General features: G+C 62.1%; 106 protein-coding genes and 1 pseudogene (1 of these 107 cut by a window edge). 40 read left to right on the forward strand and 67 right to left on the reverse strand.

The annotated features are described in order from the left end of the window. From QTJ18_RS05220 to QTJ18_RS05250, 7 genes are all read right to left on the reverse strand, one after another. Positions 1-1781 carry the 5' portion of an ABC transporter ATP-binding protein gene (locus QTJ18_RS05220; protein WP_252753072.1) on the reverse strand. It extends 28 nt beyond the left edge of the window, so 1781 of the gene's 1809 nt are visible here — the first part of the coding sequence; its start codon is at positions 1779-1781; the stop codon falls past the left edge of the window. After that, positions 1778-2536 (reverse strand): DUF1028 domain-containing protein, encoded by a 759-nt coding sequence (locus QTJ18_RS05225; protein WP_252753071.1) that lies wholly within the window; start codon positions 2534-2536, stop codon positions 1778-1780. The genes QTJ18_RS05220 and QTJ18_RS05225 overlap by 4 nt, the downstream gene beginning before the upstream one ends. A gap of 3 nt (positions 2537-2539) precedes the next feature. After that, positions 2540-4324 carry a gamma-glutamyltransferase family protein gene (locus tag QTJ18_RS05230; protein WP_252753070.1) on the reverse strand — a complete coding sequence of 595 codons (1785 nt, stop codon included), beginning with the start codon at positions 4322-4324 and terminating at the stop codon, positions 2540-2542. Between the two features lie 22 nt (positions 4325-4346). Then, positions 4347-5225, reverse strand: coding sequence for an ABC transporter permease (locus tag QTJ18_RS05235; RefSeq protein ID WP_252753069.1), 879 nt, complete (start codon positions 5223-5225; stop codon positions 4347-4349). Continuing rightward, positions 5222-6169: an ABC transporter permease gene (locus tag QTJ18_RS05240; RefSeq protein WP_252753068.1), complete on the reverse strand. Its 948-nt coding sequence runs from the start codon at positions 6167-6169 to the stop codon at positions 5222-5224. Before QTJ18_RS05240 ends, QTJ18_RS05235 begins: the two co-directional genes overlap by 4 nt. 72 nt (positions 6170-6241) lie before the next feature. Next, on the reverse strand, positions 6242-7753 hold the full coding sequence (locus tag QTJ18_RS05245) for an ABC transporter substrate-binding protein (RefSeq protein ID WP_252753067.1): 1512 nt from the start codon (positions 7751-7753) through the stop codon (positions 6242-6244). 114 nt (positions 7754-7867) lie between these two features. Next, positions 7868-8614, reverse strand: a complete 747-nt coding sequence (locus QTJ18_RS05250) for a FadR/GntR family transcriptional regulator (protein WP_252753066.1) — start codon at positions 8612-8614, stop codon at positions 7868-7870. 239 nt (positions 8615-8853) lie between these two features. Between QTJ18_RS05250 and QTJ18_RS05255 the strand changes: the two genes are divergently transcribed. Then, entirely contained in the window at positions 8854-10050 is a 1197-nt protein-coding gene (locus QTJ18_RS05255) for an adenylate/guanylate cyclase domain-containing protein (RefSeq protein WP_252753065.1), read from the forward strand. Between the two features lie 56 nt (positions 10051-10106). On the opposite strand, the gene QTJ18_RS05260 is transcribed toward QTJ18_RS05255, so the two are convergent. From QTJ18_RS05260 to ltnD, 13 genes are all read right to left on the reverse strand, one after another. Then, complete coding sequence (locus QTJ18_RS05260; protein WP_252753064.1) at positions 10107-10709, reverse strand: biliverdin-producing heme oxygenase; 603 nt, start codon at positions 10707-10709, stop codon at positions 10107-10109. A 216-nt stretch (positions 10710-10925) separates the two neighbouring features. Next, complete coding sequence (locus QTJ18_RS05265; RefSeq protein WP_252753063.1) at positions 10926-11672, reverse strand: SDR family NAD(P)-dependent oxidoreductase; 747 nt, start codon at positions 11670-11672, stop codon at positions 10926-10928. 2 nt (positions 11673-11674) lie between these two features. Further along, positions 11675-12574, reverse strand: a complete 900-nt coding sequence (locus QTJ18_RS05270; RefSeq protein ID WP_252753062.1) for a carbohydrate ABC transporter permease — start codon at positions 12572-12574, stop codon at positions 11675-11677. Positions 12575-12587: 13 nt separating this feature from the next. Next, positions 12588-13532, reverse strand: coding sequence for a carbohydrate ABC transporter permease (locus tag QTJ18_RS05275; protein WP_489667209.1), 945 nt, complete (start codon positions 13530-13532; stop codon positions 12588-12590). Positions 13533-13616: 84 nt separating this feature from the next. Next, positions 13617-14927 carry an ABC transporter substrate-binding protein gene (locus QTJ18_RS05280; protein ID WP_252753061.1) on the reverse strand — a complete coding sequence of 437 codons (1311 nt, stop codon included), beginning with the start codon at positions 14925-14927 and terminating at the stop codon, positions 13617-13619. 142 nt (positions 14928-15069) lie between these two features. After that, entirely contained in the window at positions 15070-16137 is a 1068-nt protein-coding gene (locus QTJ18_RS05285) for an ABC transporter ATP-binding protein (protein ID WP_252753060.1), read from the reverse strand. 105 nt (positions 16138-16242) lie between these two features. Continuing rightward, entirely contained in the window at positions 16243-17013 is a 771-nt protein-coding gene (locus QTJ18_RS05290) for an SDR family oxidoreductase (protein ID WP_252753059.1), read from the reverse strand. Further along, positions 17010-17996 carry a D-erythronate dehydrogenase gene (gene denD, locus QTJ18_RS05295; protein WP_252753058.1) on the reverse strand — a complete coding sequence of 329 codons (987 nt, stop codon included), beginning with the start codon at positions 17994-17996 and terminating at the stop codon, positions 17010-17012. The genes QTJ18_RS05290 and denD overlap by 4 nt, the downstream gene beginning before the upstream one ends. A 52-nt stretch (positions 17997-18048) precedes the next feature. Then, positions 18049-18807, reverse strand: a complete 759-nt coding sequence (locus QTJ18_RS05300) for a FadR/GntR family transcriptional regulator (RefSeq protein WP_252753057.1) — start codon at positions 18805-18807, stop codon at positions 18049-18051. 152 nt (positions 18808-18959) lie between these two features. After that, on the reverse strand, positions 18960-19724 hold the full coding sequence (locus tag QTJ18_RS05305) for a hydroxypyruvate isomerase family protein (RefSeq protein WP_252753056.1): 765 nt from the start codon (positions 19722-19724) through the stop codon (positions 18960-18962). Positions 19725-19726: 2 nt separating this feature from the next. Then, a complete protein-coding gene (gene otnC / locus QTJ18_RS05310) occupies positions 19727-20377 on the reverse strand; it encodes a 3-oxo-tetronate 4-phosphate decarboxylase (RefSeq protein ID WP_252753055.1) in 651 nt (216 codons plus the stop codon). Continuing rightward, entirely contained in the window at positions 20374-21654 is a 1281-nt protein-coding gene (otnK, locus tag QTJ18_RS05315) for a 3-oxo-tetronate kinase (protein WP_252753054.1), read from the reverse strand. Before otnK ends, otnC begins: the two co-directional genes overlap by 4 nt. A gap of 3 nt (positions 21655-21657) precedes the next feature. Further along, on the reverse strand, positions 21658-22566 hold the full coding sequence (gene ltnD / locus QTJ18_RS05320; RefSeq protein ID WP_301557744.1) for an L-threonate dehydrogenase: 909 nt from the start codon (positions 22564-22566) through the stop codon (positions 21658-21660). A gap of 170 nt (positions 22567-22736) precedes the next feature. Between ltnD and QTJ18_RS05325 the strand changes: the two genes are divergently transcribed. The 6 genes from QTJ18_RS05325 (at position 22737) to QTJ18_RS05350 (ending at position 29275) form a co-directional block, all read left to right on the forward strand. Continuing rightward, entirely contained in the window at positions 22737-23768 is a 1032-nt protein-coding gene (locus QTJ18_RS05325) for a LacI family DNA-binding transcriptional regulator (RefSeq protein WP_252753052.1), read from the forward strand. Between the two features lie 202 nt (positions 23769-23970). Beyond that, complete coding sequence (gene ytfQ, locus QTJ18_RS05330; protein ID WP_252753051.1) at positions 23971-24933, forward strand: galactofuranose ABC transporter, galactofuranose-binding protein YtfQ; 963 nt, start codon at positions 23971-23973, stop codon at positions 24931-24933. A gap of 122 nt (positions 24934-25055) precedes the next feature. Further along, entirely contained in the window at positions 25056-26576 is a 1521-nt protein-coding gene (locus QTJ18_RS05335) for a sugar ABC transporter ATP-binding protein (RefSeq protein WP_252753050.1), read from the forward strand. Next, complete coding sequence (locus QTJ18_RS05340; RefSeq protein ID WP_252753049.1) at positions 26573-27574, forward strand: ABC transporter permease; 1002 nt, start codon at positions 26573-26575, stop codon at positions 27572-27574. Before QTJ18_RS05335 ends, QTJ18_RS05340 begins: the two co-directional genes overlap by 4 nt. Before the next feature lies 1 nt (position 27575). Next, the gene (yjfF, locus tag QTJ18_RS05345) at positions 27576-28556 is read left to right on the forward strand and encodes a galactofuranose ABC transporter, permease protein YjfF (RefSeq protein ID WP_252753048.1); all 981 of its coding nucleotides are present in this window, start codon (positions 27576-27578) and stop codon (positions 28554-28556) included. Next, positions 28553-29275 (forward strand): FadR/GntR family transcriptional regulator, encoded by a 723-nt coding sequence (locus QTJ18_RS05350; protein WP_252753047.1) that lies wholly within the window; start codon positions 28553-28555, stop codon positions 29273-29275. The genes yjfF and QTJ18_RS05350 overlap by 4 nt, the downstream gene beginning before the upstream one ends. Positions 29276-29281: 6 nt before the next feature. Here the strand turns inward: QTJ18_RS05350 and QTJ18_RS05355 are convergent, their stop codons facing one another. Then, entirely contained in the window at positions 29282-29893 is a 612-nt protein-coding gene (locus QTJ18_RS05355) for a TetR/AcrR family transcriptional regulator (protein ID WP_252753046.1), read from the reverse strand. Positions 29894-30118: 225 nt separating this feature from the next. On the opposite strand from QTJ18_RS05355, the gene QTJ18_RS05360 reads away from it, so the two are divergent. From QTJ18_RS05360 to QTJ18_RS05375, 4 genes are all read left to right on the forward strand, one after another. Next, complete coding sequence (locus QTJ18_RS05360) at positions 30119-30598, forward strand: (2Fe-2S)-binding protein (protein ID WP_252753045.1); 480 nt, start codon at positions 30119-30121, stop codon at positions 30596-30598. Then, positions 30591-31610 (forward strand): FAD binding domain-containing protein, encoded by a 1020-nt coding sequence (locus tag QTJ18_RS05365; protein WP_252753044.1) that lies wholly within the window; start codon positions 30591-30593, stop codon positions 31608-31610. Before QTJ18_RS05360 ends, QTJ18_RS05365 begins: the two co-directional genes overlap by 8 nt. Continuing rightward, positions 31607-33898 (forward strand): xanthine dehydrogenase family protein molybdopterin-binding subunit, encoded by a 2292-nt coding sequence (locus QTJ18_RS05370; protein ID WP_252753043.1) that lies wholly within the window; start codon positions 31607-31609, stop codon positions 33896-33898. The genes QTJ18_RS05365 and QTJ18_RS05370 overlap by 4 nt, the downstream gene beginning before the upstream one ends. A gap of 180 nt (positions 33899-34078) precedes the next feature. After that, positions 34079-35137 (forward strand): LLM class flavin-dependent oxidoreductase, encoded by a 1059-nt coding sequence (locus QTJ18_RS05375; protein ID WP_252753042.1) that lies wholly within the window; start codon positions 34079-34081, stop codon positions 35135-35137. Positions 35138-35142: 5 nt separating this feature from the next. Here QTJ18_RS05375 and QTJ18_RS05380 read toward each other — a convergent pair whose 3' ends face one another. Next, entirely contained in the window at positions 35143-36597 is a 1455-nt protein-coding gene (locus QTJ18_RS05380; RefSeq protein WP_252753041.1) for an aminotransferase class V-fold PLP-dependent enzyme, read from the reverse strand. 100 nt (positions 36598-36697) lie between these two features. Between QTJ18_RS05380 and QTJ18_RS05385 the strand changes: the two genes are divergently transcribed. The 3 genes from QTJ18_RS05385 (at position 36698) to QTJ18_RS05395 (ending at position 38609) form a co-directional block, all read left to right on the forward strand. Beyond that, positions 36698-37177, forward strand: a complete 480-nt coding sequence (locus tag QTJ18_RS05385) for an Lrp/AsnC family transcriptional regulator (protein WP_252753040.1) — start codon at positions 36698-36700, stop codon at positions 37175-37177. A gap of 156 nt (positions 37178-37333) precedes the next feature. Further along, positions 37334-37729: an acyl-CoA thioesterase gene (locus QTJ18_RS05390; RefSeq protein ID WP_252753039.1), complete on the forward strand. Its 396-nt coding sequence runs from the start codon at positions 37334-37336 to the stop codon at positions 37727-37729. Positions 37730-37832: 103 nt separating this feature from the next. Then, the gene (locus tag QTJ18_RS05395) at positions 37833-38609 is read left to right on the forward strand and encodes a DUF1194 domain-containing protein (protein ID WP_252753308.1); all 777 of its coding nucleotides are present in this window, start codon (positions 37833-37835) and stop codon (positions 38607-38609) included. 103 nt (positions 38610-38712) lie between these two features. Here the strand turns inward: QTJ18_RS05395 and QTJ18_RS05400 are convergent, their stop codons facing one another. From QTJ18_RS05400 to QTJ18_RS05415, 4 genes are all read right to left on the reverse strand, one after another. Further along, on the reverse strand, positions 38713-39492 hold the full coding sequence (locus QTJ18_RS05400) for an SDR family oxidoreductase (RefSeq protein ID WP_252753038.1): 780 nt from the start codon (positions 39490-39492) through the stop codon (positions 38713-38715). A gap of 129 nt (positions 39493-39621) precedes the next feature. Further along, positions 39622-40059, reverse strand: a complete 438-nt coding sequence (locus QTJ18_RS05405; RefSeq protein WP_252753037.1) for a metal-dependent phosphohydrolase — start codon at positions 40057-40059, stop codon at positions 39622-39624. Positions 40060-40190: 131 nt separating this feature from the next. Next, positions 40191-40400: a hypothetical protein gene (locus QTJ18_RS05410; protein ID WP_252753036.1), complete on the reverse strand. Its 210-nt coding sequence runs from the start codon at positions 40398-40400 to the stop codon at positions 40191-40193. A gap of 9 nt (positions 40401-40409) precedes the next feature. Further along, on the reverse strand, positions 40410-40601 hold the full coding sequence (locus tag QTJ18_RS05415) for a hypothetical protein (protein ID WP_252753035.1): 192 nt from the start codon (positions 40599-40601) through the stop codon (positions 40410-40412). Positions 40602-40749: 148 nt separating this feature from the next. Here QTJ18_RS05415 and QTJ18_RS05420 point away from each other — a divergent pair, with 148 nt between their 5' ends. Further along, complete coding sequence (locus QTJ18_RS05420; RefSeq protein WP_252753034.1) at positions 40750-42423, forward strand: glycoside hydrolase family 13 protein; 1674 nt, start codon at positions 40750-40752, stop codon at positions 42421-42423. Positions 42424-42429: 6 nt separating this feature from the next. Here the strand turns inward: QTJ18_RS05420 and atzF are convergent, their stop codons facing one another. The 5 genes and pseudogenes from atzF to scpC form a co-directional block, all read right to left on the reverse strand. Continuing rightward, positions 42430-43752 (reverse strand): allophanate hydrolase, encoded by a 1323-nt coding sequence (gene atzF, locus QTJ18_RS05425; RefSeq protein ID WP_252753033.1) that lies wholly within the window; start codon positions 43750-43752, stop codon positions 42430-42432. A gap of 109 nt (positions 43753-43861) precedes the next feature. Then, on the reverse strand, positions 43862-44842 hold the full coding sequence (locus QTJ18_RS05430; protein ID WP_252753032.1) for a threonine ammonia-lyase: 981 nt from the start codon (positions 44840-44842) through the stop codon (positions 43862-43864). A 314-nt stretch (positions 44843-45156) separates the two neighbouring features. Further along, positions 45157-46110 (reverse strand): glutaminase, encoded by a 954-nt coding sequence (locus QTJ18_RS05435; protein ID WP_252753031.1) that lies wholly within the window; start codon positions 46108-46110, stop codon positions 45157-45159. A 131-nt stretch (positions 46111-46241) separates the two neighbouring features. Next, positions 46242-46757 carry a MarR family winged helix-turn-helix transcriptional regulator gene (locus tag QTJ18_RS05440; RefSeq protein ID WP_252753307.1) on the reverse strand — a complete coding sequence of 172 codons (516 nt, stop codon included), beginning with the start codon at positions 46755-46757 and terminating at the stop codon, positions 46242-46244. A gap of 195 nt (positions 46758-46952) precedes the next feature. After that, positions 46953-48440: pseudogene (scpC, locus tag QTJ18_RS05445) on the reverse strand (succinyl-CoA:acetate CoA-transferase ScpC); the annotation flags it as partial. Between the two features lie 245 nt (positions 48441-48685). Between scpC and purU the strand changes: the two are divergent. Then, entirely contained in the window at positions 48686-49570 is an 885-nt protein-coding gene (gene purU / locus QTJ18_RS05450; protein ID WP_252753306.1) for a formyltetrahydrofolate deformylase, read from the forward strand. 55 nt (positions 49571-49625) lie between these two features. Here the strand turns inward: purU and QTJ18_RS05455 are convergent, their stop codons facing one another. The 8 genes from QTJ18_RS05455 to araD1 all read right to left on the reverse strand — a co-directional run bounded on the left by QTJ18_RS05455 (position 49626) and on the right by araD1 (position 58739). After that, positions 49626-50354, reverse strand: a complete 729-nt coding sequence (locus QTJ18_RS05455; RefSeq protein ID WP_489667208.1) for an RES family NAD+ phosphorylase — start codon at positions 50352-50354, stop codon at positions 49626-49628. Next, positions 50324-50737, reverse strand: a complete 414-nt coding sequence (locus tag QTJ18_RS05460) for an MbcA/ParS/Xre antitoxin family protein (protein WP_252753030.1) — start codon at positions 50735-50737, stop codon at positions 50324-50326. The genes QTJ18_RS05455 and QTJ18_RS05460 overlap by 31 nt, the downstream gene beginning before the upstream one ends. Positions 50738-50883: 146 nt before the next feature. Then, positions 50884-52071, reverse strand: coding sequence for a multiple monosaccharide ABC transporter permease (gene mmsB, locus QTJ18_RS05465; protein WP_252753029.1), 1188 nt, complete (start codon positions 52069-52071; stop codon positions 50884-50886). After that, on the reverse strand, positions 52068-53630 hold the full coding sequence (mmsA, locus tag QTJ18_RS05470; protein WP_252753028.1) for a multiple monosaccharide ABC transporter ATP-binding protein: 1563 nt from the start codon (positions 53628-53630) through the stop codon (positions 52068-52070). Before mmsA ends, mmsB begins: the two co-directional genes overlap by 4 nt. A 73-nt stretch (positions 53631-53703) precedes the next feature. Beyond that, on the reverse strand, positions 53704-54735 hold the full coding sequence (gene chvE, locus QTJ18_RS05475; RefSeq protein WP_252753304.1) for a multiple monosaccharide ABC transporter substrate-binding protein: 1032 nt from the start codon (positions 54733-54735) through the stop codon (positions 53704-53706). A 181-nt stretch (positions 54736-54916) separates the two neighbouring features. Then, positions 54917-56740, reverse strand: coding sequence for an IlvD/Edd family dehydratase (locus tag QTJ18_RS05480; RefSeq protein WP_252753027.1), 1824 nt, complete (start codon positions 56738-56740; stop codon positions 54917-54919). A gap of 69 nt (positions 56741-56809) precedes the next feature. Continuing rightward, positions 56810-57736 (reverse strand): Gfo/Idh/MocA family protein, encoded by a 927-nt coding sequence (locus QTJ18_RS05485; RefSeq protein WP_252753026.1) that lies wholly within the window; start codon positions 57734-57736, stop codon positions 56810-56812. Between the two features lie 13 nt (positions 57737-57749). Continuing rightward, entirely contained in the window at positions 57750-58739 is a 990-nt protein-coding gene (gene araD1, locus QTJ18_RS05490; protein ID WP_252753025.1) for an AraD1 family protein, read from the reverse strand. 385 nt (positions 58740-59124) lie between these two features. On the opposite strand from araD1, the gene QTJ18_RS05495 reads away from it, so the two are divergent. After that, positions 59125-59886, forward strand: coding sequence for a FadR/GntR family transcriptional regulator (locus QTJ18_RS05495; RefSeq protein WP_252753303.1), 762 nt, complete (start codon positions 59125-59127; stop codon positions 59884-59886). Positions 59887-59964: 78 nt separating this feature from the next. Continuing rightward, entirely contained in the window at positions 59965-60138 is a 174-nt protein-coding gene (locus QTJ18_RS05500; RefSeq protein WP_252753024.1) for a hypothetical protein, read from the forward strand. Between the two features lie 72 nt (positions 60139-60210). Here the strand turns inward: QTJ18_RS05500 and QTJ18_RS05505 are convergent, their stop codons facing one another. Then, positions 60211-61020 (reverse strand): SDR family NAD(P)-dependent oxidoreductase, encoded by an 810-nt coding sequence (locus QTJ18_RS05505; protein ID WP_252753023.1) that lies wholly within the window; start codon positions 61018-61020, stop codon positions 60211-60213. A 14-nt stretch (positions 61021-61034) separates the two neighbouring features. Further along, positions 61035-62204 carry a zinc-dependent alcohol dehydrogenase gene (locus QTJ18_RS05510; protein ID WP_252753022.1) on the reverse strand — a complete coding sequence of 390 codons (1170 nt, stop codon included), beginning with the start codon at positions 62202-62204 and terminating at the stop codon, positions 61035-61037. A 286-nt stretch (positions 62205-62490) separates the two neighbouring features. Here QTJ18_RS05510 and QTJ18_RS05515 point away from each other — a divergent pair, with 286 nt between their 5' ends. Further along, a complete protein-coding gene (locus QTJ18_RS05515; protein WP_301557745.1) occupies positions 62491-62883 on the forward strand; it encodes a response regulator in 393 nt (130 codons plus the stop codon). Here QTJ18_RS05515 and QTJ18_RS05520 read toward each other — a convergent pair. The 3 genes from QTJ18_RS05520 to QTJ18_RS05530 are packed head-to-tail and all read right to left on the reverse strand — an operon-like array spanning position 62839 to position 66557. Next, positions 62839-63921 (reverse strand): sensor histidine kinase, encoded by a 1083-nt coding sequence (locus tag QTJ18_RS05520; protein ID WP_252753020.1) that lies wholly within the window; start codon positions 63919-63921, stop codon positions 62839-62841. The two genes, QTJ18_RS05515 and QTJ18_RS05520, sit on opposite strands and share 45 nt — an antisense overlap. Further along, positions 63908-64366, reverse strand: coding sequence for a response regulator (locus QTJ18_RS05525; protein ID WP_252753019.1), 459 nt, complete (start codon positions 64364-64366; stop codon positions 63908-63910). The genes QTJ18_RS05520 and QTJ18_RS05525 overlap by 14 nt, the downstream gene beginning before the upstream one ends. Beyond that, entirely contained in the window at positions 64359-66557 is a 2199-nt protein-coding gene (locus QTJ18_RS05530) for an ATP-binding protein (RefSeq protein ID WP_252753018.1), read from the reverse strand. Before QTJ18_RS05530 ends, QTJ18_RS05525 begins: the two co-directional genes overlap by 8 nt. Before the next feature lie 268 nt (positions 66558-66825). On the opposite strand from QTJ18_RS05530, the gene QTJ18_RS05535 reads away from it, so the two are divergent. Then, the gene (locus tag QTJ18_RS05535) at positions 66826-67041 is read left to right on the forward strand and encodes a DUF3072 domain-containing protein (protein WP_252753017.1); all 216 of its coding nucleotides are present in this window, start codon (positions 66826-66828) and stop codon (positions 67039-67041) included. Positions 67042-67120: 79 nt separating this feature from the next. On the opposite strand, the gene QTJ18_RS05540 is transcribed toward QTJ18_RS05535, so the two are convergent. Continuing rightward, positions 67121-67855: a helix-turn-helix transcriptional regulator gene (locus tag QTJ18_RS05540; protein WP_252753016.1), complete on the reverse strand. Its 735-nt coding sequence runs from the start codon at positions 67853-67855 to the stop codon at positions 67121-67123. A 236-nt stretch (positions 67856-68091) separates the two neighbouring features. On the opposite strand from QTJ18_RS05540, the gene QTJ18_RS05545 reads away from it, so the two are divergent. Further along, the gene (locus QTJ18_RS05545; protein ID WP_252753015.1) at positions 68092-69600 is read left to right on the forward strand and encodes a globin-coupled sensor protein; all 1509 of its coding nucleotides are present in this window, start codon (positions 68092-68094) and stop codon (positions 69598-69600) included. Positions 69601-69670: 70 nt separating this feature from the next. Here QTJ18_RS05545 and repB read toward each other — a convergent pair whose 3' ends face one another. Together repB and repA are read right to left on the reverse strand one after the other, a co-directional pair. Next, on the reverse strand, positions 69671-70723 hold the full coding sequence (gene repB / locus QTJ18_RS05550; protein ID WP_252753014.1) for a plasmid partitioning protein RepB: 1053 nt from the start codon (positions 70721-70723) through the stop codon (positions 69671-69673). A 45-nt stretch (positions 70724-70768) separates the two neighbouring features. Further along, positions 70769-72025, reverse strand: coding sequence for a plasmid partitioning protein RepA (gene repA, locus QTJ18_RS05555; RefSeq protein ID WP_252753013.1), 1257 nt, complete (start codon positions 72023-72025; stop codon positions 70769-70771). A gap of 283 nt (positions 72026-72308) precedes the next feature. On the opposite strand from repA, the gene QTJ18_RS05560 reads away from it, so the two are divergent. The 4 genes from QTJ18_RS05560 (at position 72309) to QTJ18_RS05575 (ending at position 77628) form a co-directional block, all read left to right on the forward strand. Beyond that, positions 72309-73886, forward strand: coding sequence for an ABC transporter substrate-binding protein (locus tag QTJ18_RS05560; protein WP_252753012.1), 1578 nt, complete (start codon positions 72309-72311; stop codon positions 73884-73886). A gap of 201 nt (positions 73887-74087) precedes the next feature. Beyond that, entirely contained in the window at positions 74088-75035 is a 948-nt protein-coding gene (locus QTJ18_RS05565) for an ABC transporter permease (RefSeq protein WP_252753011.1), read from the forward strand. A 62-nt stretch (positions 75036-75097) separates the two neighbouring features. Further along, on the forward strand, positions 75098-76837 hold the full coding sequence (locus tag QTJ18_RS05570) for a dipeptide/oligopeptide/nickel ABC transporter permease/ATP-binding protein (protein WP_489667213.1): 1740 nt from the start codon (positions 75098-75100) through the stop codon (positions 76835-76837). Beyond that, positions 76834-77628, forward strand: a complete 795-nt coding sequence (locus tag QTJ18_RS05575; RefSeq protein WP_252753009.1) for an ATP-binding cassette domain-containing protein — start codon at positions 76834-76836, stop codon at positions 77626-77628. Before QTJ18_RS05570 ends, QTJ18_RS05575 begins: the two co-directional genes overlap by 4 nt. A gap of 22 nt (positions 77629-77650) precedes the next feature. Here the strand turns inward: QTJ18_RS05575 and QTJ18_RS05580 are convergent, their stop codons facing one another. Continuing rightward, positions 77651-78091, reverse strand: a complete 441-nt coding sequence (locus QTJ18_RS05580; RefSeq protein WP_252753008.1) for a YqaA family protein — start codon at positions 78089-78091, stop codon at positions 77651-77653. A 318-nt stretch (positions 78092-78409) separates the two neighbouring features. Here QTJ18_RS05580 and QTJ18_RS05585 point away from each other — a divergent pair, with 318 nt between their 5' ends. The 7 genes from QTJ18_RS05585 (at position 78410) to QTJ18_RS05615 (ending at position 85383) form a co-directional block, all read left to right on the forward strand. Continuing rightward, complete coding sequence (locus tag QTJ18_RS05585; RefSeq protein ID WP_252753007.1) at positions 78410-79729, forward strand: ABC transporter substrate-binding protein; 1320 nt, start codon at positions 78410-78412, stop codon at positions 79727-79729. A gap of 244 nt (positions 79730-79973) precedes the next feature. Continuing rightward, positions 79974-80855: a branched-chain amino acid ABC transporter permease gene (locus tag QTJ18_RS05590; protein WP_252753006.1), complete on the forward strand. Its 882-nt coding sequence runs from the start codon at positions 79974-79976 to the stop codon at positions 80853-80855. Next, positions 80852-81814, forward strand: a complete 963-nt coding sequence (locus tag QTJ18_RS05595; protein ID WP_252753005.1) for a branched-chain amino acid ABC transporter permease — start codon at positions 80852-80854, stop codon at positions 81812-81814. The genes QTJ18_RS05590 and QTJ18_RS05595 overlap by 4 nt, the downstream gene beginning before the upstream one ends. Continuing rightward, positions 81811-82533, forward strand: a complete 723-nt coding sequence (locus QTJ18_RS05600; protein WP_252753302.1) for an ABC transporter ATP-binding protein — start codon at positions 81811-81813, stop codon at positions 82531-82533. The genes QTJ18_RS05595 and QTJ18_RS05600 overlap by 4 nt, the downstream gene beginning before the upstream one ends. Beyond that, a complete protein-coding gene (locus QTJ18_RS05605) occupies positions 82533-83234 on the forward strand; it encodes an ABC transporter ATP-binding protein (protein ID WP_252753004.1) in 702 nt (233 codons plus the stop codon). The genes QTJ18_RS05600 and QTJ18_RS05605 overlap by 1 nt, the downstream gene beginning before the upstream one ends. A gap of 10 nt (positions 83235-83244) precedes the next feature. Next, complete coding sequence (locus QTJ18_RS05610) at positions 83245-84720, forward strand: hypothetical protein (protein ID WP_252753003.1); 1476 nt, start codon at positions 83245-83247, stop codon at positions 84718-84720. 3 nt (positions 84721-84723) lie between these two features. After that, positions 84724-85383: a hypothetical protein gene (locus tag QTJ18_RS05615; protein WP_252753002.1), complete on the forward strand. Its 660-nt coding sequence runs from the start codon at positions 84724-84726 to the stop codon at positions 85381-85383. Between the two features lie 72 nt (positions 85384-85455). Here the strand turns inward: QTJ18_RS05615 and QTJ18_RS05620 are convergent, their stop codons facing one another. From QTJ18_RS05620 to QTJ18_RS05650, 7 genes are all read right to left on the reverse strand, one after another. Further along, complete coding sequence (locus QTJ18_RS05620) at positions 85456-87501, reverse strand: formylglycine-generating enzyme family protein (protein ID WP_252753001.1); 2046 nt, start codon at positions 87499-87501, stop codon at positions 85456-85458. 15 nt (positions 87502-87516) lie between these two features. Next, a complete protein-coding gene (locus tag QTJ18_RS05625; protein WP_252753000.1) occupies positions 87517-87897 on the reverse strand; it encodes a VOC family protein in 381 nt (126 codons plus the stop codon). 11 nt (positions 87898-87908) lie between these two features. Further along, on the reverse strand, positions 87909-89294 hold the full coding sequence (locus QTJ18_RS05630) for an ABC transporter substrate-binding protein (protein ID WP_252752999.1): 1386 nt from the start codon (positions 89292-89294) through the stop codon (positions 87909-87911). A 10-nt stretch (positions 89295-89304) separates the two neighbouring features. After that, on the reverse strand, positions 89305-90144 hold the full coding sequence (locus tag QTJ18_RS05635) for an ABC transporter permease (RefSeq protein ID WP_252752998.1): 840 nt from the start codon (positions 90142-90144) through the stop codon (positions 89305-89307). A 4-nt stretch (positions 90145-90148) separates the two neighbouring features. Next, entirely contained in the window at positions 90149-91159 is a 1011-nt protein-coding gene (locus QTJ18_RS05640; protein ID WP_252752997.1) for an ABC transporter permease, read from the reverse strand. A gap of 115 nt (positions 91160-91274) precedes the next feature. After that, the gene (locus QTJ18_RS05645) at positions 91275-92837 is read right to left on the reverse strand and encodes an ABC transporter substrate-binding protein (RefSeq protein WP_252752996.1); all 1563 of its coding nucleotides are present in this window, start codon (positions 92835-92837) and stop codon (positions 91275-91277) included. A 150-nt stretch (positions 92838-92987) separates the two neighbouring features. Continuing rightward, positions 92988-93860 (reverse strand): sulfurtransferase, encoded by an 873-nt coding sequence (locus QTJ18_RS05650; RefSeq protein WP_252752995.1) that lies wholly within the window; start codon positions 93858-93860, stop codon positions 92988-92990. Positions 93861-94005: 145 nt separating this feature from the next. Here QTJ18_RS05650 and QTJ18_RS05655 point away from each other — a divergent pair, with 145 nt between their 5' ends. Further along, positions 94006-95799: an ABC transporter ATP-binding protein gene (locus tag QTJ18_RS05655; RefSeq protein ID WP_252752994.1), complete on the forward strand. Its 1794-nt coding sequence runs from the start codon at positions 94006-94008 to the stop codon at positions 95797-95799. A gap of 77 nt (positions 95800-95876) precedes the next feature. On the opposite strand, the gene QTJ18_RS05660 is transcribed toward QTJ18_RS05655, so the two are convergent. Continuing rightward, positions 95877-96578, reverse strand: coding sequence for a GntR family transcriptional regulator (locus QTJ18_RS05660; RefSeq protein WP_252752993.1), 702 nt, complete (start codon positions 96576-96578; stop codon positions 95877-95879). 194 nt (positions 96579-96772) lie between these two features. Between QTJ18_RS05660 and QTJ18_RS05665 the strand changes: the two genes are divergently transcribed. Genes QTJ18_RS05665 through QTJ18_RS05685 form a run of 5 tightly spaced genes read left to right on the forward strand, consistent with a single transcriptional unit; the run spans position 96773 to position 101668 of the window. Continuing rightward, positions 96773-97435: an aspartate/glutamate racemase family protein gene (locus QTJ18_RS05665; RefSeq protein WP_252752992.1), complete on the forward strand. Its 663-nt coding sequence runs from the start codon at positions 96773-96775 to the stop codon at positions 97433-97435. Then, positions 97432-98796, forward strand: coding sequence for a dihydroorotase (locus QTJ18_RS05670; RefSeq protein WP_252752991.1), 1365 nt, complete (start codon positions 97432-97434; stop codon positions 98794-98796). The genes QTJ18_RS05665 and QTJ18_RS05670 overlap by 4 nt, the downstream gene beginning before the upstream one ends. Positions 98797-98808: 12 nt before the next feature. Beyond that, positions 98809-99735, forward strand: a complete 927-nt coding sequence (locus tag QTJ18_RS05675) for a dihydrodipicolinate synthase family protein (protein WP_252752990.1) — start codon at positions 98809-98811, stop codon at positions 99733-99735. Then, positions 99735-100493 carry an SDR family oxidoreductase gene (locus tag QTJ18_RS05680; RefSeq protein ID WP_252752989.1) on the forward strand — a complete coding sequence of 253 codons (759 nt, stop codon included), beginning with the start codon at positions 99735-99737 and terminating at the stop codon, positions 100491-100493. The genes QTJ18_RS05675 and QTJ18_RS05680 overlap by 1 nt, the downstream gene beginning before the upstream one ends. 5 nt (positions 100494-100498) lie before the next feature. Then, positions 100499-101668 carry a MalY/PatB family protein gene (locus QTJ18_RS05685; RefSeq protein WP_252752988.1) on the forward strand — a complete coding sequence of 390 codons (1170 nt, stop codon included), beginning with the start codon at positions 100499-100501 and terminating at the stop codon, positions 101666-101668. Here QTJ18_RS05685 and QTJ18_RS05690 read toward each other — a convergent pair. Next, positions 101654-102349 (reverse strand): anti-sigma factor, encoded by a 696-nt coding sequence (locus QTJ18_RS05690; RefSeq protein WP_252752987.1) that lies wholly within the window; start codon positions 102347-102349, stop codon positions 101654-101656. The two genes, QTJ18_RS05685 and QTJ18_RS05690, sit on opposite strands and share 15 nt — an antisense overlap. Then, positions 102346-102897: a sigma-70 family RNA polymerase sigma factor gene (locus QTJ18_RS05695; RefSeq protein ID WP_489667207.1), complete on the reverse strand. Its 552-nt coding sequence runs from the start codon at positions 102895-102897 to the stop codon at positions 102346-102348. The genes QTJ18_RS05690 and QTJ18_RS05695 overlap by 4 nt, the downstream gene beginning before the upstream one ends. A gap of 198 nt (positions 102898-103095) precedes the next feature. On the opposite strand from QTJ18_RS05695, the gene QTJ18_RS05700 reads away from it, so the two are divergent. After that, on the forward strand, positions 103096-103896 hold the full coding sequence (locus tag QTJ18_RS05700) for a DUF4394 domain-containing protein (RefSeq protein ID WP_252752986.1): 801 nt from the start codon (positions 103096-103098) through the stop codon (positions 103894-103896). A gap of 73 nt (positions 103897-103969) precedes the next feature. On the opposite strand, the gene QTJ18_RS05705 is transcribed toward QTJ18_RS05700, so the two are convergent. Then, positions 103970-105088 carry an SDR family oxidoreductase gene (locus tag QTJ18_RS05705; RefSeq protein ID WP_252752985.1) on the reverse strand — a complete coding sequence of 373 codons (1119 nt, stop codon included), beginning with the start codon at positions 105086-105088 and terminating at the stop codon, positions 103970-103972. Between the two features lie 270 nt (positions 105089-105358). On the opposite strand from QTJ18_RS05705, the gene QTJ18_RS05710 reads away from it, so the two are divergent. Then, positions 105359-105547, forward strand: coding sequence for a hypothetical protein (locus QTJ18_RS05710; RefSeq protein ID WP_252752984.1), 189 nt, complete (start codon positions 105359-105361; stop codon positions 105545-105547). A gap of 20 nt (positions 105548-105567) precedes the next feature. Here the strand turns inward: QTJ18_RS05710 and QTJ18_RS05715 are convergent, their stop codons facing one another. The 8 genes from QTJ18_RS05715 to bglB form a co-directional block, all read right to left on the reverse strand. Continuing rightward, a complete protein-coding gene (locus QTJ18_RS05715) occupies positions 105568-106644 on the reverse strand; it encodes a Gfo/Idh/MocA family protein (RefSeq protein WP_252752983.1) in 1077 nt (358 codons plus the stop codon). Further along, positions 106641-107660, reverse strand: coding sequence for a Gfo/Idh/MocA family protein (locus QTJ18_RS05720; protein WP_252752982.1), 1020 nt, complete (start codon positions 107658-107660; stop codon positions 106641-106643). The genes QTJ18_RS05715 and QTJ18_RS05720 overlap by 4 nt, the downstream gene beginning before the upstream one ends. A 370-nt stretch (positions 107661-108030) precedes the next feature. Next, entirely contained in the window at positions 108031-109320 is a 1290-nt protein-coding gene (locus tag QTJ18_RS05725; protein WP_252752981.1) for a Gfo/Idh/MocA family protein, read from the reverse strand. Next, complete coding sequence (locus QTJ18_RS05730; protein WP_252752980.1) at positions 109317-110411, reverse strand: ABC transporter ATP-binding protein; 1095 nt, start codon at positions 110409-110411, stop codon at positions 109317-109319. The genes QTJ18_RS05725 and QTJ18_RS05730 overlap by 4 nt, the downstream gene beginning before the upstream one ends. A 12-nt stretch (positions 110412-110423) precedes the next feature. Further along, the gene (locus QTJ18_RS05735; RefSeq protein WP_252753300.1) at positions 110424-111194 is read right to left on the reverse strand and encodes a carbohydrate ABC transporter permease; all 771 of its coding nucleotides are present in this window, start codon (positions 111192-111194) and stop codon (positions 110424-110426) included. A 172-nt stretch (positions 111195-111366) separates the two neighbouring features. Further along, positions 111367-112260: a carbohydrate ABC transporter permease gene (locus tag QTJ18_RS05740; protein ID WP_252753299.1), complete on the reverse strand. Its 894-nt coding sequence runs from the start codon at positions 112258-112260 to the stop codon at positions 111367-111369. 203 nt (positions 112261-112463) lie between these two features. Then, a complete protein-coding gene (locus tag QTJ18_RS05745) occupies positions 112464-113747 on the reverse strand; it encodes an ABC transporter substrate-binding protein (protein WP_252752979.1) in 1284 nt (427 codons plus the stop codon). A gap of 105 nt (positions 113748-113852) precedes the next feature. After that, positions 113853-114971, reverse strand: coding sequence for a beta-galactosidase BglB (gene bglB, locus QTJ18_RS05750; RefSeq protein ID WP_252752978.1), 1119 nt, complete (start codon positions 114969-114971; stop codon positions 113853-113855). Positions 114972-115042 lie beyond the last annotated feature (71 nt).

Raw genomic sequence — 115042 nt, forward strand, 5'->3', positions numbered from 1 at the left:
GAGACCTCGCGATACTGGCGCGCCGGCGGCTCGTAACCCAGCGGCCGCACAGGGCTCTTCAGCTCTTCGTCCGAAACACCGCGCCGGATGCCGCGGCGCGACGGATCCGGAACGGGAACGGCGGCCATCAGCTTCCTCGTATAAGGGTGCTGTGGATTGTCAAAGACGGCAGCGCGGGGCCCGATCTCGACAATCTCGCCCAGATACATGACGGCGACCCGATGGCTCACCCGCTCGACCACGGCCATGTCATGGCTGATAAAGAGGAAGGCAAGGTTCAGACTTTCCTGCAGATCGAGCAGGAGATTGCAAACCTGCGCCTTGATCGACACGTCCAGCGCCGAGACGCTTTCATCCGCAACGATGACTTTGGGATCGAGCGACAGCGCGCGGGCGATGGCAATGCGCTGGCGCTGCCCGCCGGAAAATTCGTGCGGGTAGCGGTTCATCAGCGATGAGGACAGGCCGACGCGCTCCAGCAGATCGGCCGTTTTTTCACGGGCCTGGGCTGATGTCCCCATCTTGTGCTTCAGGAAGGGTTCCGCGATCGCCTGCCCCACCGTCATGCGCGGATTGAGGCTGGAGAACGGATCCTGGAAGATCATCTGGACGCGGCTGCGCAGTCTCTGAAGCTCGCCTGTCGAGAGTTCGCGCACATTGAAGCCATCAAGCGCGATCTCACCCGAGGTCGGCTCGATCAGCCGCATGATGGACCGGCCCGTCGTCGACTTGCCGCAGCCGGATTCGCCGACAAGCGAAAGGGTTTCGCCCTGACGCAGATCGAATGAGACATTTTCCACGGCATGCACCGCGCCGGTCTGGCGATTGAAGAGCCCGGAGCGGACCGGAAAGCGCGTGACCAGATTTTTGACGTCCAGAATGGGCGTCTGCTGCACCTTCGTCTTTTCCGGTGCGGCCGGTTCCACCACACTGCCGGTGGCCATATCGACGATCGGGAACCGCAATGGCGCATCTTGGCCGGTCATGGTCCCGAGCTTTGGAACTGCGGAGAGAAGTGCGCGCGTATAAGGATGGCGTCCGCGCTCGAAAATCTCCTCCGTCGGACCTGCTTCAACCGCATCGCCGCGGAACATCACCACCGTCCTGTCGGCGATTTCGGCCACGACACCCATGTCGTGGGTGATGAAGAGGACGGACATGTTCTCCTCATCCTGCAGCGTCTTGATGAGTTCCAGGATCTGGCCCTGGATCGTCACGTCGAGTGCCGTCGTCGGCTCGTCGGCGATCAGCAGCTTCGGCCGCGATGCGAGCGCCATCGCAATCATCACGCGCTGGCGCATGCCGCCGGAGAACTGATGAGGATATTCGTCAAAGCGGCTGCCGGCATTGGGTATACGAACCCGCTCCAGCATGCGGACCGTCTCCGCCCGCGCCTGCGCCTGCGAGAAACCCTTGTGCCGGGTCAGCACTTCCGAGATCTGCCGGCCGATCGTGAAGATCGGGTTTAGACTGGTCATCGGCTCCTGGAAGATCATGGAGACTTCATTGCCGCGTATGGCGCGCATCTCCTTTTCCGAAAGCGCCAGAAGGTTGCGGCCATTGAGGACGACTTCCCCTTCGATCCGGCTCGTCCCTTCGGCGAGCAGGCGCATGATCGACAGGGAGGTGACGCTCTTGCCGGAGCCCGATTCGCCGACAATGGCCACCGTCTCGCCCGGCCGCACATCAAAAGACACGTTGCGGACGACGGGCTTCCAGTCGGCCTCGCTGCGAAAGGCTGTCGTCAGATTGCGGACGGAAAGGATCGGGTTCTCGGTCATGACGGTATCCAGGGCGTGGCAAAGGAGGCGCTGTCGCGGCCGCTTCTGATGCGCTCCGCCTCCAGGCTGGCAATCTTGCGGTCGATTTCGCTGCGATCGATCATGCCGTGCGGATTGAGACGGGTCGGCATGGTTTCCGCCACATGCAGATAGCGTTCCTGCGCCACATTGAAGAGGCGGCGCAATTCCACCAGCGGTTCGTGATGGTCGTCGGCGCGGATGTTCAGCCAGGCGTAATCCTGATCGCGATAGATCACGAGCGCTGCCGATTGGCGACCGCGTTTGTCGCCACCGGCCGCCTCGCCGGCATCCATGGCCGCCAGAAGGCGTTCGGCGAATGGGAGGTCGGCCTGATCACAATAGGCCTGCAGCGTGTCCTCCAGCACCTTTGGACCGGACAACATGTTGCCGGCGACCGAAACCTGGTCGGACAGGATGTGGCCGGCCCAAGCGATGCATTTTGCGCCGGTGAAGGCGGCATTGCGGCCGAGTGCGTCAATCAGGTGCAACTGCCTCTGCGCCGCGCCGTCATCGCGCTCCGTCAGCCTGTCGATGATATCCTGCGGCACCTCGCCCGCGGCCAGGAGTGCCAGCCCATCCACGCCGTAGAGCGGGCTGACAAAGGCCTGCGTCGCCACGGCGCCTATCCCCCCGCGCATATAGGGGACCGCAGAGCCGACAGCGAAAAAGCGACTGGCCACCGCAATTCCGAGATGGCCGGTACCAGGATCACGCGCGACGATCGACCAGGTCATGGCTCAGCGTCCCACGGCATAGGCCTGCATGAGGCGCGGTGTTGCCGCTGCCCGCAGGAGGCCATCTGCATCGCGCCGCGCCGCCGTCAGGCGTCCGACGGTCCATTGGTCCGCCACCGTCACCTGATGCCCGCGGCGGCGCAGCTCTTCGATCGTCGCATCGCCGAAGCCGGCTTCCACCATGATATGGCCGGGCTCCGAGGTTCGGGGATAGAAGGAGCCCGGAAAATGCGTCGTGTGGAATAGCGGCGCGTCGATTGCGGCCTGCAGGTTCTTTCCCTGATGCACATAGCGGAGGAAGAAGGGCAACTGCCACTGATCCTGCTGGTCGCCACCCGGCGTGCCGAAGGCGAGGGTCGGACGGCCTTCGTAAAGCGCGAGCGAAGGGGTGAGCGTGGTGCGCGGGCGCTTTCCGGGCGCAAGCGATGTCGGCAGGCCATCCTTCAGCCAGAACATCTGCGCGCGGGAATTGAGGGCGAAACCGAGGCCGGGAACGATGGGCGACGACTGCAGCCAGCCGCCCGACGGCGTGGTCGACACCATATTGCCCCAGCGATCGATGACATCGATATGGACCGTATCGCCTTTCTTTTCCGAGAGATGCGCCATGGTCGGCTCATAGACCGCGCCTTTGCCGGAAAATTGCGAAAGCATGGCCATCGTGGCGTCCACCTGGCCCTCGTAGCCGGGCACAGTGCCGGGCCGCAGGTCCAGAGAGGCCTTGTCGCCGATCAGCGCCCGACGCGCTTCGTTGTACTCGTCGGAAAGCAGCGTCTGTGTCGGGATCTGGCCGAATTCGGGATCACCATAATAGACTTCGCGATCCGCATAAGCGAGCTTCATGGCCTCGACGACATGATGAACGAAATCCGGTCCATTGGCATCCATGCGGCCGAGATCGAAGCCCTTCAGCAGCGCCAGCGATTGCAAGAGCACCGGACCCTGCCCCCAGGCCGGCGTCTTGGCGACCGTCCAGTCGTGATAGTCATAGGTCTGGGGCGCTTCGATCGTGGCGGAATAATTCGCCATGTCCTCGGCCGTCAGCACGCCTTTGTGGCGATTGCCGCTGGCATCCATGACTTCGGCGGTCTTCAGGTAACGATCGATCGCCTCGGCGACGAAGCCGCGGTAAAAGGCATTGCGCGCAGCCTGAACCTGGTCTTCCCGGTTCGGGGCGGCCTCTGCTTCCGCAATGATCCGCTTCCAGGTCTCGGCCAGAACGGGGTTCTTGAAGTTGGCCAGGGCCTGCGGCACGCTTCCGCCGGGAACCCAGGTCTCGTAGGAGGTCGGCCATTCCGTCCTGAAGAATTCGGCCAGGCCCTGGATGGTGGCCGAAACGCGCGGCAACATCGGGTGGCCATGCTCGGCGTAATAGATGGCGGGCTCCAGCACCTCGCGCACGCTCATGCTGCCATAATCGCGCAACATCAGCATCCAGCCGTCGAAAGCGCCGGGAATGACGGTGGCGAGCAGCCCGTCACCGGGTATGAGCTTCAGCCCTTCGGCCGTATAGTGATCGATCGTGGCCTTTGCCGGTGCGGGCCCCTGCGCACAGATGACCTCCACTTTATCCGTCTTCCTGGAATAGATGATGGCCGGCATATCGCCGCCCGGACCGCACAGATGCGGCTCGATCGCCTGCAGGACGAAGCCGGTGGCAACGGCCGCATCAAAGGCATTGCCACCCTTTTCCAGAATGCTCATGCCGACAGCGGAGGCGATCCAGTGGGTGGAGGTGACAACGCCGAAGGTACCGAGAATTTCCGGCCGCGTGGTGAATTCAGTCATGGTCTAGCCTTTACTCAAGAAATCAATGTTCGCGCGGATCGAGCGCGTCGCGCAGTCCGTCGCCGAGAAGATTGAAGCCGATCACCACAAGGAAGATCGCCGCACCCGGCCACATCGCCATCCACGGCGCCTGCGAAAGGAAATTCTTCGCCACGTTCAGCATGGAGCCCCAGCTGGCGGCGGGCGGCTGCTGCCCAAGGCCGAGGAAGGACAGGCTCGCTTCGGCAATGATCGCCGTGGCGATCGTCAGCGTTGCCTGCACGATGATCGGTGCCGTCACATTCGGCAGGATGTAGCGGACCATGATATCGATATGGCCGAGACCAACAGACCGGGCGCCCTCCACGTAATCCTCCTGCTTCACCGCGAGGACCTGCCCGCGGGTCAGGCGGACGAAGATCGGCATCGCCGTCAGACCGATGGCGATCATCGCATTGCTCAGGCTCGGGCCGAGAAAGGCGGCAAGTGCGATCGCCATGATGAGAAAGGGCATTGCGAGCAGGGCTTCGGTGATGCGCGAAATGACAAGGTCCACCCAGCCGCCGAAATAGCCCGACAGGACGCCGAAGGGCACGCCGATGACGACGGCGATCGCGACGGAGAAGATGCCCGCCATGAGGGACGCCTGTGCGCCCCAGATCATGCGAGACAGGATATCCCGGCCGAGATCGTCCGTTCCCAGCCAGTGGGCAGCCGAGGGCGCCTTGCGGATTGCCGACCAGCTGGTGGCCAGAGGATCCGGAATGGGCAGGATGGGCGCAGCCAGGGCCAGCAGGGCGAAAAAGGCGATGATGACGAGGCCGGCCAGCGCGCTGCGGCTGCGCTTCAGCTTGCGCCATGCGCGGCTGCTCTCGCGCGATTGTGCGACATCTGTGCCGGCAGTCGGTTCGAGCACGGTCATAGGCTGGCCCTCAGACGCGGATTGAGCAGGACATAGAGAATGTCCGCAATAAGGTTCATCAGAATGAAGCCGACGGCGGTGCACATCACCACGCCCTGCACAACGGCATAATCGCGGTTGAAGACGGCATCGACGATCAGCTTGCCGAAGCCGGGAATGGTGAAGATCTGCTCCGTCAGGACGGCCCCGGCCAGAAGCTCGCCGAACAGCAGGGCGCTGAGTGTGATGACAGGCAGAAGCGCATTGCGGAAACTATGGCTGAGGATGACATCGCGCGGCGGCAGCCCCTTGGCGCGCGCGGTGCGGATATAATCGGCCGACAGGACGCCGAGCATGGACGAGCGGGTATGGCGCATCAGCGTGGCGGCGAGCGCCGTTCCCAGGACGAAGGCCGGCATCAGCATGGTCTGGAGCGAACGGACCGGATCGACGAAGAAGGATTCATAGCCTGAGGCGGGCAGCCAGCCGAGATTGACCGAGACCAGCAGGATCAGCATGATGCCGAGCCAGAAGTTCGGGACCGAAAGTCCCGACAGAGCCAGGATGCTGGCGATATAATCCACAACGGTATTCTTCTTCACCGCCGCGAGAATGCCCATGGGCACGCCGATCGCAAAGGCGAAAATCATCGACATGATGGCCAGCTGGATGGTCACCGGAAGCTTTTCGGCGATCAGCTCCAGCACGGGCTGGTTGGTGCGCAGCGAAATGCCGAGATCGCCCACCAGCACGCCGCCCAGCCAGTTGACATATTGCACCGGGATCGGATCGTTGAGGCGGTATTTCTCCCGCAGGAGCTCGATGACGGCCGGATCCCGTTCCTCGCCGGCCATGGCAAGCACCGGATCGCCCGGCAGGAGCTTCTGCAACGAGAAGACGAATATCGAGATGATCAAAAGCGTCGGTATCGCGACCAGCAGACGCTTTCCGATGTAAACAGGCATTGCGCCAATCCCGTTTTAGAACTTGAGAGGGGGACGCCGCAGGCTGAACTCTGCGGCGTCCGGAGGAAGACCTCAGCCTTCCTTCTTCATTCCTGTCAGGCGGATCATACCGTCCGGCGAGGGCACGAAACCGGTGACATTCTTGCGCAGGGCCCAGAGCCAGGATTGATGGCCGAGATAAATCATCGGCAGATCCTCGTTGAGGATGGCCGTGGCGGCATCGTATTTTTCCTTGCGCACCGCATCATCCGTGGAAGCACGCGCCTCGTTCAGAAGCTTGTCTACGTCCGAATTGCAGTATTTCGTATCGTTCAGCCCGGCATTGCAGGTGACGAACTGGTGGATATTGCCGTCAGGATCGACGCGGCCCGACCAGTCGGACCGGCTCAGCTGGTAGTTTCCGGCTGTCTGCTCGTTGAGCAGGGTCGCGAATTCCGTCGCCTTCAAGGTAACATCGAAGCCGGCTTCGCCGACCATGGATTGCACGATCTGCATCATCTGCTGCGCAACCGGGTTGTTCGGGATCTGCATCTCGACCGGAACACGGTCGAACCCGGCTTCCTTGACCAGCGCCTTTGCCTTTTCCAGATCGCGTGCGGGAACCGGGATGGAGGTGTTGAACCAGGGGCTGTTGGGCGGGAAAGGCTGGTTGCCGCCGACCGCCGTTCCCTCATAGACGATCTGCATCAGCGCATCGCGGTCGATCGCCAGCGAGAAGGCCTGGCGCAGGCGCTTGTCCTTGCCGAACGGATTGTCGGCCCGGGCACCGTTGCCGACATTGGCGTAGAGCGACATGTAGCCGATATTGACGACGCCTTCATAGGTCAGGCCCGCATCGTCCTTGACAGTCTGGGCGTCAGTTGCGGCCAGCCGCTCGATCATGTCGAGGTCGCCCGATCGCAGGTTTGCCAGGCGCACCGTCGTATCGGGGATCGGCAGATAGGTCACCTTGTCGATGAAGACATTGTCCTTGTTCCAGTAATCCTGGAACTTCTCAAGCACGATACGGTCCTGCTGCACGCGCTCGACGAATTTGAATGGTCCGGCGCAAACGGGACGCGAACCGAAATCCGCGCCGAGCTCCTTGGCCGCGGTCGGCGAGACGATCATGCCAGCGCGGTCGGACAGCTGGGCAAGCAGCGTGACATCGGGCTTCTTCAGCGTGAAGGTCACCTCCAGCGGGCCGGAGGCCTCGATCTTGTCAACCGAAGCAAGTTCGCTTTTGCGGCGCGATTCCGGCAGCGTCAGGTTGCGCTCGATGGTGCCGACCACGGCCGCCGCATCCATTGCCGTGCCGTCATGGAACTTGACGCCTTCGCGCAGGGTCATGACCAGCTTCATGCCGTCTTCGGACCATTTCCAGGCGGTGGCCAGCTGCGGGATGATCTTCAGTTCCGGCGAGACGTCGACCAGCTTGTCGCAAAGCGCGGTATAGACGATACGGCCGACAAAGGTGCGCGATTGCGCCGGATCGAGCACATCCGCATCGTCCTGCAAACCGATCTTCAGCTCGGCGGCATAGGACGGCAGGGCGCTGAGAACGCCGAGGGCGAGCGCCGTGGTCAGGCGCAGGATAGTCTTCATGATCATTCTCCTCTGATCTTCTGTTTTGCAGTTCACGGATGTCGGCTTGTCTCTCCGACTTTGATGTCTTGGCTGTCGTCTCCGGACGGTGTCATCTGACGCTGTTCCGGACAGTCACGCCGGCACGATAACCTCCGATGCCTTGGCGCCGGCATCATCCAGGCCATCATGCGAGGTTTCCCGGATCAGCCGCTCCTGAAGCATCAGCAGGTGGCGGCGCATGGCTTCGGCCGCACGTGCCGGATCACGTGCCGCGATCGCCTCGATGATATCCTCATGCTGCGCATAGGCGGCGCTGACGCCGTCGCCGCTGCGCGCCCGTTCGCGAATTGCCTGCCAGGCCTCGTCCTGCCGCACATGGTTGATCACGTCGAAGATCGTCAGAAACAGCTGGTTGCGGGCACTCTGGGCGATCTGCCGGTGAAGCGCGCCATCCCACAATTCCCGCGCATCGGCATCGTCGCTCGCCCGGATCTTGCGCGCCAGTTCGCGCATGCGAACCAATTCCGCCGGCTTGAAGCGCAGTGCAGCAAGCTGGGCCAGTTGCGGCTCGATGCGCAGCCGCACCTCCATGATCTCCATGAAATCGGTTCCGGCCACGATCGCTCCGACATCGGCTGCAAGGCCGCCCGGCCTCTGCCCCACGAAGGTTCCGGCCCCCTGGCGCCGCCAGATCTCGCCCTCCGCCTCCAGGACCTCCAGAGCGCGACGGATGGCGCGGCGGCCGACACCCAGCTTCTCGGCAAGATCGCGTTCCGTGGGAAGCTTCCCATCGGCAGCGAACGAACCGGCGCGCAACAGGTCGCGCAGCCGCTCGAGCGCGTAATTGGCATTGTCCGGATGGGTGACAGCAAGAACCATAATGCGAACCAATATTTCGATTGGTTCATCCTTCCTGCAAATAAAAGGCCTGTCAAGGCGAAACTGAAGGCAATTTTCTAACTGCACAAAGTTCATGCAGTCGGGTCCTGATAGGGCATGGCCGGAACCAATGGAGCGGCCGGCGCAGGCGCGACCGCAAAAGGCGCGTGCCACCATTGCAATCGGCGCGTCCAAGGCACATTTCGTGGCAGATTGATGGGGCGTGCCAGGAGAGACTGATGGATGCCGAACAGGGGCCGTCGCGGACGGGGAACGTGGCTGGGTTCGAAGCGATCGTCGCCTGGCTTCTGCGCGAGACGCATGGCGAACGTTTCATCGACAACATATTCGTCGACTTATGCGACCGGATCCGCGCCGTCGGAATTCCGGTCGGCCGGGCGACGCTGCATTTCCGCATCAACCATCCCGAATGGCTTGGGGCCCGCATCCTCTGGAAGACCGGCCTGCGCGAGGCCGATATCGAAATGTTCGAGCATGGCGTCGAGGAGACCGAGGCCTTTCTGCAAAGCCCGATGAACGCCATTCTGCAAGGAGCGACAGAGGTGCGCCAGAAGCTCCTCGACGCGCGCCCCGGCCCCTCCTATTCGCTCTTTGCGGATCTCGCGGCGCAGGGCCTCACGGAATATGTGGCCTGGCCCATGGAACACACGCTCAACAAGCGTCACATCGTGACCTTCTCCAGCGATGCGGAAGGGGGTTTTACCGACCAGCAGGTCGCAACGCTGCGCAGCATGGTGCCTATCCTCTCGCTGGTCAGCGAGGTGCGCATCAAGAACGCTTTGGCGCGTACGCTTCTCCAGACCTATGTCGGACCGCATGCGGGCGAGCAGATCCTCGCCGGGGCGACGCGGCGTGGCAGCGGCGTGACCTTGTCGGCCATCGTGATGATCTTCGACGTGCGCGACTTCACCGCGATTTCCGATCTTTGGCCGAGAGACGACGTGATCGACATGCTCAACCAATGTTTCGACGCGCTGGCCGAACCCATCGAGAGCCATGGCGGCGAGATCCTGAAATTCATGGGCGATGGTCTTCTCGCCGTCTTTCCTCTTGCCAATGAAAGCGCCCCGCATAATGCCTTCGAGGCCATTCTCGGGATCCAGCAGGCCATGGCTGGATTGAACGCGGTGCGGCTTGCCGCCGGCCAGCCCGAACTGGGCTATGGCATCGGCGTCCATAGCGGCGATGTCATGTATGGCAATATCGGCTCCACGAAGCGGCTGGACTTCACCGTGATCGGGCCGACGGTCAACATTGCTTCGCGGCTGGAAGCGCTGACCAAGACCACACATAATCCGGTTCTGCTGTCGGATGCCTTCGTCCAGTCCGGCAATCTCCACGACCGCGTCACCGATGTCGGGCTCTTCCCCTTGCGTGGGCTGGTGGAGCCGATCGAAGTCTACCGGCCTTTATAATTAGACATGCAGTACAGACCGTCGGCTTTCGGGAGGCGCGCCGATGCCGGCCCGCCTCAGCTGTGGATAGGTTCGCGGCTCATTTCGGCCTCGACACCGGCTTGAACCGTTGCAAAGGCGGAAATCGCGCCGGCAATGACTGCGTCTTCCGCCTCGGCCGGCAGCGCGATGGCATCGAGCGCGCCGGTGAAGCTGCGCCACCGCAAGCCCCTGCCGTCTGGATGTCCGGCCATGTGACGTGCGCCGAAATCCTCCGACAGGCCGAGCGATTTTTCCGCCGCCTTCAACAGGAATGCGGCGCCCAAATTGGAGCCTTCAGCGACATAGAGCCAGCCGAGCGCCTCCGACTGTCCGATCTCTGCTGCCGGAACCGCAGGCGGCGCGACATCAAGGTCGGCAAGATCCTGGCCCAGCGGGTCCAGGCGGCAGCGCGCGGCAAGATCCGGCAGCAGCCGGGCGAGCTTGGGATCCTGATAGAGCTCCGCCGTCATGGCATGCAAAGCCCATTGAACGCGCAGGAAGCGCCCGTAATGCGCCCTGCTTTCGAAGGGCTTCAACGCCATGATCGATGCATCGAGCCGCTCATGCGCCTCGCGCGTCAGGAGCTTCAGCTGTGCGGTTCGCGAGGCGTTGGTGGAGCGGTCGGCCGGAAGGGTCATCAATTCGTCTTTGAATCTGGCTGCAGGAGAGCCGCATGCCAAAGACGGATCGTGAGCCCGCCGCCGGCAGGCGACTGGGCCTTACATAGCGCGCAAAACGGGGCTCGACCAGTCGCGACGCGCGCGACACGTCATCGCGCCTGAAACGCTCTCATCCGCCGCCAGCGCAACGCTGATCCGGACGCCAGTCGAAAGACGCCAAACCTGACCAGGGAGTCAGTAGGTGGCGCGCCCACCGGAGAGATCGAAGACGGCGCCCGTGGTGAAGCTGTTTTCTGCGGACACAAGCCAGGTCACCATGGCCGCTGCCTCCTCCACCTTCAGGAAACGGCCGCGCGGGATCTTGGAGCGCATATAGTCGATGAACTCCTCCGACAATTGCTCCAGGATGCGCGTTTGCGCGGTCGCCGGCGTGATGCAGTTGACGGCGATGTCAAACCCCGCGAGCTCCTTGCCGAGCGATTTGGTGAGCCCGATCACCCCCGCCTTGGAGGCCGAATAGGCCGATGCATTCGGATTGCCCTCCTTGCCGGCAATCGATGCGATATTGACGATCCGGCCGTAATTTCGCGCCTTCATGCCCGGGACGCAGACGCGGTTAACATGGAAGGTGCCGATCAGGTTGATGTCGATGATCTTGCGGAACATCGCAACGTCATAGCTGTCGAGGGGTGCCGCCGGACCGGCGATCCCGGCGGAATTGACGAGGATCGAAACGGGACCGCGGGCTGCTTCCGTTGCAGCATGCGCGGCCTCCACAGCTTCATGGTCGGTGATGTCGACGACGACGCAATGCGCCGCACCGCCCAGACTGGCCCGTGCCGCCTCCAGAAGCGGCTCATCGAGATCCCAAAGGGTGACACGGGCGCCGGATTCGACGAAGCGGCGCGCCATGGCGAAGCCGAGGCCCTGTGCACCACCGGTCACGATCGCGTGCTGGCCCGTCAGATCATAGCTGTTCATGTCTATTCCTTCACGGCGCCGGTCATCGAGGAGACGTAATAATCGACGAAGAACGAGTAGAGAATTACCACCGGAAGCGAGCCGAACAGGGCCCCCGCCATCAGCGACCCCCATTCGAAAATGTCGCCCCGCACCAGCTCTGTCAGCACACCCACCGGCACCGTCTTGTTCTCGGACGACTGGATGAAGGTCAGCGCATAGATGAACTCGTTCCAGGAGAGGGTGAAGGCGAAGATGCCGGCGGAGATGAGGCCTGGAACTGCAAGCGGCAGGATGATCCGGGTGAGGATCTGCCACCGGCTGGCGCCGTCCACCAGAGCACTCTCTTCCAGCTCGAACGGGATGGACCGGAAATAACCCATCAGGAGCCAGGTGCAGAAGGGGATAAGGAAGGTGGGATAGGTGAAGATCAGGGCCATCCGGCTGTCATAGATGCCGATCTTGAAGACGATGAAGGCCAGCGGAATGAACAGGATGGAGGGCGGCACGAGATAGGCAAGAAAGATCATCAGCCCGACCGAGCGCGAGCCCGTGAACCTGATCCGCTCGATCGCATAGGCGCCGAGAACCGAGGCCACGAGGGACAGAACCGTCGAGGCCACTGCGACCAGCATCGTATTCCAGAGCCAGCCTGGATAGGAGGTCTCGAAAAGCAGATATTTGATGTGATCCAGGGTGGGTCCGACCACCCAGAAGGGGCTGTAATTGCTGTAATCCGTCAGCTGCGAATTGGGTTTAACCGCCGTGATCGCCATCCAGTAGAAGGGAAAGAGAAGGACGAACACGAAGACGGCCAGCGGCAGATAGATCATCACCACCTGTCGCGGCACGCTGTTGAGATAGGACATGCCCTGGCTATCGTCAGTCAGGACCGCATCCTGCGGCTTTGGTTTTGCGTTCATGGCGGGCTCCATCTCAGTCGCCTCCCCCCTGCTGCCATTTGCGGCGCTGCAGACCGAAGAAGGAGAACATGATTGCTGCAAGCAGGAAGGGGATCATGGCGACGGCGATGGCCGCGCCCTCGCCAAGCTGCCCGCCGGGAATGCCGCGCTGGAAGGACAGAGTGGCCATCAGATGGGTGGCATTGACCGGCCCGCCCTTGGTCAGCACGTAGATCAGCTGGAAATCGGTAAAAGTGAACAGCACCGAGAAGGTCATCACCACGGCGATGATCGGCGTCAGCATCGGAAGCGTCACGTAGCGGAAGCGCTGCCAGCTGGTGGCGCCGTCGAGCGAGGCGGCTTCCTGCAGCGAAGCCGGAATCGTCTGCAGGCCCGCCAGCAGGGAAATCGCGACAAAGGGAATGCCGCGCCAGACATTGGCGGCGATGACGGAGGCCCGCGCGGTATTGGGATCGCCCAGGAAATTGATCGGCGCATCGATGATGCCCATCTCCATCAGCGACCAGGACACGATGGAAAACTGCGAATCGTAGATCCACCAGAAGGCCAGTGCCGAAAGGACCGTGGGCACGACCCAAGGCAGAAGCACGATGGCCCGGAAAAACGACTTGAACGGCAGATACTGGTTCAGCAAGAGCGCCAGCCAGAGGCCAAGGGCGAATTTCAGCACCGAAGCGACAACGGTGTAGAGGATGGTGTTGAAGACGGACAGCCAGAAGACGCTGTCGTCCCAGAGGAATTCGTAATTCTCCAGCCCGATGAACACGCCGTCGCGGCCGATGCGCGTATCGGTAAAGCCGAGCCAGACCCCGAGACCAAGCGGATAGGTCAGGAAGAACAGGAGAAAGACGGCCGCCGGCAGCATGAAAAGAATGCCGAGGACGTCTCGATTGTTGGTCATCCTCGACCAGAGCGATCGCTCCGGCAAGGCGGTATCCGTCTGGGGTGTCAAGCTCATGGACATCCAAGCTCCGGGCAATGGGACGGGGCAGGAGCGCGGCCAGGCACAGCCTGCCGCACTCCGGTTCTTTCTTCGGCCGGATCAGACCCGGTAATAGCGGTTGGCGCGCTTTTCGGCCTGTGCCATCGCATCCTCCGGCGTTGCCGCACCCGTCACCGCGGATGCGAACATGTCGACCAGGACGTAATCCGCCATCACCGCCGCCGAGGCGTAGCCGAGCGGGCCGGCATAACCATTCGGACGCAGCGTCTCGGACGCCTTGGCGTAAGGCGCGTGGATCGGATTTTCCGTCCAGACCGGATTGCTGGCAAAGGCCTTCAGCGGCTGGCAGCAATAGGCGCTGGATCCCTTGATCCACGCATTCATCTGTTCGGCTTCCATCATGAACTTGATGTAGGCCTTGGCGGCTTCGGGATATTTGGTGTGCTTGAACAGCAGCATCGAACTCGTCTGATGCAGCTCCACGCTCTTGCCCACCGGACCGACGGGGAAGTTCGTGCTGCGCATGTCCTCGGCGATCTCGGCAAGCTTCGGATCGTTTTTCGCCGCATAATAGATCGAGACGCCATTGGCCGTCAGCGATACCTGTCCGGCCAGGAAGGCGCGGTTATTGTTGATGTCGAGCCAGCTTTCCGTGCCGGGAATGAAGGTCGCGTACAGATCCTTGGCATATTTGAGCGCGGCCAGCGTTTCGGGCGAGTTGATGGCCACTTTGCCGCTCTCGTCCACCATCATGCCGCCATGGCTCCAGAGCAGCCAATGGGCATAATTGTTGCCGTCACCGACAGCCTTGCCATGCGGGAAGCCGGCGGGCGTGCCCTTCGCCTTCATCGCCTTGGTCAGCTCCAGGAAACCGGCCGTATCCTTCGGGAACTCGCTGAAGCCGGCTGCCTTCATGTGGCTGTCGCGATAGACCACCGCATTGCCGATCGCCGTCAGCGGCATGGCGATGAACTTGTTGTCGCGGGTGGCATAGCCCTTCAGGCCGTCATAGAAGCCGCCATATTTGCCTTCGAGATAGGTTCCGAGATCCGTCAGGTCGACCAGCTTGTCGGGATATTGATGCGCATCGTCGAACCAGCACATGACGAGGTCCGGACCGGAACCGACATTGGCGGCAACGGCGGCCTTGGGACGGATATCCTCCCAGCTCTCCTTGTCCACCCGCACCTCGACACCCGTTGCCTCGGTGAACTTCTTGGTGTTGGCAAGCCAGGCTTCCTCGTCGCCCTTGACGAAGGGCGTCCAGCGCAGCAGGCGCAGGCTCGCTCCCTGTTCGGGCTTGTACATCGGCTCCGCCGCAAAGCTTGGCCGCAGGCCCATTCCGGTCAGACCGGATGCACCCACAAGCCCCGCCGTTCCGGCCAGGAAAGTTCTTCTCTTGATGGTCATGATCTTCCTCCTCCAAAATCGGGACCCTGGATTGAAAGGCAGCCGCTGTCCCGAGCGGCGGATGCCGGCTTTTCACCTTCGATGACCGCGAATTGCAGGGCGGCTCCTCTTCCGCCTGCAACCTGCGATTTGCCTCAGCGGGTCAGCCCTTGAGCCTTTCTCCGCTTGCCTCGTCGAAGAGATGAACATTGACGGGATCGATCTCGATCGAGATGGTTTCGCCGGGCCGCACCTCGACCCGCTCGCGGAACACGCATGTCATTTCCGAACCGCCGAAATTAACGACAATCTGCGTCTCGTAGCCGGTCGGTTCGATCACCACGACTTCCGCCAGGAAGCCGTTCGGCTGCAGGCGGATGTATTCGGGCCGAAGACCATAGACGAGAGCCTTGCCGACGGCCGACGGATAGGCCTTGCCGAGCGGCAGGCGCGTGCCGTCGCTCGCCACGAAGATCGCCGGATTTTCGCCATCGAGCCTGCCCTTGATCATGTTCATGGCGGGCGAGCCGATGAAGCCGGCGACGAAAAGATTGTTGGGATGGTCATAGAGCTCGAGCGGCGTTCCCACCTGCTCGACGCGGCCATCATGCATGACGACGATCTTGTCCGCCATGGTCATGGCTTCGATCTGGTCATGCGTCACATAGACCGTCGTGGTCTTCAGCCGGTGGTGCAATTCCTTGATCTCGGCGCGCATGGCAACGCGCAGCTTCGCGTCGAGATTGGAGAGCGGCTCGTCGAACAGAAAGACCTGCGGATCGCGCACAATGGCTCGGCCCATGGCAACGCGCTGCCGCTGGCCGCCGGACAATTGCCGCGGATAGCGATCCAGCAGGTTGGTGAGCCCCAATATGCCCGCCGCGTAATTGACCCGCTTGTCGATCTCGGCCTGCGGAGCCGAACCGAGCATCAGCGAGAATGCCATGTTCTTGGCCACTGTCATATGCGGATAGAGCGCATAATTCTGGAAGACCATGGCAATGTCGCGTTCCTTGGGTGGAAGGTTGTTGACCGTCCTGCCGCCGATCCGGATTTCGCCGCCGGAAATGTTTTCCAGCCCTGCGAGCATGCGCAACAGGGTGGACTTGCCGCATCCCGACGGACCGACGAGGATGACGAATTCGCCATCCTGGATGTCGATGCTGACCCCCTTGATGACCGGAAAGGCGCCGAAGGATTTCTTCACCTCGGCGAATTGAACAGTGGCCATGCGTCTCCTCCCAGAGTGCAATCCAGATTGTCTGTCGCTTGCTCATCGCCGATGCTGCGGGCTCCTCAACACCGCTGCATCGCCGCCGAGCGGCAGTCCCGGCCGCTAACCGCGGCCGACAAAAGGCATTTTCGTCGCCATCACGGTCATCGTCAAAACATTGGCGTCAAGCGGCAGGCTCGCCATGTAGACGACGGCATTGGCAATATGCATCGGATCGATCGTCGGTTCGGCCGCGATCGACCCGTTGGCCTGGATAACCCCTGTTGCTATCCGCTTTGTCATGTCGGTCCCGGCATTGCCGATATCGATCTGGCCGCAGGCGATATCGAAATCGCGGCCATCGAGCGCCGTCGATTTCGTCAGGCCGGTTATCGCATGCTTGGTCGCCGTATAAGGCGAGGAATTCGGACGCGGCGTGGTCGCCGAGATCGAGCCATTGTTGATGATCCGCCCGCCGCGGGGGCTTTGCGCCTTCATGATCCTGAAAGCCGCCTGCGTGCAGAGAAAGGCGCCGGTCAGATTGGCGCTGACAACGGCATTCCACTGCTCGAAGGTGACATCCTCCAGGGCGACGCCCGGTGCACTCATGCCGGCATTGTTGACAAGCAGATCCAGCCGTCCATGGCGCTCGACGATCGCCTCGAACAGGCTCCTGACGGAGGCCGGATCCCCGACATCGGCGGCAATGGCTTCGACCGATCCCCCGGCTCCCGCCGGAATGGCGGCGGCAGCCTCTTCCAGAACGGGTGCCCGGCGCCCGGAAATGATGACGCGGTAACCGGCTTCAGCCAGTGCCGTCGCGATGGCTTTACCCACTCCGGTACCGCCGCCGGTGACGAGGGCGATGCGATTTGTCCCGCCGGCTTCGGTCATGGCAGCGACCCTCCCAGTTCATCCTCGATATGGATGCGTATGATGTCGTCGAAGGTCTTTTCCGCCTTGAAGCCAAGGCTCTCGGCGCGGCCGGCATCGAAATTGGTCGGCCAGCCCGCCACGATCTTCTCGATCACCGGGTCAGTCTGGCGGCGGATCAGCGAGACGGCCTTGTCGCCCGCAACCCGGCGCAGCGCCTCGATCTCCTCGCCGACCAGCGCCGAAAGCCCCGGCATTGTGAGGTTGCGCCGCGGGCCGATCAGGCTCGTATCCATGCTCGCCGCGTGCAGAAAGAAGCCGACCGCCGCACGCGGACTGGCAAACCAGTGACGCACATCCTCCGACACCGGAAGAATGGCCTCCCTGCCCGATAGCGGCTCACGGAGAATATTGGAAAAGAAGCCGGAGGCGGCCTTGTTGGGCGTTCCCGGGCGCACGCAAATGGTGGGCAGGCGCAGTCCGACACCATCGAAAATGCCGCGGCGCGTGTAATCGGCCAGCAGCAATTCGCAGATGGCTTTCTGCGTGCCGTAGCTGGTCAGGGGTGTGGTGAAGAAATCCTCGGCGATGACCTCGCGGAAGGGTGCGCCGAAGACGGCAATGGAGGAGGCGAAAATGACGCGGGGGCAATAGGCGTCGCGCAGCCCTTCCTGCCGGATGGCATCAAACAGCATCCGGCTTCCATCCAGATTGACCGCGTAGCCCTTGTCGAAATCCGCCTCGGCCTCGCCTGATACGACGGCTGCGAGATGCACGACAAGATCCGGCCGGCCACGGATCAGGCCCTCAGCCGTGCCGGGCGCCGAAAGATCCACCGTCTGTGTTGTCGTGATCGCCCGGAGTGCAGAGGGCACTGGCGGTTCGAAGGCGTCGGCCAGCGTCAGGCGCGTGATCTCGCCGTGAAGCGCCTGCGGCTCGCTTGCCAGTCTTTCCACCAGTTTGCGCCCCACCATACCCGCGGCGCCGATTACCAAGACATGCATTCCGGCCTTCCTCCCTGCCGTTATCCGTCCAGTTCCTGAATTCACATGCCGTCTAGCGGTCGCCTCGCCTTTCAAGCGGCGGCGATTCCCGCATGGCCCGCGTCGTCTCGTAGATACGCGTCAGATGAGATTTGAAAGCGTCCACGACCTTCGCCTTGTCGCGCCGGCGAAGCGCGCTGACGATGGCCACATGGTCGTCATAGCTGTTTTGCGTGGCACCCGGCACGGCCATCGCCTGACGGCGGTGATCCATGAGGTAACCATAGAGATCGATGACGAAATCCCTCAGCAAGGGATTGCAGCAGGCGCGGTAGATGGCCAGGTGAAATTCCCGGTCGCAGATCAGGAAGCGCATTGTATCATTGCCAAGGCGCCGCTGGGTCTCCAGAAGCGCATCGAGCTTTTCAAGCGTTGCCTCGTCGATGCCGTCCACCGCCTGCGCCACGACATCCAGTTCGACTAGCAGGCGCGCCTCATGCACGGCATCCAGATCGTAGCGGTCGATGGCGCCGGAGGTGGTGATGGTGATCGGCAGATCGCTGAGATCAACCTTGGCGACGCGGCTGCGGCTGCCCTGCGAGACTTCAATGAAACCTTTGCCGGCGAGAATGTGGATTGCGCCGCGCACCGTCTCCCGGCTGACATTGAGGACATGCGCCAGATCGCGCTCGCCCGGCAGTTCGTCGCCGGGCTGCAGCATTCCGGTGGCAATCAGCGTGGTCAGTTTGTCGGCAACAATGTCGCGCGCGGTGTGGCGGCTTATGGCCCCACCCAATGCGGGTACATGTGTCAGAATGCCGTCGGTCTTCATGCCCCGCCATCCTTGCCTTGCCCGCCAGTTCCGACCGCGCAACTGAGCGCAACTGGTCTGCTGGACAGACCACCGGATAGGTTCGTAGCAAGCGCTCCCGGAGCGGTCAACGGGGATTCGTCGCTGCAGCGCAGTAGCCAGAGGGGCGGCAATCATCGCAGCACCGCCATCCAGCCAAGCCCGGCTTCCACCGCGCCCTGCGGCCGGTATTCAGCGCCGATCGGTGCGCTGTAGCCAAGCCTCGCCACCATCTTAAGGATATGCCGGTAATCCACTTCGCCGCTGTCCGGCTCGGCGCGGGAGGGGACGGCGGCGATCTGGATATGCCCGATGATCGGCATAAGCTGCTCCAGGCGGCGGGTCAGGTCGCCCTCAATGATCTGAATGTGGTAGCAGTCGAACATCAGCTTCAGATTCGGCTTGCCGATGGCGCCGATGATCTCGCAAGCCTGGGCGCTCGAAGCCAGGAAGTAACCCGGCGCGTCGTAAGGATTGAGCGGCTCGATCAGAATGGTCTTGCCACAGGCTTCGGCCAGATCGCAGGCATAGGCGAGATTGTCGACAAAGACCTGTCGGGCGGCATCGCCTTCAGCCTTTCCGGCCATGACATGGATGTTTGGCGTTCCGATCGCTTCGGCATAGGCGATCGCCTGGCGGATTGCCGCGCGAGCCTCGTCGATGCGATCCGGCAGGGCGCTCAACCCATTGTCGCCATCCGCAACATGTCCCCGGACAGTGTTCAGCCCAAGCATTGCCAGGCCCGTTTCATCCAGTGCACGCCGCACCTCCACCGCGGGAACGGCATAGGGCCAATGGCATTCCACGGCATCGAAGCCGGCTTTTCTCGCGGCGCGGATGGCATCGGGCAGCGGAAGCTCCTGCCAGAGAAAACCGAGATTGGCGGAGAACAGGGTCATGATCAGTCCCACTCCACGTCAAAGCGGCGGACGATGTCACCAACTTGCTCTTGCGATAACAGGCGCGGCTGCAGGCCACGGGTTAGTAGCGCGAGCTTTGCGGTTTCCTCCAATTCCTCGACCGCATAGACCGCCGCATGCAGGTCCTTGGCCGCAACAACCGGACCGTGATTGGCCAGCATGACCGCAGACCGCTTGCCAGCCAGGCCTCGAATGGCATCGCCCATGGCCGGATCGCCCGGAATGAAGAAGGGAAGCAGCTTCACCTTGCCCAGTTTCATGATCGAATAGGCCGTCAGCGGCGGCAGCATATTGTCCGGATCGACATCCGGAAGCATTGAGAGCGCAACGGAATGGCAGGAATGGAGGTGCACCACGGCCCCTGTTCTCGCCGGACGCGTCTCGTAGAAGGCCTGGTGGAGAGGCATTTCCTTGGTCGGACTGTCGCCGCCCACCAGGCGACCCTCGCCGTCGAACAGCGAGAGCCTGGCGGGATCCAGCAATCCGAAGGAACTGCCGGTCGGCGTCACCAGCAGTCGGCCGTCCGAAAGCCTGGCGGAGATATTGCCGGATGAGCCACCGGTGAGGCCGCGATCGAAAAGCGATCGCGCCATGCGGCAGATATCCTCGCGTAGCCGTGCCTCCTCGCTCATCCTGCCTCCAACGCCTCGAAAGCATCGGCAAAAAAGGTTTCGCGGCCAAAATTTCCGGATTTCAGGGCCAGGGCAATGGGGGCGCCGCCCGCCAGGGCATAGGTCCAGGGGACACCCGGCGCGATCTCCCGCCCGACCTGCAGTCGGCGAACCGCCAGGGCGCGGGTCACCGCGCCGGATGTCTCGCCCCCTGCGATGACGAACCGGCGCACCCCGACTTGCAGCGCGTGCTTGGCAAGATCAGCCAGAGCATCCTCGACCAGGTCGCCAGCCCTTCCGGCCCCCAGTTGCTGCTGAGCCGCGCGAACTTCCTCCGGTTCCGCAGTCGCGAATATGATCTTCGGGCTTTCCGGGTCCTGGTCGTCCAGCCAGCGTCGGGCTTCATCGGTGCCTTGCTCGGCCAGACGCAGGGGATCAAGCCGGAAACTGGCGGCATGGCGGCAAAATTCCGCCACCTGCGACCGCGTCATGGCCGAACAACTGCCGGACAGGACCAGCCGCCCCCCGGTCGGCGGTGTGCGCGCGGCGGCAGGCATCCGCCCGCCGGCCGGCAGTGCTCCGGCGGCCTGCAGCAGATGCGGCAGGGGAGAAGCGAGAGCGCTGCCACCGGTGATCAGCGGCCAGTCAGCGACAGCAGCGGCAATGGTGTCCAGATCGCTGTCAGCCACAGCATCGACGATCACATGCGCAACGCCCTGCGTCTTCAGATCCGCGAGCCGGCCACGCAATGCCTCGACGCCCGCGGCCACCGCATGGCGATTTGCGAGCCCGACCCGACCCTGCACCTGCGGCGCCAGCAGCCGTAAAAGGCTTGAATCCCGCATCGGCGTCAGCGGATGATCCTTCATCGGGCTTTCATCCAGCGGTTGCTCGCCAACGAAAAGATGGCCCATGAAAATGCTTCGCCCATTTTCGGGAAAGGCCGGGCAATAGATCGTCTGCGCCGCCTCGAGATCGGCCATCAGGGCCTCGGCAACCGGCCCGATATTGCCGGCAGGCGTACTGTCGAAGGTCGAGCAATATTTCCAGTAGATGCGGGTGGCGCCCTGCTGCCGCAGCCAGCGCAGAGCCTGCCTTGCCTCGTCGATGGCCTGCTCGACAGGCTGCGTGCGGATCTTCAGGGCAACAATCTCGATTGGCGACGGCGCCTCGGCTGTTTCCTCCGGCTGCGGCAGTCCCATGCGCAAGCCAACCGGAACGCCGCTGCGCGCCAAAAGGCCGGCAAGATCCGTCGCGCCCGTAAAATCATCGGCAATGGCGCCAAGGACAATGCTCATCGCCTACTCCATGCCCGGGAGCCGCACACCGCTCCGGCCCGCCAGAATCTTGGCCACAGCGGCATCGTCTTCCCGCCCCAGACCCTGATCTGCGGCATCCTTGAACAGGGCAAGAGCTGCGGCGCTCAGTGGCGTTGCCGCTCCCTGCCCTGCCGCTTCCGACAGAACGATGCCAAGATCCTTGACGAAGATATCCACCGCCGAGCGCGGCTCGTAATCGCCATGGACGATATGCGGTCCCCGATTGGTAAACATCCAGGAAGCGCCGGCCGACACCGAAATCACATCGAAGACAGTCTGGAGGTCCAGGCCGGCCTTGGCGGCAAGCGTCAGAGCTTCGGCGGTTGCGGCAATGTGCACGCCAGCCAGCAACTGGTTGATCATCTTGACCTTGGAGCCGAGACCGATTTCCTCTCCCAGCCGGAAGACCTTGCTCGCAACCGCATCGAGCGCCGGCGCGGCCAGGTCGAAAGCCTCGGCGGCACCGGAGCCCATGATGGTCATCTCACCAGACAGCGCCTTCAGATGCCCCCCTGACACCGGAGCATCGATGACCCGCATGCCCGTCTGAGCCAGGCGTCCGGCAATTTCCATGGTGACGCTCGGCGCCATTGTCACGCAGAGCAGAAACACCGTGCCCGACCCCGCCGCCTCAAGTGCACCGCCTGGGCCAAACAGCACGCTGTTTGCCTGATCCGAATTGACGACGAAAACGAAAACGACCTCGCTTGCCGGCGCCTGCCCGGCGCTCTCGTAAGCTTCGCCGCCGGCCGCGCGGAAACGATCCAGCACATCGTGACGGATATCGACGCCGCGCACCGTGAAGCCTGCCCGAAGCAGCGATACGGCTGCGCCCCAGCCCATCGACCCGAGGCCGATCACTGTTGCAGTTCTGGTTGACGCCACTCCCATTCCTCCCTCTGGTCGCTGCGCAACATTTCCCTGTGACCGGCCTCGACGCCTGTGGTATCGATACCGGTATCGGTAACGTAGGATCAATGGACGGGATCTGTCAACACAGCTTGCGCGGCTTACGCGTCTTCCGGCCACTCGATCCGCCTCGAGATTGAAGAAGGCAGGGCATGCACAAACCGACCCTGGAACAGGTGGCCGCGGCTGCAGGCGTGAGCAAAATGACCGCCTCACGGGCCTTGCGCGGCGCACCGGATGTCTCGCCGGAAAGCTTGCGCAAGGTGCGCGAAGCGGCGGAGCGCATCGGCTATGTCGGAAACCAGCTGGCGCTTTCCCTCTCGTCACGGCGAACCAATCTGATCGGCGTCGTCGTGCCGACCATGGCCAATGTCGTTTTCCCGGAGGTTCTGGCAGGCATCAGCACTGCGCTCGAGGGAAGCGGGATGCAGGCAGTGTTCGGACTGTCTGAATATGATGTGGAAAAGGAGCATGACGTCATCCGCGCCATGTTGTCCTGGCGCCCTGCCGCGATGATCGTGACGGGTCTCGACCAGCCGGAGCGCACGACCCGGCTGCTGCGCCAGGCTGAAACACCGATCGTCCAGATCATGGATCTCGATGGCGAACCGATCGAATTCGGTGTCGGCCTGTCCCATACAGCGGCGGGCCGGGACATAGCCCAGGCGCTGCTGGCGGCCGGCAGACGCCGCTTCGGCTATATCGGCTGCGGAACAGGCCGGGACCTGAGAGCCGGCAAGCGCAGACAGGGTTTTGAGGAAAGCCTTGCCGCGGCGGGTCTCCACTGGCTGGCGGAGGAAACCGACCCCGATCTCTCCTCGATCAGTCTCGGCAAGACGCTCACCCGGCGACTGCTCGAACGGCAGAAGGACCTCGATTGCCTCTATTATTCCAATGACGACATGGCGGCCGGCGGCGCCTTCGCCTGTATGGAACTGGGCATGGCCGTTCCGGAAAAGATCCTCATCGCCGGGTTCAACGGCCTCGAAATCGCGCAGTCACTGCCCGTGCGAATTGCGACCTCGCAATCTCCGCGGCGCCAGATCGGCGAAACCGCCGCGCGGCTTGCGCTCAAGGCTCTCACACCCGAGCGCAGCAGGCTCGACCGTATCGTCGCCTTCGAAACCCACATCCTGCTCTCCGACGCGGGTCCACGCGACTTGACGAAACTTAAGGGAGCTTGACGCGGCTCAAGATTGCTCTTGGCATTTCCAGCCCTGCTTTTGCCGGATCTACATCCGGCCTCGAGAATAGAAGGGCCGCTTCGCATGCGCTATGCTGCGATGCACAATATAAAATCGTACTTTTTGCCTTTACAAGGCTGTGAGGCAATAGTAGTACTAATGCCAGGCGCCGTGGAGGCGGCGTCTTTTCAGGGAGGACACCATGAATAGTTTACGCAGGCTTGCGCTGAGCGCAAGCATGATCGCGCTGTGCTGCACTGCAGCATCCGCTGCCGACATGACGGTCGGCTTCTCGCAGATCGGGTCGGAATCCGGCTGGCGTGCGGCTGAAACCTCGGTCACCAAGCAGGAAGCCGAGAAGCGCGGCATTACGCTGAAGTTCGCCGATGCGCAGCAGAAGCAGGAAAACCAGATCAAGGCGATCCGCGGCTTCATCGCGCAGGGCGTCGATGCCATCCTCGTCGCGCCGGTGGTTGCGACGGGCTGGGAAGAAGTCTTGAAGGAAGCCAAGGAAGCCAAGATCCCGGTGGTTCTGCTCGACCGCGGCGTCGATGCTCCGCAGGATCTCTACCTGACCTCGGTCGCCTCTGACCAGGTCAAGGAAGGTCGCGTGGCCGGTGAATGGCTTGCCAAGCAGGTCGGTGACAAGCAGTGCCGCGTTGTGGAACTGCAGGGCACCGTTGGCTCGACCCCGGCCATCAACCGCAAGAAGGGCTTCGAGGAAGCCATTGCCGGGCACAAGAACATCAGCATCGTGCGCAGCCAGACCGGCGACTTCACCCGTTCCAAGGGCAAGGAAGTCATGGAAGGCTTCCTGAAGGCTGAAAATGGCGGCAAGGACATCTGCGCCATGTATGCCCATAATGACGATATGGCCGTTGGCGCCATCCAGTCGATCAAGGATGCCGGCCTGAAGCCCGGTACCGACATTCTGGTCGTCTCGATCGATGCCGTTCCGGACATCTTCGCGGCCATGATGAACGGCGAGGCCAATGCGACTGTCGAGCTCACGCCGAACATGGCCGGCCCGGCTTTCGATGCGCTCGATGTCTTCAAGGCCTCCGGCAAGGAGCCTGAAAAATTCATCATCACCGAGTCCAAGCTCTATACGCCCTCCGATGATCCGAAGGGTGAGTATGAGCGCCGCAAAGGCCTCGGCTACTGAGGCATGACGGGAGCGGAGCCGCACAGCGCGGCTCCGTTTCCTGCTCTGCGGCCGCCGGGCGGGCGGCCCTGCTTGCGATGAGCGGCATGATGAATGGTCCTGACGGGTGGATTTGACGAACAATGGCAATTGACCAGGAGGTGGTGCTCGAAGCCCGAGGCATCACCAAGACTTTCGGCAATCATGCGGCGCTGAAAGGTGTCGACATCAGCTTGCGGCGGGGCGAGATCCACGCGCTGCTGGGCGAGAACGGCGCAGGCAAATCCACGCTGATCAAGATCCTGACCGGCGCTTACACACCGGATGGCGGCACGATTTCGCTCGACGGGCAACCGGTCTCCTTCACGACACCGCAACAGGCGCAGTCGCTCGGCATCGGCACGGTCTACCAGGAGGTGAACCTGCTGCCCAACATGACCGTCAGCGACAATCTGTTCATTGGCCGCCAGCCGAGCGCCTATGGAATGGTCAATCGCCGGGCGACCGACGAGATGGCGCGCGAAGTGCTGGCTCGCTACGGCCTTGATCTCGATGTCCGCTCGGAACTCTCGACGCATTCCGTCGCCGTGCAGCAGATCGTCGCGATTGCCCGCGCTGTCGAACTGTCCGGCAAGGTGCTGATCCTCGACGAGCCGACGGCAAGTCTCGACCGGCACGAAGTCACGAAACTCTTCGAGACCATTCGCAGCCTCAAGGCGCGGGGTCTCGCCATCGTTTTCATCACGCATTTCCTGGACCAGGTGTTCGAATTGTCCGACAGGGTCACGGTCCTTCGCAATGGGGCGCTGATCGGCACCGAAGAAATCGACGGGCTGGATCGCACCGGCCTCGTGCGCATGATGCTCGGCAAGGATCTCGTTCCGCATCACCATACGGCAATCGAGGGAACGGCCGAAGGCGGCGAAACGCTGATGTCGGTGCGCGGGCTTGGCCTGACCGGCAAGGTGCAGCCGCTCGATCTCGACATCCGCAAGGGCGAAGTCATCGGCGTTGCTGGCCTTCTCGGCTCGGGCCGCACGGAAATGGCGAGGTTGATGTTTGGCATCGACGTGGCCGATAGCGGCGGCCTGCACATTGACGGGCAAGAGCGGGTGGTGCGCTCGGCACGTGACGCCGTGGAACTCGGTTTCGGCTTCTGTCCGGAGGACCGCAAGGCCGACGGCATTTTCGGCGAGCTTTCCGTGCGCGAGAATATCGTGATCGCCATGCAGGCCCGGCTCGGCTGGTTCCGCGCGCTCAATCACGACGAACAGATGGAAATCGCCGGCAATTTCATCGAGGCGCTCGATATCCGGACGGCCTCGGCCGACCTGCCGGTCAAGCTTCTATCCGGCGGCAACCAGCAGAAGGTCATTCTGGCGCGCTGGCTGGCGACCGATCCACGCTTCCTGATCCTCGACGAGCCGACCCGCGGCATCGATGTCGGCGCCCATGCGGAAATCGTGCGGATGATCAGCCGGTTGCGGGAAGACGGTCTGGCGCTGGTGGTCATCTCCTCGGAGCTGGACGAAATCGTCAGCTATTCCTCGCGCGTGGTGGTCATGCGCGACCGGGCCATGGTGGCCGAGCTGGAAGGTTCCGACATCACGCCCTCCAGGATCGTTCAGACCATTGCCGGCCAGACCGAGGAGATCCCGGCATGAGACGCTTGAGCCTGAATGACCTTGCCAAGCCTCAGCTTCTGGCACTGGCCTGTATCCTCATCCTCAACTGGCTGGCATTCCCCGGCTTCTTCAACGTCACCTGGCAGGACGGCCGGCTGTTCGGCAGCCTGATCGACGTGATCAATCGCGGCGCGCCGGTCGCCATTCTTGCAGTCGGCATGACGGCAATCATTGCGACGCGCGGCGTGGATCTGTCGGTCGGCGCGGTCATGGCGGTCTCCGGTGCCGTCGCCGCCACCTTCGCGGTCGCCGGCCACTCGCTGATCGTCACGCTGGCGGCTGCCCTTCTCGTCGGGATTGCCTGCGGTCTCTGGAACGGCGCATTGGTGGCGCTTCTCGGCATCCAGCCCTTCGTCGCCACCTTGGTGCTGATGGTCGCCGGACGCGGCGTCGCGCAGTTGATCACGGAAGGATCGATCGTCACCTTTTCCGATCCGGCATTGATCTTTGTCGGCACCGGCTCGCTGTTCGGTCTGCCCATGCCGGCGGTCATCGCGCTTGTCTTGATGGTCAGCGCGCATCTCATCATGCGGCGCACCGCGATCGGCCTGTTTGTCGAGGCGATCGGTACCAATCTGTCTGCGGCCACTTATACGGGCCTGCGAACGCGAACGGTCATTCTGTCGCTCTACGCCTTCGGTGGCTTCTGCGCCGGACTGGCGGGCGTGATTGCCGCTGCCGATATTCGCGGCGCCGATGCCAATAATGCCGGCCTCTGGCTGGAACTCGACGCCATCCTGGCGGTGGTCATCGGTGGAACCTCGCTGATGGGAGGCCGATTCTCCATCCCCATGTCGGTCCTCGGCGCCATGATCATCCAGGCGATGAACACCGGCATTCTCGTCTCCGGCCTGCCGCCGGAATTCAACCTCATCGTCAAGGCCAGCGTCATCATTCTCATCCTGTTGATGCAGTCCGATCGTATCGCCGAGCTCGTTAGCCGGCGCTTCAGCCGCATCCGGTCAGGAGGCAAGTGAGATGAACCCGCGTTACCGCCCGCTGGCCGCCACCACCATCATCTTCATCGTCGCCTATGCCATCTGCATCTGGCAGTATCCGACGATGTGGTCGACACGCGTGCTCGGCAATTTCCTGACCGACAATGCCTTTCTCGGCATTGCCGCCGTCGGCGCCACCTTCGTCATCATATCCGGCGGCATAGACCTGTCCGTCGGCGCCGTGGTCGGCCTTGCCGGCGTCCTCTCGGCCGTCCTGATCACGAAACTCGGCCTGCATCCGTTCGTCGCCTTCACCACCGTCCTGACCGTCTGTGCCGCCTTCGGTGCGGCCATGGGATCGGCCATCCACTTCCTGCGCGTGCCGCCCTTCATCGTGACGCTTGCCGGCATGTTCATGGCCCGCGGCCTTGCATCGATCCTGACCCAGGATTCGATCCCGATCGATCACGAGGTCTACCGGACCATTTCCAGCCTCTTTATCCGCCTGCCGGGCGGCGGACGTCTCAGCGCCATCGGCCTTCTGATGCTCGCCGTCTTCCTGGTGGGAGGGCTGATCGCCCACAAGACCCGCTTCGGCTCCTATGTCTATGCATTGGGCGGAAACCCGACCTCCGCCGCCCTGATGGGCGTGCCGGTTGCCCGCACGACGATCGGCATCTACGCGCTTGCTTCGTTTCTTGGCGGGCTTGCCGGTATCGTCTATTCCCTCTACACATCCTCCGGCTATCCGCTTGCAGCGGTCGGCATGGAACTCGATGCTATTGCGGCCGTCGTGATCGGCGGGACTTTGTTGACGGGCGGCTATGGTTTTATCTTTGGGACCCTTATCGGCGTCATGTTGCAGGGCCTCGTCCAGACCTACATCGTCTTTGACGGAACCTTGTCCAGCTGGTGGACGAAGATCGCCATCGGTCTGCTCCTCTTCATGTTTATCCTGCTGCAGAAGCTGGTATTTTCGGCACAGGGACGGCGACCGAGGATGAGGAAAGCCCCCGCATGATCGAACCGGGGAGCCTTCTTCGCTCCCTTACCGAGCGAACTGCAGCCCGCAATTTCCAGTCGCGCGTGATCCATGAAATCGGCGCCGGCGTCGTATCGGGCCGCTTTGCAATTGGCGGAACGCTTCCCAATGACGCTGCGCTCATGGACGAATTCGGTGTCTCGCGCACCGTCTTGCGGGAGGCGCTGAAGACCCTGGAGGCCAAAGGCCTGCTGGAAGCACGGCCGAAGGTCGGCACGAAAGTCGCCAAGAAAAGCCGTTGGAACATCTATGATCCGCAGGTTCTGGCTTGGCATCTGACAGCGCCGCCGGATCGCGACTTCCTGACCGGTCTCGGCGAGGTTCGCCGATCGCTGGAGCCGCTCGGCGCCGCCCATGCCGCGCATCGCCGCAGTTCGGAACAGGTCCGCCTGATGCGCTATTGGGTTCAGCAGATGGAGACCAGCCTGGATCAGGCCAGCGCTTTCAGCCTTGCCGACTTCGAATTGCACAGGCTTGTCGCGGAAGCCTCCCGCAACCCCTTCATCCGCGGCTTGAACGGGGTGATCGAGCTGTCGCACGCCTTCGCCTATCTCAAGCCCGTCAACCATCCGGATGAGGCGGATCTGCGTCCGGCTCTGCTGCTGCACCGCGCGCTCGTCACGGCGATCGAACAGGGCGATGAGCAGGCCGCACAACAGGCAATGCTCGATGTCATTGCCTATGAACAGGTTCTATAGGCTTCCTCAGCCAAGCTTCGGGCGGCGCAACCCGTCCATCAGGAGATCGATCAGCCGGTGCGCACGTTTGCGCCATTCGGGCGTGTCCGGGATCGAGTAGATGCTCGACAAGGCGTGCAGCACGTCTTCCGTTTCCATATCGCTGCGCACCGTGCCGTCGGCCACGGCTTTCTGCAGCAGGTCGTTGAGCGCGTTGCGCAAGAGAGCGGCGCCATCGGTGAACATGCAGGAATTGGAGGTCACCAGCAGTTTCAGGCTGCTCGCCATGCCGCGCTTGGTCGCCATATAGCTCACGAAGCGATGCATCCATTCCTCCAGCGCCTTGTCGGACGCCTCCCGATGGGAGAGCTCGTCGGCGGCAATCGACAGAAGCTCCAGTTCCCTCCGGTACACGACTTCGACCAGATGTTCGCGGGTGGGAAAATGGCGATAAAGCGTGCCGATGCCGACCCCTGCCCGACGCGCGATATCTTCCAGGGAGGCGCCGGACCCGTTTTCGGAAAAAGCCTCTGCCGCAACCGCAGCCAATCGGTCCCGGTTGCGCTGTGCATCGGCGCGCAAGCGCGGCTTCTGGTCTTTCGGCGTTTCCGGCCTGCATCCCGGCGGGGAGGTGGTCAAATCACTGCTCCAGACAAAAGGCACTTGACGAAACCACGCAAGCCCCTAATTTAAACGGAGGCGCCTCCGTTTATCTGGAGTGCCCTGCACTCCTTAAGTCAAAGGGGCAGGCCTGTCATCCGCCAAGACGACACAGCCCCTTTCTTGCCATTTAGGTCCTGGCCGCTCCGTGGCCAGCCAATTTCGCTAAAAATTCGACTTCGTGACGAGAAGCAGGAGCTTATCATGACACGGACCATAAGGCTTTCCCTCGACATCAACGGGAAATCCCACACGCTTGAGGTCGAGCCGCGGGTGACGCTGCTGGATGCTCTGCGCGACCATGCCGGACTGACCGGCACGAAAAAGGGCTGCGACCAGGGACAATGCGGTGCCTGCACCTGCCATGTCGACGGCAAACGCGTCCTGTCCTGCCTGACGCTGGCAGCCCAGGTCGAAGGTCACGCTATCACCACGATCGAGGGTCTTTCCTCCGAGGGCGGCGATCTGCACCCGGTTCAGCGAGCCTTTATCGAGCACGACGCCTTCCAGTGCGGCTATTGCACGCCGGGACAGATCATGTCCGCCGTCTCCTGCATCCGCGAGGGACATGCCGGATCCGACGACGAAATCCGCGAATACATGTCCGGAAATCTCTGTCGTTGCGGAGCCTATAACAGCATTGTCGCGGCCGTGCGCGAAGCTGCGGAGATGAACGATGCTTGATTTCTCCTATTCCCGCGCCGGCTCCGCTGCCGAGGCCGCTGACCGCATGAAGGAAGACGGCGTTTCCGTTCTCGCAGGCGGAACGACACTTCTCGATCTCGCCAAATGCGGCGTGGAGCGGCCCAATGCGGTGATCGATATCACCCATCTGAGCGGTCTCGACACCATCGCGGTCGACGAGACAGGGGCCCGCATCGGCGCCCTGGCGACGATGAGCCGTGTCGCCGATCATCCCGAGATCCTGAAGAGCTTTCCAGCGGTCGCACAGTCGCTGTCGCTCGCCGCGTCCGCCCAGTTGCGGAACATGGCGCGAATCGGCGGCAATCTTTTGCAAAGGACACGCTGTCCTTATTTCCGCGACCCGGTGACCTTTGATGCCTGCAACAAGCGCAAGCCGGGCTCCGGCTGTTCGGCCATCGGCGGCGTTACCCGCAATCACGCCGTTCTCGGCACGAGCGAACATTGCATCGCCACCTATCACGGCGATCTGGCTGTGGCACTCGCAGCCTTCGATGCGGTGATCGAAACCGATCGCCGGACGATCGCGATCGACGATTTCTTCCTGACGCCCGGCGACCGGCCGGATCGGGAGACCGTGCTGGAGCGCGGCGAACTGATCACCGCTATTGCGATTCCATCGTCCCCGGCCGCCCGGAATTCGCTCTATCTCAAGGTCCGGGATCGCCAGTCCTACGAATTTGCAGCGGCAAGCGCCGCTGTCGGCCTGGAGCTCGAAGCGGACGGGCAGACGATCCGGGATATTCGCATCGGCCTTGGCGGTGTCGCCACAAAGCCGTGGCGGGCCAGCGCCATCGCGATGGCGCTGACGGGCAAGCGGTTGGACCGCGCTACGATCGACGCGGCGAGCCGTCTCTCCGTCGAGAGTGCCGTCTCTTACGGCGGCAACAGCTACAAGATCGCGCTCATGCCGCGTGTGGTGACCCGTGCCATTCTGACACTGGCGACAGCGCTCAACCCGCAACTGACATCGCAGCTGGGAGAACGTCCATGACGATCATTCAACCTCAAAAACACGGCCAGGCTGCGGATGGCGCTGTCGGCGGCCGACTGTCTCGCTTCGAGGGCCGGCTGAAGGTCACGGGAGAGGCGACCTATGCGCTCGAATACCCGTTCGACACGCTCGCCCATGCGGTTCTTGTCCAGAGCACGATCGCCAGCGGAGAGGTCCTCAAGGTGGAAACCGAGCGCGCCCGCGCCATGCCGGGCGTGCTCCTGGTTCTGACGCCGGACGATGATCTCGGCTTGAAGGCTTCGGCCGACTGGCAGGGCAATCCGCCGGAAGATGGCCCCTATCACGCCCTGCCCCGCAAGGTGCAGTTCAATGGCGAGACCATTGCCGCCGTGATCGCCGAAAGCCGCGAGCAGGCGGCGGAGGCGGCGAGGGCCATCACAGTCACCTATGCCGAGACACCCGGCATTGCCAGCCTTGACGACGCGCAGGCCGGCGACGGCAAACTGCTGGAGCAGCTCAGCGCAGCCTGGGGCGACGCCGATGCCGCTCTGGCCGCCGCCGCAGTGACCATCGAAGGGGAATACCGCACGCCCCGCGAATATCATTGTGCCATGGAGCCGCACGGCCTGACGGCGGCCTGGGACGGCGACCAGTTGACCATCTGGGAGCCCAGCCAGTGGTCGCACGGCATGGCGCGGATGTATGCGGAATGGTTCTCGCTGCCGACGGACAATGTGCGCATCGTCTCGCCCTTCATCGGTGGCGGCTTCGGATCGAAGGGGCAGCCGCTGGCCTTTGGCGCAGTCGCGGCCGCGGCGGCGCGAAAACTTGGGCGCCCTGTGCGGCTTGCCGTAACGCGGCCGCAGAACTTCACCAGCTATGGCGGACGCGCCGCAACGCGCCAGAGGCTGTCATTGGGCGCCAATAGGGACGGGATCCTGCAGGCCATCATCCATCGTGGCGCGAGCGAGACATCCGTCTATGCCGATGTCCCCGAACAGACCGGCGCCGCGACGCCTATTCTCTACAAGGTCGAGAACTTCTCCTCGCAGTCCCGCATTGTCCCGGTCAATACCGTCAGTCCGGGCGCCCTGCGCGGACCGGGCAAGAATCCGAGCGCCTTCGGCATCGAAAGCGCGATGGATGAGCTGGCCCATGCCCTGAACATGGACCCCCTGGAGCTTCGCCTGAAGAACGATGCCGATCATGACTACCAATCCGGCAAGCCCTGGTCCACGCGCCGGCTGCGGGAGGCTCTGATCGAAGGCGCAGAGGCGTTCGGCTGGTCACGGCGAAGCCATGCGCCGCGGTCCATGCGCAACGGGCGCAAACTTGTGGGCTGGGGGATCGGCTGCGGCACTTTCCCGGTCATTCGCGCGCCGAGCGAGGCGATGATCCGCATCCTGGCCAATGGCCGGGTCGAAGTCGTCAGCGGCTCCATAGATATGGGCCAGGGCACCTATACGATCCTGGCGCAGACCGCATCGGAAGCGCTGGGGGTTCCTGTCGAGCAGGTGGACGTGCTGCTGGGCGATTCCCGCCTCCCCGGCTCGGCCATCGCCGGAGGGTCGATGCTGGCAGGCTCCATCACCGGGGCGGTGCACAAGGCAGCGCAGGCCGCGCGCGACGAGGTGATCGGCCTTGCGCTCAGCCATGCCGGTTCGCCCTTCCGGGATACCGGCGCCAATACGCTGACCATCCAGAATGGCCGGATCACGATCTCGCGCGAGGACGGCCCCTCTTTGGACCTTGCCCAGTTGATGTCGGCTCTGGGCCGGGAGGCCATCGAAATACGCCGCAATACCTTGCCCGATGACGCGCAATCGCCGCAGGATCAGCAGAAGGCCTGGGGCACCATGGCACGGGTACAGGGGCCGACCATGGGCGATTACTCCATGCACAGCTGGTGCGCTCACTTTGCGGAAGTGGAAGTGGATGAGGATTTCGGCACCGTGCGTGTCTCCCGCATGGTCTCCGCCTTCGACTGCGGCCGGCTCTACAACCCGAAACTGGTGGAAAGCCAGTGGCGCGGCGGTATTATCATGGGCATTGGCCAAGCACTGCTGGAGGAAGGCCTGATCGATATGCGCAATGGCCGGACGATCAACAATAACTTCGGCGATTACCTCGTCCCCACAAATGCCGACATTCCCAACATTCAAGTCATCTCCGTCGGAGAACCCGATCTGAACGCCTCGGCGCTGGGCGGCAAGGGCGTCGGCGAAGTCGGAATTGTCGGTGTTGCGCCAGCCATTGCCAATGCCGTCTTCCACGCCACCGGCAAACGGGTCCGCGACCTGCCGATCACGCTGGAAAAGCTGATCTGACGCCTTCCGTCCGGCCGCCGCCCTATCGGTAGCGGCCGGACTTTTTCGGTCAGCTGCACCGCGACACCTCGCAATCCGCGAATTCCATTCTAATCTTGATGCGGGTCGCGCATTTCCGTTTCTTAACCGGCGCGGGCCGGCCTGCTAGCACAGTCTCCGGAACCGATGGAGAAGATGCGCATGACGAGATCCTGTGAAGTGGCGTGGTTTTCCGCCCTCTGCGACGATGATTACGAATTTCTCGGCGTGCCCGATCCCAAACTCCTTTCAAGTTTCGAACATTGCCGGGACATCGTCCTGCAGGCGGAAAGCGGCGGTTTCGACAATATCCTCCTGCCATCCGGCTACACACTCGGCATCGATACGACGGCTTTCGCCGCGGCCATGGCTGCCTTGACAAAGCGTATCCGTCTGCTGATGGCAGTGCGGATGGGCGAAGCCTGGCCGCCGCAGCTTGCTCGACAGATCGCCACGATCGACCAGATGGCGGGCGGGCGGCTCGCCATCAATATCATTTCCAGCGATCTGCCGGGCGAAACCCTGGCCAGCGGCCCGCGCTATGCGCGCACCATCGAGGCAATGGCCATCCTGCGCAGTCTGCTCAATGGCGAGAGTGTCGATCACCAGGGCAGCTTCTGGTCGCTGAAGGTCGATCCGCCGCGCATCCGCACCGTCAGCGGAAGATGTCCCCTCTTCTATTTCGGCGGCCTTTCCGAAGATGCCCGCGAGGCGGCGGCTGCCGGTGCCGACGTCTATCTGATGTGGCCGGACACGCTTGCCGCGGTGAAGGCAACCATCGCCGACCTCAAAGCCCGCGCCGCCAGACGCGGCCGCTCGCTGCGTTTCGGCTACCGCGTCCATGTCGTGGTACGGGAAACGGAAGAGGAGGCAAGGCTTGCGGCGGACCGCCTTCTGTCAAAGCTTGACGATGCAACCGGCGCCGCCATTCGGGCCAAATCACTCGACAGCCAATCGGTCGGCGTCCGCCGCCAGGCGCAATTGCGCGAGAGCGCCAGTCAGGAAGGCTATGTCGAAGACAATTTGTGGACCGGCATCGGCCGGGCACGCTCGGGCTGCGGCGCTGCCATTGTCGGCGACCCCGACCAGGTCCTGAAAAAGCTCGCCGCCTATCAGGCGGAGGGAATCGAAGCGTTCATTCTGTCAGGCTATCCGCACAGCCGCGAAGCCGACCTCTTCTCGCGCTATGTCCTTCCGAGACTCGATCACGGGCTTTTGTGAGATCCTTATGCAGCCTGGGGGAAGAAGATCGCCCGGGCCGCATCGAATCCATAGCGCGACCGGTAACCGGCGGCCTCGTCTGCCAAGCGGCAAACGCTGTCCAAAATGAAGTCCACCTTGTCCGGGCGCAGAAGCACGGAGAGGTTCAGCCTTGTGAAACCCGGCTTTTCCATCTCCTCGCCGGACAGGATGGCATCGCGCATGCGGGCCGATTCCTGCGGCGAGATCTCAAGAAGCCGATGGACATAGGGGCCGGCACAGGCGCAGCCGCCGCGCGCCTGGATGCCATAGCAATCGGACAAAAGCCGCGTCACCAATTGCTGATGCACATGGCCTCCGGCGCCGTCGCGCAGGCGAAACGAGAAGATCGGCAGTCGCTGCGGCGATGCCGGGCCCAGCAACTGGATGCGCGGATGCGCGCTCCATGCCGATAGGGCACGCGCCGTCAGTTGGCGGTTGGTCGTCTCCATCCGTTCAATGCCGATGGCCGACTTGACGAGGAAAGCGAGCGCCGCGCGAATATCACCCACGACATTGGGCGTGCCGGCCTCCTCCCGCGCCTCCAGGCTCGCGGCATAATCATGGCCCTGTGCCGAAACAAAGCGCACGGTGCCGCCGCCGCTCCAGACCGGCCTGTCCCGAACCACTGCGTCGCGCCGGACGATCAAGATGCCCGATGCGCCCGGACCGCCGATGAACTTGTGCGGCGAGACGACGATGGCATCGATGTCGGCACCCTGCTCCGGCTCCATGCTGATCGGTAGATAGGGCCCGCCGCCGGCATAATCCCAGACCATCAGTGCGCCTGCCTCCTTGACCATACTTGTCAGCGCCGCAATGTCGGAGACGATTCCCGTCACGTTGGACGCGGCGGAGAAGCTGCAGATGACGCGGTCGACATCGCCGGACCGGGCGAGCACCTCTGCCAGATGCTCGCGGTCCGGACCACCCGCCGCATCCTCCTTGATCTCGACCACTTCGGCGCCGCTTTCCCGCCAGGGCAGGATATTGGAATGATGTTCATAGGGGCCGATGACGACACGGCTTCGCGGCTGGTCGGCTCCCAGCAGGCTGACCAGGCGATTGATGCCGGCAGTGGCACCGGCACCGGCAAAGATGACCGCGTGACGCTCGTCGGCGCCACAGCAGCGGGCGATCACAGCCCGGGCCTCGCGGCGCATCCTGGTCATCATGCCGCCGCAGAAGGAGGCTTCCGTGTGGCTGTTCGCATAGTAAGGCAGCACCTCATTCAGCACGAACTGCTCGACCTGCATGACGGCACGGCCGGACGCAACGTAATCGGCATAGACCAGGGGCTTCTGGCCGAACGGACCGGCAACCACGGCATTGCGGCCGATGAGACCTTGCTCCAAGGCTGCCATAGGATCTCCGGTCGCCAGCAGCCCCTGATAGAAGCTGTGGAGATGATCTGTCGCCGTCCCGCTTGCCGAGCCTGTCATGCCGTTACCCTCGCGATTCTTTTGTGAGGATTAGGATAATCATTGCCAGGCGGTGAAATCATTGCCTATTTTGTTCGTCTTTGTAAGGAATGGTGGTCAAATGAACGATGAAGTCAAAGCGATCGACGCAATTGATCGCCGTATCCTGACTTGTCTCCAACGGGATGGGTCTCTCTCCCAGCGCGAACTGGCAGAAGAGGTTGGCCTGTCGCAGAACGCCTGCTGGCGCCGGCTCCAGAGGCTTCAGGAGGCGGGCATTCTCGGCCATACCCAGGCCAAGGTGGAGCTTTCCGCCATCGGACTGGATCTGACGGTCTTCGTCATGATCCGCACCCGCCACCATTCGAAGGAATGGGCGGAGAGCTTTCGACAGCATGTGGACCGCCTGCCGGAAGTGGTCGATTTCTATCGGATTGGCGGCGATTGGGATTATCTGCTCAAAGTCGTCACGCGCGGCATGCGCGGTTACGATGCCTTCTATCAGAAGCTTATCACCGGGTTCGACTTCTCGACCGTCACCGGCTTCTTCTCGATGGAAGCCATGCTCCAAAACAGACCGACGGACCTTACCCGCATCTGACGACACCACATTTAGCCGAGCGCACCGCCGGCTTTGGCGCTCGGGCGTGGTCGCTGCCCGGATGCAAGGCGGCCATGCGCAAGCATGGCTTGTCCCAACGCCTGCCTTCTTCCATTTTCGCATTCGATTGAAACGACGTGACGCAGGAGAGACAGGATGAGCGAGCGGACGGACGAATCCCTGCTTGAACCCAATGGAGAATTGACGCTGCGGACCCTGGCCATGCCGGCGGATGCCAATCCTGCCGGCGATATCTTCGGAGGCTGGGTCATGGCCCAGATGGATATTGCCGCCGGTATCGCCTCTTCGGAACGCGCCAAAGGCCGCACCGTGACCGCAGCGATGAAGGAGATGATCTTCCGTCACCCGGTCAAGGTCGGCGATACGCTGTGCATCTATACCCGTGTCATCCAGGTCGGACGGACCTCGATGACGCTCGCGGTGGAATGCTGGGTTCGCCGCCAGTATTCGCAGCAGCGGCAGAAGGTCACGGAAGCCGTCTTCGTCATGGTAGCACTGGACGATGAGGGCAAGCCGCGCCCGGTGCTTTAAGGCCAATCACCCAAACGTGAAGCGCTGCAGCGATCGCGCCATCGCCGTCCGTCCAAGCTGTGTTACAGTTCTGTGACGAAGACTGCTTGTGAGTGGAATCGTCATGCTCGCCACGCTTGCAATACTGTCCGCCCTGTCCACCTTGCCGGTTGCCGCTGCGGCCACATCAGGCAGCGAGGTGGACGTCGAACTGGTTCTGGCCGTCGACACGTCACGCTCCATGGATGATGAAGAAATGCGGGTGCAGCGCCAGGGCTATCTGCAGGCGCTGCAGCATCCGGATTTCATCAATGCCGTGCGTGGCGGGCTGATCGGCAAGATCGCCATCACCTATTTCGAATGGGCCGGCGAGGTCGATCGCGGCTCGGTGGTCGATTGGCAGGTCATCGAAACGGCAGAAGACGCCGCGGCCTTCGCCGACAAGCTGGCAGCGCGGCCGATCCAGTCGCAACGGCGGACCTCTATCTCCGCCGCCATTGCCTTCGGGGCGGAAATGCTGACGGGCAATGCCTACCAGGGCATGCGGCAGGTGATCGATGTATCGGGCGACGGTCCGAACAATGTCGGCCAGCCGGTGGAGCCGGTGCGCAATACGGCAGTCGAATCCGGTATCATCATCAACGGCCTGGCACTCATGTTGCGGCCATCCGGCACCGCCACCGGTCTGGATCGCTATTACGGCGACTGCGTGATTGGCGGGCCAGGCAGCTTCGTGCTGCCGGTGCATGACATTGCCGATTTCGCCACCGCCGTGCGGCGCAAGCTGGTGCTCGAAGTCAGCGGCGTAACACCGGATGCCCGCTTCCGCCGGATCGCTGCGGAGCCGAAGGTTGACTGCATGATGGGCGAGATGCAGTGGCGCGACTTCATGGACCGGTGATGCTGGGCGACCGTCAGGATATCCGGCGCATGATGCTGCCCTTTTGGCCGCCCCATCGTCGCACCCTCATTGTCTCCAGGCCTCCGGCGCACCACGGAGCTGATCAGCGCAGAAGGCCCTGCCCGCCATCGACATAGATCGCCGTGCCCGTGACATGGCGGGACTGGTCCGAGGCCAGGAACAGGATCACATCCGCGACATCGGAGGCCTTGCCCGGCTTGCCGTCGCTGACGGGGATCTGGCCTTCAGGAAAAGTGACCGGAATCTTGGTCTGCTCGACATGACGACGATTGGTGTTGTCGTCGATCTCCGTCTCGATCTCTCCGGGGCACACCGCGTTGACCCGGATGTGATGACGGCCCAATTCCAGCGCCAATTGCTTGCTGATCGCCACCTGCGCCGCCTTCGTGGCCGAATAGGCCGTCGCACCGGGCGAGGTGAATGTGCGATTGCCGTTGATCGACGAGACGATGACAATCGATCCGCCCGCCTTTTTCAGATGGGGAACGGCAATGTGCAAAGTGAGATAGGTTCCGCGCAGGTTGACGGCAATGGTCTTGTCGAATTCCTCGGGTTTCAGGTCGTCGATCGGTGCCCAGACGCCATTGATACCCGCATTGGCCACACAGATATCCAGGCCGCCGAAGTGACGGACAAGCTCGTCCACGGCAGAGCGCAAGGCGGTCTCATCCGACACATCAGCAGTCAGCGAAATCGCCTCCCCGCCGGCGGAGCGGATTTCCTCGGCTGCGGATTCGATCTCCTCCTTCGTGCGGCTGAGGAGCCCGACGCGGGCACCGGCTTTGGCCAACATCACCGCCGTGGCGCGCCCGATGCCGGATCCCGCGCCCGTAACCAGCGCAACCTTGCCATTCATCGTCATCGCATTCGTCTCCTGTCTGCCTGCATGATCCGGCTGGAACGACAGAGCGCCGTGCTTGTTCCAACGGCTTCATGGTCGGGATGTGACATCTGATCCTCGAGGCCGCAGTTCGCGGGGATACTGTCGACGTCATTGCCGCTGCTGGTTCAACTGTGCAAGAATGTGAAGGCCCTGCTCGTACTTGGAGCCGTCCCGCCCCAGGCGCTTCGCCTGTTCCAGATTGTCGATGAGATCGGCCTGCTTGACGGGACGCGCCAGCGGATTGGCGCAGGCGCGGCGGCAAAACGCCTCGTAATCTTCGCCCTCGCGCCTGGTCAAGGCATCCACGGCCGCGACGATATCATGAGAAAATCCGATGGCGTGAAGATCGTCGAGCGACCAGTCCTCTGCCTTTTCGATCACGTCATGCAGCAGAGCGACGATCTTTTCCTCATGTGTTTCCACGCGCCCGGCGACCCGGTAGACATGGTCGAGAAAGGCTTCGCCAGACCATTTCACCTGGCCCTCATGCGCCACCTGGGCGATCTTGCGAGCGCCTGCAAGCGATGGTTCGAATGTCGTGATCATGAACGGCCGCCCTTTCCCTCCGGCGCTGACGCCGCCCAAGCCTTCGGCGCGCCGGTTCCGGGTTTTGGCCGAGCCGGCTTCTCGCGGCTCGGCGGGTGCGTAAGCCTGGCATGGCAGCCTCAGGCTCGCAGTCAGGCAGGGTGGGATCCGCCGCCTTTTCGTCCCGGCTCATGATCATGATGGCGATCCTGCTCGCCACCACCGCCGGAAACGGTGGACCGTGTGCGGCGGTCCGGCGCGGCATCGGGTTTTCGCAGATCGAGCGGCGCCTTGGCATTCTCATGCGAGGAGCCCGGCCCACCCTGACGGATGGTATTGGGATGTTTCGTGGAAGTGCTCATTCTCTGTCCTCACCTGTCCTGCTGATAGCCCTGATGGGTGGTGTTGACCTTGATATTGCCCTGGCGGCCCTGCTGGCCGAAGTTCTTGGTCCCGGGATCGCTGGCCGCGCCATGCGCATCCTCTGCCTTCGCCTTCGCCGTCTCGCCAGGGCCTTTATGGCTGCGGTTGTCTTCGGGAATTGGGGGAAGTCGGCTGTTCATGTTCCTGCCTTCCTGTTGGTCTTTTTCTCTCGTTCATGCGTGAACGATACATCCCCAACCAGGGCGGCGGGGTGATGTTCCCCGGTTCTGCCCTATCTTGACCGGCAGATCGATGAGGACCGCGCAGAAGGAACGAGAAGGAACCCGAATGTTCGACGCCGACCGCAAGACGCCATCCAATAGCTTCGAGAGAAAATGGTGGCACGCCTCCACCGTCTACCAGATCTATCCGCGCAGCTTTGCCGACAGCAATGGTGACGGCGTGGGCGACATACCGGGCATCCTGTCCAAGCTTGATTATCTGGAACGGCTCGGCATCGACATCATCTGGCTCTCGCCGATCTATGCCTCGCCGATGGACGACAATGGCTATGACATTTCCAATTACCAGGATATCGCTCCGGAATTCGGGACGCTTGCCGATTTCGACCAGCTCCTCTCATCTGCGCGCGATCGCGGCATCGGCATCGTGCTGGATCTCGTCGTCAACCACACATCCGACGAGCACGACTGGTTTCGCCAGTCGCGCGCCGCGAAGGACAATCCGTTTCGCGATTTCTATATCTGGCGCGAGCCGGCCGCCGACGGCGGACCGCCCAATGACCTGCAATCCGTGTTTGGCGGCTCGGCCTGGGAGCTGGACCCCGCAACCGGCCAGTATTACCTGCACCTTTTCACCCGCCGTCAGCCGGATCTGAACTGGGAAAACCCTCGGGTGCGGCAAGAAATCTATGCGATGATGAACTGGTGGCTCGATCGCGGCATTGCGGGCTTCCGCATGGATGTGATCGATCTGATCGGCAAGCAGGTGGATCAGAAGATCACCAGCGACGGTCCGCATCTGCATGACTATCTCCAGGAAATGCACCGCGAAACCTTGGCGGGACGCAAGGTTCTGACCGTCGGCGAAACCTGGAGCGTGACGCCGGATTCGGCGCTTCTCTATTCCGGCCGGGACCGCCACGAATTGTCCATGGTGTTTCAGTTCGAGCATGTGACGCAGCGCTGGGACGAGACCTATGGCAAGTGGCGCTCCAAGCCCTTCGATCTCGTGGCGCTGAAAAGCGTTTTCTCGAAATGGCAGCAGGCGCTCTCGGATGATGGCTGGAACTCGCTTTTCTGGGGCAATCACGACTTGCCGCGCGCGGTCTCGCGCTATGGCGATGACAAGGGCTTCCCGGTCCAGTCTGCCAAGACGCTGGCTACGGTCCTGCATCTGATGAAGGGCACGCCTTATGTCTATCAGGGCGAAGAACTGGGCATGACGAATGTGCCGTTCAAGACGATCGAACAGTACAAGGACGTCGAGACCCTGAACATGCACCGCCTGCATCTGGATGCCGGTCTGTCACCGGAGGATTTCATCATCGGCGCCAATGAAAACAGCCGGGACAATGCCCGGACCCCGATGCACTGGACAAGCGGGCCGCATGGCGGCTTTACGACAGGCACTCCATGGATCGAGGCCAATGCCAATTTTTCCAGCGTGAATGCCGATCAAGGCACGGCCGACGTCAACTCCGTCTTCCACCACTATCGCAAATTGATAGAGTTGCGGAAGACGCATGACATCATCGTCTATGGCCGGTACCAATCCTTCCTCGACCAGCACCCCAATGCCTTCGTCTATACCCGCAGCCTCGGCGACGAGATCTTGATCGTCATCGCCAGTTTCTCGACCACGAGCTTTGAGCTGGAGCTTCCGACCGAATTGCAGGGACAGGGAAAGCCATTGATCTTCAACTATGATGCGGTGGATCGCCTGGGGTCGACGGTCACGCTCCAGCCATACGAATCCTTTGCGCTCCTGCGCAGAAGATAACGAGCGTCAGGCCGAGCGCCGCCCGGCCTCCAGGCGCTCGGCCATGGCTGCAAGCAGGCTGTCCGTGCCCGCACGGCCAACGAAGGTGATGCTGGCCGGCAGGCCATCGCCGCGAGTGGTGGAGGGCACGGATATGGCCGCCAGGTCGAGCAGGTTGACGAAGCTGGCATAGGTACCGAGATTGGTATTGTACAGAAGCGGTTCATCGGCGATGTCCGCGATTTTGTAGAAGCGGGGAATGGTCGGAACAACCAGGCAATCCAGAGCATCCAGCACTGGCTCAACGCGACGCGCCTCTGCCTTGAGCCGGTACAGGGCGTCGAAGGCATCGGCCGCCGAAATCGTCGTCGCGCCGCTGATGATGCCGAAGGTGACCGGCAGCAGGGCGGACGGGTTGCTCTCGATGAAGGTGCGGATCGCGGCATAACGCTCTGCCACCCAAGGTCCTTCATAGAGCATGCGCGAGACGGCGTGGAAGGGTTCGAAATCAATCTCCACCACCTCGAAGCCCAGGGCGGAGAGAAGCTTCAGATCCGCGTCGAAGGCCGCCTCGGCCGCCTGATCGCCGAAGAACTGCCTTTGATCCTTTCTCGGCACACCGGCCTTGAGACGCGGCGGCAAAACATTCGGGAACAGGGCGTCATAGCGGCGCGAAAAAGGATCATCTTCATCGAAAGCGCCGATGACCTGCAGAACCTTGAAGGCCAGGGAGGTCTCCCGCGCGAAGATGGAGACCGTATCGAGCGTTCGGCAGGCGGGCACGACGCCACGTGACGAGACAAGGCCGAGCGACGGCTTGAGCCCGACGATCCCGTTCATTCCGGCGGGGATGCGGCCGGAGCCGGCGGTATCCGTCCCGAGCGAGAAATCGACGAGACCTCGCGCAACCGCAACCGCCGAGCCTGAACTGGAGCCGCCTGGCACCAGATCCGTCCGCAGCGCGTTTGGCGCAATGCCGAACGGCGAGCGCACGCCCGTCAGTCCAGTGGCGAACTGCTCCATATTCGTCTTGCCGACCAGGATCGCGCCGGCCTGTTGCAGGCGCTCCACAACGGTTGCAGAATGCTGCGGCACATAGGCAAAGGCAGGGCAGCCGGCAGTGGTCGGAATGCCCTGCACATCGATATTGTCCTTGACGGCAAACAGCATGCCGTAGAGCGGCTTGTCTGCCGGACCGGCCATCTCTATCTGCGCTGCCTCCTCCAACGCCACCTCGCGCTTTCTCAGGGCGGTGAAGGTTGCGCGGCTGCGCAGGGGCTCCAACTGGGCCAGAAAATCCGCCGTCTTATGCTGGGGAAGTGTGGGATGCGCTGTGATGTCGGACGGCATGGACAAAGCTCGATGATGAAGATGCGATGCCGTCAAACTTCGTCGTAGTTTATGAAATTGTAAACTACTTTGCGACCACCAGCTGCCTGCGGAGGTGCAAATGGTGTGATTATCCGCCGTAGCGAAGGAGCGCCTCGGCAAACAGGCCTGGATCCACATTGCCGCCGGAGCAGACCGTGATCACCGCCCTATCCGCGTCCAGCGCGCTGGCGTGGAAGAGGGCCGCGGCCAGCGAAACGGCGCCGCCCGGCTCAAGCACGATCTTCAGACGGGTGAAGGCAAGCACCATGGCGCGAAGCGCTTCCTCGTCGCTCACCGCAATACCGGGGCCACACAGGCGGGAATTGATGGGGAAGGTGAGCCTGCCGGGCTCCGGCGTCACGATCGCGTCGCAGATCGAGCCGCCCATGGTGGAATTGCGCTGGATTGCGCCCGTCGCCAAAGAACGCGCGGTATCGTCGAAGCCTTCGGGTTCGACGGGCCGAACGCGGAGTCCCGGCGCTTTGGCCTCCAGGGCCAGAGCTATGCCTGCAGTCAGCCCGCCACCGCCGCAACAGACCAGCACATCCGCTTTCGAAAGCCCTTCGGTCGCCGCCTGCTCGGCGATTTCCAGCCCGACTGTCCCCTGTCCGGCAATCACCTGCGGATCGTCGAACGGCTTGATCAACGTCAAGCCGCGCTCCGTGGCCAGCCGCGCGCCCAGCGCATCGCGATCTTCGCCAAGCCGATCATACAGGATGACCTCCGCCCCATAGGCGCGGGTATTGTCGATCTTCAGCTTCGGAGCATCCGACGGCATGACAATGACTGCCGCGATCCCATGCAAGCGGGCGGCAAGCGCCACCCCTTGGGCATGGTTGCCCGAGGAAAAGGCGATGACACCGCTCGCGCGCTGCTCCTCATCCAGCGCCGAAATGGCCGACCAGGCGCCGCGGAACTTGAACGAGCCTGTCTTCTGCAGGCATTCCGGCTTCACGAAGACCGGACGGCCGGCAATCTCATCGAGAAAGGGAGAGGACAATAAAGGCGTGCGCACCGCCTGATCCGGCAGGCGGCGGCGCGCCGCCTCAATCATAGAAATATCGATCATCAGGACTCACCGGCAGGAAAAAGAAGACGTCGGGCTCAGCTTAAGGCGCGGGGTCTGGAACGACAAGCCGGAAGCGGATGGCACGGGAGGCGGAAATTGGGAGCCAGACAATGCTTGCGAGGCATTGCGAGCGAGGCATTGGCAGCCAGAAAATTTGCAGGAAGGAAATCGGGAGACAATGCCTTGACGGCACTGCCTCCCTGCCGCATCTCCCGGGAAAGGGAAATGATCTGTGTCTCGTCACTGATAGATCGAACTCGACAAGGAAATGTGACAGTCACCCGGATAAACAAGGGGCCAGGCCGGGAATATTATCAGGGGCCGCCCGAGGCGGCGACCGGCCCGCCGAAAACCGACCAGCCTGTCCGGCTGGCGAGCATCTCCAATGCCAGCGAACCGATATGGGAATTGCCGTTCTTGTTGAGCCCCGGCGACCATACCGCCATGGATGCCCGGCCCGGTGCCACCGCCAGAATGCCGCCCCCCACCCCGCTCTTGCCAGGAAGCCCGACGTGATAGGCGAAATCGCCCGAACCGTCATAGTGCCCGCAGGTGAGCATCAGGGCATTGATGCGCCGCGCCCTCTGGCTGGAGACGACAGTATGACCGGTCAGGGGAGTTCGGCCGTTATTGGCGAGGAACAGCCCGGCGCGCGCCAGTTGCGTGCAACTCATGGCGAGAGCGCATTGATGGAAATAGACACCGAGGACGTGATCGACCGGATGCTGCAGCTTGCCGAAGGAGCGCATGAAATTGGCGAGCGCGATGTTGCGGTACCCCGTCGCCGTTTCGGATTTCGCCACTTCGGGATCGATGGCAACCGCGGCGTCGTCGGCCAGATACTGAACGAAACGCACGATCTCGCCGATCGCCTCACGCGGCGTATGGCCGGCGAGAACCAGATCGCTGATCACGATTGCCCCGGCATTGATAAAGGGGTTGCGCGGTTTTCCGTGTTCGTGTTCCAGCTGGACGATGGAATTGAAGGCGGAACCGGAGGGTTCCCGCCCGACCCTGTTCCAGGTGGTCTCACCATGTTTGCCAAGCGCCAGGGTCAGCGTGAAGACCTTGGAGATGCTCTGGATCGAAAAGGCCTCATCCGCATCGCCGGCTTTGTAGACGCGGCCGTCCAGATCCACGACCGCCAGCCCGAATTTGCCGGGATCGACCTGCGCCAATTGCGGAATGTAATCGGCAACCTTGCCTTCGCCGATCCGCGGGACGAGCGCTGCGTGAATGTCTTCGACAACGGCCTGAAGGTCCAGCATGACGCGTGCGATAATCCTGTTGCGAGCCGGAGCCCTCGGTCAAACTCAGGTCTCGTTCTGTCCGATTGCGCCGATCTTGGCAAGACCAACCGGCGGCCGGGCCCGAGCGCAGGCAGGCCATGAACCTGCCGCTATTCGCCCTCTGCACCGCTGACGTGATTGGCCACAGACCGCTTCACATGGCCGATCTCATCCAGCAGCGTGATGATGTGACCAGGTTCGACATCGCTCATCAATTCCCGCAGCCACGATTCATGCGCTTTCGCCATTTCCGCGAAAACGGCATTGCCATGCTCGGTCAGCCGGGCGACGGTGACCCGTCGATCCGCCGTCGGCGTCTCGCGCACCACCAGGCCCTCCGCCTCCAGGCGCTCCACCAGGCCGGTCACATTGCCATTGGTGACCATGGTCCGGCGGGAGAGTTCGCCAAGCCGCAGACCCGCATTTTCGCGGTAGAGCTGCGCCATCAGGTCGAATTGCGGCAATGTCGCGCCGAATTCGGCGCGCAATCGTTTGCGGATTTCGCTCGAGACCAGCTTGGTCGTCGATAGCATGCGAAGCCAGAGCCGCGTCTCAGGCTTGGATTTGGCCTCCAGGCCATGCGTGATGATCTCGATGTCAATCAATGTTGGCTCAGGCTCGGTCATTGGTGTCATGCCCCTCTTCCCAATGATCTTTTCCCAGCTGTACGAACCGATATTTGAAATGTCAAAGGTTATGCGCCGCCGGCCCCCAGGCTACTCTCACCCCGCCCGCGTCATGACCGCAGCCTCGGCACTGTGCGTGGTCCGTGCTGCCCCTTGCGTCGACGCACTGCCGGCCACAATCGGCGGAGCTTCGCTCTTGCGCATGCTGCCGGTATCGCGGCTGCGCAAATGCCAGGACAGGGCCTCCTCCAGAAGATGCGGCGTGTGGCCGCCCCGCGCCACGGCTCGCTCAAAGTAATCGAGAAGCGCGGCCTGAAAGCTCGGATCGGCGCAGTTGCGGATGATGACTTCGGCACGCTCGCGCGGTGCAAGTTCGCGCAGGTCCGCCAGACCATGTTCGGTGACGATGATGTCGACATCGTGCTCGGTATGGTCCACATGCGGCACCATGGGTACGATGGATGATACCCGGCCACCCTTTGCCTGCGACTTCGTCACGAAGATGGAGAGATAGGCATTGCGAGCAAAATCCCCCGATCCGCCGATCCCGTTCATCATATGTGTGCCGTTCACATGGGTGGAGTTGACATTGCCGTAGATATCGACCTCCAGGGCCGTGTTGATCCCGATGACGCCCAGGCGACGAATGACCTCCGGATGATTGCTGATTTCCTGCGGGCGCAACACAAGCCGGTCCCTGTAGCGCCTGAAATCGGCATAGACGCGGGCTGCACAGGCTGATGACAGGGTGATGGAGGAGCCGGAGGCAAAGGAGAGCTTGCCCGCATCGAACAGGTCGAACGTGCTGTCCTGCAAGACTTCGCTATACATGCGAAGATGATGGAAAGGCCCATTCGCCATTCCGGAAAGGACGGAATTGGCAATGGTGCCAATGCCGGCCTGAAGCGGATTGAGCGTGAGATCCAGGCGACCAAGCCGCACTTCGTCTTCGAAAAAGCGGATCAGATGTCCGGCTATGGCATTGGTCTGGGCATCCGGGGGCTCGACCGTGGAGAAACTGTCCTGCTCCTGCGTAATGACGATGGCCGCGATCTTGTCCGGATCGATCGGAATGTAGGGCAGACCCGCACGGCTGTCGCAGGCGGTAACCGGAATGGCCTCGCGCGTCGGTCGCTTGGTCGGGATGTAGATATCGTGCAGGCCCTCGAGATCGAGCGACTGGCTGAGATTGATCTCGATGATCAGCTTCTTGGCAAGGATTGCGAAACTCGCCGAATTGCCGATGGAGGTGGAGGGCACCACCCCGCCATCTTCGCGGATCGCTGCGGCTTCGATGATCGCGTAATCGATCGGGCCGAGCTGGTGTGCCCGCAAATGCTCCACGGTCTCCGAAAGATGCTGATCGACGAACATCACGTCACCGCGGTTGATGGCCGCGCGCAGCGTCGGATCCGTCTGGAACGGCATTCGACGCGCCAGCACATGCGCTTCGGTCAGCATCCTGTCAATGTCGTGGCCGAGCGAGGCTCCCGTCAGCAGGGTGATCTTGAAAGGATCCGTCTTCGCCCGTTCGGCCATGGCGACCGGAACGGCCTTGGCATCGCCGGCGCGGGTGAACCCGCTCATGCCGATGACCATGCCATCACCGACGAGGGCTGCGGCCTCTTTCGGCGTGACGATCTTGTCCAAGAGGGAGGGACGTCTGATGCGGTCTTCAAGCATGATCTGATCCTGGTCGTTCACTTCGCACATCCTCCCTTACGCAATCTAGGCTCGTTCGATGGCGATACCTTGACCGAAATCAAGACCGGGCCAGGCTTCGGCAAAGTTCGGCGTTGCGGCACAATGAGGCCGGTTCGTGCCATAGATGGCTTGATATCCTCGCCCACTTCGCTATTGCGAAATGCCCCCGGTTTGTCGGGACCCTGCGATATCGCGGCTCTTTAGACCGCCGGAGACTGATGACGATGAAAAGCTATGTCCTGACCGTAACCTGCCCGACCGCGCGCGGCATCGTCGCGGCGCTTTCAGGCTACCTGGCCGAGCAGGGCTGCAATATCATCGATTCCTCCCAATTCGATGATTTCGACACCGGCAGGTTTTTCATGCGGATCTCGTTCCTGTCGGAGCAGGGCATTGACCGGCCGGCACTGATCGAAGGGCTGAAGCCGATCGTCGACGCATTCTCGATGCAGGCCGATATTTTCGATGCGGCCGAGCGCATGAAGGTTCTGTTGATGGTCTCGCGCTTCGGCCACTGCCTGAACGACCTTCTCTACCGCTGGAAGATCGGCGCTCTGCCGATCGACATCGTCGGCGTGGTTTCCAATCATTTCGATTACCAGAAGGTGGTGGTCAATCACGACATCCCCTTCCACCACATCAAGGTGACGAAAGACAACAAGCCGCAAGCCGAGGCGCAGCTTCTCGATCTGGTCGACCAGACGGGCACGGAGCTGGTGGTCCTGGCGCGCTACATGCAGGTGCTTTCGGATGATCTATGCCAGAAAATGTCCGGCAGGATCATCAACATCCACCATTCCTTCCTGCCGAGTTTCAAGGGTGCCAATCCCTACAAGCAGGCCTATCAGCGTGGCGTGAAGCTGATCGGCGCCACGGCGCATTATGTCACGGCCGATCTCGACGAGGGTCCGATCATCGAGCAGGACACGGTGCGCGTCACCCATGCCCAATCGCCGGATGATTATGTGTCGCTGGGGCGGGATGTGGAGGCGCAGGTGCTGGCGCGCGCGATCCATGCGCATATTCATCATCGCACCTTCATCAACGGCAATCGCACGATCGTGTTTCCGCCCAGCCCGGGCAGCTATGCATCCGAGCGCATGGGGTGATTTGCGCAAGCGCGCTGACCATGTGATCTTCGCACACCGACCTGTCGCTGATTGGTCAGGAGGGGCGGACCGCGTAGACGCGCCCGGTATCGTATTGCCGAACATAATCAACCCGGGACCCATCCCAGTGATAGCAGTAATGGCTGGCCTGGACCGGAATGGGAATCACGTCCGGCCAGAACATGCCGATACACTCGCCCGACGGATGGCGGACGCTGTTCCACACCAGGCCATCGCTGCCGCCGTTGCGCAGTTTCGCGCCCAGAACATGGGAAGCCGCATAGTCGTCCGGGTCGAGAACGCCCGGCACGCCGTTCACATCATGCAGGTCACGCTGCACCTGGCCAACCAGCAGGCGGAAATCCGAGGTCCAGCCGGGAGCTTCGGCCGTCGAGCGCATGAACCGCTCGTGATGATGGATGGTTTCCGCCAAGGCAACGGCTTCGCTGCTGCCGGCGTAATAAAGGCCGTAGCGGCCATCGCTGAAGCGACCGGGCCGGAGCGGCGAACAGTGAACGAATGGCGCCATTACCAGGCTGGCGCCCGGCCCGGCAATGCGGCGATGCGCGGGAACCTTGCCGAGATCCCCCACCTGCAGCCGGATGCGCGGATTGGTCTTTTCCTCCACGGCCACCAGTGCTTCCCAGTCTTCCGGATCGGCAATATCTTCAAAGAGATCGATCGGCGGGTGGATGGAGCGGATGATGCGATAGGTGGCGTCCCAATGAACCGGGCGCTGCTCCGGCATCGGCTCTACCACGCGCCGCGCTCCGCGTTCAGCCATTCCCGCAAGCCGGCAAGATCCGCCATATCGCCGCGCAGCATGAGATCCAGCGCCGAAAGGCCGCCAAAGGCCTGATTGGGTTTGCGGACCCAGGCATAGCCGCGCTGGGCATCCTTGAACAGGTAGCGAAGACCCTTGTGAATGCCCATCAGATGGGCCATGCGCATGCGCAGGTCGCGATCGATCCGGCCGATCCGCCCCTCTTTCCAGCGTGCAAATGTGCGCGGAGCCATTCCTCCCAGCAATGTGCAGGCCTCGGAATCCGACAGCTCCCAAACGCGGAAGAGGTTTACCGTGGTTCGCGCCAGCGCAGCCGCTTCCTCGTCCGTGATAGAACGCCCATTCTCATGGTCAAATCGCGACTGGACAAGCTCAAGCTGCATCAATCTACCTCACGTTATGGCATTAACTTAAGGTATTTCTGCCAAATGGCAAGATGTCTCGACCTCTGTCCAGACTGCAAAGCAAGAAGCCGCCGGCCCTTCCCAGGATCGGCGGCTTCTTCAGGTCGGAACGCTTGGGAGGATGCTCAACGACGCTGGTTGTAGACGTCGACGCAGACGGCACCCAAGAGCACCAGCCCCTTGATCACCTGCTGGTAATCGATGCCGATGCCGAGAATGGACATGCCGTTGTTCATGACGCCCATGATGAAGGCTCCGATGACCGCGCCGGTAACCTTGCCCACGCCGCCATAAGCGGAGGCACCGCCGATGAAGCAGGCGGCGATGACATCGAGCTCGAATCCGATACCAGCCTTCGGCGTCGCCGTGTTCAGGCGTGCGGCGAAGACGAGGCCGGCAAGTGCTGCAAGCACGCCCATATTGACGAAGGTGAAGAAGGTGAGCCTGGCCGTTTTCACGCCCGAGAGTTCGGCTGCGCGGATATTGCCGCCGACGGCATAGATCTGCCGGCCGATGATCGTGCGGTTGGTGAAGAAACCATAGGCCGCGATCAGCACCGCCATGATGATGAGCACGTTCGGCATGCCGCGATGCGAGGCGATGAGGTAGGACAGGTAACCGACCACGCCGAAGATCACGAGATTCTTCACGATGAAGAAGCCGAAGGGCTCGTTTTCAATGCCGTGGGAAATGTGGCGTGCCCGGCTCTTGACGTTCTGCCAGATCAGGATGACGGCCAGGATCAGGCCGATGATCAGCGAGGTCAGGTAAAGCCCGTCCATGGAAAAGACTTCCGGGATGAAGCCGGATGACAGCTTCTGGAAGATCGGCGGGAAGGGCCCGATGGAGCGGCCGTCAAGCACCGAGATCATCAGACCCTTGAAGACCAGCATGCCCGCAAGGGTCACGATGAAGGACGGGATCTTGAAATAGGCGACCCAGAATCCCTGGGCCGCGCCGATGGCGCCGCCAAGGATGAGGCAGAGCACGGCAGCGACGACGAAATTGACATTGTACTGCACCATCATCACGGCCGCGATGGCACCGATGAAGCCTGCCACGGAGCCGACCGAGAGATCGATATGGCCGGTGACGATGACCATCAGCATGCCGAGCGCCATGATGACGATATAGCTGTTTTGCAGGATGATATTCGTCAGGTTCAGCGGCTTCAGGAGAATGCCGTCCGTGGCGAACTGGAAAAACAGCACGATGACGACAAGCGACATCAGCATTCCATATTCGCGCAGATTGTCCTTGAGAAAACCGGCCGCAGACTGCGGCGCCGGTGCGGTGGTCTCTGGCGTGGTCATTCGTCTCTCTCCTTGCGGCGCATGATGGCGCGCATGATGTTCTCCTGGGTGGCGTCCTTGCCGGCAACCTCGCCGACGAACTCACCCTCATGCATGACCAGGATGCGATCGCAGATCCCGATCAGTTCCGGCATTTCCGAGGAAATCACCACGACTGCCTTTCCGGCATCCGCGAGCTCATTGATGATGGAATAGATCTCGTATTTCGCGCCGACATCGATGCCGCGCGTCGGCTCGTCCAGGATCAGAAGATCCGGCTCCGTGAAGAGCCATTTGGACAGAACCACCTTTTGCTGATTGCCGCCCGAAAGCTTGCCTGTTTCCTGATAGACATTGTGGCTGCGGATGCGCATGCGGCCGCGAAACTCCTGGGCAATCTTCATCTCGGAGATATCGTCGATGACATTGCGTCGCGAAACGCCCGGCAGGTTGGCAAGCGATATGTTCTTGCGGATATCCTCCGAGAGGATGAGGCCGAGGTGTTTCCTGTCCTCGGTGACATAGGCGAGGCCGGCGCCGATGGCGCGGTTGACGGTCGACACATCGACCGGCTGCCCCTTCATGCGGACGGTTCCGGTAATGTTGCGCCCCCAGGAGCGGCCAAAAACGCTCATCGCAAATTCGGTACGACCGGCACCCATCAGGCCGGAAATGCCGACGATCTCGCCGGCGCGCACCGACATGCCGACATTCTTCACCACCTGGCGGTGCGAATGCTGCGGGTGGTAGACGGACCAGTTCTCGACCTCGAAGATCACCTCGCCGATCTTCGGCGTGCGCTTCGGATAGCGGCTCTCCATGTCGCGATCCACCATGCGGCGGATGATCTCGTCTTCGGAGATCTGGTCGACATGACAATCGAGCGTGCCGACGGACCGTCCGTCGCGCAGGACCGTGATCTGATCGGCCACTTCGGAAATCTCGTTCAGCTTGTGACTGATCAGGATGGAGGTGATGCCCTGCCTGCGGAACTCCTTCAGCAGTTCCAGCAGCGCGGCACTGTCCTTCTCGTTCAGCGAAGCGGTCGGCTCATCGAGGATCAATAGCCGCACATCCTTGGCCAGCGCCTTGGCGATTTCCACCAGCTGCTGCTTGCCCACGCCAAGATTGGTGATGAGCGTGTCAGGCTGCTCCGTCAGACCGACCTTGGCCAGCAGCGCCTTGGTGCGCTCGTGCACGGCATGCCGATCGATCACGCCGAAGCGCGAGGGTGCATTGCCGAGGAAAATATTCTCCGCAATCGACATCAGCGGGATCAGGGCCAGTTCCTGATGGATGATGATGATGCCGAGCGCTTCCGTATCGTTGATGTCGCGGAAGCGGCGCTCTTCGCCAGCATACAGGATGGAACCTTCGTAACTGCCATGCGGGTAGACGCCGGACAGAACCTTCATCAGTGTCGATTTGCCGGCGCCATTCTCGCCCACCAAGGCGTGGATTTCACCTTCGCGCACGGTAAAGCTGACGTCGGAAAGGGCCTTGACGGCGCCAAAGGACTTGGAAATGCCGCGCATCTCCAAAATTGGCGGACGTTCGGCCCCAATCACGGGAGCAAGCATGCCATCATCTCCGATGGGAACAACAAGACGTGGCGGCACACGCAATGGGTGCCGCCACGTATCGCACCTGATATTACTTAACCTGGTCTTCCGTGTAGTAACCGGAACCGATCAGGACGTCCTTCCAGTTCGACTTGTCGACCGCGACCGGCTTCAGCAGGTAGGACGGGACCACCTTCTTGCCGTTGTCATAGGTCTTCGTGTCGTTGACCGTCGGCTCCTTGCCGCTCATGACCGCATCCACCATGTCGACGGTGACCTTGGCCAGTTCGCGCGTATCCTTGAAGATGGTGGAATACTGCTCGCCGGCAATGATCGACTTGACGGAGGGGACTTCCGCATCCTGGCCGGAGACGAACGGCATCGCCATGTCGCCCGAACCGTAACCGACGCCCTTCAGCGAGGAGAGGATGCCGATCGAGATCCCGTCATAAGGCGACAGGACGGCGTTCAGCTTCTTGTCGGCATAGAAGGCAGACAGGATGGCGTCCATGCGGGCCTGGGCGGTTGCACCGTCCCAACGCAGGGTAGACACCTTGTCCATGCCCATCTGGCCGGAAGCGACCTTCAGCACGCCCTTGTCGATCAGCGGCTGCAGGACGCTCATGGCCCCATTGTAGAAGAAGTAGGCATTGTTATCGTCGGGCGAACCGCCGAACAGTTCGATATTGAACGGGCCAGCCTCGGTATCGGCCTTGAGAGCCTTGACCAGCGAGGTGGCCTGCAGAACGCCGACCTGGAAATTGTCGAAGGTCGCGTAGTAGTCGACATTCGGCGTATCGCGGATCAGACGGTCATAGGCAATGACCTTGATCTTCTGGTCGGCAGCCTGCTGCAGCACGTCCGAGAGGGTCGTGCCGTCGATCGAGGCGATGACCAGAACCTTGGCGCCCTTGGTGACCATGTTCTCGATCTGGGCGAGCTGGTTCGGCACATCGTCTTCCGCATATTGCAGGTCAACGTCATAGCCGCGTTCCTTCAGGACCTTCACCATGTTGTCTCCATCGGCGATCCAGCGGGCCGAGGACTTTGTCGGCATGGCAACGCCGACAAGGCCCTTATCCGCGGCGCCGGCCGGGGCAGACATGGTCAAGGCTGCGAACATGGCAGCGGTGGTAAAATACTGAAAAAGTTTCATCGATACTCCTCCTAGATGTCGGGGCTCCCTTCGAGCCCGACAGAAAATCACCCCGTGAGCGGCGATCCGTCGCCCACACTCATCCTTCATCCGGTCAGGCCCGAATGCCGCGTGCGTGAACGCGCCTGCGGCATACTGGGGCTTTCCGTCAGTGGTTGTCGCGCGGGATGCCTTTGGTCTGCGCGATCCGCTGATACTTGACAGCAGGTTCCAGGACGGCGCCGGTCTCCATTTGCCCGACAATTCCGCGCTGGATTTCCTGCCATGGTGTCTGATGCTGCGGATAATGATATCCGCCCTGCGTTTCGAGCGCCGCGTAGCGGGACGCCAGCTCCTCCTCGGAAATCAGGATATCGGCCGTGCCGCGGCCCACATCGATGCGGACCCGATCGCCCGTCTTGAGGATGGCGAGACCGCCGCCAGCGGCCGCTTCCGGCGAGGCGTTGAGGATGGACGGGCTGCCGGAGGTGCCGGACTGACGGCCATCGCCGATGCAGGGCAGCGAGGTGACGCCCTGCTTCAGCAGGTAATCGGGCGCCCGCATGTTGACGACTTCAGCCGCGCCCGGATAGCCGATCGGGCCGGCGCCGCGCATGAAGAGCACCGTATGGGCATCGATGCCGAGCGACGGGTCGTCGATGCGATGATGGTAATCCTCCGGTCCGTCAAAGACCACCGCACGCCCTTCGAAGGCATCGGGATCCGTCGGGTTGGACAGATAACGGTCGCGGAACTCCTTGGAGATGACGCTCGTCTTCATGATCGCCGAAGAGAAGAGATTGCCGCGCAGAACCCTAAACCCGGCGCGCTCCTTGAGCGGCCGATCGAAGGGTCGAATGACCTTTTCATCCTCGATCACGGCACCGCGACAGTTTTCACCGATCGTCTTGCCGTTGACCGTCAGAGCGTCCTCGTTGATCAGGCCCTGCCCCATCAACTGGTTGACAACGGCCGGAACACCGCCGGCATGATAATAGTCTTCGCCGAGATATTCGCCGGCCGGCTGCAGGTTGACCAGCAGCGGCACGTCTTCGCCATAAGTTTGCCAATCATCCACCGAAAGCTCGACACCGAGATGGCGTGCCAGGCCGTTCAGATGGATCGGCGCATTTGTGGAACCGCCGATCGCGGAATTGACGCGGATGGCATTGATGAAGGCTTCCTTCGTCATGATGTCGGACGGCTTCAGATCCTCCTTCACCATGTCGACGATACGTAGGCCGGTGAGATAGGCCATTTCCTGGCGGTCGCGATAGGGCGCCGGAATGGCCGCGGATCCGGGCAACTGCATGCCGAGCGCCTCGGCCAGCGAATTCATCGTGGTCGCAGTGCCCATCGTGTTGCAATAGCCGGTCGATGGAGCCGAGGATGCCACCAGCTTGACGAAGCCGGCATAGTCGATCTCGCCCTTGGCCAGCAATTCGCGGGCCTTCCACACGATGGTGCCGGAGCCGGTGCGCTCGCCACGGAACCAGCCGTTGAGCATGGGGCCGACGGAGAAGGCGATTGCCGGAATATTGACCGTTGCAGCCGCCATCAGACAGGCGGGCGTGGTCTTGTCGCAGCCGATCGTCAAGATGACGCCATCCAGCGGGTAACCGTAGAGAACCTCCACCAGGCCCAGATAGGCAAGGTTGCGGTCGAGGCCTGCCGTGGGCCGCTTGCCGGTTTCCTGGATCGGATGGACCGGAAATTCGATCGCGATTCCACCCGCCTCACGAATGCCTTCGCGCAGGCGCGCCGCCAGTTCCAGATGATGCCGGTTGCAGGGCGAAAGGTCGGACCCCGTCTGTGCAATGCCGATGATGGGACGGTCCGACTGCAGTTCCGCCTGGCTGAGACCGAAGTTCATGTAACGCTCCAGATAGAGCGCCGTCATGTCGGCATTGGAGGGATTGTCGAACCAGGCGCGCGAGCGCAGCCGGCCATTGGGTGCGGAAGCGGTCTTGGTAGGCAGGGTATCGTTGCTCATGAGCGTGTCTTCTTTAAGCGCGTTTGCGTTAACCTTGGAGACGTCGTCTTATCTTCTCGTGGTCCGGCCTCAATCCTCGAAGGCATCCACCACATGGCGGCGCCCGAGCATGAAGGCATCAGCCACATGAACGAGCGGCGTGAAATCCGTATCGGACTGGCCGGACGTCACCAGCGACTGGAACTGGCGGTAGAGGTTGCGGTACTCGCGATCCTTCTCGACGATCTGAGCATCGCCATTGACCTCGAGCCGGCTGCCGCCATGGGTCAGCACGACCGGTCCCTCGGTGGTCTCGATGCGGATATCCCAGGTCTGCGGCCCCGTCTGACGCCAATCGAAGGAGGCCGACAGCGGCACGCCGGCGGCTGTCTTGAACGAAAGTTCCGCTGCGATCGGCGCGGCACGGTTGGCCGGGAAGGACAGATCGGAGGCCGTCAGATGGAAAGTCTCCGGCATGATGCGCGTCACGATCGACAGGGCGTTGATGCCCGGATCGAAGACGCCGAGCCCGCCGGGCTCCCAGATCCAGTCCTGGCCGGGGTGCCAGTGACGCACATCCTCCTTCCACTCGACATGAACGGAGCGAATGCTGCGCTTGGCGAGAAGCTGGCGCGCCGGCTCGACGGCTGCAGCCTCGCGCGAATGCCAGGTGGCAAACAGGGTGCGGCCTTGCTGCCTGGCCAACTGGTCGAGCGCGAAGACCTCCGCCACGGAAGCGCCCGGAGGCTTTTCCAGCATCACGTGCTTGCCGGCCAGCAGCGCCGCCCGCGCCTGCTCGAACCGACCCTGCGGCGGCGTGCAGAGAGAGACGGCGTCGACCTCGACATCCGAGGCCAGCAGCGCGTCGATATCCGAGAAGCAGTGAACGCCGTCGAGCGTGGCGTGGCGACTGGCAACGGCAACGAGCTCGATGCCGTCCGTCGCTTCGATGGCCTGCAGATGCTGGTCCCTTGCAATTTTGCCGAGACCGACGATGGCGAGACGGATGGAAGACATCGCAGCTTACCCCTTACAACGGACGAATGGTCACGGGGGAAGGCGCTGCGACGGCCAGGCGGTTGACAAGCGTCAACTTAAATGGCGCGGCCGCGATTTCAAACTGGTCGCCGGCCTGGGTCTGGATCCCGTCCGAGAAGGAGAGGGTTGCCGTGCCGAAGAAGTGCACATGCAGATCGCCCGGGCGACGGAAGAGCTCATATTTGAAGTTGTGATGCTCCAGATTGGCGATGGTATGCGACATATTGGCCTCGCCCGACAGGAAGGGCTTCTCGAAAATGACGTCGTCGCCGCGGCGCACACGGGAGGTGCCCTCCACATGCTGCGGAAGCTCTCCGACCAGCAGTTCCGGACCGAGCGACGCCTGGCGCAGCTTGGAATGGGCGAGCCAGAGATAATTGCCCTTTTCGGTCACATGGTCGGAAAACTCATTGGCGAGACAGAAGCCGAGACGATAGGGCGTCCCATCCGGGCCGATCATGTAGATGGCCGCCAGCTCCGGCTCTTCCCCGCCGTCCAGCGCGAAAGCCGGCGAAACGAGATCCTCTCCCGTCGCCTTCAACTGCGACCCGTCGCCCTTGTAGAACCATTCCGGCTGAACGCCAACGGCGCCCGCCTGCGGCTTGCCGCCCTCGACGCCCATCAGAAACATCCGCATGGAATCGGTCGGCTTCTCGGCGGCCTGGGCTGCCTTGTGCATCTTGTCGCGGCCATCCGCGGATCCGAGATGGGTGAGGCCTGTCCCGGCAACGATGAAATGCGCCGGATCGGGATGAGCGACCGGGAGACCGAGCCGGCCTTCGCTTTCGGCCGCCCGGAGATCGACCACGGCCCCGAGGCCCTGGCTTGCCACGCATTCAGCAAGGCTCTGACGAGCGGCAATCGCCTTTTGCGCCAGATCGTAGGTGGCATCGACGCCATTGACGATCCGGGCCTCGCCCTCGCCATCCCAAGCGACAACGCGCACCTGCCCCTCAACGGCCACCTGCAGAAGTCTCAACATGTTCTAAAGCCTGCCCTTGCAACGCGACGGCGACCGTCTGGCCGCGTCCTCCCAGCGTTCACCACGCCTCTTCAAAAATATGACTATTTAACCTGACGGCCGGTTGTCAAGCTGCCTGTTGAACATTCGCATGAATTGGATCTAGGCAGAGCAGCTGGCGCTTATGCCTAAAAAGCTCGCATTCAATCGATTGAATCAAATTGTGTTACCGAAATCAGGGCAATTGCACAAGATCCTTTGAGCTGCGATTAATATTACTATATGTCTCAATCAGGGGGAGCCATACCGGATTTGCGCGCCAACCTGCCAGACATAGGCTGCCTGGCCGGATCATGGCATGCGGACCGGGCGGTTCAATGACAGTGACGAGATGCGGGAGAGAACGGTGGGGCTTCTGGAAACGGCGATTGCCGGTAAAAAGCGTGGCAGCAGTCATGCTCACGTCGTCGCGGAACTGGGCAAGGCAATCGTTTCGGGCGATATATCCGAAGGCGCTATTCTGCCGGGAGATGCCGAGCTGTCGCAGCGATTCGCCGTATCCCGCACCGTCTTGCGCGAGGCGATGAAAACGCTGGCGGCCAAGCGGCTGATCGAGCCCAAGGCGAAGGTCGGAACCCGCGTCCTGCCGCGCGCGAACTGGAATTTCTTCGATCCCGACGTGCTCGAGTGGCGATGCGAAGCCGGCATCGATCTCGCTTTCATCGAGCATCTGGCGGAGATCCGCACCGCGCTCGAGCCGGCAGCCGCCGCCGCGGCGGCTCTGCGCGCCACGTCGGACGATATTGTTGCACTTTACGCGATCGCTGCAAAATTCGACGAGCCGTCCCATACGCCCGAGACGATCGCCAAGGTCGATCTGGAATTCCACCTCGCTATTGCCCGGATGTCTGGCAATCCCTTCATGCGCTCGGCCAGCGGCCTGATCGAGGCCGCACTGTCGATCGCCTTCCAGCTCTCCTCGCCCGCAGCCTCGCCGGACATGCTGGAGGAAATCGCCAGCAATCACCTGCGCATCGCTCATGCCATTGCCTCGCGCGATCCGGAAAAGGCTGTCGCAGCCATGCGCAACGTCATCGAGGTCGGCCGGACCCGCATGCACAGATCCATGGCTCCCGATCCGGTGGTGCAGCAGGATGCAAGCGGTTGAGACCTTCCGCTGACGTACGCCACGGCGGAACATTCGCGCCGGCCGCCTGTTCGCTCTCCATATGGCAAGGAGAAGAGCATGGAACCGAAGGATCATACGTCGAACATGGAAAAGGCCGAAGGCGACCGCGATGTGATTGACCGGGAGCTGAAACGCCAGGACGAGCGGGAAGCCGCCAACGCCCGGGAGAAGCAGGATCCGTCGCGCAAGGCACCGGATGCTGCTCGGGACGGGATGGCGCCAAAAGCTTGACGGAACAAGTCTCCGGCGTGGCGGTGCCGCGCCGGAGATAGAGAGATAAGCTGCTCGATGCCGCTGATCGTCTTATTGCGTTCTGCCGCCGTGATCCTTGGGTTCGGCCATCCGCCGATGAGCGGCCGCCAGAACCCCCGACGGCGTGACATTGGCCAGAGCCGATTGCAGCTTGTTCTTCCAGCCGGTCACGACATCGCCGTCGCCGTCCATCATCGCCTCGTAGCCGATCCGCGCGACCATGGCCGGGTCATCCTTCTTCATCTCACCGACGGGCGTGTTTTCCAGATCGGCACGGGAGAAAAATTCAGTATCTGTCGGGCCCGGCATCAGGCAGGTGACGGTTACCCCGGTGCCTTTCAACTCGTCGCGCAGAGCCAGCGAGAAGCTGTTGATGAAGGCCTTGGTCGCATTATAGACGGCCTGGAAGCTGCCCGGCATGTAGCCGGCGATCGATCCGGTCAGCAGGATGCGGCCCTCTCCCCGCGCCCGCATGTCGTGCCCGAGGGCATGGATAAGCGAGATGGTTCCCGTTATATTGGTCTCCACGACGCGCAGCGCCCGCTGCAGATCCTCATCCAGGAAGGCATCGCCCAGCCCACGCCCGGCATTGGCCAGAAGCAGATCCACTGGACGGTCGAGCGCCTGGACAGCCGCCGCCAGACGCTGGCTGCCCTCGGCGCTGGACAGATCGATCTTGATCGCATGAACGTCGGTGCCGAACTCCTTCAGGGCGGCTGCCGCGGTGTGAATGCCTTCTTCATCGGCGGCGATCACCAGATCGTAACCGTCGCGCGCCGCGCATTTCGCCAACTCGTAACCGATACCGCTGGAGGCGCCGGTCACCACCGCCAGTCCCTTGCCGATCTTGCTCGGATTCATCTCTTCTCTCCTGTTCAAGGCTTCAAAACAACTTTGATGCAGCCGTCCTTCTTGTCCCGGAAGGTCTTGTAGAGATCCGGCCCATCCTCAAGCCGTCCCCTATGGGTGATGACGAAGGAGGGGTCGATCTGACCCTCTACGATGCGTTCCATCAGTTGCGGCAGGTAGCGCTGCACCGGCGTCTGCGCCATGCGGAAGGTCAGGCCGCGATTGATCGCCGAACCCATCGGCACCTTGTCGAGAAAGCCGCCATAGACGCCGACGATCGAAACCGTGCCGAAGTTGCGGCAGCAGTGAATGGCTTGCCGCAGCACATGCGGCCGATCCGTGCCAAGGAAGGTGGCGACCTTGATGCGATCCCAACGGGAATCCCAGCTTGCGGACGCATCCGCCTCCGTCCCGACAGCGTCGATGCAGGCATCCGCGCCACGGCCGCCGGTCATTTCCATGATTTCCTCATAGATATCGTCTTCGAGGAAATCGAGCGTCGTTGCGCCGGAGGCTTCCGCCATCCGCAGGCGTTCGGGTACCGTATCGATGGCAATGACGCGCTCCGCACCGAGCAGGAACGCCGATTTGATGGCCATCTGGCCAACCGGGCCGCATCCCCAGATCGCAATGGTATCGCCCGGCTTGATGTCGCAGAATTCAGCCGCCATGTAACCCGTCGGAAAGATATCCGACAGAAAGAGAACTTGCTCGTCCGTCAGCCCGTCCGGAACCTTGATGGGACCGACATCGGCAAAGGGCACGCGCAGATATTCCGCCTGCCCGCCCGCATAGCCGCCGAGAAGATGCGAATATCCGAACAGTCCGGCCGGAGAATTTCCCCAGAGCTTTGAAACTTTCGCTGAATCTGGATTGGAGCGTTCGCAACCGGAGAAGAAGCCCCGCTGGCAGAAGAAGCACTCGCCGCAGGATATCGTGAAGGGGATGACGACCCGATCGCCGACTTTCAGCTTGCTGTTTTCGCGGCCGACTTCCACCACCTCGCCCATGGTCTCATGGCCCATGACATCGCATTTGTGCATTTCGGGCATGACGCCATCGTAAAGGTGGAGGTCCGAGCCGCAGATGGCGCAGGCCGTGACCTTGATGATCGCATCCCGGCCGTCGACGATCTTGGGGTCAGGCACGCTTTCGCAGCGGATATCGTGTTTTCCATGCCAGGTGAGTGCTTTCACGCGTCTTCTCCATCACGTTTCGAGGGCACGTCCTAAGGGACTGTACAAGGCCGAACCGGTGATGGATGGGAAGGTTCCGCCGGTCTCTCTCTGTAAAGAAGGAGACACGTGTCGCAACTTGTAGATGATCATGACAATCCATGCGCGCAAAACGGCCGCATCGCGCGGGAAAGACGCAGTTTGTCGCAGGTCTTGCTGCAAAAAAGGGGTTGAAACCCGCAGGCAGAGAAACAGATACAGACTCAAAAAAGTCGGTGCCCGAACGGGGGCGAGAGAGTGCAGTCGCGTGGATCTAAAACTAAGTTCAAACCGTCCGACCATCCTTGTTCTGGAAGATGATGTTCTTCTGGCGATGGACATGGAAGATCATCTGGTCGATCTCGGTTATTCCGTCGCCGGCCCCTTCGGCCGGATCGACCAGGTCTTGAAGGCTCTGCCGGAGCTCGACATCGTCGGCGCCGTGGTCGACCTCAATTTGAACGGTGAGTTGTCTTTCCCCGTCATCGAGGCGCTCGGCCAGCGTCAGGTCCCGGTGATCGTCTGCAGCGGCTATGCCGAACTTCCCGAGGTGAAATCGAAACTTGCCGGAGTTCCGTTGATCGCCAAGCCGTGGAGCCCCGACAAGATGGAGCGCCTAGTGGCCGATGTCTTTAACCCGATCTGCCGAAAGGTCGGCTGACAGAGGTCCGGTTTCCCGGCGGGCATTGTCCAGCGGGAAGCTGATTTCGCAGACGAGACCCTCTTCCGGATAGCTGAGCCTCGCTTCTCCCAGAAGTTCGTAACCGATCATGCGCTGGATCAGCGTGGTGCCGAAGCCGGTCACCGATGGCGCCTGCACTTTCGGACCGTCATGCTCGTGCCATTCCAGATGGATGGCCTCTTGTCCAGCCTCGTGGCCAAGGGACCAGGCGACGCTCACTTTACCGTCTTCCGCGCTCAGCGCGCCGTATTTGACAGCATTGGTCGCCAGTTCGTTGATCACCATGCTCACGGCAAGCGCGGCTTTCGGATCGAGCAGGATGGAGGGGCCTGGCTGCAGCTCGATCCGTTCGGCGCGGCGAATATGGGCCGCGACCGTGCGCTGGATGACATCTTCGAGGCGTGCGGCCTTCCAATTGGTCTCAAACAGCAGGGCATGGGCATCGGCCATGGCGCGCAGGCGGCCCATCAGATTGTCGACATAGTCATCGACATTCGTGCTATTCTTGGCCGTTCGACGCACGATCGACATGACCATCGCCATTGTATTCTTGACCCGGTGGCTGAGTTCCCGCACCAGCAGCTCGCGGTGCTGCTCCGAACGCCGACGCTCGGCCTTTTCATAGGCTTCGGCAAGGGCGCGCCGGACCGCGGCCGGCAGGCGGATCAGCCGCTGCTTCAAGATATAGTCGGTGGCACCGCGACGAAAACTCTCGATTGCCGCCTCTTCCCCTAAGACGCCGGACACGAAGATGAAAGGCGTTTGCGGCAGACGCTGCTGGGCCAGTTCAAGCGCCGCCATGCCGTCGAAATCCGGCAAGGAGAAATCCGCCAGGATGACATCGAACTCCATCTCGTCGAGCGCGGAGAGATATTCCGCCCGGTTGACCGCGCGACGCACCGTCGGCGGCGGCTGAAGCTGCTCCAGATGTTCGCAGATGAGTTCGGCATCGAGCGTGCTGTCCTCGAGCAGCAGGATGCGTGGCGCCGCGGCGCGACGAGCATTAGAGTTTGGCATTGCTGGAATATCCCGGAGGCGGCTCGTTCAAAAGCGCCCAGAAGACGCCCAGATCCTGTATCGCCTGGAAGAAGGCCGTGAACTCGACCGGCTTGACCACGAAGGCATTGACGCCGAGTTCGTAGCTGCGCACCAGATCCTGCTCCTCGCGCGACGAGGTGAGCATGACGATCGGGATATGGCGCAGCGCCTCATCGCGCTTGACCCGTTCGAGAACTTCCAGCCCGTCCACTTTCGGCAATTTCAGGTCCAGCAGCACCACGGCCGGATCCCGATGCGCGCGATTGTGATAAATGCCTGAACAGGTCAGGTAATCCAGAGCTTCCGCGCCGTCGCGGGCCACGACGACCTCATTGGCAAGCTGGCATTTCTCGAATGCCGCCAAGGTCAGCTCGAGATCGCGAGGACTATCCTCGACAAGCAGGATAGGTCTTAAATCAGCCAATAACGCGTTCCTTCTCCACCTGTCTCGGCAGGGTAAAGGTGAAGCACGCGCCTCGTTCCACCTCGCCTTCCGCCGTTATCGTTCCATTGTGCCGTTCTATGATTCGCCGCGCCAGCGCCAGACCAATTCCGGTACCGTCGAAATCCTCGGCGCGTTGCAACCGCTGGAACACGCCGAACAATTTTCCCACATAGGTCATGTCGAAGCCGACACCATTGTCGCGGACGCTGTAGACAAAACTGTCGCCATCCGCACGACCCTCGATCGCGATCTTTGCCTGGGCGCGCGGGCTTGTGTATTTCACCGCATTGTCGACGATGTTGAACCAGACCTGCCGCAGCAGCGTCGCGTCTCCAAAGGCGTCCGGCAGGGGCGAAATGCTCCATTCGATGTCGCGGTCGCCGGCGGTCAGGGTCACCGACTTCACCACCTCCACAACCAGCTTGTTCATATCGACCGGCTTGGTGTTGATCGAGGCGCGTCCGAGCTGCGAAAAGGCCAAAAGATCGTCGACCAGCTTGCCGGCGGAGAGAGCCGCCTCCGAAATGGTCTGGAGGTAATGCTGGGATTTCGGATCGAGGCTGGTCTCGCGCTCACGCAGAAGCTGGGCAAAGCCGACGATATGCCGGAAAGGCGCCCGCAGATCATGGGAGACCGAATAGGAGAAAGCCTCCAATTCCTTGTTGGACCGCTTGAGTTCAGACGCAAGCTGCGCCAGTTCCTCGGCCTTTCTTAGCACGATGCCGACGATTGCCGTGCGCAGCTCCTGCGCCGCGGAAAGCTCGGCGCTGCGCCATGGCGCGGCCTGGCGCCGCACGAGCTCCTTCCACGCTTCGAAAGACTGGCGCGGATGAATGCGGCCGCTTTCCTGCACGATCTTGTGCGGGTTGCCGCCCCATGTGACGCTGCGGACCAATTCCGGACGAAACCAGATGAGCCAGCTGTTGTGCACCGCGGAAATGCTGACAGCCAGAACGCCGCTTCCTCGCTCCGCCAGATCTTCGGCATCCGGATAATGGCGCGACAGGGAATCGGTCGCGAAGAAACCATCATCCGTCCGCCCCTCGAGCCAGGTGGCGAGCTTCGTCACGGCATCATGATCCGGCACCGTCCCGAAGCTGCGGACATCCTCTTGCGTGACCACCGCTGCGCCGGCGGCATTCACCTGGGCGAGAAGCCTGTCGCCTGCCCCCAGCAGCCCATCCACCCAATCGGGTTGCGCCGCCATGGCATTCAGCAAGCCATTGGTGATCGAGGTGAGTTCGACGCGGCCCGCCGCCTCTTCCGCCCGGGCCAGGGCCGAGATCCGCATGGCGAGCGACTGGCTGACGAAATCGCAGATCTCGCGCGTGGCATGTGGAACCAGATGCGGCTCCGCGCTGTGGCAGGAAAGCAGACCCCAGAAGCGCCCATCCACCATGATCGAGACGGACATGGACGACGCCGTACCCATATTGCGCATGTATTCCAGATGGACCGGCGACACGCTGCGCAATTGTGCAAGGCTCATGTCCAGCACGGCTTCGCCATCTGCCGATTGCGCCTGCAAGACCGGAACCGGCCTATAGCCGACATCGGGAATGATCCTCAACCGGTTGACCGTATAGAGAGTCCTGGCCTGGGCCGGGATATCGCTGCTGGGAAAGCGGAGATCGAGATAGACGGGGAGCCGGCCATTATTGGCTTCGGCCACGACGTGACCGTTCCAGTCCTCGTCGAACCGATAGACGAGCGTGCGGTCGAACCCTGTCAGCTCGCGCACGAAATTTGCCGCCACCACCAGCGATTGCGGAATGTCGCGCTGAACGGCAAGGCTCTGGGTGAAATTGCGCAGCGCGCCGAACATTTCGTCGAGCGACCGACGCTCAGTTCGCTCCACTTCCACCACGATCAGCGGGCCGGAGCGATGTGCAACCAGGCTGAGCTCGCCTTCCGCGATCAAGGATTGGTAGGAGGCTTCGTCGGTCGCATACCAGGCTTTCATGGCCGGCAGCCGGTCGGCTATCGGAGCCTCAACGGGCCTGCCGAGCGCGACGCCATCCCCCAGATACTCGGAAATATTGGCACTGCATTGCACCACAACGCCATCTTGCGCGCGCATGGCAAACAGCGCGCCGTGCGGCTGGATCGCACCCGGGATATGGATCGGCTCCTGTGCGCACAGATCGAGATCCTGATGGGTGGGCTGCAATGATGGTCCCCGCTGGCCAGACGAGTTGTTACAGGAAAAGAGGCGAAGGGATTGCCCCTCCGGCTCCGTGAGTAGGATGGAAAATAGAGATCGAAAGCCAAATGTAAACCTTCGGTATCGATTCAATTTCGCTCTGTTCGATCACCATCGATCAGGGGGCCGAGGGTCGCAACCCGCGTCGAAAGGGCTGCGCTTCTGCACGCCGAGGATAAGCCGGAACAAGCCGGCGCCTAGAACGTTTAGAGAACGAAACCAGGAGACGACGACAATGGCCGACAATCCGAAAACTGACACATCCTCCAATACACAGAAGGATCCGGACGAATGGGTGAGCGGCGATGAGCCGATGACGGGCGCCCAGACATCCTATCTCAAGACCCTGTCGGAACAGGCACACAAGCCCGAAGCCTTTGCGGAAGACCTGACAAAGGCCGAGGCATCCAAGCGGATCGACGAATTGAAGCAATCTCTCGACCTGGCGTGACATGCGACGGCGCGCACCCGCGAAGAGGGATCTTACCGGAACGGATGTGTCCGCCTGCGATGCGGGCGGCCACTCCGATCTAGTCGATCAGATGCCGCCGAATGGCCTCGGCAATCGCCTGGGTGCGGTTGGCGGCTCCGACCTTGCGCGTCGCATTCTTGATATAGGTATTCACGGTATCGACCTGATAGCCGCTCTCTTCGGCGATCTGGCCGCTGGTCAGCCCTTTCGACGCGAGCTTCAGGCAGATCATCTCCCCGGATGAAAGGCGCAGCGACGAGGCCGCAAAACGCTCCATGATCGGCCGGGTGATCACCGTATGAGCCGCTGGCGCGATGGACGCCAGAAAGTCGATCTCGTCCCTGTCGAAAGGGGTGGTGCGGGTAAAGCCGACCGAGCCATACATGATAGTGCCGCGGCGGATCGGGAACAGTGTCCGGTTCTTGATGTTGAAGGTGTCGAGCAGATAGCCGAGACGCTCATTCGGCTCACCCTCCGCCATCACCTCGCCTTCGACGACGACATCCTCCAAATGGTTCTTGGCATGCTGCACGAAGCTGTCCGTCAGGTGAAGGCGCTCCTGATGATAGATGTCCACGAAGGCCGGCGGAAAATCCGTATGGATCGATTGCGCCGATCCGAAGCGAAACCCCTCAATGTCCAGCCCGCTGATCAGAACATGATCAAAGCCGACGGCCTTGCGCAGCCGAGCGATGAACGGGTGATTGTGGATGAAACGCCGCGCGGGAACCGATTGAAGATCGACATACTGGTCTAGATCGTCAGCAGAGCGGAAAACGGTTTTGGACAGCATGAATCACCTAGCAAGAACCGCGGATCGAGGTTCTTTCCCTTACGCCAAATGGATGTTCGCGACTACATGAATAGCTGACCAAGAGTCGCCTTTTACGCGATTACCAACATCAACCGGACTCGGGCACCCCAAAAAAATACCTGACAGAAACCTCTCCCGGTCAAATAAGATTGTCTTAATGATTTAATACTAATTTATGGTTGATAGAAATACATCAGCAACATCCGGAGCCAAACATGGCCACAGCCGACACCCTCAGAGAATTGTCAGATCGATTGAGCTTTGTCGGCCTGGGCGAGCAGCAGAAGCGCCAGCTGAGCGAAATGCGCCCCGTCATCACCTCCACGATCGGCGCCTCGCTGGATGTCTTCTATGAAAAGGCCAAGCGAAACAGCCATACAGCCGCCTTTTTCTCCACGCAGGATCGCATCAACCACGCCAAGAGCCGGCAGGAGGATCACTGGGGCGCAATCGCGTCCGGTGCCTATGACGGAAGTTATGTGGACGCCGTATCGGCCGTCGGCCGAACCCACGCCCGGCTGGGTCTGGAGCCCCGCTGGTATATCGGCGGCTATGCGCTCATCCTGGAAGGGATTATCAAGGCGGTTGTCGGATCGGAGCTGAAGGGCCTGTTCTTCGACAGGAAGGCACAGCAGGTCTCCGAGAAACTTTCCGTGGTGGTCAAGGCCGCTCTGGTCGATATGGATTACGCCATCTCTGTCTATCTGCAGGAGCTGGAAAACGCCCGCAAGCGCGTCGAAGCGGAGCGGCAGCAGGCTCAGGACGCCCAGACCCTGGCTTTGACGGCGCTGGACGTGGCTCTTCGCCGGCTGTCGGATCGCCAGCTGAATGTTCGCATGACCGAGGATTTGTCGGCCGAATTCACCGGCATCAAGGGCAATTTCAATCAGTCCGCCACCGAACTCGATGCCGCCTTGCAGGAAATCCGCGACGCGGTCGAGCAGGTCCTTTCCGAGGTCGGAAGCATTTCCTCCGCCACCGACGACATGGCCCGCCGCACGGAGCAGCAGGCGTCTGCGCTGGAGCAGACGGCCGCGGCGCTGGAAGAGATTACCACCATCTCCTCCGGATCGGCGCAGCGAACCGCCGAAGTACAAGTCGTCGTGCGCGAATCGGCCGATGAGGCAACCCGGTCCGGCAAGGTGGTGGAAGAGGCCATCAGCGCCATGGGCCAGATCGAAAGCTCATCGCACAAGATGACGCAGATCATCGGCGTCATCGATGAGATTGCGTTCCAGACCAACCTGCTGGCCTTGAACGCCGGTGTCGAGGCAGCGCGGGCCGGCGATCAGGGCAAGGGCTTTGCCGTGGTTGCCCAGGAGGTCCGCGAGCTTGCCCAGCGCTCGGCCGCCGCCGCCAAGGAAATCAAGACCCTCATCGATCAGTCGTCGACCGACGTCAATCGCGGCGTGGACCTCGTCAACCGCACCGGCAAGGCCCTGGTCAGCATTGGCGAGCGGGTGAATGTCATCAACGAGCACATCACATCGATTGCACAATCGGCGCGGGAACAGTCCTCCGGCATAGACGAGATCAACTCCGCCATCCGCAGCATGGATCAGATCACGCAACGCAATGCTGCGCTGATGGAGGAGACCAATGCCTCCACTCAGCATCTGTCCGGCATCAGCAATGGTCTGGCGGAACTCCTCGGTCGCTTCACCACCTCGTCCACGATGCGGCCCCAGGCCAGCTATCATGCAATGGAACGCAAGCGCGCCTGACCGGCTAGCGAAGGGTCACGCTCGCATCGGTCGCTCTCTTCGTTCAGGTCGCACCCGTCAATGCGGTCGCTCAGGCGCCTTTGTACCGATTGAAGTGATCCACCAGCATGCGGGCCGCTTCATTCAGGAAGGCATCGTCGACATCGGACACGAATTCGATCTTCGAGCTGCGCCCATCCCGTTTCAGCCTGGCGAAGACGCGTCCCGAATGATCCTTCAGATCCAGCACGCCCACCGCCTGATCCGTCTCCGGCATGGGCTTCTTGGGCCGCGTCAGATTGTCGAACAGAAGCTGAAAGCGCTGGTCGCTGCCGGATGACCTGAAATCCGGCGCAGCGATGACGCGGTCTGCCTCGCGCTTGCCGGCCTCGCTTTTCAGCAAGTCGCCAAGCTTCATCCAGCGGTCGCGTCCGGCCTTCGGCGCCGCGCCGATCATGCGGATATAGGTTTCCGGCACCGCTTCGATCACCTGGATCAACCGGGACAATTCGCTCTTCTGCACGGACAGGGCACTGCCGATGACCTTGCGGTCAAAACCCCGCGCTGCGAGATTGCGGGCGAAGATCGCGCGTTCGATGAAAGACAGGTTGCGGCGCTCGGCATTTTCCTTGCCCTGCGCCATGACCAGTTCATCATCGGTCATGGGCTTGACGACCGCCTTGACCGGAATGCCCAGCCGGGCTGCGGCGCGGATCCGGCGGTGGCCATAGGCGGTCTGGTACCGGCCCTCTTGCGCGGGGTGCGGCCGCAGCAGGACAGGAACCTGCTGGCCGCTTTCGCGCATGCTGTCCATCAGCATCTGGAAGTCGTCATCATCCTGCTGGTCGATCTGCAGGCGATCCTCGACGAAAGAGGCATCGATCTGGTCGGTCGACACGGAGACGACGTGATCGCCGCCGGTCAGCGCCTGCCGAAGCGCGCGCACCTCCTCGGCATCCTTGGCGATGGCGCCAAGGCTGAGCCCCATGGCCTTGACCGCACCGGAGGCTGCGCGGGCCGGCGGCGCCGGCTTTTCGAAAACGGAAGCATCGCCCTCTGTCCGCGACGGCGTCGAAGGGGGAGCGGACGGCGTGAAGCTTCCGGAAAACAGGGCTTTGAGTTCGCTTTTTCGGCTGCCTGCCATCAATTCTACCTTCCTCGGGGAACCGCGTCTGAGCGATCCGCCGCCTTACCAGCCCCATGCTGCATGGATGAGGGATTCAACTTCGCCATTGACCGCCATCATGGCCTCCACGGCGCGATCATAGGTCGAGCGGGTGAAATTCTCCCGGCCCACCTCATAAAGCGTTTGCTTGGTCAGTCCCGCATCGGAGACTGCCGTGGATTTCAACATCGGCGCGGTCAGGACGCGATCGCCGAACAGCGACCGCATGAAGCCGACGATCTGTGCCTGCGGGCCATCATTGGGCTCGAACCGCGTGATCAGATAGCGCAGAAAATCGAAGTTTAGCGTGCCGCCCGCTTCGCGCACGACCGACAGCAGATCCGAGGTCATGAAGAGAAACTGGTTCATCGACGCCACGTCCAGCATTTGCGGATGGACGGTGACGATGACGGATGAGGAGGCGCAAAGCGCCGAGAGCGTCAGATAGCCAAGCTGCGGCGGGCAATCGATGACGACGATGTCGTAATCCTGTTCGACCGATAGCAGCGCCGTCTGAATGCGGGCGAAGAACAGCGGGCCGGCATCCTCGCCGCTCTGGCGGCGCGCCAGCGCCTGCGGCGTCTCATGCTCGAACTCCTGCAATTCGATATTGCCCGGCACCAGATCGAGGCCCGGGAAATAGGTATTGCGAATGATCTCCGACAGCGGACGCGCCTGGTCGTCATAGCGGATGGCGCCGTAAAGCGTGTCATTGCCGGTGAGATCGAGTTCCGGCTGGTAGCCGAACATGGCAGACAGAGACGCCTGCGGATCGAGATCGATGGCCAGAACCCGGTGGCCTGTCAGTGCCAGATGCTGGGCGAGATGCACGGCCGAAGTCGTCTTGCCGGACCCACCTTTGAAATTGGTGACGGAGATGACCTGCAGGTGCTCATTTCGCGCGCCATCCCGGCGTGGAAGATAGCTGCGGGCTTTGGCCTGATTGCCTTTCGCCAGCGCCTGCTCGGCGAGATGGCTGCGCAGGGCATTGATGTCCGAGAGCGAATAATAGCGGCGCCCGCCATTGCCCGTCTCCGGCTGCGGCCCCTCCCCGGCAAGCGACAATTGCCGCAGATAGCCATCGGAAACGCCGATCAGTTTCGCTGCTTCGCCAGAGGAGAACGCCCTCAGCGTCTTGCTGGCCGCCGGCGGAAAAAGCCGCTCGCGCATGGCCTGCAATTGCTCGGACAAAGCCTTCGCATCCGCGGCAATCGCCAGATCCGCCGGCTGACGCTCATCGCTGCCGGGAAGGGGATTTGCGCTGGTCTTGCTGCGGGCCATGAAAGTGGATCCCCTGATTTACGTCATACGCAGAGCCAGCTTAGTAACAGAAGATGGCGCCAGTTACGGCACCGCCGCGAAATGCGCGGATAGCCGTTAAAGCTATGCATGAGACCGTGATTCGCGTCAACCGCTCTGGATCAGCGGGCGCACCCTTATCCGTCGCGGCGGGGCGAAAATCCGTCTTTTTGATGACAGTCAGAGGTTGTCATAGCTGTCGCGGGACTTAAGTACCGGGTCAATGGAACCGGTTCCAAGACGCCAAATCGAAAGGATAACCCCGATGAAGAGGCTGCTTCGCCATGTGATGACTGCGGCAGCGGTCACGCTGTCCACACCGCTCCTGGCTGCATTGTCCGCACCGCAGGCCTTCGCGCAGACGCCGCCGAACGTGCTGATCGTCGGGCAGATCGCCGAGCCCCAATCGCTCGATCCGCACGTGGCGACGGCCACCAACGACTTCCGCATCCTCGTCAATGTTTATGATGGCCTCGTGCGTTTCAAGAGCGGCACCCTGCAGGTGGAGCCGGCGCTGGCGGAAAGCTGGACCGTCTCCGATGACGGCAAGACCTATCGTTTCAAGCTTCGCACGGGCGTGACATTCCATGATGGCAGTCCGCTCGATGCGGAGGCGGTGAAGTTCAACTTCGACCGCATGCTGGACGAGAAGCACCCTTTCTACAATACCGGCCCCTTCCCGCTCTCCTTCAATTTTGCAGCGGTCGACAGCGTCAATGTTGTGGATCCGCAGACGGTCGAGTTCCAGCTGAAAGAGGCTTTCGCGCCCTTCCTGTCGAACCTGGCCTACCCGACCGGCCTGATCGTTTCGCCGGCGGCGGTGAAGGAGCATGGCAAGGATTTCGGGCGCCATCCTTCTGGCACCGGTCCCTTTAAATTCGTTGAGTGGCAATCGAACCAGCGCGTTGTGGTCGAAGCCAATGCCGATTACTGGGACAAGGCCCCCGGCCTCGAAGCCGTCGTCTTCCGGCCGATCACCGATGCCAATACGCGTGTCGCGGAGATGATGGCCGGCGGCATCGACGTGATGGTCGAGGTTCCGCCGGATAATGTCGCGACCTTCAGTGCCGATCCCAATTTCGCGGTCAAGGAGCAGGTCGGGCCGCACGTCTGGTTCAGCATCCTGAACACGAAGGAAGGCCCGTTCAAGGACAAGGCCGTGCGGCAGGCCGCCAATTATGCGGTCAACAAGCAGGGCCTCGTCGATAACGTGTTGCAAGGTACCGCGACAGTCTCGGCCGGCCCGATCGCGCCGGCTTTCGATTGGGTGAAGTCTTCGGTCGAACCCTACCCCTACGATCCGGAAAAGGCCAAGCAACTTCTCGCTGAGGCCAATGTCGCCGATCCCAGCCTGACCTTCTTCATCACCGAAGGCGGTTCGGGCATGCTCGATCCCGTCACGATGGGTGCCGCGATCCAGGCCGATCTCGAAGCCGTCGGCTTCAAGGTGAAGATCGAGACCTATGAGTGGAACAGCTTCCTGTCGCAAGTGAATACCGGGCTCGAAGGCAAGGCGGACATGGCCGAAATGGCTTGGATGACCAACGATCCCGATACGCTGCCTTATCTGGCGCTCCGTTCCGAGGCCATGCCGGACAAAGGCGGTTTCAATTCCGGCTATTATTCCAACCCGGACCTGGACAAGATCCTGGAACAGGCGCGCACATCGACCGATCAGGCAAAGCGGGCAGAGCTTTACGGACAGGTCCAGCAGATCGTTCATGACGACGCGCCGTGGCTTTTCGTGGCCAATTGGAAGCAGAACGCCGTGACCAGAGCCAATGTGCAGGGGTTCCAACTGGAGCCGTCCTTCCTGCTGAACCTGCGCAGCGTGACGAAATAGCCTACCGCGCGGGCTGCGCCAGACGAGGCTGGATGCCTCCGGCGCCAGAGCCGTGATCGGATCGGGTGCGCCGGGCTCCGTGTCAAAGCCGGATCGCGGCTGAAGCTCTTGGATTGAGTGCAGCCGTGGATCCAACCGGGCCGTCCCGGCCAGAGAGCCACGGGCAGCGGCCCTTCAGCCAGAAGACCATCATGGAGTGCCATGACTAGCTATATCGCAAAGCGCCTTCTGGCGGTCGTTCCGGTCCTCCTGGGACTTTCCGTAATCGTCTTCCTGGTCATGGCGCTCATCCCGGGCGATCCGGCAACCGCCATCCTCGGCTCCTATGCCACGCCGGAAAACGTTGAGCGCATCAATCGCGACCTCGGACTGGACAAGCCGCTGGTGCAGCAATACCTCATCTGGATCACCAATGTGCTGCAGGGCGATCTCGGCCGGTCCTATATCCTCAACCGGCCTGTCCTGGCGGAAGTGACGGAACGGTTTTCCGCGACCCTCATCCTGGCCGGCACCGCACTTGTCCTGTGCTCCCTGATTGGGCTGGCAGCCGGCATCATCTCGGCGGTGCGGCAATTCGGCTGGCCGGATCGGATCATCACCTTTCTCGTCCTGGCGGGAATCTCCACGCCCTCCTTCTGGCTGGGCCTGCTGCTGATCCTGGTCTTTGCGGTAAAGTGGCGGCTCTTGCCGCCCAGCGGCATGTATGCCGTCTATGGCGGCGGCGATCTTCCGGATCTGCTTCGCCATCTGGTGCTGCCTGCCATCACCCTTTCCATCGTTGCGGCAGGAGTGATTGCGCGCCTCACGCGCGGCGCCATGCTGGAAGTGCTGCGCCAGGATTTCATCCGGACGGCCCGTGCCAAGGGCCTCTCCGAACGCCGTGTCGTCTACGGTCACGCCTTCCGCGCCGCCCTTGTCGGTGTCATTCCGGTCATCGGCATCCAGGCCGGCTTCGTCCTGGGCGGCGCCGTCTATATCGAAACCGTGTTTCAGTGGCCGGGAATTGGCGCCATGCTGGTCAAGGCGATCTCGACCCGCGACATCCTGCTGGTTCAGGGCGGCGTGCTGGTGGTGGCGGCAAGCTATGTTCTCTTCAACCTTGCCGCCGATGTGGTGCAGACCATGCTCGACCCGAGGATCCGCACATGACGGAAGCGATCGTGCAACCCTCCTCACCGCCGGGCCCGGCCCGCCTCTCGGCCTTCCGGCTCATGGTGCAGAGCCGGCTTGCTGCCGCAGGCCTTGTCCTCCTGGCACTGATTGCCGTGGTCGTGCTTCTTGCGCCATGGTGGCCGCTGCCGGATCCCAATGCGACAGCGCCGGCCCAGCGCCTGCTGAGACCCCTCAGCCAAGGTCATCTTCTCGGCACCGACCAGCTCGGCCGCGACCTGCTCAGCCGCCTGATCTGGGGAAGCCGCATCTCGATCATGGTCGGCTTCGCCGCAACGCTCTTCGCCGCGCTGATCGGCTCCACCATCGGACTGATCGCCGGCTATGCCGGGGGCCGCACCGACAACCTCTTGATGCGCGGCATCGACATGGTCATGGCGTTTCCCTATATCCTGCTGGCCCTTGCCATCGTCGCGGCGCTTGGCCCCGGCCTGATGAACGCGCTCTACGCCATCGCCATCGTCAACATTCCCTTCTTTGCCAGAAATGTTCGCGGCGTGACGCTCGGCCTCTCCCATCGCGAATTCGTCGAAGCGGCGCGGCTCTCCGGCAAGGGACATGTATCCATCCTGATGACGGAGATCCTCCCCAATGTGGCTCCGGTCATCGTCATCACAATGTCCACGACCGCCGGCTGGATGATCCTGGAGACGGCAGGCCTGAGCTTTCTCGGCCTCGGCGCCCAACCGCCGCAGGCCGATCTGGGGTCGATGCTCGGCGAAGGCCGGGCGCAGCTCTTCACCGCGCCGCATGTCTCCATCGTGCCCGGCGTGATGATCTTTCTTCTGGTCATCAGTCTCAATCTGGTGGGCGACGGGGTGCGCGACGCGCTGGATCCGCGCCTGAAATCCGGTGCGCTTGCGAGGCCGGGATCGGCAACCCGCATCGCCAAGGGCCGGAAGCCGTCAAAAAACCGCCATGCCGACGCGGCGCTCTCCCTGTCTGGTCTCGATGTCGGCTTCCGCTCCGCAAATGGTTACGTGCCGGCGGTGCGCGATCTCTCGCTGTTTCTCGCCCCTGGCGAATGTCTTGGCCTGATCGGCGAAAGCGGCTCGGGCAAGAGCGTCACGGCACTCTCCGTCATGGGTCTTGTGGCCTCGCCTCCCGGTGAGATCGCCAATGGCTCCGTCTATCTGGCACAGGACGATGTGCTTGCCATGTCGGAGAAAGACCTGCGCGCCTGCCGCGGGACGCGGGTCGCCTATATCTTTCAGGATCCGCTCACCACCCTGCATCCCACCTATACGATCGGCCGGCAGGTCGAGGAGGCCATAGCCGCCCACCGGTCGCTGTCGCGCCGCGAGCTTTCCGAACGCGCCATCGCCCTTCTGGAGAAGGTGCGCATTCCCGATGCCCGGGAACGAGCGCAGCATTATCCGCATCAATTGTCGGGCGGCCAACGCCAGAGAGTGGGCATTGCAATGGCGCTGGCCAATGATCCGGACGTAATCATCGCCGACGAGCCGACCACAGCCCTGGACGTGACGGTGCAGGCAGAGATCCTCCATTTGTTGAAGGCTTTGCAGCAGGAGCGGAATATGGCGCTGCTGTTCATCACGCATGATTTCGGCGTGGTGGCGGAAATGTGTGATCGTGTCGCGGTCATGAAGGACGGCGAGATCGTCGAGACGGGGCCGACCCGCGACGTGCTGCGCAATCCTCGCCATGCCTATACGCAACGCCTGATCGCCTGCGTTCCGCAGATCGGCGAGGGCCGCGCTTTTCTCGACCGGGCCGGGCGCCTGTTTCAAACCGGCATGCGCAAGGAGGAGGCCCGATGAGCGAGAACGCCATCCATGTGCACAGACTGAGCAAGGTGTTCGGCGAAAGACGGCGGCTGCTGGGGAGCAAGGGGCACCAGGTCCGGGCACTGACGGAGGTTTCGCTCGATCTCAGATCCGGCGAGACACTGGCGATCGTCGGCGAGAGCGGTTGCGGCAAGAGCACGCTTGCCCGCATCCTTGTCGGTCTTGAAACGGCAAGTTCAGGCCGCGTGGAGATTGCCGGCCAGGACGCAGCCACGTTGCGCAAACGCGGACCCAAGGCTTTCGGCAAGACGATCCAGTATGTGTTCCAGGATCCGGTCGCCTCGCTTAATCCCAGAAAGACGATCGGCCAGAGTCTGGACGCACCGCTGCGCCTCCTGACAGGACGATCGGCCGCCGCCCGCCGAGACCGCATGCGGGAATTGATGGCAGCTGTCGAAATGCCGGAGGAAACGCTGGAGCGATATCCGCACGAAATGTCCGGCGGCCAGGCCCAGCGCATGGCGATTGCCCGCGCGCTCGCGGCCGAGCCCCGGATCATGGTGCTCGACGAACCGGTCAGTGCCCTCGACGTCTCGGTGCAGGCTCAGGTGCTTCTGCTGCTGCAGCGACTGAAGGACGAGTTCGGCCTGAGCTATCTTTTCATCAGTCACGATCTGGCGGTGGTCGAAGCCATTGCCGATCGCGTCGCCGTCATGCATTTCGGCGAGATCGTGGAGATGGAGAAAACCGGCGACCTGTTTTCGTCACCGGTTCATCCCTATACGCAGAAGCTGCTCGCAAGCGCTCCACGGCTGGATCGGTGACGCCCGCGACTTTGCCGCGTGGTTACATGAATCCCAGCGTGATGGCAGCCAGAACCAGGTAACGACTCATTTTCGATATGGTGACGAGAATGAGAAAGGTCAGAAAAGGCACGCGCAGAACGCCGGCCATGACGGTGAGGGCATCCCCGATCACCGGCAGCCAGGCGGCGAGCAGCGACCACTTGCCGTAGCGGTTGTACCAGGCTTCCGCCCGTTGCAATTTGTCTTGAGGCACCGGGAACCAGCGCTTGTGGCGGAACCGCTCGATCCCTCGCCCCAAGGCCCAGTTGACCGCCGAACCGGCAACATTGCCGATCCCGGCCGCCAGAAGCAGGGCAGAGACCGGATAGTCGCCGCTGACGATCAGCCCGACCAGCACCGCCTCCGACTGCGCAGGCAGGATGGTCGCGGCGACGAAGGCCACGGCGCAAAGACCGAGATAAACGGCAAGATCAGGCGGCAAGCGAAATCAACCCTGGCAAAGCAAATCGAGAGACCGCTTATATCAGGGATAGGGATGCGGGACATGATTTCCTGCTTCGCCGAAGTCCCTTCGAAAAGGGGTCGATATACATCTCAGAAGCTCAAAAATTACTAAGATTTATACTGCCGCAATATTCCGAGACTTGATGGCGGATCGGGCTTATTTCGGCTTGCATCCCCTGATCGGATTGCTAGTGTTCCGCCCGAAACGGCGGCGGCCAGGCCGCTCTCGAAGACGGCCGGCCCCGATAGGGGCGGCACCACCAAGCTCGGCACCGGATACGCCGAAAAGGGACTGATGATGCGCAAACACTCGAGCCTCCCGCCACTGTTATCCACGCCCGCTGCCGGGCTGTCGCTGCCGCGCCGAACGCTGTTGAAGACGATGAGCGGCGCCGCCGCCATCCTCGCAAGCCCCGCTTTGCTCCGGCCTGGCCTTGCGCAGGATGGAACCATCAAGCTCGGCGCGCCCATGCACCGCACCGGCATCGGCGCCTCCTATGGCCGCTGGTACGAGCGCACGGCAAGCGCCGCCGTCAAGCTCATCAACGAGATGGGTGGCATCAATGGTCGTCCGGTGGAGATGATCGTCGAGGATGACGGGACCGATCCCAAGCGCGGCACCGAGGTCATCGAGAAATTCGCCTCGCAATACAAGGTCGATGCGGTCTTCGGACATCTTTTCTCGCATGTGGTTGCCGCCGCCGCGCCACGCGCCGGCGAGCTGAAAATGCCCTATTTCATCTGCTCCGAGGCAAGTCTTCTGGGGGCCGGCAAGCTCAACCGCTACACCTTTCAGCCGGGCATCACCGATGTCAGGGGACAGGTAACGGCCATGGCGCCGTGGATTGCAAATACCATCGGCAAGAAGGTCACCATGATCTTCCCGGACTACAATTTCGGCCATGATCATCGTGATTTCTTCACCGCCGCGATCGAGGCCCAGGGCGGAGAAGTGGTGAAAAAGATCGCCATTCCGCCGACGGAAACCTCCTTTACCCGCTACTTCCCGCAGATCCCGCCGAACACCGAGGCGATCTATCACGTCATGGTCGGTCCGGCCGTCCTGACCTTCGTCAAGGAACTGGGAGATTATCTGGGAAGCCAGCGGCCGGAGATCTTCGGTTTCATCGACTCGCTTGAAGCGGTGGATTTCAACACGCCCCAGCTCGGCTTTCTGGAAGGCACCTATTTTTGGGAGGCCTTTCCGCGCTATGCGCAGGCCAAGCAGAGCGAATTCGATGCCTTCTTCCGCGAGAAGGTCGGCGTGGACGCCAATGGCGCAAGCCTTGCCGATCCGAAGGACATCTCGACCTATTCGCACATGTTCTCGTGCTGGGAGACGCTCTTCGTGATCAAGCAGGCCATGGAGGCCGTCAACTACAAGGGGCCGGAGCAGAAAAAGGATCTGGTACTCGCCATGGAAAGCCTGGAAAGCCTGAGCGAGAGCCAGGAGCATCCGCAGGGTGCCAAGCGTTTCAACGGCAAGACCCATCAGGTCTTCGGCAGCCAGCATATTTCCAGGGTGGAAGGTGGCAAATTGACGGTAGTCCACACAACCAGCATCGAGGATGGCCTTTACGAATCCACCGCCGATTACACGAAAATGGAGCTTTGACGCGCCTCCGGCCGGAGGCTAAGACAAGCCTGTTGAGAACCGCCCGAATCCTTTCGGAGCCCGGGCCAATCCAACGGTCTCGGGTCAGTCCGAAGCGCTCAGGCAGGCCCGGTGGCCCATAGGGCAAGGCTGGCGGAGCGTGGGGCGTCTTGAGGCCATGGCGGGGGTAACAGGCTTGGAGGCGCGGCGGATGCTGCCCGCCCTCTCCGTCTGTCGGCATAATTGATGCAGAAAGGCCGGCCGCATGGGCATGGGTCCCTATCTTCTTCTGGCCATCCTCGAAGGCCTGGTACAGGCTTCGATCCTGTGCATTACGGCCGCCGGCCTCTCGCTCGTTTTCGGGGTGATGCGGATCGTCAATGTGGCGCATGGCGAATTCGTCATGCTGGGAGCGGTTCTTGCCTGGTATGCCGCGAGCCTTGTAAGCGGTCATCCGGCAGCCGGCTTCCTTCTTGCAATCCTCATCAGCCCTTTGCTGGCGGCCGGCCTCGCGCTTGTCGCCGAGCGCTTGATCCTGAAGCGCCTCGACTACAATCCGGAAGCGACGATCGTCGCCACGATCGGGCTTCTCTATATTCTGCAGCAGGGCGTCCTCATTCTCTACGGTCCCGATGCACGCCCGGTCGATCCGCCATTCTATTACACGATCCGTCTTCCGTGGTTCGGCTATTCCGCCTACAAGCTCTCCATCATCGGCGCGGCCGTCCTCATCATGGCCCTGCTCTGGGTTTTGCAGCAGAAGACGCGGATCGGCCTGATCATGCGCGCCACCCAATATGATCGCGAGACGGCGCAGGCCTTCGGCATTCCGGTGGACCGCGTTTCGGCCGGAGTCTTCGCTCTGGGTGCGGGCCTTGCCGCTTTGGCCGGTGTCCTCGTGGTCCCTATCCAACAGGCGCATTACCTGATGGGAACCGATCCTCTGCTGCTGTCCTTCATCGTGGTCATCATCGGCGGCCTGGGCAGCATGCTCGGCACCGTGGTCGCCGCCATCGTCATCGGCCTCTCGGACGGCATATTGTCGATGATGTTCTCCCCGACGCTGGCCAAGATGGTCTCGACAATGCTTGTGGCGCTGGTTCTCATCGTCCGTCCAAGCGGGCTGTTTGGAAAGACGGTGCGATGAGCCGGGCCGATTTTCGCAAAAACCTGATCCTCACGCTCGGCATCCTCGCGGTTCTGCTGGCCCTTCAGTTCGTGCTTCCCGAATATCATGTGCTGATGGCGACCCGCATGATGCTGCTCGCCGTCTTCGCCCTCGGATACAATGCCCTGCTCGGCTATGCCGGGCTGCTCAGCCTCGGCCACGCGCTTTTCTTCGCCTTCGGCCTCTACACGGCCGGCCTTACCGTCTATCATCTGAACTGGCCTCTTCCGCTTGCCTTCGTCGGTGCGATCCTGTCCTCTGCGCTGCTCGCTCTGGTGATCGGCGCCGTCACTTTGCGCACGGCCCGCGTCTCCTTCATGATCGTGACGCTGATGTTCGCCCAGGCCGGCTATCTCCTGGTCCTTTATCTTTCCGCACTGACCAATGGCCAGGAGGGGCTCTCCCTGCCGCCCTCGGCCCGCTCGATCCCTGCCGGAAATCTGGTGCTCGACCTGACGGATGCCGCCACCCGCTACAATCTCGCATTCGCACTTCTGGCCGCCAGCCTGCTGATCCTGCTGTTCTACCTGAGGGGCAGGCGCGGACGGATCATCACGGCGATCCGAGACAATGAAGAGCGGACCACCATGCTGGGCTTCAACGTCTTTGCCGGCAAACTGGAAATCTTCACCCTCTCCGGCGCTCTTTCCGGTGCGAGCGGCGCCGCCTACGGTCTTCTCTTCGGCTATCTCGGAGCAACCTTCGCCTCCTTTCAATATTCCATCGAAGCGCTGCTGTTCACCCTCCTCGGCGGCGCGGGCACGCTGCTCGGACCGCTTATCGGCGTCGCGCTAATGGTCGTCATGATCGACAAGCTCGGCGAAATCACCAATGCCTATCTGCTGGTCATCGGCCTCCTGCTGATCGCCCTCATCCTCTGGTTTCCAAAAGGGATCCTCGGCTCGATCCGCGAAAGATGGGCGCCATGGCTGCTATGACACCTCTTTTGACGACTCGCGGCCTTTGCCGGAATTTCGGCGGCCTGAAGGCCGTGGACAACGTCGATTTTGCGGTTGTGAAAGGCGAGATCCGCGCCATCATCGGTCCGAACGGCGCCGGCAAGACAACTTTCGTCAGCCTGCTCTGCGGCCGTACAACCGCCTCCGACGGCACGATCCTTTTCAATGGGGAGGATGTCACGCGCCTGCCGGCCCATCGTCGCGTCCAGCGCGGCATGGCCTATACGTTCCAGATCACCAACGTCTTTCACCACAAGACGGCAGAGGACAATGTCCGGATCGCGGTGGAAAGCCTGGTCCGCCGCGAGGAGCATCGTCTACTCGACCGGGAGGCTGCCACATTCGAAGCGCTCGATGCCGTCGGCCTTGCGTCCGAGGCGCGCGTCCCGGCAGGCCAGCTTGCCTATGGCCATCAGCGCCTGCTGGAAATCGCCATGGGTCTGGCGCTTCGTCCCAAGCTCCTTATCCTGGACGAACCGACACAAGGACTGTCCGATGCGGATATCGAGCGTTTCGAGATCCTGGTGCGCCAGATTGCCGGTACGGCCACCGTGCTCCTGATCGAGCACAACATGCCTGTCGTCATGTCTCTTGCCCACCGGATCACCGTTCTGGAGAGCGGCCGGGTTCTGGCGGAAGGCACGCCCGACGCCATTCGCGACAATGCGCAAGTCCAGTCTGCCTATCTGGGGATGTGATGCTGACCATCGAGCGCTTCGACACGTTTTACGGCAATAGCCAGGTGCTGCGGGAATTCTCGCTCAATCTTGCTCCTGGCGAGATCGTCGGCCTTCTCGGCCGCAACGGCGCCGGCAAGACCACGGCGCTAAAATCCATCATGGGCATTCTTGAGCCGCGGCACGGGAGCATGCATCTTGATGGCGAAGTGCTGACGCATCTGCCCGCCCACCAGATCCCGAAGCACGGGATCGGCTATGTGCCGCAGGGGCGGCGTCTGTTTGCCGAACTGACGGTGCGCGAGAATCTTGAGATCGGCCTGATGACGCGCAAGACCGGCAGTGCCGCGCTTGACCGGGCGCTCTCCTACTTCCCGTCCTTGCGCGAGCGGTTTCGCCAGCGGGCCGGTACACTTTCCGGCGGCGAACAGAGCATGCTGGCGGTGGCGCGCGCCCTCTGTATCGAGCCGCGTTACCTCCTGCTGGACGAGCCGGTGGAAGGGCTGATGCCGACAATGGTGGAAACGATCCGCCAGGTGCTTCTGCGACTGCGCGACGATGGCACCGGCATTCTCGTGGTGGAACAGCGCGTCGATGCCGTGCTTCCGGTGGCGGACAGGATCCTCTTCATGGAGCATGGCAGGATCGCTGCCGAGATGGCTGGCGCGCAGGTCCAGGCCGATCGCTCGGTGCTGAACCGGTATCTCGGCGTCGGATCGTGAGGAGAGACGAATGCGCCCGCAGCTTCGGCTGATGACCCGATCCGCCCTCAAGCACGTGTGGAATCGGGACCGGACCCTGGCGACGCTCCTTCTTCTCGGTTCGCCAGTGCCGGCGCTTGCGCATGGTACGGAGGGCGCCATCGTGCTTCTCCTGCCGACGGGCTATTACATCATGGGAACGGCGCTCGCCGTGCTGGCGAGTTTCCTGATGCTCTCCGTCCTGCCGGTTGCGGCGACGACGCGCATGGCAAGAGCTCGGTCGGGCGCCGTTGCGGTTTTCCGGTTTCCGATCACGGCAAGCAGCACATTGTCCTGCCTCATCCTCGCTCTGATGGTCGCCGCCGGTTTTCTTGGACCGCGGGACCCGCTGCTCAACCCGCTGCCGGCCTTCATCTGGACCATGTTCTGGGTCTGCCTGCCCCTCCTGCACGGGTTGCTCGGCCCTCTCTGGACGGCGATCAATCCGTGGAGCGGACCGCTTGCGCTGCTGCGTCGGCTCACCGGCAGCAGGCTGGGCCGGATCCGCGTCCGACGACTGCCGGCCCGCTCGGGCTTCGCCATCGCCATCCTGCAATTCTTTGCCTTCGCCTGGTTCGAGCTCATCGATCCGGCCCCCAGCGATCCTGCGAGGCTCGCAGCAGCCGTTCTGCTCTACTGGCTGGTCAACGGGTTTGCCATGCTGCTCTTCGGGGAGCGGCAATGGCGGGCAAGGGCAGAGCCTTTCTCGATCTTCTTTGCCCTTGTCGGCCGCTGCGCGCCTCTTGCCTATCGGCGCTGCAGGGATGGCCGCTGCCAGATTTTGCTCTGCTTTCCCGGACACCGCCTTCTGTCGTTGCCGCCGCTGCCCGTCAGTGGCGTTGCTTTCGTCCTGCTCGCCCTGGCGAGTGTTTCCTATGACGGTCTGTCGCGAACCTTCCTCTGGCTGTCGCTGGTCGGGGTCAATCCGCTGGAATTTCCCGGCCGCAGCGCAATCATTCTGTCCTCGACCCTGGGTCTGCTGGCCACCTGGCTTGCCATGATGGTGCTGTTTTACGGCTCCGTCTGGCTTGGCTCCGTCTGGCTTGGCTCCGCATGGACGCGACAGCCCTCTTGGACAAGAACGGCCGGGCGGCTGATCTATAGCATCATCCCGATTGCCCTTGTCTTCCAGTTCGCCCATTACCTGACCTATGCGCTGGTGGAGGGTCAGAACTTTGCCAAGGCGATCGCCGATCCCTTCGGCCTCGGCTGGAACATCACCGGCACGGGCGGTCTGCACGTGACGACGTCCTTCCTGAATAGCTATCGGTCGGTCGCGGTGATCTTCAACATGCAGGCAGTGGCAATCGGTGTCGGCCATATCCTGGCAGTCATCATCGCACACGCCATCTTCAACGGTCGACAACCGGCCCGGCAGCGTCATTGGCTCGGCGAAGTGCCGCTGGCCGCGCTGATGGTCGTCTATACCGGTTTTGGTCTATGGCTCCTGTCGACGCCGAGAGTTTAGAATATGCGGCCATATCCCCGGCACGTGGCCGCCGGCGGGTCACGCCTTTCACGGCTGCTGGTTCTGCTGGCCTTGCACTTCGCCCCGGTTCAGGGGCTTGCCCATGAGAGCCGTTCCGTCGAGCCGGATGCGACCGGACTGGTCATCGAATCGGTCAATCACGGGGCCATGCAGGTCCTGCAGAACTATCGCCGGCCCATTCTCGCGCTGGCGAACGGTGTGACTGCGCCGGACGAGACGCTGAACGCGCTGCTGCTCTACAATCACCTGCAACACGCCAATTGCCTCTGGCTCATCATCCCCGGCAGCATCACGGATGAAGACAGCCCCTTCAATGAATGCGCGCATGCGGATCTTGCCGGGTTGAAGGCGATCCTCGCGCACCTCCGGCAGTTCCCGTCAAGCCGGCCGGCGGCGGAAGATCTGATCGGCCGGATCGATCATGACATGGTGCTCAAGGGGACCTCCTTCGTGACCTGCGCCTATAGCACCGAACGCTTCAACACCTTTTCGCAGATCCGGCCCGACTGGGCAGCGCTCCTGCCTTTCCTTTTTGGCGGCGACGGCCTCAGGCTTGGCGTCGGCATCGGCGCGCTCATCGCTCTTCTGTGGCTCATCCTGCGACGGCGGCCAGGACGGACGGATCCAGACGATAGGGGCTGACACGCCGGCAGAGTCCGCCGTGCCCCGCCAGTGGACATCAGGGCCGGACGCATGACCGGCCCTGGATCCGGATCAGATCTTCGCCACGACGATGCGAAACCCGTTGCCGCGCCAGAACCCGTCCGGCTCAAGGCTGCCGCGATAAGTGCAGCAGGCCTTCAGCTTGCCGCTGCTGAAGCAGCCGCCGCGCAGGACGCGCCGCGTGGCGGCATCGGCTGCGGGATCTTCACGGCCGTCCTCGCGATACGGATAGGCAAAGCTGGGCGTGGTCATGTCCGTCCCCCAAAGGGTCGAACACCATTCCCAGACCTGGCCCGTCATATCGAAACAGCCGTAGGGAGAACGGCCCTTTGGAAAGAGCCCGACTGTGCAGGTCGTATTGAAGCCGGCTTCTTCGGAATTCGACGCATCGTCGCGCCATTCGAGACCCCAGGGATAGAGAATGGCGTTGGCCGCATCCGCCTGGTCGCCCCTGGCTGCCCTTTCCCATTCCGGCTCGGTCGGCAGGCGGACCATTTCGTCCTGCCCGATCCGTCCTTCGCGGCGCCAGCAATCCGTCAGCCAGGCGCAATAGGCATTCGCATCCCGCCAAGTCAGATCCGTCGCCGGCGCGCTCTGACGATCGGGCGCAAACCCGTCAGGGCTCTGCCAGAAGCGCTCGGTTGCCCGGACAAAGGCGGCGTAAGCGGCATTGGTGACCGGGTAAAGCCCGATCCGGAAAGCCGCCACGGTGACGGGATGGGGCGGCGCGGAATTCGGATGCGTCTGCGCGCCCATGGTGAAGGTGCCGCCTGGCACATCCGCCAGCGCCTGCAGGTCCCGAGGATCACCGAAGGCGGACAGATAGCGTCCCGCCCGTTCCCGCTCGGCTGGTGTCAGAGAACCGGTCTCGACGATGGTCAGGAGATGATCCGCCAAGCAACGGCGCTGATCCTCCTCCACCTCCCATTCGGCCGCCAGCAGGGCGCCTCTCAGCCTTGCCTCGCCGGAGCCCTGCAGGAGAGCCTCGACAAGACGCGCTGCCTTCTCTGTTCCGGAGAGCCTTGCGGCAAGACTTCTGATAACGGGCGCAAGGAGCGCAGGATTTTGGTGCAGGGGCTCCATTGCCGCTTGCTCCGGCATGCCTGCCAGATGCCGCGCGGCCAGCAATTGCCGGATGCGCGTCACCGGAAGCAGCTCCGGATCGTCAAGCTTTCCGATCAATCCGTCATAGGCCAGGCCGCACAGAAGATTGGCCGATTGCGGGTCACCGGCGATGCGCGAAAGCCAATTGTCAGTGATCTCTTCGGGCGTCCGGCCTTCATCGTGAGCGGTGAGCGCCATGGCAAATTGCGCCGGATTGGCCGCCGCAGCGCCAAGCCCGCGACCGTTAGCGGAAAGATCAAGGCCGGCCAGTCTTTGCCCGGCGTCGATACGCTGGGCCTTCAGGAGCGGCAGCAGCGCAAAACGAACGAAAGGCGCCGGTGGGACCAGCCCGGTCGATGCGCCGCTTTCCGCCAGAGCGAGCAGGCGGATGCGGGGATTCCGCGCCTGGAACCCGGCAGCCTCCTCCAGCAAACGGAACGCACCGGCGCCCGCAGCTTCGAGACCGTCGAGGATGATCAGCAACTGCGCCCCGGAATGCTGCCACTCGGCCGAAGCAAGCAGGCTCTCGATCTCCGGCAGCGCATTGCGTAAGAGCGACGCCAGATCGGCGCCCGCAACCACGGTCACGATAAGCGGATGGACGCTCTCGCCTTCCCAGGTCTCGTCATGGCGTGTCCCGTCCTCGTTGCGTGGCACCGAGGGGGAAAACGCCGCCTCACCCGCCAGTCTGCTGACAAGGGCACGGGCGAATGTGGTCTTGCCGCTGCCCGTTTCACCGACCAGCAGAAGGGCCTCATGATCGCGCGCCATTTCGAGCGCCGAGAAATAGACCGGCGGCTCGGGCTCCGCCTGGTCCTTCAATTTTCGCAAGCCCTTGGCAGCCTTGTCCTCGAAGGTGAAATTCACCAGAAGCGGAATATAGCCGTCGCGCAGAGTAGCCACAGTGCCATCCGGTCTTGCCATCAGCGGTGCTGTGCTGAATTTTCGTGCCTCATCGGCCACTGCCTGCGTCAGGCGCTCAAGCGACATCATGAAATTCCTGTTTCTTCAAAAGAGCTTGGCCACATCGGGATCGTGGAAGCGCTGGATCTCGATGGCATAGCCTGCCGGATCCTCGAAGAAGAAATGTTCGCAGAAGCGGCCGCGCAGCATGTCTGAAAGACCCGGAACGCCGGCCTTTTTCAGCTTGTCATGCCATGCCTGGACATCCTCGCTGACGATCGTCAAGAGAACGGCGCTCTTCTCCTGATGCTTGAGATGGCCGCGATTGCCGTCGACGATGCCGAGATAGCATCTTCCTGCAATCCGATAGATGCGGGCAAGCCCCTGATCGAGCACGAGCTCGAAACCCAGGACGTCCTCATAAAAGGGAGCAACTGCGTGGATATCGTCGTAATAGAAGAAGGTGATCGCGTAGTCTTTTTCCATGGTCATGGTCCTTAACGAATGATCAGAGTGCCCTTGTGATCTATGGCCAGGCCATCCAGGCCCGGTCTTGCGGCAAAAACATCGATGGGATGCACGAGGTAGAGCCAGGGCGGATTGTCGTGCAGACGGGTGAGGCATTTGGCATAGGCCAGCTCGCGCGCGCCGTCATCCACAGCATGATTGGCGGCGGCGATCAGCCTCTCGGTTTGCGCATCGTCATAGCCCTGCCACCAGACGGCCTTCGTGACGCTGGAGATCTTGTCGTTGAGAATCCGGTAGGTGCTGTGCGGCGAGGAATCGAAGATCGCCATGTCGCCCATTTCCTTGCGCCCGATCTGGCGGGCATATTCAGGACGGTCGAGCTCGGTCTCCACCTCGACCTTCAGGCCGATCTCCTCCAGAGCGGCGGCGACGAATTGGCTGACCTGCGGCGCGCGTTCCGGCATGAAGGTCGGGGTGCGCAACCGCACCGGCGCCGATATATCGACGCCATCGAGCAATCGCCGCGCAGCCTCCGGATCATAGGCGATGGGTTGCAACGCAGCCTTGGCGGCTCCGAGGTGAAAGGGGCTGACGATCGTGGCGGAGGGCACTGCCAGACCATGGTAGATTTCGGCGGCAATCCGGCCCGTGTCGACGGCGTGATTGATCGCCAGGCGCGCCGAAGCCGAACGGAAGAGGCCCGTCTGGCAGTTGAGGTAATACATGACGGAGAGCGTGTTGACAGCCTTCCCCCACTCGAAGCGTGCGTCAAAATCGGGCGCTTCCTCCATCCGCTCCAGGTTGAGCGCGGCGTCGACGCTGCCGGCCTTCAATTGCCCATAGCGTTCATCGGCACTCTTGCAGGCGGTTGCGATGATGCGGGCGGGACCGCTATCGCCATTGGCCCTGCTGAGCACCGCACGCTGCCCTGCCTGAAGCTCGTCCACGCGATAGCGACCGGTCCCCAGGATTGGCTGACCGGGCGAGTTCAGGCGGCAGATGTAAAACTCGGAGAAGATGTCGAGAATATCGGCAAGCGGCTCCGGATTGCTGATGTCGATGATTTGCGGCGAGCCGGCCCGGATGACAGCGTGCTGCAGATAACGGGCATAGGACCATTTCATGCCGAATGTATCGACAGCCTGCAGGATACCGTCGAGGAAGGACAGAATGTCCTCGGCAATGCAGGGTTTCCCGTCATGAAACGTCGCGCCGTCCCGGATCACGAACTGCCAGTTGCGGCCGTCCGGCGAATGGCTCCAGTGCGAAAAGAGCGCGGGCCGGACAAAGCCCTTGTCCCACCGCAGGAGCGGTTCGAAGACGAGGTTCTTCAGGGTCAGGACGCTGGTATCGTCCGTCACCCGATCGGGTGGCAGAAAATCGATCTTTTCAAGGCTGATGGTCAGGCTGTCCACGATGATGATCCTAGTCGAGCTCGCTGCGGCGGCGCGGGTTGAACCAGTCGGCAAGCGAATCGCCGATGAGGTTGAAGGACAGGACCGCCAGAAGGATGGCCATGCCCGGTGCCAGGGCAACCCAGGCGGCGCTGCGCACATACTGCAGATTGGCGGAAACATCCGCGCCCCATTCCGGCATGGGCGGCTGGGCGCCAAGGCCCAGGAAGCCGAGGCTTGCCGTCTGCAGGATGGCGCTGCCGAGCGCCAGCGTCGACTGCACCAGAAGCGGGCCCAGGCCGTTGACGAAGACGTACCGCAAGAGGATCCGGTGGCCGGGGAGTCCGAGCGAAATGGCTGCCTCGACATAGGGCTTGACCGAAATACTGAGCGCCTGGCTGCGCGCCACGCGGGCAAATTGCGGTGCAAGGGTAATGGCAACGGCCAGCATGGCGTTCTGCAGGCTGGGCCCGAAGGCGGCAGACAGCGCAATGGCGAGGACGAGCGCCGGAAAGGCCAGGATGGCATCCACGATGCGCATGATGACGCTGTCGATCCAGCCACCGGCAAAGCCCGCCAGCATGCCGAAGAAGCAGCCGACGACGAAGGCGATGGCCACCACACCGACGCCGATCGTCAGCGTTGCACGCCCGCCATACATGATGCGTGTCAGCACATCGCGGCCGAAGGCATCGGTTCCCAGCCAGTGATCGAGGCTCGGTGGTGCGAGCTTGTGCAGGATATCGAGCTTGGTCGGCGTGTAACTCGTCAGCCATGGCCCGATAACGATCAGGCCGATCAGGAGAACGAGGATCACCAGGCCAATGAGAGCGAGCGTGTTTCGCCGCAGGAACAACAACATCTCATTCATGGTCTCAGCCCATCTTCCTGCGGACGCGTGGATCCAGAACGCCGTACAGGACGTCGACGATGATGGAGGTCAGGACGAACAGCAGCGCGAAGACCAGCGTCGTGCCCTGGATGACCGGATAATCGCGGTTCTTGATCGCCTCGAACATATAGCGGCCGATACCCGGCCAGGCGAAGATGGTTTCGGTCAGGATGGCGCCCCCGAGCATCTCGGCAAATTTCAGGCCGACGATCGTCACCGCCGGCAGCAGCGAATTGCGCAGACCATGATTGAGAACGACGTCCCGGCGGCGCAGGCCCTTGGCTTTTGCCGTCCGGATGAAGTCCTCTCCCATGACATCCAGCATGGTATTGCGCACGAAACGGCCAAGCGTTGCTGCCAGGAAGGCGGCAAGCACAGCCGTCGGCAGGATCAGATGCTGCACGGCACTGAGCGCGCCGTCCAGGTTGCCGGTCAACAGGCCGTCGAGGATGGCAAAGCCCGTCACGCGCTCGACCGGCAGATAGGGGCTGAAGCGACCGGACACCGGCAGCCAGCCCAGATAGGTTGCAAAGATGAGCTGCAGCACCAGCGCCAGCAGGAAGGCCGGCATGGAGACGCCGATCAGCGACACGACGCGCGTGACGTGATCGAAGAGGGAATTCGGGCGCGTGGCCGACAGCACGCCGATCGGAATGCCGAAAATGATGGCGACCAGCACGGCCAGGACGGAGAGTTCGATGGTTGCCGGCAGACGCTGCAGGATTTCCTGGGCAACAGGCTGGCCGGTCTTCAGCGAGACGCCGAAATCTCCGACGAACAGCCCGGTCACGTAGTGGTAGAACTGCAGGATGACGGATTCATCCAGATTGAGCTGGGCGCGCAATGCCTCGATCTGCTGCTGCGTGGCGCCCGGCCCGAGAAGCGTGGTGGCCGGATCGCCCGGAATGATGCGCACCAGCGAAAAGACGATCACCAGGACGATACACATGACGGGTATCAGCGCGATCAGGCGGCGTAGGATGAAACTCGCCATGTCTGTTGTTCACTCTCTTCCTGCGGAACCGCCGCCTGGCGGCGGACTGCATATGCTAAAGACCTGGAACGTCAGCCGGCGACACTTTGCCGCCGGCCGACGCGTCGCGCAGGCCTTATTTCTTGGAAACGGACCAGTATTCGTTGAGCGGCGGTGCGCTGTTGACGACAAGCCCCTCGACATTGGCCCGGGTAAAGACGATCAACTTCGGGCTGAAGAGATAGGCGCCCGGCACCCGTTCAGCGATCTTTTCCTGCACCGTGAAGTAGAGCTGCTTGCGGGCTTCCATGTCGGGCGTCTGCTGTGCCTTCAGGATCAGAGCATCAAGTTCCTCATCCTTCGGCATGCGGAAGGTCATCGCCGTATCGGCAAGGCTCGACAGGTAACCGATGGTGATATGGGCGTCGGGATCATTGTACCATGGCTGGCGGCCGTCCAGCGCGACATCGAACTGTCCTGCCGTCTGCAGGCCACGCAGCGCCGGAAACTCCGTCTGCTCGATGGTGGCGGTGATGCCGATATCGGCAAGATTGGCCTGAACGAAGGTTGCGACCGCGCCCCAGAGCGGGCCCTGGAAGCTGTAGAGCTTCAAATTGAGCGATGAGGGATCGATGCCGGCCTCCGACAGCAGCGATTTCGCCAGGTCGGGATCATATTTCGGCGCCATTTCCTTCATTTTCGGATTGAACGCCCAGCTATTGCTGGTCAGCGGACCATAGACCCGTTCCGCCGTGCCACCGAACACACCCTCGAGAAGACCATCATAATCGATGGCGTGAGCAATGGCCTGACGTGCCTTCAGATTGGAGAAAGGACCATCGGTCTTGCTGTTGTTGAATTCGAGCTGACGAATGATCTGGCTGGATGTTTCCAGAACCTTCACATCCGCATTCGCCTTCAGCGCCTCGATGTCTTCCGCTGCAATTGCCGAAAGCTGACCCTGCTGCTGGACGATGTCGACGCCGCCGCCTTCAAGCTCGAGGCGACGCGTGGAGGCATCCGGAATGATGCGATAGATGATCTGCTGCAGCTTCGGCGCGCCGCGGAAATAGTCCGGATTGGCTTCGAGCACGACATTCGTGTCGGCCTGGGCGCTCTTGAAGGAGAAGGGTCCCGTGCCGACAGGGTTGGAGGCGAACTGATCACCGTATTTCTTTACGGCAGTCGGGCTGACGATCGCAGCTTGCGGCTGGGCGAGAATCGACAGGAAGGCCGGATAGGCGGCCGAAAGCGTGACCTTGAGCTCGGTCGGGGACACCACGGTGATGTCCTGGATCAGGTCGAACGTGGCTTTGACATAGGGATTGGTCGTCTTCGTACGTTCCAGCGAGAACTTGACCGCTTCCGCGTCGAAGGCGGTGCCATCCTGGAATTTTACGCCTTCCCGCAGCTTGAAATCGAAGACCTTGCCATCGTCGGAGACTGTCCAGCTCGTTGCCAGGCGGCCTTCGAGGGCCTTGAAGTCGGGCGCGGTCCAGGCGACCAGCGTGTCGAAGACATTCAAGATGATTTCGCTGCCGATCGGTTCGGCACGGTTCGTGCCCGGCTCCAGGCTGACCGGATCAGACGGCACAGCCACGACCAGGGTCTTCAGCCTTGCATCATCCTGCCCATAGGCAGCCGAGGCAAGCAGCGGCAAGGCCACCGCAGCGGCCGCAATGCGTTTCCAGATAGTCATCAGTTCACCCCTTTTGTTGTCACCGAGCAGGCCGGGCATCGTCGGTCTCGCCCGTTTCCTTCTGTGATATACTACGAAATATATCAAGACTGCCGAGGCTGTAAAGCCACGCTGGCGCAGAATTGAACACGCCAGCTGGTTGCCTAGTTATTATGCTGTTTTTGCGTGAGGACGCGCACCGATCACAACCGGTCGCGCCGGATCATGAACCCAGGCAGACCAGGAGCCAGGATACATGGCCGCGGTGACCCCGATCGAAGCCAGGGCAAGCACCGTATGCGCCGCGGACATGCCGGCGCCGCAATAGACCCCGACCGGCCTGGATCCATCTGCTCCGAGAGCCGCATACATTTCCGCCAGGGTCGCCGCATCGGTGAAATTTCCATAATCGGTGACATTGTCCGGCGCAGGCGCGCTGATGGCGCCGGGAATATGGCCGCGTGGAGCCTGGCCTTCCGCCACTGGGCCGCCAATATAGTTCGGCCGGATTCGCGCATCGAGCAGGACGCCATTGGCGGCGAGCGTCAGCGCCTCCTCCGGCCCGAATTCCGGCATATGGCCTGCCGAGAGGTTGATGCTGCTGGGCGCGGGCGCGGCGCTTTCCTGGGATGTCGGCAAACCGGCTGCGACCCATGCGGGCAAGCCGCCATCGAGAACCCTGACATCGGGCAGGCCCGCCCATTTCAGAACCCACCAGGCACGAGCGGCCGTCATGCTGCGATCGGCATCATAGACGATGATGGTCGCCTCCGGCCGCAAACCCCACTGCCGTGCCTTTGCCTGCAACACTGCGATATCGGGCAGAGGACGTTGTCCATGTTCGGCAGAGGGTGGCGCCTGAAAATCCTCATAGGCCTGCGTATCGATGGCGCCGGGCACACGATGACCGTCGAAAGAGGACTTGCCCGTATAGGGGTTGATTGACTGGACGGCGAGAATCGTCACGTCCCGCCCGCAAAGGCGCATCTCGTTCAGCTCCTGCGGCGTCACCAGCACGCTGCGGCGGATTTCGTCTCGGTCCATTCCAGCCTCTCTCGTTCCTATGCACCCTAGCTTCCGACAGGATTGCAGGCTTGGCAAGCTAAAATATATTACGTAGTATATCAGAAAAATTTTTGCTTGATCGGCCGGATCCCGTGCCGGTTGGATCCACCCGGAGCGTTCCGCCATGACCATTCTATCCGTGCGCAACCTGACGACCGCCTTTCGCCGAGCCGGCCAATGGCATGCGGTGGTGAATGATGTGAGCCTTGATGTGAATGCCGGCGAGACCGTTGCCATCGTAGGAGAATCCGGTTCCGGAAAAAGCGTCACCGCAATGTCCATCATGCGGCTTCTGCCGGAACGCACCTCCCGGGTTTCGGGCCATGTGGATCTCGAAGGCCGCGATCTCCTCTCCCTCAGCGAATATGAGATGCAGGATGTGCGCGGCAACCAGATCGCCATGATCTTTCAAGAGCCGATGACCTCGCTCAATCCCGTCATGAGTGTCGGCCGGCAGATTTCCGAAGCCATCCGCCGGCACCGCCGGATCAGCGCCGCCGATGCGAGGCGGGAAACCATCAGTCTGTTCGAACGCGTGCGAATTCCGGCCGCGACCAAGCGGTTCGACGAATATCCGCATCAATTGTCCGGCGGCACGCTGCAGCGGGTGATGATCGCAATGGCATTGGCATCGCGCCCGCGCCTGTTGATCGCCGACGAGCCGACAACGGCGCTCGACGTGACGGTTCAGGCCGAAATCCTGCAGCTCATCAAGAGCCTGCAGGACGAGGAGCAGATGGGCGTTCTCTTCATCACGCATGATATGGGCGTGGTTGCCGAGATTGCCGACCGGACCCTGGTGATGTTCCGCAGCCGTTCCCTGGAGACCGGCTCGACGCTCGACATCTTCGACCGTCCGCAGCACACCTATACCCGCGCGCTTCTCTCCGCCGTGCCGCGGCTCGGCTCCATGCAGGGTCGCAGCAATCCGTCGACTTTTCCGCTGCTGGATACGGAAACGGCAGTTGCAACGGAAGAGCGCACCATGCAGCCCGCCGGGGATCGCCCGGTCCTGGAAGTTCACAACCTCGTCACCCGCTTCGACATCAAGACCGGTGTGCTGAGCCGCGTCACCAGCCGCGTTCATGCGGTGGAGGATGTCTCATTCGATCTCAGAGAAGGGGAAACCCTCTCGCTGGTCGGCGAGTCCGGCTGCGGAAAATCGACCACGGGGCGCTCGGTGCTGCGGCTGATCAATCCCACCAGCGGCACCATCCGGGTCAATGGCGAGGACATTCACAGCCTTGCGGAACGAGATCTCACGCAGCGTCGCAAACGGATGCAGATGATCTTTCAGGATCCCTTTTCCAGCCTCAATCCGCGCATGCGCGTGGGCGAAGCGATCGCCGAGCCGATGATCGTCCACAAGATCGCCGACAAGCGCGCAGCCGCCGAAAAGGCGGTCGACCTCCTTGAGAAGGTGGGGCTGAAGGCTGACATGGCGAGACGCTTCCCGCACGAATTCTCGGGCGGCCAGCGCCAGCGCATCAGCATTGCCCGCGCGCTTACCCTGAACCCCGGCCTGATCGTTGCCGACGAGGCGGTCTCTGCGCTGGACGTGTCGATCAAGGCGCAGGTGGTCAACCTGATGCTCGAATTGCAGGAGGCGCTGCGGATTGCCTATCTGTTCATCAGTCACGACATGGCGGTCGTCGAACGGGTCAGCCACCGAGTGGCTGTGATGTATCTGGGCGAAATCGTCGAGATCGGTTCCCGCGCGCAGGTCTTCGGTGATCCGCAGCATCCCTATACGCGTCGCCTGCTGGATGCCGTTCCGATCGCCGATCCGCGGCGCCGGAACTTGAGGCGCGCCCTGCCCCCGTTCGAGCTCGGCAGCGCGGTCCGTCCCGCAGACTATGTTCCGACAAAGGCCGTCTACCGTGAACACACCGCCGGCCACCTCGTCAAGCAGGGATGACAGGAGGATGCCCAGGCGGCCGGTCGGCAGCCCTTTAGGGTCGAAACTTAACCAGGTTTCGGGCGTGAGTTTCGACCCTAGAGCGTCAACCCCGCCCGGCCATTGGCGATCAGGGCGGCCAGCAGACCTTTGCGGGTGTTTTCATTATGCTCCATGATGGCCTGCCGGGCCTTCTCCGCATCCCTCGCCCTGAGATGGGCCAGGATGCGCTGATGGTCATCATTGGTTTCCGGATTGATGTCGCGAACGCGGGTGCCCATGTAGAACAGGCGGGCGCATTCCTCCAGATGGCTCATCACCAGGGCGTGCAGGCGGGGATTTCTGGACGCCTTGGCGATCATGGAATGAAACTGCTCGTTGCGCAAAACGAAGGTGCGCGTGCTGAACTCCTCGCCCATGACGTAATTGGCATCGGCCAGTGTCTCGAGCCGGTCCATTTCCTCCACCGTCATGGCCTCCGCCGCCAGCGCCGCTGCCGTCCCTTCCAGAACGCCGCGCAGCGAAAAAAGGTCGTTCATGTCCTTGATGGTGACCGGCGTGACCCGGTAACCCCTGCGAGGATAGGCCTCCATGAAGCCTTCGACGCAGAGCCGGCCGAGGGCTTCGCGCACGGGAGTCTTGCTCATCTGCAACTGTTCAGCGAGTTCCGGCTCGGACACTTCCGCACCGGGGGCCAGATCCCCTGTGATGACTCGCTCCCGCAGAATGGCATAAGCCTGTTCCGTCAGCGATTTCGCCCGTCGTTCCGTCGTCGCTTGAGCCTGATCCAATCCCGTCACATCCCATCTCCTCAGGCCCGGATAGCGGGCGCCTGGTTCCTTTTTGCGGCCAAATGGCCGCCTGTCAAAGCGTTTCGCCGCCCGCCCCTCCTCTGTGGGAAAGAGCAAAGCGCTTTGACACTCGTCTCATCGTAATATACCACGTGATATATCTTAGCCAGCCTGATGTGGCGCCAGAACCGCCGGGGAATAATGTGTCGAAAATTCTCGTGATCAATCCCAACAGCTCTGCCTCGGTCACGCAATCCATGCGCGACTGCCTGGATCCCGTCCGCCGTGCGATTAAGCACGAGATCACCTGCGTCGAGCTCGCCAAATCACCGCCGGGCATAGAAACGGACGCACATGTCGAGGCGGTGATTCCCAACATTCTGGAAGCGGTCGGCACGCAGGATGCGGACGCCTTCGTCTTGGCCTGCTTCTCCGATCCGGGCATAGCGACCGTCAGGGCCTCGACGGCCAAGCCGGTCACCGGCATTGCCGAATCGGCCTATCTTTCCGCCCTTTCGCTTGGTCGGACATTCGGCATCATCTCGCTCGGCCCCTCCTCCATTGCCCGCCACCTGCGCTATCTCACCGCGCTCGACCTTCATCATCGCCTCGCAGGCGATCGCTCGATCGACATGACGGTTGTCGAGCTGATGGCAACTGACGTTGTCGAAACGGTCGCCAGGACCGCGCGCCGGCTGCGGGACGAGGACAAAGCGGACGTCATCATTCTCGGCTGCGCAGGGTTGGGCTCCTACCGCCTCGCGCTGCAGGACGAGCTGGATCTGCCGGTCATCGATCCGGTCCAGGCCGGCGTAGCGCTTGCCGCCAATCATCTCGATCTGTCCTACGGGAGGCACCAGTCATGACTTTCGAACTCGTTATCCGCGGCACGGCGGTTCTCCCGGACGGCCTCCTGCCCGATGCCTGGATCGGCATTTCCGGCGGCAAGATCGCAGCCATCGGCACTTCGGAAGCTCCGGCAGCGGATCAGATCCATGATTGCGGCGAAGACCTCATCTTCCCCGGCATCATCGACGGTCAGACCCATGCCTGCAGCTATGGCGGTCTTCCCGGCATTGCCTCCACCACCCGATCCGCCATTGCCGGCGGTGTCACCACCATTGTCGACATGCCCTATGACAATCCGGCGCCGCTGAACGACACGGCGCGACTGGCCGACAAAGTGGCGGCGATCGCACAACACGCTCATTCCCATGTGGCGCTTTACGGCACCCTTCTGCCTGGGCAGAAACCGGACGACGTGGCCTCCCTGATCGAAGGCGGCGTGGTGGCCTTCAAGATCTCCACCTTCGAAAGCAGTCCGACCCGGTTTCCGCGCATAGCATCGGACCAGATCCTCGGCATCTTCAACGCCCTGGCTGACACTCCCCTGCCACTTGGCGTGCACAATGAAGACCAGGACATTGTCCGGGCCTATATCGCGGCGGCCAAGGCAGCCGGCCAGAACGGCATCGAAGCGCATTCGGCGAGCCGCCCGCCGGCTGCCGAACTGTCGGCCACGGCGCAGTTCCTGGAGCTCGGCGCCGCAGCAGGCGCCCATGCCCATATCGTACATCTCACCACCGCCCGCGGCTTCCAGCTCGTCGACAATTATCTTGCCGACGGGTTCCGCGCGACCGGAGAGCTCTGCGTGCACTATCTCTGGTTCGATCCGGAACGCGACGGCGCGGCGCTTGGCGCGCGCATGAAGGTCAATCCGCCGATCCGCCCCGGCCAGATCGACGCGCTTTGGGAGGAAATCCTCGCAGGCCGGGTCGCCTTCGTCAGCTCCGACCATTCCAGCTGGCCCATCGACAACAAGTTCACCGACTCGATCTTCGATGCCGGCGCCGGCGTGCCGGGTCTCGAAACGCTTCTGCCGGCCTTCTTTACCGCCGCCGAACAGCGCGGCCTGGATGCGCCCGCCATCACCGCCGAGCAGCTTTGCGAACGGCCTGCCAAGTTTTTCGGGCTTTGGCCGGAAAAGGGGGCGATCCGCATCGGAGCGGATGCCGATCTGGCGATCGTCAGCCAGACACCGCAGACCTGGGATTCACAGAATGCCCATGACGAGCTGCGCTGGAGCCCCTTTGACGGGCGTCGCTTCTCCGTCACCGTCGCCCGGACCTATCTTTCGGGTCGCCTGGCCTTTGACGGAACGACGGTCCTCAACCGGCCGGGTGACGGGCAGTTCGTCCGTCGCGGCCAATCTCACTGGTTCGAATAGGGAAGGATTATCGTGGCTCTCATTACCGCAGGATCGAAAGGCGTTTTTGTCATTGCCGTGACGCCCTTTACCGATAATGGCGCGCTTGACCATGACAGCATCGACCGGATGGTCGATTTCTATGCCGAAAAGGGCGCCGACGGGCTGACCATACTCGGCATGATGGGCGAGGCGCCGAAGCTCACCCAGGCCGAGTCCATCGACGTCACCCGCCGCACGCTTGCCCGTGCCGGCGACAGGCCGGTGGTCGTCGGCGTCTCCGCTCCGGGGCTTGCCGCCATCGGCGAACTGACCAAGGCCGTCATGGACCTCGGTGCGGCCGGAGTCATGGTCGCTCCACCCTCGGCGCTGCGCACCGATGACCAGATTTTCGGCTACTACAGGAATGTCGTGGAAACGCTCGGGCCGGATGTGCCCGTCGTCCTGCAGGATTTCCCGCTATCGACCGGCGTCCAGATCTCCACCAGAACGCTCGGCACGATTTTCGAAGCGCATCCGAGCATCGTGATGCTCAAGCATGAGGACTGGCCGGGGCTTCAGAAGATCTCCGATCTTCGCCAGGCCGAGGCTAACGGCCGCCGCCGCGTCTCGATCCTTTGCGGCAATGCCGGCGTCTTCCTGCCCGAGGAAATGCAGCGCGGCGCCGATGGCGCCATGACCGGCTTCGCCTATCCCGAGATGATGGCGGATGTGGTGCGCCTCAGCAATGCCGGCGAGATGGATCGGGCGCAGGATATTTTCGATGCCTATCTTCCGCTGGTGCGCTACGAACAGCAGCCGGGCATCGGCCTGGCGGTTCGCAAACATGTTCTTGCACAGCGCGGCGCGATCGCGAGTGCTGCACAGCGCCGTCCCGGTGCATCCCTGAATGCCGCAGCCATTGCCGAAGTGGACAGGCTGATCGAACGGCAAAACCGCAAGCTGGAGGCTCTTGGCTGATGGATCTGAAACTTTCCGGAAAGACTGCTCTCGTCCTGGGCGCCAGCCGCGGGCTGGGCGCGGCAATCGCCAAGGCGCTTGCGGCAGAAGGCGTGATTGTCTATGCGGCTGCGCGCAATACCTCCTCGATCACCGAGACGGCGACTATGAAGCCTGTCCAGGTGGATCTTGCCGATGCCGCATCGGTCGAGGCGCTGATCGCATCGCTTGGGCAGCAGGGCGGCGTCGATATTCTCGTCAACAATACCGGTGGCCCCAAGGCAGGTCCGGCACAAGGTCAAGGCCGCGACGCGTGGGAATCAGCATTCCACATGATGGCGACCTCCATCTTCTCCATCACCGACGCAGTGCTGCCGATGATGATCGAGCGCAAATGGGGCCGCATCCTCACCATCGGCTCCTCGGGCGTCGTCCAGCCGATCGCCAATCTTGCTTTGTCGAACGGCGTGCGCGCCGCGATTGCCGGATGGTCGAAGACACTTGCAAGCGAAGTCGCCAGACACGGCATCACGGTCAACATGATCCTGCCCGGCCGCATCGATACCGACCGCGTACGCGAACTGGATACGTTAAAAGCCGACAAGGCGGGCAGCAGCCTTGCCGCGGTACAGGATGCCTCGCGCAACGAGATCCCCGTCGGGCGCTACGGCCGGCCTGAGGAATTCGCCGCCGTCGCGGCCTTTCTCGTCAGCGAACAGGCAAGCTATGTCAACGGTTCGAGCATCCGCGTCGATGGCGGAATGATCCGGGGATTGTGACGGCCATGACCGATTTCGACGTACTTCTCGAGCGCCGCGGGACCGGCAGCTCCAAATGGAGCCGCTATGGCGAGGACGTGCTGCCGATGTGGGTGGCCGACATGGACTTTCCATCGGCTCCGGAGATTGTCCGGTCGATCACGCAGCGGCTGGAGCACCCGGTGCTCGGCTACGGCGTGGCCCGTGACGAATTGCGCGATCAGATCGTCGCCGACCTGGCCGACAAATACCAATGGACGATCGCTCGGGAAGACATCGTCTTCCTGCCCGGCGTTGAACCCGGCTTCAACATGGCCTTGAGGGCGATGCTTGCGCCCGGCGATTCCGTCGTCGTACAGACGCCCATGTATCGTCCGATTCTCAATGCGCCCGGCCATTGGGGACTGACCCGGCAGGATGCGCCGCTTCGCGCCTCCCCGTCCGGCTTTGTGATGGATGAGGCGGAGCTCTCCGCCAAGCTTGCCCTGTCAAAGGCGCTGCTATTCTGCAATCCGCATAACCCGACGGGCAAGGTCTTCACCCGCGAAGAGCTCTCGCGGATCGCCGAGCTGTGCGAGACGAAGGACCAACTGATCATCTCCGACGAGATCCATTGCGATCTCCTGTTCGACCAGCGCCGGCACATTCCGCTGGCATCGCTGTCGCAGGCGGCTGCGAACCGCACCATCACATTGATGGCGGCCAGCAAGACCTACAATATCGCCGGCCTGAAGACGGCTTTTGCGATCGTCCAGAACCCGGCGATTCGGGAGAAATTCGCCGCATCGCGTCTTGGAATGGTGGACAGCGTCAATATCCTCGGACTTGAGGCCACGCTTGCCGCCTATCGCCATGGCGCGTCCTGGAAGAACGAGCTTCTCGCCTATCTGCAAGCCAATCGCGATTATCTGATGCAGAACCTCTCGAGCCGCCTGCCCGCAATCCGCTGCCTGGCACCGGAAGGGACGTTCCTCGCCTGGCTCGATTGCAGCGGGCTCGGCACCCGCGATCCGCAGGCCTTCTTCCTGGACAAGGGCAAGGTCGCCTTCAGCGCCGGGCACGAATTCGGGCCCGATTACGGCCAATATGTCCGGTTCAACTTCGGCTGCCCGAGATCCATTCTGGAAGAAGGGCTGCGCCGGATGGAAACAGCCATTGCCACAGCCGGCCATGCAGGCGCATCAGCGGGCGAGTGACGCAAGTCCCTTGCCCAGGATCGGTCCCGTCGGCCTGCCGGTCGGCGAGCCGCCCTCTTGTTCGAGCGTGATCTCGTAGAGCTGGTCGCTGCGCGGGGCCGGCAGTGAGGGACCGTGAAGGCGCGTCGAGCGGCCGGCTTCGATGAGCCCGAGGGACACCGGACCCATATCGCGCGACGGCAGGGTCCAGACCTGGATCGTCTTGTCCTCGGGAACGTCGAACTCGCGCAGCAGGCGCACGGTTGCCGTCTCATTGCCGAAGTCCTCGACCACGGCCTGTGCCTCTCCGGCCTCGTTCATCAAGACGGCAATCACGACCGGCTCGGTGACCCGCATCAGGCTCCAACCGAGACCGGCGGCCAGCACAAGGGACGCGGCCAGAGCGGAGAGCGCGGTGGCGCGCCAGCCGTTGAAGCGGTTGTCATTGGCGGGAGATGCCGGACGAGGACGCTGCTGTGCCGGCAGCGCCGCCTCGATCCTTGCCCAGAGGCCCGCATCCACAATTGCCGGCTCGACCGCTGTGTCCAGCGGCAGGAACCGCTCCCGGCTGGCGGCGACGGCAGCGCTCAACTTGTCATCCCGTTCCATCTGCGCCTCGATTCTTGCCGCCTCGGCCGGCTCCAGCAGGCCGAGCACATATTCATCGGCCAGGCCCTCAAGCTCGTCCCGTTCCACGCTCATGCCATGCACTCCCGCAGCGCCGTCAGGCCGCGCCGGATCCAGGATTTCGCCGTGCCGAGCGGAATGCGCAGACGCCCGGCGATTTCGCCATGGGTGTAACCGCCGACATAGGCCATGAGTATGCCGCGCCGCTTGATATCGTCGAGGGAGCCCAGGCAGTCGCGCAGCCGGCTCTCGCGGTCGAGCCTGTGCCAGGCGGCCATGATATCGTCGGCGACGTCCTTCTCCTGCAGCTTCTCCACCTCCTCGACCGTGTTTTCGCGGCTGCCGTCCCGCAGCGCGTTCAGCGCCCGATTGCGCACGATGGCGTAGATCCAGCCGCGCGCCGAGCCGCGATCCGGCGAATATTGATGCGCATGTGTCCAGATGCGGATGAAAGCCTCCTGGACCACATCCTCCGCCAGCTCGCGCCGCCGGACGATCCGCTGCGCGACGGCAAGCAGGCGACCGGCTTCGCGATCGAAAATGAGGCGCAGGGCGGCCCGATCGCCGCCGGCACACGCAGACAGCGCTGCCTCCAGCTCGTCGGGCCTCGTCGTCATCAGCATCGCATCATCCTCCCGTCGACGGTGAGGACCGGATGCCCTCGCTGCCTATACGCTGCAAAGGCAGCCCATGGATGCACGGCAAGAATTTATTTTCAACCTCTGCATCCAAATCCGTGCGCTGCCGTGTCTTCTCTATTGGAAGCCATGATGGGCACCTGCCCCGGTTTCCGTACGGATCAACGTATGGGAGATAAAGACATGAAGACCATTCGCACCGCTCTGATCGCCTCCGCTGCTTTGGCGGGCACGCTCGGACTGTCGTCCGTCGCAGCCTTTGCCGCTCCGGTCCTCGGCCTCACGGGTGACAAGACTCTCGTCATGTTCGATACCGAAAAGCCGGCCGTGACAAAGACGATGGAGGTTACGGGCGTCGACAAGCTTCTCGGCATTGATTTCCGTCCCGGCAACAAGACCGTTATCGGCGTCACGCCGGATCACCGCATCGTCTCGATCGACCTTGAAAGCGGCGCAGCGACCGAGATGGCGAAGATGGACAAGATGCTGACGATGACGGAGGCGCCTGTCGTGGTGGATTTCAACCCTATGGCCGATCGCCTTCGCTTCATGACCGGAACCACCAATCACCGCGTCCATCCGGACACAGGTGCGGTGACCGTGGACGGCTCGCTCGCCTTTGAAGACGGCGACATGCACAAGGGCGAGACACCCAATATCGTCTCGGCCGCCTACACCAATTCGGTCGGCAAGCCGGAAAAGACGGCCATGTACAATATCGATGCGACCATCGGCGCCCTGATCCAGCAGACCAAGCCGAATGACGGTACGCTGAAAGCGATCGGCAAGCTCGGCCTCAAGGACAAGCCGGCCACCTACGCCTTCGACATTCAGGGAATGGCCGACGGGCAGAATATGGCCTATCTCGCCGCGGGCAAGATGCTCTACACCGTGGACCTGAAGAGCGGCGCGGCGACGGAAGTCGGCATGATCGGTGATCTCGACGGCAATCTGCGCGACCTCACCGTTTTGCCCGCCATGTAAGAGCAGGATCGAACTGGAAGCCGGCCCGCGAGGCCGGCTTTCCGTCATGCCTCCCGGTGCGATTTGTGTGGAGCTAACGCCATTTGGAGCTAAAGAAGCCTGTCGCGCGCTGCCAGTCCAGGGGGCCCGCAAATGGTTTCTGCCGGTGATCGTGCTGTCGCTGGTTGAACTGTCTCTGATTGAGCTGTCGCAGGCTGAGCTGTCGGTGGCTGAGCTGTCGGTGGCTGTGCTGCCGTTGGGCGACCACAGCGGCAACCGCGATCAGTCCGAGAGCGGTCAGGCCGAGGGCAAATGTCGGCGAGAGCGCCTGATGCGACCGCAGGCCGCCATCTATCCTGGCCGCATCCCGGGAGGGCGCATACAGGTTTCCGTCGCTGCCGCCGGCCGGCGCCGCCCGTTTGAAATAGGCCGACATCAGGCGCGCCAGCGAGCGCGCCGCCAGATTGGGCGCCAGGAGATGGGCAAGCCGCGTTGCATTGGTGACCACGCCCACCGTGGTGGTGGGTTTGGGATGTCTTGCCACGTGCACAATGGCGGCCGCCACCTGTCGGGGATCCAGAAGAGGCGGTGGCGCGGTGATTTCCCGCTCGACATAATTGGCGCCGTGCTTGAGGCCCGGCGTATCGACGAATGCCGGATAGATGTCGCAGACATGAATATTCGGCTTGTCCGCAAGTTCCGCACGCAAAGCCTCAGAAAATCCGCGCAGGCCGAATTTGCTGGCGCTGTAGGCGGTCGCAAAGGGTGCGGCGGCAAAGCCGCCGAGCGAGATCATATTGATGAAGACGCCCTTTTGCTGGCGCAGGAAGATCGGCATGACGGCATGCGCATCATTGATGTGGCCGATGAGGTTGGCGCGGATGATCTGTTCATGCGCCTCGATCGGCGTCTCTTCGAAGCGCCCCACCGCCCCCACGCCGACATTGCTGATCCAGACATCGATCCGGCCCAGTGATTGCGCCTTCTCGGCCAGCGCCTTTACCGCTGCGGCATCCGTGACGTCGGTGACCATCACCTCCGCCTGACCGCCCAGCCGTCGGCATTGTGCTGCCACCGTATTCAGGGCATCGCCATTGCGCGCGGCGAGCACGAGCCGGCTGCCATGGCGTGCAAAGGCCTGGGCGGTGGCCTGACCGATCCCGCTCGAGGCCCCTGTAATGACGACCACTGCGCCCTTGAGATTGAGTGACATCCGCTTCTCCATCGGTAAATCTGACAGGCGGACATCGGCTTTGACTCTGCTCATCGGCGTCGCAGCGGATAAGATGCAAAGGTCGAGCGCGCTCCATAAGCGTTACATGATGCCCGGTGCTGTCGAACAGGCCGGCCCGCTCAAAGTTCCCGCAGGAGAAGGTGGCACCCACGCAATTGCGCCGGCGGATGATGAATGTCCGGCCCCGCCTCTTTCCGCGCGGAGCGGATCGTGGTTCAATGAGTCTTGTCGCCTGATAGGGACGCCGGAATGTTTCTCGACCTGAAAAGCTATGGTCCGCGGCCCGAACCGCGGCAACCCGCGCCGCCCGAGCGGCGGATTTCGCCACGCGGCGAAAAGGTTCTCGTCTGGATCATCTGCTTCAATCTTCTGGTGCTGTGCATCGCGCCGATCGGCGGGGCGAGTGTGATCGACGCGCTTATCGCCGTCTTCCGCTGACGCTGCCGCGGCGGCAGCGCTCACCTTACGCCATGCCAACCCTGCCGTGACGGATCCCTGTCACTCAGAGGCAGGCTGACCACCTGGCCTGTGCTTGCCGATGTGTAGCAGGCGGTAATCAGTTCGGCGGAATGGCGGGCTTCCTGCAGCGTCGGCAGGTATAGGTCCGGCTTGCCCGACAGCGCATCGTATATGTCCGAGAAGAAGCCGGGAAAGCGTGTGGCAACGGCCGGCGTCGCTGCGACAATCGCATCGATCTCGGCCTGCCGCCCAGGATCGGTGGCGCGGAAGGTCCAGGCGGCGGAGCAGACGTCATACGGTTCGTCGCTGGAGGTGATGGTCGCATGCTCGAAGCAGGCCCGGAAGCGCGAGCTATTGCCGGCGGCGCCCAGAGTGAGCGAGGAGGTGATCATGGCGCCCTCGGCCGACCGCATTGCTATCGCCGCGCAATCCTCCGTCTCTATCGGGTTCACCCGGGTATCGAGGAACGCCGCTACCTGAACGATATCGCCCACGAGATGGGTCGCAAGATTGTGCAGGTGGCTGGCATGGCTGACGATGACGCCACCCAGCTCTCCCGACCAGGTGCCGCGCCAGGCCTCCGCATAGTAATCACGCCCTCTCTGCCAATGGGTTTCCATCGAGAGGACGAAGGGGGCACCGAGCAGGCCCGCCCGCTTCAAGGCATCGACCGCGCGGTAGCTCGTTCCGTAGCGATACTGGAAGACCGGAAACACGCGGCGTCCGCATGCGCGGGACGCGGCGATGATATGATCAACTTCGGCAACCGAACCGGCCAGCGGCTTTTCGCAGATGACATGCTTTCCGGCTTTCAGCGCCGCAAGCGTCATCGGCGCGTGCAGCTTCGGCGGCACGCAGAGATCGATAAGCGGTATGGTTGGATCGTCCAGAACGACCTGCATGTCCCCCACGGGCTTGGCTCCGGGAACAAGAGCGGCTGCGTCCTGCGCCCGTGCAAGATTGAGATCACAGACCGCGGCGACCTCGAACCTGTCCGGCAACTGGCTGTAGCCGACGACATGCGAGCGGCCAATTCCGGCCCCGATCACCGCGACACGGATCGGCTGGCCGCTCACGCTCTTGCCTCCTCAGCCATTTGCTGCGCCGCAAGCGACAGTTCGGTCGCGAGAAAGGCGTGCGCCTGTGACATCGCGACATCCGTACGCTCGACCACATCCTGCAGCAGGCGGGCGAAGAAGGGCGTGCCGGCGCCCTGCGCCTGGAAGCGCTGGAGGCCCGTGTCATCCACGAGAAACACGTGATCGGTGCCGCCCTGCCCGCCGATATCGATGTATTTTCGCAATTCGATATAGCCTCGCGTCCCGAGGATGGTCATGCGTCCGTCACCCCAGGTCGGCAGGCCCTGCGGCGTCAGCCAATCGACCCTGGCATAGCCCCGTCCGCCATTCCCCTCCAGCAGGACCTCGCCGAAATCCTGGAAGTCCGGCCGTTCGGGATTGGCCACATTGCCGATGACCGCCGTCACAATGCGTGCCTCTGTCGAGCCGGTGAAATGCAGAAACTGATCGAATTGATGGGCGCAGATATCGGTCAGGATGCCCCCTGTCCTGGCCCTGTCCCAGAACCATGCGGGCCGATTGGCAGCGTTGAGTCTGTGCGGCCCTAGCCCGACAGTCTGCACCACCTCGCCGATCCGTCCCTGCGCGATCAGTTGATCGGCCAGGGTCGCACTTTCGACCGCCAGCCGCTCCGAGAAGCAGACCGCCCATCGCCGGCCGGTGGCTGCCACCGTTTCCCGCAGGTCTGCAAGTTGCTTGAGATCGGTACAGCCCGGCTTGTCGGTGAGCACGTCCTTGCCATGCCGCATCGCCCGGATCGCGACTGCCGCCCGCTCGCTATTGACCGCAGCCGTCAGGATGAGCGTTATGCTCTCGTCTTGGAGCAGTTCCTCCTCCTCCAGCATCGGCGCCTCCGGAAAGGCCTGGCCGAATTCCCGCAGCATTGTCAGCGGCGTCGCCGCCTGTGCCGCCCAGCCGGCGAGTTCCGCCCCCGCATTCAGCATGCCGCGCACCATGCCGACGATATGACCGTGATCGACACCGATCACCCCCAGGCGAAGCGGAAAATTCATCGAATAGCCTTTCTCAAGCTCTGATCGTGACGTCGTGCCGCTGGTTTACGGCATTGCGGGGCGGAAAAGTCAAAATCTCCTTCATGACGGTGACGTGTCCAAACTGCCTTTGCTTTAGGGTCAAACCGATTTTGTGTGCGAATAGGAGAAGAGGCTGCCGTTGAGCGAAACTCCACAAAGCCTTTTCAAAGGGTTGGCAGGCGAAATCCTCCGCGTCCCGCAGGGCTATGGCGACAATCGCTATATTCCGCGTCGCGAAGCCTTGATGTCTGTTGAATCCACCGGCGGCTTTGCTCCTAGAACTGAATGTTTTTCTCTCATACCACGCGCCACATCCTGCCACGCTCCAAATCAAGATTGCGTTTTGACCCTAGAGCCGGATGCCCCGCGCCTGCAGCATCGTGGCAATGTCAACGAGAGAGCCGGTTTCGATGGAGGCATTGGCGGCAATACCGGTGAGGATGGACCAGGCGCCGGCGACATGATCGGAGGCGCGGTCATAGCGATCGGCCTCCATGCTGTCGGGCGCGAAGATATAGCCGAGCATGACGGGATCGGCCCCGCCATGATGACCCTTTGCCTTCGGCACATCGAGCAAGCGCGGCGGTTCGCCCGCCAGATGAAGTTCGGTGGTGATCGCGTCCTCGTCGGCATGCGCCCGCTCGCCGCCGAAGACACCATGCACCTCGACGTGGCGATGCGTGATATCGCCTTTCGTGCCCTGGAACTTGATCTCGAGCCCTTCCCAGGGTGAGTAGGCCGTCAGCGTGTAGTTCGCGGTCATGCCCTTCTTGTAGCGGATATGCGCCTGCATCGTATCCTCGATGCCGATCTCCTTGTCAAAGACGCAGAGGTCGCGGAAATATCCATCCTCGTGCTCGGCTTCGAGATAAAGGTCCCGCAGCGCGGCATCCTCGGCCATGTCGAGCTCGAAATCGCATTTATCGGCGACGGGACAGTTGGCACAGCGCACACCCCGCCCGGCAAGGCCCAGCGCTTGGGCCGTCTCCGGACGGTAGAACGCCCGTCGACCGGACGCGAAGACATGGGTCGGAACAGACCCCAGCCACCAGTTCAGGAGATCGAAATGATGGGTGGATTTATGCACCAGCAAACCGCCGGAATTCTCCTTCTGACGATGCCAGCGGCGGAAATAGTCGGCGCCGTGGACGCGATCCAGATGCCACCGGAAATCGACGGCCGTGACGGTACCGATCGCACCGGAAGCGATCAGCTCCTTGATCTGCGTGCGCGCCGGCGAGTAGCGGTAATTGAATGTCACCTTGACCTGCCGACCGGTCCTGGCCTGCGCCTCCAGGATCGCCTTCAGGCGCGTGAGATCGATGGTGAGCGGCTTTTCGCAAATGACATCGCAGCCGGCCTCGAAGGCGCGAACGATATAATCGGCGTGCAGGAAATCCGGCGTTGCGACGATAACGGTGTCCGGCTTCTGCTCGGCGATCAGCCGATCGAAATCGCCGGCGAGATAGGTCGCGACACCATTGGTGCCGGGCTTGGAGACCAGACTGGCGGACTGCGCCAGCCTGTGCGCGTTGACATCGCAGAGCGCCACGATCTCATGACGATCGGCATAATCCTGAACGACGGAATCGCGGAACATCTTGTGCCGGGAGCCGCAGCCTACAATAGCGATTTTCACAGGGTCTGGCTTTCATGCTGTTTGGGTTCGAGACGCTGCCCGGACGCTCCGAAATAATGCAGATCGACAAGGTCGAAGCCGAGGCTGACGGTGTCGCCTGCGCGGCGGGCAATCTTGCCGCTGTCGCTGACCAGGATGACCTGGCCCGATGACAGCGCAATATGAAGGAGCGTTTCGTTGCCGAGATATTCGACAAGCCTGATCTGTCCCTGCGTCTGTACCTGACCGTCGCCGATCCGCACGGCACCCGGCCGGACGCAGAGTGTCATCTGCCTGTCAGGAACCCCAAGATCCGGCAGAGCAAAGGCGGGGAACCCCGCGATCATCGCGCGCGGCGCGCCGTTGTCGTCTTCGACCGTCGCCTGCAGCATGTTGATCTTGGGCGAGCCGATGAAGCCGGCAACGAAGAGGTTCTGCGGACGCATATAGAGTTCCTGCGGCGTGCCCACCTGCTCGATCTTTCCCGCACGCAGCACCACGATGCGGGTTGCCATCGTCATGGCCTCAACCTGATCATGCGTCACATAAATCATCGTGGTGCCGAGCCTTGCATAGAGCGAGGCGAGCTCGGCCCGCATCTGGACACGCAATTCCGCATCGAGGTTGGACAATGGTTCGTCGAACAGGAAAAGCTGCGGCTCGCGCACGATGGCGCGGCCGATGGCAACACGCTGCTTCTGGCCGCCGGAGAGCTGGCGCGGCTTGCGGTCCATCAGCTTTTCGATCTGCAGGATGCGCGCCGCCTCGGCCACGCGCCGCTCCATTTCCGCCTTCGGCATCTTGAAGTTCTGCAGGCCGAAAGCCAGGTTCTTTGCCACGGTCATATGCGGGTAGAGCGCATAGGACTGGAAGACCATCGACAGCTCCCGCTTGGAGGCAGGGAGATCGTTGACGATCTTCGAGCCGATCGAGACGGTGCCGTCGGTTATGTCCTCCAGGCCGGCAATCATCCGCAACAGGGTGGATTTGCCGCAACCGGACGGCCCGACGAGGACGAGAAACTCGCCATCGTGAATATCCAGGTTCAGGTCCTGGATGATGGACAGCGCGCCGTAGCGTTTGCCGACATTGCGAAGAGACAGGCCAGCCATGGCAGACAATCCTTATTTCATTCCGGAGGTGGCGATGCCACGCACGATCAGTTTCTGGAACAGCAAGAAGAAGATGACGACAGGCACCAGTGACAGGACCGACATGGCGAACATCTGCCCGTAGGAGGACTGGCCTTCCTGGTCGAGGAACAGGCGAAGCGCCAGCGGAACGGTGTAGTTCTTGATGTCGTTCAGATAGATCAGCGGTGCGAGAAAATCCTCCCAGGTCCAGATGAGCGAGAAGATGGCCGCCGTACCCATGGCCGGCAGCGAGAGGGGCAGGATGATCGCCCAGTAGATCTTGAAGGGCGAACAGCCGTCGATCATCGCCGCCTCGTCGAGCTCGCGCGGCAACTGCCGGAAAAACTGGACCATGAGGAAGATGAAAAAGGCTTCGGAGGCGAGGAAGCGCGGCACCACCAGCGGCAAATAGGTATCCACCCAGCCAAGCTTCAGAAACTGGACATATTGCGGGATGAGGACGACGTGATAGGGGATCATCAGCGTCATCATCATCAGGGCGAAGAAGAAGCTGCGTCCGGTGAACTGCAGCCTCGCAAAGGCGTAAGCGGCAAAGGAGCAGGAAATCAGGTTGCCGATGACGGACAGGACCGTGACGATCGCCGAGTTGATGTAGAAGGTGGTGAAGGACATCGGCAGCGCCGTCCAGCCCTTCGTGTAATTGTCGAGCTGCAGGCTCGACGGCCACAAGGTGAGGCTGCCGAAGATCTCGTTTTCCGGCTTGAACGAGGATGCCAGCAGCCAGAAGAGCGGATAGAGCATCAGCGCTGACACGCCGATCAGGAAGATATGCTTCAGAATGCGGGCATTGCGCTCTCGCTGTTCGCGCCGCAGACGGAAAGCATGAGCGGCTTTGGCCGCCTTTGCCGCCTCGTCGGCGCTCTCCTTCCTGTCCGCGAGGTCCTGCCCGTCCGCCCCCGCCAGGAGGCCGGGATCAATCGCGCTCGTTTTCATAATGCACCCAGTATTTCGACGTCAGAAAGGCGACCGCAGTGAATGCCGCAATGATGATGAGCAGCACCCAGGCCAGCGCCGAGGCATAGCCCATGCGGAAGAACTTGAAGGCTTCGTTGAACAGATAGACGGTGAAGAAGAGCAGGCTATCGGCCGGTGCGCCGGTGCCGTTGGAAATGATGAAGGCACTGGAGAAGGTCTTGAAGGCCTCGATCGTCTGCAGGACCAGGTTGAAGAAGATCACCGGCGCGAGAAGCGGCAGCGTGATGCGCGTGAACTGTCGCCATTTCGGCGTTCCGTCGATCTCCGCCGCCTCATAGAGATCGCGCGGGATACCCCGCAGACCGGCGAGGAAGATCAGCATGGGCGACCCGAACTGCCACATGGCCAGCACGACCAGCGTGTAGAGAGAGGTATCGGGATTGGTAATCCAGGCCATGCCCTGAATGCCGAAGACCGCCAGCGCCTGGTTGACGACGCCATCTGCGGCGAAGAGCTGGCGCCAAAGGATTGCGATCGCGATCGAGGAACCGAGAAGCGAGGGGAGATAGAAGATCGCCCGGTAAAGACCGATCGTGCGCAACCCCTTGTCGAGCAGCATGGCCACGCAGAGTGCCATGATCAACCGCGCCGGCACCGCCAGTGCCACATAGGTGAATGTCACGTCGAGCGCCTTCCAGAACCGGCGGTCGCGCGTGAACATATAGACATAGTTGTCGAAGCCGACGAAGCGTGGATCGCTCACCATGTCGTAGCGGGTGAAGGACAGGTAAAGAGACGCCAGGATGGGGCCGAGCGCCAGCAGGAAGAATCCCAGAAGCCACGGGGACAGAAAGATATAGCCGGGCGCATTGCGCGTGATGAAGCGTTTGATCAACGGTCGGACCTTCCGGTGAGGGAAATGTCCGGGCCGGCGAAATCGGCCCGGAGAAGAACGGCACAGCCCGCAGGCCTAAGCAGGTTCCGGAAAATTGTCTCACGGTTTTCCGACCGAAACCTGCGTCAAAACAACAGACTAAGCGGACGAAGCGTTGGCAGGCCAATGCAAGTCTGCTCAGGGTCTGATTTCAACGAACCCTAACGGGCGCGTTCGACGATCGCCTGCGCATCGTCGACGAATTGCTGCGCGGCATCCTTTGCTTCGGCACGACCAAGAACCACATCGGTACCGATGCGCATGAAAGCGTCGCGCACTTCTCCAGCGCCCTTGGGCGCCGGAAGCGGCAGGGGCCCGACCTTGTCCTGGATCGCGTCGAAGTAGGATACGGACAGTTTCTCCACATCATTGAGAGCCGGCTGCAGGGCCTGGCGCACGCGGGGCGATGCCGGAATGCCGCGCTCCAGGCCGAGGATCTTGGTGATCTCGGGATCATTCACCCAGGCATTCATGTAGAGGATGGAGGTGTCGACATCCTTGGCGTCGCGAGTAAGCGACATGAACATTGACGGCTTGATGAACTGGCCCGGCGCTCCGTCCTTCTTGTGGGGAACCATGGCGGCGCCGATCTTGTCTTTCGCGGCCGCCTGGATGCCGACCAGCTGGTTGGACCAGAAATGCGACATGGCCGCATCGCCAACCGCAACCCCCGATTCGACGATGGGGATATCGAGGATGACCGTCTTTTCCTTCGGCCGCACCGCGTCCTTCTGCCGAAGGTCGCTCCAGAACTGCCAGTAGCTCGCAACATCATCGACGGTGGCTGCGACATTCCCGTCCTTGTCATAGAATTCGTGGCCGTTCTGGCGCGTCCAGGATTCGAAGACTTCGATCATCAGCGCCAGATCGTCCGAACCCTTGACCTTTCCGCCCGAGGCCTTGCTGATCTGCTCGCAGGCCTTGGCAAAATCGTCCCAGGTCCAGTTGATCAGGTCCGCATCGATGCCGGCTTCCTTGAAGACACGTGTGTTATGCACGATGACCTGGCTGTTGGAGCCGATGTTAAGTGCATAGAGTTTGCCGTCCACCATTCCGCCGGAGAGCGGGCCCTTGTCGAAATCGGCGACCATCAAGCTCTTGCCGACATGCGCGTCGAGCGGCTGCAAGGCACCGCGGCGTACATATTCGAAGAGGTAGCGATAATCCATCTGCACGAGGTCGGCCATATTGCGGCCGGCGGTCTGGGTGGCCATCTTGGTCCAATAGTCGCCCCAGCCGATGGTTTCGCCCGAGATCTTGATATCGGGATGCGCCTTCTGGAACACGTCGATCACCGCGAAGGTGCGCTTGTCGCGCTCGGGATTGCCCCACCAGAAATGTCGAATGGTCTTGGTCTGCGCATGCGCCGGCAGGCCGGCCATCGTCGAAAGGGCTAGACCCGCTGCGGCCTGGCCGAGCAGGCGGCGTCTGGTAATGGTCTTCATGTCTTCTCTCCTCCTCCAGATCCTGTTGCTGATCCCGGACCTTCGCGATCCGCCAGGGCCAATCGGCGACACCCGCTCCTCCCGGCGTCACCGAAGGCCTCCTCGTCAGATATAGCTGCGCAACTGCTCCGTCAGGCAAAGCATAGCCATGGCCTGTCCATAGGGCATCGAGGTCAGTTTGATCTGCCGGTAGAAATCGAGATCATGGCCCATGGCCGTCCCGAACGAGACCTGCGTCAACTCGCCATCCGGCGAGATCCGCTCGATCACACCCTTCATCGCCGCCTCGGCAACCGGGCGATACGCCTCGCCGAGATACCGCTTGCGGACGCTCTTCATGAGACCATAGGCGAAACCCGCCGTGGCCGATGCCTCCAGATAGCTGTCGGGATCGTCGATCAGCGTGTGCCAGAGACCGGAGGGATCCTGATGCTGCCTGAGGCTCGCCGCCTGGCGGTTCAGCAGCGAGAGGAGATGCCGGCGCAGCACATCGCCCTCCTTCAAATCCAGCAATTCGATGAATTCGGGAATGGCGATGGTGACCCAGCTATTGCCCCGCGCCCAGCGGGCTCTTGCAAAATTATGGTTGCCGTCGAATGTCCAGCCGTGAAACCACAGGCCGGTTTCCGTATCGAGCAGATATTGCGCGTGGACGAGGAACTGGTATTTCGCCTCTTCCACATAATCCGGCCGGTTCAGGACGAGGCCGATCTTGGCGAGCGGGAGCACGCTCATCATCAGCGTGTCGTCCCACAATTGCTGGTCGTTGACATTATTGTAGACGATATGCTGCAGGCCGCCTTCGCGTGTGCGGGGCATTTCATACATCACCCATTCCGCCCAGGTCTCGAGATAGGGCAGGAAACGGGGATCGCGATTCATCTCGTATAGATGGGCGAGGGTGAGAAAGGGCGCGACCGTATTGATGTTCTTCGTCGGCGTGCCTTCCCGCAGCCGCGTCTCGAACCAGTCGGTGATGATCTTCAGCGCATACTCGCTGCCTGTCTGCTGCCAGTATTTCAGCAATCCGTAAAGCGCGATCCCGTGGGTCCACTCCCATCCAGCCCAGCCCTTGGTATCGATCACCCGGCCGTCTTCCAGCCTCAGCAGGAATTCTCCGGAGGTGTCCTGGATGTTGACCAGATTGTCGGTCAAACGCTCGATCAGCGCGCGGACATCCCCTGCCCCGATGAAATGCTGTTTCTGCCTCAGCAGCGGATCCATGCCGCAAAACCCCTCGAATTATTTTCGGAACGCAATTTCGAAAATCAAGAAATCACACTCCGATTGGCTTT

This window comes from Rhizobium sp. SSA_523 (genome assembly GCF_030435705.1).
GTDB lineage: Bacteria > Pseudomonadota > Alphaproteobacteria > Rhizobiales > Rhizobiaceae > Neorhizobium.

Coding starts and splice junctions, on each gene's coding strand:
- QTJ18_RS05225 (WP_252753071.1), bottom strand. CDS start 2,536: ATGACCTGGTCGATCGTCGCGCGTGATCCTGGTACCGGCCATCTCGGA.
- QTJ18_RS05230 (WP_252753070.1), bottom strand. CDS start 4,324: ATGACTGAATTCACCACGCGGCCGGAAATTCTCGGTACCTTCGGCGTT.
- QTJ18_RS05235 (WP_252753069.1), bottom strand. CDS start 5,225: ATGACCGTGCTCGAACCGACTGCCGGCACAGATGTCGCACAATCGCGC.
- QTJ18_RS05240 (WP_252753068.1), bottom strand. CDS start 6,169: ATGCCTGTTTACATCGGAAAGCGTCTGCTGGTCGCGATACCGACGCTT.
- QTJ18_RS05245 (WP_252753067.1), bottom strand. CDS start 7,753: ATGAAGACTATCCTGCGCCTGACCACGGCGCTCGCCCTCGGCGTTCTC.
- QTJ18_RS05250 (WP_252753066.1), bottom strand. CDS start 8,614: ATGGTTCTTGCTGTCACCCATCCGGACAATGCCAATTACGCGCTCGAG.
- QTJ18_RS05255 (WP_252753065.1), top strand. CDS start 8,854: ATGGATGCCGAACAGGGGCCGTCGCGGACGGGGAACGTGGCTGGGTTC.
- QTJ18_RS05260 (WP_252753064.1), bottom strand. CDS start 10,709: ATGACCCTTCCGGCCGACCGCTCCACCAACGCCTCGCGAACCGCACAG.
- QTJ18_RS05265 (WP_252753063.1), bottom strand. CDS start 11,672: ATGAACAGCTATGATCTGACGGGCCAGCACGCGATCGTGACCGGTGGT.
- QTJ18_RS05270 (WP_252753062.1), bottom strand. CDS start 12,574: ATGAACGCAAAACCAAAGCCGCAGGATGCGGTCCTGACTGACGATAGC.
- QTJ18_RS05275 (WP_489667209.1), bottom strand. CDS start 13,532: ATGAGCTTGACACCCCAGACGGATACCGCCTTGCCGGAGCGATCGCTC.
- QTJ18_RS05280 (WP_252753061.1), bottom strand. CDS start 14,927: ATGACCATCAAGAGAAGAACTTTCCTGGCCGGAACGGCGGGGCTTGTG.
- QTJ18_RS05285 (WP_252753060.1), bottom strand. CDS start 16,137: ATGGCCACTGTTCAATTCGCCGAGGTGAAGAAATCCTTCGGCGCCTTT.
- QTJ18_RS05290 (WP_252753059.1), bottom strand. CDS start 17,013: ATGACCGAAGCCGGCGGGACAAATCGCATCGCCCTCGTCACCGGCGGC.
- denD (WP_252753058.1), bottom strand. CDS start 17,996: ATGCATGTCTTGGTAATCGGCGCCGCGGGTATGGTGGGGCGCAAACTG.
- QTJ18_RS05300 (WP_252753057.1), bottom strand. CDS start 18,807: ATGAAGACCGACGGCATTCTGACACATGTACCCGCATTGGGTGGGGCC.
- QTJ18_RS05305 (WP_252753056.1), bottom strand. CDS start 19,724: ATGACCCTGTTCTCCGCCAATCTCGGTTTTCTCTGGCAGGAGCTTCCG.
- otnC (WP_252753055.1), bottom strand. CDS start 20,377: ATGAGCGAGGAGGCACGGCTACGCGAGGATATCTGCCGCATGGCGCGA.
- otnK (WP_252753054.1), bottom strand. CDS start 21,654: ATGAGCATTGTCCTTGGCGCCATTGCCGATGATTTTACGGGCGCGACG.
- ltnD (WP_301557744.1), bottom strand. CDS start 22,566: ATGGGAGTGGCGTCAACCAGAACTGCAACAGTGATCGGCCTCGGGTCG.
- QTJ18_RS05325 (WP_252753052.1), top strand. CDS start 22,737: ATGCACAAACCGACCCTGGAACAGGTGGCCGCGGCTGCAGGCGTGAGC.
- ytfQ (WP_252753051.1), top strand. CDS start 23,971: ATGAATAGTTTACGCAGGCTTGCGCTGAGCGCAAGCATGATCGCGCTG.
- QTJ18_RS05335 (WP_252753050.1), top strand. CDS start 25,056: ATGGCAATTGACCAGGAGGTGGTGCTCGAAGCCCGAGGCATCACCAAG.
- QTJ18_RS05340 (WP_252753049.1), top strand. CDS start 26,573: ATGAGACGCTTGAGCCTGAATGACCTTGCCAAGCCTCAGCTTCTGGCA.
- yjfF (WP_252753048.1), top strand. CDS start 27,576: ATGAACCCGCGTTACCGCCCGCTGGCCGCCACCACCATCATCTTCATC.
- QTJ18_RS05350 (WP_252753047.1), top strand. CDS start 28,553: ATGATCGAACCGGGGAGCCTTCTTCGCTCCCTTACCGAGCGAACTGCA.
- QTJ18_RS05360 (WP_252753045.1), top strand. CDS start 30,119: ATGACACGGACCATAAGGCTTTCCCTCGACATCAACGGGAAATCCCAC.
- QTJ18_RS05365 (WP_252753044.1), top strand. CDS start 30,591: ATGCTTGATTTCTCCTATTCCCGCGCCGGCTCCGCTGCCGAGGCCGCT.
- QTJ18_RS05370 (WP_252753043.1), top strand. CDS start 31,607: ATGACGATCATTCAACCTCAAAAACACGGCCAGGCTGCGGATGGCGCT.
- QTJ18_RS05375 (WP_252753042.1), top strand. CDS start 34,079: ATGACGAGATCCTGTGAAGTGGCGTGGTTTTCCGCCCTCTGCGACGAT.
- QTJ18_RS05380 (WP_252753041.1), bottom strand. CDS start 36,597: ATGACAGGCTCGGCAAGCGGGACGGCGACAGATCATCTCCACAGCTTC.
- QTJ18_RS05385 (WP_252753040.1), top strand. CDS start 36,698: ATGAACGATGAAGTCAAAGCGATCGACGCAATTGATCGCCGTATCCTG.
- QTJ18_RS05390 (WP_252753039.1), top strand. CDS start 37,334: ATGAGCGAGCGGACGGACGAATCCCTGCTTGAACCCAATGGAGAATTG.
- QTJ18_RS05395 (WP_252753308.1), top strand. CDS start 37,833: ATGCTCGCCACGCTTGCAATACTGTCCGCCCTGTCCACCTTGCCGGTT.
- QTJ18_RS05400 (WP_252753038.1), bottom strand. CDS start 39,492: ATGACGATGAATGGCAAGGTTGCGCTGGTTACGGGCGCGGGATCCGGC.
- QTJ18_RS05405 (WP_252753037.1), bottom strand. CDS start 40,059: ATGATCACGACATTCGAACCATCGCTTGCAGGCGCTCGCAAGATCGCC.
- QTJ18_RS05410 (WP_252753036.1), bottom strand. CDS start 40,400: ATGAGCACTTCCACGAAACATCCCAATACCATCCGTCAGGGTGGGCCG.
- QTJ18_RS05415 (WP_252753035.1), bottom strand. CDS start 40,601: ATGAACAGCCGACTTCCCCCAATTCCCGAAGACAACCGCAGCCATAAA.
- QTJ18_RS05420 (WP_252753034.1), top strand. CDS start 40,750: ATGTTCGACGCCGACCGCAAGACGCCATCCAATAGCTTCGAGAGAAAA.
- atzF (WP_252753033.1), bottom strand. CDS start 43,752: ATGCCGTCCGACATCACAGCGCATCCCACACTTCCCCAGCATAAGACG.
- QTJ18_RS05430 (WP_252753032.1), bottom strand. CDS start 44,842: ATGATCGATATTTCTATGATTGAGGCGGCGCGCCGCCGCCTGCCGGAT.
- QTJ18_RS05435 (WP_252753031.1), bottom strand. CDS start 46,110: ATGCTGGACCTTCAGGCCGTTGTCGAAGACATTCACGCAGCGCTCGTC.
- QTJ18_RS05440 (WP_252753307.1), bottom strand. CDS start 46,757: ATGACCGAGCCTGAGCCAACATTGATTGACATCGAGATCATCACGCAT.
- purU (WP_252753306.1), top strand. CDS start 48,686: ATGAAAAGCTATGTCCTGACCGTAACCTGCCCGACCGCGCGCGGCATC.
- QTJ18_RS05455 (WP_489667208.1), bottom strand. CDS start 50,354: ATGGCTGAACGCGGAGCGCGGCGCGTGGTAGAGCCGATGCCGGAGCAG.
- QTJ18_RS05460 (WP_252753030.1), bottom strand. CDS start 50,737: ATGCAGCTTGAGCTTGTCCAGTCGCGATTTGACCATGAGAATGGGCGT.
- mmsB (WP_252753029.1), bottom strand. CDS start 52,071: ATGACCACGCCAGAGACCACCGCACCGGCGCCGCAGTCTGCGGCCGGT.
- mmsA (WP_252753028.1), bottom strand. CDS start 53,630: ATGCTTGCTCCCGTGATTGGGGCCGAACGTCCGCCAATTTTGGAGATG.
- chvE (WP_252753304.1), bottom strand. CDS start 54,735: ATGTTCGCAGCCTTGACCATGTCTGCCCCGGCCGGCGCCGCGGATAAG.
- QTJ18_RS05480 (WP_252753027.1), bottom strand. CDS start 56,740: ATGAGCAACGATACCCTGCCTACCAAGACCGCTTCCGCACCCAATGGC.
- QTJ18_RS05485 (WP_252753026.1), bottom strand. CDS start 57,736: ATGTCTTCCATCCGTCTCGCCATCGTCGGTCTCGGCAAAATTGCAAGG.
- araD1 (WP_252753025.1), bottom strand. CDS start 58,739: ATGTTGAGACTTCTGCAGGTGGCCGTTGAGGGGCAGGTGCGCGTTGTC.
- QTJ18_RS05500 (WP_252753024.1), top strand. CDS start 59,965: ATGGAACCGAAGGATCATACGTCGAACATGGAAAAGGCCGAAGGCGAC.
- QTJ18_RS05505 (WP_252753023.1), bottom strand. CDS start 61,020: ATGAATCCGAGCAAGATCGGCAAGGGACTGGCGGTGGTGACCGGCGCC.
- QTJ18_RS05520 (WP_252753020.1), bottom strand. CDS start 63,921: ATGCCAAACTCTAATGCTCGTCGCGCCGCGGCGCCACGCATCCTGCTG.
- QTJ18_RS05535 (WP_252753017.1), top strand. CDS start 66,826: ATGGCCGACAATCCGAAAACTGACACATCCTCCAATACACAGAAGGAT.
- QTJ18_RS05540 (WP_252753016.1), bottom strand. CDS start 67,855: ATGCTGTCCAAAACCGTTTTCCGCTCTGCTGACGATCTAGACCAGTAT.
- QTJ18_RS05545 (WP_252753015.1), top strand. CDS start 68,092: ATGGCCACAGCCGACACCCTCAGAGAATTGTCAGATCGATTGAGCTTT.
- repB (WP_252753014.1), bottom strand. CDS start 70,723: ATGGCAGGCAGCCGAAAAAGCGAACTCAAAGCCCTGTTTTCCGGAAGC.
- repA (WP_252753013.1), bottom strand. CDS start 72,025: ATGGCCCGCAGCAAGACCAGCGCAAATCCCCTTCCCGGCAGCGATGAG.
- QTJ18_RS05560 (WP_252753012.1), top strand. CDS start 72,309: ATGAAGAGGCTGCTTCGCCATGTGATGACTGCGGCAGCGGTCACGCTG.
- QTJ18_RS05565 (WP_252753011.1), top strand. CDS start 74,088: ATGACTAGCTATATCGCAAAGCGCCTTCTGGCGGTCGTTCCGGTCCTC.
- QTJ18_RS05570 (WP_489667213.1), top strand. CDS start 75,098: ATGGTGCAGAGCCGGCTTGCTGCCGCAGGCCTTGTCCTCCTGGCACTG.
- QTJ18_RS05575 (WP_252753009.1), top strand. CDS start 76,834: ATGAGCGAGAACGCCATCCATGTGCACAGACTGAGCAAGGTGTTCGGC.
- QTJ18_RS05585 (WP_252753007.1), top strand. CDS start 78,410: ATGATGCGCAAACACTCGAGCCTCCCGCCACTGTTATCCACGCCCGCT.
- QTJ18_RS05590 (WP_252753006.1), top strand. CDS start 79,974: ATGGGCATGGGTCCCTATCTTCTTCTGGCCATCCTCGAAGGCCTGGTA.
- QTJ18_RS05595 (WP_252753005.1), top strand. CDS start 80,852: ATGAGCCGGGCCGATTTTCGCAAAAACCTGATCCTCACGCTCGGCATC.
- QTJ18_RS05600 (WP_252753302.1), top strand. CDS start 81,811: ATGACACCTCTTTTGACGACTCGCGGCCTTTGCCGGAATTTCGGCGGC.
- QTJ18_RS05605 (WP_252753004.1), top strand. CDS start 82,533: ATGCTGACCATCGAGCGCTTCGACACGTTTTACGGCAATAGCCAGGTG.
- QTJ18_RS05610 (WP_252753003.1), top strand. CDS start 83,245: ATGCGCCCGCAGCTTCGGCTGATGACCCGATCCGCCCTCAAGCACGTG.
- QTJ18_RS05615 (WP_252753002.1), top strand. CDS start 84,724: ATGCGGCCATATCCCCGGCACGTGGCCGCCGGCGGGTCACGCCTTTCA.
- QTJ18_RS05620 (WP_252753001.1), bottom strand. CDS start 87,501: ATGATGTCGCTTGAGCGCCTGACGCAGGCAGTGGCCGATGAGGCACGA.
- QTJ18_RS05625 (WP_252753000.1), bottom strand. CDS start 87,897: ATGGAAAAAGACTACGCGATCACCTTCTTCTATTACGACGATATCCAC.
- QTJ18_RS05635 (WP_252752998.1), bottom strand. CDS start 90,144: ATGAATGAGATGTTGTTGTTCCTGCGGCGAAACACGCTCGCTCTCATT.
- QTJ18_RS05640 (WP_252752997.1), bottom strand. CDS start 91,159: ATGGCGAGTTTCATCCTACGCCGCCTGATCGCGCTGATACCCGTCATG.
- QTJ18_RS05645 (WP_252752996.1), bottom strand. CDS start 92,837: ATGACTATCTGGAAACGCATTGCGGCCGCTGCGGTGGCCTTGCCGCTG.
- QTJ18_RS05650 (WP_252752995.1), bottom strand. CDS start 93,860: ATGGACCGAGACGAAATCCGCCGCAGCGTGCTGGTGACGCCGCAGGAG.
- QTJ18_RS05655 (WP_252752994.1), top strand. CDS start 94,006: ATGACCATTCTATCCGTGCGCAACCTGACGACCGCCTTTCGCCGAGCC.
- QTJ18_RS05670 (WP_252752991.1), top strand. CDS start 97,432: ATGACTTTCGAACTCGTTATCCGCGGCACGGCGGTTCTCCCGGACGGC.
- QTJ18_RS05680 (WP_252752989.1), top strand. CDS start 99,735: ATGGATCTGAAACTTTCCGGAAAGACTGCTCTCGTCCTGGGCGCCAGC.
- QTJ18_RS05685 (WP_252752988.1), top strand. CDS start 100,499: ATGACCGATTTCGACGTACTTCTCGAGCGCCGCGGGACCGGCAGCTCC.
- QTJ18_RS05690 (WP_252752987.1), bottom strand. CDS start 102,349: ATGAGCGTGGAACGGGACGAGCTTGAGGGCCTGGCCGATGAATATGTG.
- QTJ18_RS05695 (WP_489667207.1), bottom strand. CDS start 102,897: ATGCTGATGACGACGAGGCCCGACGAGCTGGAGGCAGCGCTGTCTGCG.
- QTJ18_RS05700 (WP_252752986.1), top strand. CDS start 103,096: ATGAAGACCATTCGCACCGCTCTGATCGCCTCCGCTGCTTTGGCGGGC.
- QTJ18_RS05705 (WP_252752985.1), bottom strand. CDS start 105,088: ATGTCACTCAATCTCAAGGGCGCAGTGGTCGTCATTACAGGGGCCTCG.
- QTJ18_RS05710 (WP_252752984.1), top strand. CDS start 105,359: ATGTTTCTCGACCTGAAAAGCTATGGTCCGCGGCCCGAACCGCGGCAA.
- QTJ18_RS05720 (WP_252752982.1), bottom strand. CDS start 107,660: ATGAATTTTCCGCTTCGCCTGGGGGTGATCGGTGTCGATCACGGTCAT.
- QTJ18_RS05730 (WP_252752980.1), bottom strand. CDS start 110,411: ATGGCTGGCCTGTCTCTTCGCAATGTCGGCAAACGCTACGGCGCGCTG.
- QTJ18_RS05735 (WP_252753300.1), bottom strand. CDS start 111,194: ATGCTCTATCCGCTCTTCTGGCTGCTGGCATCCTCGTTCAAGCCGGAA.
- QTJ18_RS05745 (WP_252752979.1), bottom strand. CDS start 113,747: ATGAAGACCATTACCAGACGCCGCCTGCTCGGCCAGGCCGCAGCGGGT.
- bglB (WP_252752978.1), bottom strand. CDS start 114,971: ATGGATCCGCTGCTGAGGCAGAAACAGCATTTCATCGGGGCAGGGGAT.